The sequence below is a fragment of the Raoultella sp. T31 genome, assembly GCF_002806725.1.
GTDB classification, from domain to species: Bacteria; Pseudomonadota; Gammaproteobacteria; order Enterobacterales; family Enterobacteriaceae; genus Klebsiella; species Klebsiella electrica.
The window spans coordinates 115343-230685 of the sequence record NZ_PIBO01000002.1 but is presented as its reverse complement, the minus strand read 5'-3'; the positions used below and the strand labels follow the sequence as shown (position 1 = coordinate 230685).

Here is a 115343-nt window from a genome sequence, read left to right as displayed (position 1 = left end):
GGCTGGATGTCGCTCCGCTGGGGAAAATTCCGCATCTGCGCACGCCCGGGCTGCTGGTGATGGATATGGACTCGACGGCGATTCAAATCGAGTGCATTGACGAAATCGCCAAACTGGCCGGCACCGGCGAAATGGTGTCGGAAGTGACTGAACGCGCGATGCGTGGCGAGCTGGATTTCACCGCCAGCCTGCGTCAGCGGGTGGCGACGTTGAAAGATGCCGATGCCAGTATTCTGCTGCAGGTGCGTGAATCGCTGCCGCTGATGCCGGGGCTGGCGCAACTGGTGCTGAAGCTGGAGACGCTGGGCTGGAAAGTCGCGATTGCCTCCGGCGGGTTTACCTTCTTCGCCGAATACCTGCGCGACAAGCTGCATCTTGACGCCGTGGTCGCCAATGAGCTGGAGATTATGGACGGCAAGCTGACCGGGAACGTCATCGGCGATATTGTCGATGCCAAATATAAAGCCGCCACGCTGAGAAAACTGGCGGAAAAATATGCAATCCCGCCGGCGCAGACCGTGGCGATCGGCGATGGCGCCAACGATCTACCGATGATCAAAGCGGCGGGACTGGGGATCGCGTATCATGCTAAGCCAAAAGTGAATGAGCAGGCGGAAGTCACCATCCGTCACGCTGACCTGATGGGGGTCTTCTGTATTCTCTCCGGCAGCATGAATCAAAAGTAAGAGGTAACACGTGGCGAAAGCTCCAAAACGCGCATTTGTCTGTAATGAATGTGGTGCAGATTACCCGCGCTGGCAGGGGCAGTGCAGCGCCTGTCATGCCTGGAATACCATCACCGAGGTGCGTATTGCCGCTTCGCCGCAGGTGGCGAGAAACGAGCGTCTGACGGGCTACGCCGGGAATGCCGGCGCGTCGAAGGTGCAAAAACTGTCGGAGATCAGCCTTGAGGCGCTACCGCGTTTCTCCACCGGTTTTAAAGAGTTTGACCGCGTGCTCGGCGGTGGCGTGGTGCCGGGCAGCGCCATTCTGATTGGCGGTAATCCGGGGGCGGGTAAGTCGACGCTGCTGCTGCAGACCCTGTGCCGACTGTCGGAAAACATGAAAACGCTGTACGTTACCGGGGAAGAGTCGTTGCAGCAGGTGGCGATGCGCGCGCACCGCCTGGGGCTGCCGACCGCTAACCTCAATATGCTCTCCGAAACCAGCATTGAGCAAATTTGCCAGATAGCCGATGACGAAAAACCGCAGTTGATGGTTATCGACTCGATCCAGGTGATGCATATGGCCGATGTGCAGTCGTCGCCGGGCAGCGTCGCTCAGGTACGCGAAACGGCGGCTTATCTGACGCGCTTTGCCAAAACGCGCGACGTGGCGATCATTATGGTCGGCCATGTGACCAAAGATGGCTCTCTGGCCGGACCGAAGGTGTTGGAGCACTGTATCGACTGTTCGGTCCTGCTGGATGGCGACGCCGATTCTCGCTTTCGGACCCTGCGCAGCCATAAAAACCGCTTTGGCGCGGTGAATGAGCTGGGGGTATTCGCGATGACCGAGCAGGGGCTGCGTGAAATCAGCAACCCTTCGGCGATTTTTCTTAGCCGCGGCGATGAAGTGACTTCCGGCAGCTCGGTGATGGTGGTCTGGGAAGGCACCCGTCCTCTGCTGGTGGAGATTCAGGCGCTGGTCGATCATTCCATGATGTCTAACCCGCGTCGCGTTGCGGTCGGGCTGGAGCAGAACCGTCTGGCGATTCTGCTGGCGGTGCTGCATCGTCACGGCGGCCTGCAGATGGCCGATCAGGATGTCTTTGTTAACGTCGTGGGCGGGGTGAAGGTGGCGGAAACCAGCGCCGACCTGGCGCTGCTGCTGGCGATGGTTTCCAGCCTGCGCGATCGTCCGCTGCCGCACGATCTGGTGGTATTTGGCGAAGTGGGGCTGTCCGGCGAAATCCGCCCGGTGCCCAGCGGCCAGGAGCGTATCTCCGAGGCGGCGAAACATGGCTTTCGTCGCGCCATCGTCCCGGCGGCCAACGTGCCGAAAAAAGCACCGGAAGGGATGCAAATCTTTGGTGTGAAAAAGCTTTCCGACGCGCTAAGCGTGTTTGACGACTTATAATTAAATACCCGCCGCCTGTCCGGCGGCAGAGGGCTGGCGGCGCGGGTCTATATGAACGGCTGAATTGTCCCTGTTTATCGCCGTCTGCCGCCTGCAACCAACAGGGTATTTCTTCAGTTTTGCTAAAGCAGGAGGCTCTCGTGTCATCTTTCGACTATCTCAAAACCGCGATTAAGCAAAAGGGCTGTACGCTGCAACAGGTCGCGGAAGCCAGCGGAATGACCAAAGGCTATTTGAGCCAGCTGCTGAATGCCAAAATCAAAAGCCCAAGCGCGCAGAAGCTGGAAGCCCTGCACCGTTTTCTTGGCCTGGAATTCCCGCGTCGGCAAAAGAGCGTCGGCGTGGTATTTGGTAAGTTTTATCCGCTGCATACCGGGCATATCTATTTGATTCAGCGCGCCTGTAGCCAGGTGGACGAGCTGCATATCATTATGGGCTATGACGATCCCCGGGATCGCCAGCTGTTTGAAGACAGCGCGATGTCGCAGCAGCCGACGGTGCCAGATCGCCTGCGCTGGCTGCTACAAACCTTCAAATATCAGAAAAACATCCGCATTCATGCGTTTAATGAAGAGGGGATGGAACCTTATCCCCACGGCTGGGACGTGTGGAGCCGCGGGATCCGCGCATTTATGAGCGATAAAGGGATTCAGCCGAACTGGATCTACACCTCGGAAGAGGCCGATGCACAGCAATATCTGCAGCATCTGGGGATCGAAACCGTGCTTATCGATCCGAAACGGACCTTTATGAGCATCAGCGGCGGGCAGATTCGTGAAAACCCGTTCCGCTACTGGGAGTACATCCCGACGGAAGTGAAACCGTTTTTCGTACGTACGGTGGCCATTCTGGGCGGCGAATCGAGCGGGAAATCGACGCTGGTCAATAAGCTCGCGAACATCTTTAACACCACCAGCGCCTGGGAGTATGGTCGTGATTACGTCTTCTCGCACCTCGGCGGCGATGAGATGGCGCTGCAGTATTCCGATTATGACAAAATTGCGCTCGGCCACGCGCAGTATATTGATTTCGCGGTTAAATATGCCAATAAGGTGGCGTTTATCGACACCGATTTCGTCAGCACCCAGGCATTTTGCCTGAAGTATGAAGGGCGCGAACATCCCTTTGTTCAGGCGCTGATCGACGAGTACCGTTTTGATCTGGTGATTCTGCTGGAGAACAATACCCCGTGGGTCGCCGATGGCTTACGGAGTCTCGGGAGCTCGGTGGATCGCAAGGAGTTCCAGACGCTGCTGGTGTCGCTGCTCAAAGCCAATGAGATTGATTTTGTGCATGTGAAAGAGTCGGATTACGACATGCGCTTCCTGCGCTGCGTTGAGCTGGTTAAACAGCTGATGGGTGAACCCGGCTAAGCACATTCAGGGGCGTTCTGGCGCGCTGAGCATAAAAAACGGATGGCCTGGGCCATCCGTTTTTCGTCATCCCGAAACCACCTCCTGGGAGGTGGCGATGGATTACTTCGCAATACGCTTGTACTTGATACGCTTTGGCTCCAGCGCATCGGCGCCGAGGGTGCGTTTCTTGTACTCTTCGTACTCGGTGAAGTTACCTTCGAAGAATTCGACTTTACCTTCATCCTGGTAATCCAGAATATGAGTCGCGATACGGTCGAGGAACCAACGGTCGTGCGAGATAACCATCGCGCAGCCCGGGAACTCCAGCAGGGCGTTTTCTAACGCGCGCAGGGTTTCGATATCCAGGTCGTTGGTTGGTTCATCGAGCAGCAGCACGTTACCGCCAACCTGCAGCAGCTTCGCGAGGTGCAGACGACCGCGTTCACCGCCGGAGAGTTCGCCCACGCGTTTACCCTGGTCGACGCCTTTAAAGTTAAAGCGACCGACGTAGGCGCGGCTAGGCATTTCGGTGTTGCCGATCTTCATGATATCCAGCCCGCCGGAGACTTCTTCCCAGACGGTTTTGCTGTTATCCATCGCGTCGCGGAACTGATCGACGGAAGCCAGCTTCACGGTTTCACCCAGGGTGATGGAACCGGCATCAGCCTGTTCCTGACCGGACATCATGCGGAACAGGGTCGATTTACCGGCACCGTTAGGGCCGATAATCCCGACGATGGCCCCTTTCGGTACCGAGAAGGTCAGATCGTCAATCAGCACGCGGTCGCCGTAAGACTTACGCAGGTTGCTGACTTCAACAACTTTATCTCCCAGACGGGCTCCAGGCGGAATAAACAGTTCGTTGGTTTCGTTACGCTTCTGGTATTCGACGTTGTTAAGCTCTTCAAAGCGCGCCAGACGGGCTTTGCCCTTCGACTGACGGCCTTTCGCGCCCTGACGTACCCACTCCAGCTCTTTCTCAATGGATTTACGGCGCGCCGCTTCCTGAGAGGCTTCCTGCGCCAGACGCTGATCTTTCTGCTCCAGCCAGGAGGAGTAGTTGCCTTCCCACGGAATCCCTTCGCCGCGGTCCAGTTCGAGGATCCAGCCGGCCACGTTATCAAGGAAGTAACGGTCGTGGGTAATCGCCACCACGGTCCCTTCGAAGTCATGCAGGAAGCGCTCCAGCCAGGCCACGGATTCAGCATCCAGGTGGTTGGTCGGTTCGTCGAGCAGCAGCATATCTGGTTTTTCCAGCAGCAGGCGGCACAGCGCCACGCGGCGGCGTTCCCCCCCGGACAGGTTGGCGATTTTCGCCTCCCAATCTGGCAGACGCAGGGCATCGGCCGCACGTTCCAGCTGCACGTTCAGGTTATGGCCGTCGTGAGCCTGAATGATCTCTTCGAACTTGCCCTGCTGCGCCGCGAGTTTATCGAAGTCGGCATCTGGCTCAGCGTATTTGGCATACACCTCATCCAGGCCTTTCAGCGCGTTAACCACTTCGGCTACCGCTTCTTCTACCGACTCACGTACGGTCTGCTCCGGGTTCAGCTGCGGCTCCTGCGGCAGATAGCCAATTTTCAGGCCAGGCTGCGGGCGGGCTTCACCTTCGATGTCGGTATCGATGCCGGCCATAATACGTAACAGGGTAGATTTACCGGCGCCGTTCAGACCGAGAACGCCGATCTTCGCGCCAGGGAAGAAGCTCAGGGAGATATTTTTCAAAATATGACGTTTCGGCGGAACCACTTTGCCGACACGATGCATGGTATAAACGAATTGAGCCACGGTGGACTTCGCCTCTTTTATTTTGATGAATAGTTTTCAAAGGCGAAGTGTAGCCTTTTTCACGCGTTAAGCCCAGCGAGGCGATGGGATTCACAGAAGAGTAAAAAAATGTCCAGGACGTGGCACGTTTGGCGTTGTCTGGTTAGCATATCTATAGCGACACTGGGACATTTAAAAAGTGGCATGATGCTGCTCAGATGTAGTGAGATGTACTTTTAACAGAGGAAGAGCTTGTGGAAAAAGCCAAAACGATGGCATGGCGTCTTCTGGCGGCCAGCGTGAGTTTGCTGACGCTCAGCCAGCTGGCGCATGCGGATTCACTGGATGAACAGCGCAGTCGCTACGCTCAAATTAAGCAGGCATGGGATAGCCGGCAGATGTCCGTTGTCGAACAGCTCATGCCTACGCTGACCACCTATCCGCTGTACCCCTATCTGCAGTACCGGCAGATCACTGACGATCTGATGAACCAGCCGGCGCTGGTGGTGAAAAACTTCATTGAAGCGAATCCGACGCTGCCGCCGGCGCGTACCCTGAAATCGCGCTTTGTTAACGAGCTGGCGCGCCGTACCGACTGGAGCGGACTGCTGGCGTTCAGCCCGGAAAAACCCGCCACCACCGAAGCGCAATGTAATTACTACTATGCGAAGCTGAGCGTGGGCCAGGCGCAGGAGGCCTGGGACGGCGCGAAAACGCTGTGGCTGACCGGCAAGAGCCAGCCAAATGCCTGTGACGCGCTGTTTAGCGCCTGGCGCGATTCCGGCAAGCAGGATCCGCTGGCCTGGCTTGAGCGTATTCGCCTGGCCATGAAGGCGGGCAACACCGCGCTGGTCAGCGTGCTGGCCCAGCAGATGCCGCCTGAATATCAGACGATTTCGTCAGCGGTTGTGGCGCTGGCTAACGATCCGAACACCGTCATGACTTTTGCCCGCACCACCGGTGCGACGGATTTTACCCGCCAGATGGCGGCGGTGGCCTTCGCCAGCGTGGCGCGCCAGGATGTCGAAAACGCCCGGCTGATGATTCCGTCGCTGGTGCAGGCGCAGAAGCTCAATGAAGACCAAACCCAGGAGCTGCGGGATATTGTTGCCTGGCGCCTGATGGGCAACGATGTGACCGAAGAGCAGGCTATCTGGCGCGATGACGCGATTATGCGTTCGCAATCCACCGCGTTAGTGGAGCGCCGGGTGCGGATGGCGCTGGGAGCGGGGGATCGACACGGGCTGAATACCTGGCTGGCCCGTCTGCCGATGGAAGCGAAAGAGAAAGATGAGTGGCGCTACTGGCAGGCGGATCTGCTGCTGGAGCGCGGGCGCGATGACGAAGCGAAAGCGATTCTCCGTTCGTTGATGCAGCAGCGTGGTTTCTACCCGATGATTGCCGCCCAGCGTCTGGGAGAGGATTTCACCTTCCGGATCGATAAGGCGCCAGCGAATCTCGATCCTGCGCTGACCTCCGGGCCGGAAATGGCCCGGGTACGCGAGCTGATGTACTGGAATATGGACAATACCGCTCGCAGCGAATGGGCAAATCTGGTGACCAGCCGGACGAAAGATCAGCAGGCGCAGCTGGCGCGCTATGCATTCAACCAGCACTGGTGGGATCTCAGCGTTCAGGCGACCATCGCCGGGAAGCTGTGGGACCAGCTGGAGGAACGTTTCCCGCTGGCCTACAACGATCTCTTCGCGCGCTATATCAGCGGTAAAGCTATCCCGCAGAGCTATGCGATGGCGATTGCTCGCCAGGAGAGCGCATGGAACCCGAAAGTTCGCTCTCCGGTTGGCGCCAGCGGCCTGATGCAAATCATGCCGGGGACGGCGACCCATACGGTGAGTATGTTCAGTATCCCAGGCTACAGCAGTCCGTCGCAGCTGCTGGATCCCGAGACCAATATCAATATCGGCACCAGCTATCTGCAGTATGTTTATCAGCAGTTTGGCAATAACCGCATCTATGCTTCCGCGGCCTACAATGCCGGCCCTGGGCGGGTTCGAACCTGGCAGGGCAATAGCGCAGGGCGAATTGATGCGGTGGCGTTTATCGAGAGTATTCCGTTCTCGGAAACGCGGGGTTACGTGAAGAACGTGCTCTCCTACGATGCCTATTACCGTTACTTTATGGGGCAGAAAACAGCACTGCTCAGCGATGCGGAGTGGCAGCAGCGGTACTAATCTCCGGCGGATTACGCGTGACAAAACGGGCCAGCCACTGCGCTGTTGCGCGAAATCCATAGAGTATTGCCTGGAGTATGTTATGCTTTGTACTCGTTAATGAGTACATCAGACAGGCGGCCCTGGTCGCCTGTCGCAACATGGCGGCGTAACATGACCCAACAATCCCCTTATTCAGCGGCTGTAGCCGAACAGCGTCATCAGGAATGGCTTCGCTTTGTGGCGTTACTCCAGCAGGCGTACGCCGACGATCTGCATCTGCCATTGCTGCAATTAATGCTGACGCCCGACGAGCGCGAGGCGCTGGGCACGCGCGTGCGGATCATTGAAGAGTTGCTGCGTGGCGAGATGAGCCAGCGCGAGCTGAAAAGCGAACTCGGCGCCGGGATCGCCACCATTACCCGTGGCTCTAACAGTCTGAAATCCGCGCCGCCCGAGCTGCGACAGTGGCTGGAGCAGGCGTTGCTTAACGGTAAATAAGGTTATGGAACGGGCTTAATGCCAGTACCACCGCCTGGTGGTAGACGCTGCTGCGCGTGAGCTTCCCGGCGGTAAAGACGCCGATAGCCCCTTCTTTACGACCAATTTCATCAATGCCGGTATGCTGCGACATCACCGGCCCTAATGCTTCGCCGGCACGTACTTTGTCCAGAATCACCGCCGGTAGCGGCAGCGTCGCCGAGCGCGCTTCGCCGCGCTGATGACGATCCTCAATCACTATCCAGCTAAAGGTGCTGTCGTCGTCGATCCCGGCCTCAATGGCGACCCAGAAGTCGGCATGTGGCTGCACGGCGCGCGCATTGGCGACCCTGTTTCGTGCGCCAGCGCGCGTTTCCTCGTTACCAAACGGCTGTTCCGGCACGCCACTCTCGACGGCGACGGACTCAATGTGGCAGGATCCTTCGCCGAAGATCTCGTTAAAAGCCTGTAGAATTGCCTGAATTTTGGCGGGATTAGTGGTAGCTGAGACAACATGGTGCATAATCAAACAACTCAGAATAAATTTACGTCATCGCAGTATACTCCAAATCGTTTTCGTTGCCGCGCGCGACGCCGGCTGCCGAAATTGTGAAGAGCACAGAACGGAAAAATAGCATGTTACAGGTACACCTTGTTCGCCATGGCGAAACGCAGTGGAACGCCGAGCGGCGCATTCAGGGCCAGTCAGACAGCCCGTTAACGCCTCACGGTGAGCGCCAGGCCTGGCAGGTCGGCGAACGCGCCAGAACGCTGGGCATTACGCATATCATTGCCAGCGATTTGGGGCGTACGCGCCGGACGGCAGAGATTATCGCGGAAGCCTGCGCCTGCGATGTCATCCTTGATTCACGGCTGCGTGAGCTGGATATGGGGATTCTTGAGAAACGCCATATCGACTCGCTGAGCGAGGAAGAAGAAGAGTGGCGTCGTCGGTTGGTTGATGGCACCCCGGATGGCCGTATCCCGCAGGGAGAGTCGATGCTGGAGCTGAGCGAGCGTATGCACGCGGCGCTGGCGTCCTGCCTGGAACTGCCTGCCGGAAGCCGGCCGCTGCTGGTGAGTCACGGTATTGCGCTGGGCTGTCTGGTCAGTACGATTCTGGGGCTGCCGGCACATGCGGAACGCCGCCTGCGTCTGCGTAACTGCTCGATTTCGCGCGTTGATTATCAGCAGAGTCTGTGGCTGGCATCGGGCTGGGTGGTGGAAACCGCGGGAGATGTGTCGCACCTTGACGCCCCCGCGCTGGATGAACTGCAGCGTTAACGACGAATCGGGATCAGGTATTCGCAACGCAGCTGAATCGGCGTGTCTTGATCCCGGCTATTATCCTCAGGGAAGAAGCGTTCGATATCCAGGCCTTTGCGACGGGTCAGGTTCAGCATTGGCATGCAGGTGCCATACACCGTCAGGATAAATTCCTGCAGCCCGCTTGCTAAGCCTTCATAAGCGAACATCACGTACTCGCCGCCTTCCAGAGTGATCGGCTGGGAGTTGTGCAGGTGGCCGTTAGCCATCTCCGGCGTCAGCGCAGTGGTGTAGAAGACCTCTTGCTCGTCATCTTTCTCGAGGCTTGGACGCGGTTCGTGCAGACCGTACAGCGTGGGCGGAATCGACGGCGAATTGCCGAGGAAATCACGCCAGAACTGAACGCGCATCTGGTTACGGAAGTCGGAGATTTCCTCCAGCTTACAGGTGTAGCTTTGGGTGATGCCGATCAGTTGGGTATTGCTCAGGGTGACGAACTCATACTGCGGTATCGTGAATTCGCCGAGGCGCAGCGGGGGACGCATCCCGTAAGAGCTCCAGTCAGGAGAGCGGCGATACAGCGCCGGCGTTAACGAAAACTGCTTTTTAAACGCGCGGGTGAAGGTCTGCTGCGAGTCAAAACGATACTGGAGCGCGATGTCGAGAATCGGGCGGGCGGTCAGGCGCAGGGCGACCGCTGATTTTGATAAACGGCGAGCGCGAATATAGGCACCGATGGCTTGGCCGGTTACGTCTTTAAACATTCTTTGCAAATGCCACTTGGAATAACCCGCCTTGGCTGCCACATTATCTAGTGAGAGCGGTTGATCCAGGTGACCTTCCAGCCAGCTAAGGAGATCGCGAATAATCCCTGCTTGATCCATAAAATGTCCTCATCCTTAAACTCAGGTACCTGCTTACTAAGGTAGCGGATAATAGCATTTTTTGATGTTTTAGCATTCAGTGTTTTTTTTGCCTGTAAATGCGATTTGTCAGCAGGCGTTTTAGCTGTTTTGGTAACGCGGTGATCTATAAACCTTTTTCCGCTGAGTCTGGAATCATCACTTAGCTAAATTTTAATAAAATGGTAATAATATGAAATACAAGAGGTTAGTTGCGGGGCTGCTTTTACTGGCGGGATGTCAGGTTGCGCAGGCGGAACAAATTGGTTCCGTAGATACCGTATTCAAATTCTTTGGCCCGGATCATAAAATCGTCGTTGAGGCCTTCGACGATCCGGATGTTCAGAACGTGACGTGCTATATCAGCCGGGCGAAAACCGGTGGGATTAAGGGCGGTCTGGGCCTGGCGGAAGATACGTCAGATGCGGCGATTTCTTGCCAGCAGGTGGGGCCTATCGAACTGAACGATAAAATCAAAAACGGTAAGTCACAGGGCGACGTGGTTTTCCAGAAACGTACCTCGCTGGTGTTTAAAAAGCTGCAGGTGGTCCGTTTTTACGATAGCAAACGTAATGCGCTGATCTATCTGAGCTATTCGGATAAAGTCGTCGACGGTTCACCGAAGAATGCGCTCAGCGCTGTGCCAATCATGCCGTGGAATAAATAACGCGTCGCCTCGTGGCATCTGATTTGCACATAAAAAAACGGCGCATTAAGCGCCGTTTTTACGTTGCGGGAGCAGGAAAACGACTGTTATTCCTGCAGGTCGCCGCAGAAGCGATAACCTTCGCCGTGAATCGTGGCGATGATTTCCGGAGTATCCGGAGTCGACTCAAAATGCTTACGAATGCGACGGATGGTCACGTCAACGGTACGGTCGTGCGGCTTAAGCTCACGGCCGGTCATTTTCTTCAGCAGTTCAGCACGTGACTGGATCTTGCCCGGGTTCTCGCAGAAGTGCAGCATCGCGCGGAATTCACTGCGCGGCAGCTTGTACTGCTCACCGTTTGGGCTGACCAGCGAACGGCTATTGATATCCAGTTCCCAGCCGTTGAACTTGTAGCTTTCTACGCTGCGACGCTCTTCGCTTATGGTACCCAGATTCATGGTACGGGAGAGGAGGTTGCGTGCGCGAATGGTCAGTTCACGGGGGTTAAACGGTTTAGTGATATAGTCATCAGCGCCGATTTCGAGGCCCAGAATCTTATCAACTTCGTTATCGCGGCCGGTAAGGAACATCAGCGCGACGTCAGCCTGTTCGCGCAGTTCACGCGCTAACAGGAGACCATTTTTACCTGGCAGGTTGATATCCATGATCACCAGGTTGATATCATTTTCAGACAGGATCTGATGCATTTCCGCGCCATCAGTCGCTTCGAACACATCATAACCTTCTGCTTCGAAAATACTTTTTAACGTGTTGCGTGTTACCAACTCGTCTTCAACGATAAGAATGTGCGGGGTCTGCATGTTTGCTACCTAAATTGCCAACTAAATCGAAACAGGAAGTACCAAAGTCCCTGACCTGCCTGGTACATGTCGCAAATTAACATGTCCGGCGTAACATGACTAAAGTACGTAATTGCGTTCTTGATGCACTTTCCATCAACGTCAACAACATCATTAGCTTGGTCGTGGGTACTTTCCCTCTGGACCCGACGGTGTCAAAAACGGCTGTCATCCTAACCATTTTAACAGCAATATAACAGGCTAAGAGAGGCTGAACACCCCATAAAACTACGCTTCGTTGACATATATCAAATTCAATTGTAGCACGTTAACAGTCTTGTGAAATCATTGTATTGAAATGCTATTTATCGTCACAAATCTTACACCGCTCAAATGGTTGCGCTGGTAAATTGATAAACACGTTGAATCCAACGATCGTTCAGCGCGGTTTCGATAAATATCATTGGCAAACATATGGATAAATGCGTTCTGTTAACATACTCCGCCCCATGGTCCGTTGGAAACAGTTTAGGCTTTTTTATGGGGAATAATGCGTAATTTTAGTGATTTTTGTTGCAAGTTTGTAAATTTTCGCCGCGTAAAATGGGGATAGTTTCATTTTCGCCGCGTGAGAGAGTAGAAGAGAGCCACCATGCATGTATCGATTGTATTAGTCGCCCCGGCGAGGGCAGAAAACGTTGGCGCGGCGGCACGCGCGATGAAAACCATGGGTTTTCGCGATCTGCGTATCGTTGACAGCGATGCCCATCTTCAGCCTGCGGCGCGATGGGTTGCGCATGGTTCCGGAGATATTCTTGATAACATAAGCACTTATCCAACGCTGGAACAGGCGCTGCATGACGTCGACTTTACCGTCGCCACAACGGCCCGCAGCCGGGCGCGTTTCCATTACTACGCCACGCCGCAGCAACTGCTGCCGCTGATGGCGGAGAAAGCCGCGTGGATGAACCACACGGCGCTGGTCTTTGGGCGGGAAGATTCCGGGCTGACTAACGAAGAGCTGGCTCTTGCCGATGTGCTGACAGGTGTGCCGATGGTGGCCGACTATCCTTCGCTTAATTTAGGGCAGTCGGTGATGGTCTACTGCTATCAATTGAGCGCTTTGGTTCAGCAGACGCCGGCAGTTTCTGCCAGCGTCGATGAAAATCAGCTGCAGGCATTGCGTCTGCGGACGCTCGATTTATTGACCCGCCTGGGCGTGTCTGAAGACGTCAAACTGACCGACTGGCTCCAGCAGCGAATTGGGCTTTTAGAGCAGCGAGACACGGCAATGTTGCACCGGTTGCTGCACGATATTGAAAAAAACCTGCCAGATTAAAGTTCTGCTATAAGTTTTAAATATGGTTATATCTGCCAGTATCAAGCGCTGCATATCGCAAATTCAGGTGAATTGTCAGATCATTGTGGCGCATTGACCCGATGCGGCGAAGTGGGTGAAATGTAAAAATTCGTTGACTTAAACCGGCAGATACTTTAACCAATATAGGCACAGGACACAGACAGATAAAAATTACAGAGTACACAACATCCATGAAACGCATCAGCATGATGACAACCATTATCACCATCACCATTACCACAGGTAACGGTGCGGGCTGACGCGTACAGGAAACACAGAAAAAAGCCCGCACCTGAACAGTGCGGGCTTTTTTTTCGACAAAAAATCTAGGGGTAACAACCATGCGCGTGTTGAAGTTCGGCGGTACATCAGTGGCAAATGCAGAACGTTTTCTGCGGGTTGCCGATATTCTGGAGAGCAATGCCAGGCAGGGGCAGGTAGCAACCGTCCTGTCTGCCCCGGCGAAAATTACCAACCATCTGGTCGCGATGATTGAAAAAACCATCGGCGGCCAGGACGCGCTCACCAATATCTCCGACGCTGAACGCATTTTTGCTGAACTGCTGCAGGGCCTCGCCGACGCGCAACCGGGGTTCCCGCTGGCGCGGCTGAAAGCCTTCGTCGCGCAAGAGTTTGCCCAGATTAAACATGTGCTGCATGGTATCAGCCTGCTTGGTCAGTGCCCCGATAGCGTCAACGCCGCGTTGATTTGCCGCGGCGAGAAGCTGTCTATCGCCGTGATGGCGGGCCTGCTGGAAGCTCGCGGCCACAAAGTTAGCGTGATTAACCCCGTCGAAAAACTGCTGGCCGTTGGCCATTATCTCGAATCCACCGTCGATATCGCTGAATCGACCCGCCGCATTGCCGCCAGCCAGATTCCGGCCGACCATATGGTGCTGATGGCCGGGTTTACCGCCGGTAACGAAAAAGGGGAGCTGGTGGTGCTGGGGCGCAATGGCTCAGACTACTCTGCCGCCGTGCTGGCCGCCTGCCTGCGCGCCGACTGTTGTGAAATCTGGACCGATGTCGATGGGGTATATACCTGCGACCCGCGCCAGGTTCCTGATGCGCGTCTGCTGAAGTCGATGTCATATCAGGAAGCGATGGAGCTCTCCTACTTCGGGGCTAAAGTTCTGCATCCGCGCACCATTGCCCCTATCGCTCAGTTCCAGATTCCCTGCCTGATCAAAAATACCGGTAATCCGCAGGCGCCAGGTACGCTGATCGGCGCCAGCCTTGATGAAGATGGCCTGCCGGTCAAAGGCATTTCTAACCTCAATAATATGGCGATGTTTAACGTCTCTGGTCCGGGGATGAAAGGCATGGTCGGTATGGCCGCCCGCGTGTTTGCCACCATGTCCCGCGCCGGGATTTCAGTGGTCCTGATCACCCAGTCCTCTTCTGAATACAGCATCAGCTTCTGCGTACCGCAAAGCGACTGCGCGCGCGCAAAACGGGTGATGGAAGAAGAGTTCTACCTGGAGCTGAAAGAGGGCCAGCTGGAGCCGCTGTCGATCATGGATCGTCTGGCGATTATCTCCGTGGTGGGCGACGGTATGCGCACGCTGCGCGGGATCTCGGCGAAGTTCTTCGCCGCGCTGGCTCGCGCGAATATCAATATTGTGGCGATTGCCCAGGGCTCTTCCGAGCGTTCTATTTCCGTGGTGGTCAGCAATGATGATGCGACCACCGGGGTGCGCGTGACCCACCAGATGCTGTTCAACACCGATCAGGTGATTGAAGTCTTTGTTATCGGCGTCGGCGGCGTCGGCGGCGCGCTGATTGAACAGATTAAGCGTCAGCAGGGCTGGCTGAAGAACAAACATATCGACCTGCGCGTCTGCGGCGTGGCGAATTCACAGGCCCTGCTGACTAACGTGCACGGGCTGAATCTCGAAAACTGGCGCGCGGAGCTGGCCGAAGCGAAAGAGTCGCTGAACCTGGGCCGCCTGATTCGCCTGGTCAAAGAGTATCATCTGCTGAACCCGGTTATCGTCGACTGTACTTCCAGTCAGGCGGTCGCCGATCAGTACGCCGATTTCCTGCGCGAAGGTTTCCACGTGGTGACGCCGAACAAAAAGGCCAATACCTCCTCGCTGGATTACTACCATCAGCTGCGTCATGCCGCCAGCAGCTCGCGCCGCAAATTCCTCTACGACACCAACGTTGGCGCCGGCCTGCCGGTGATTGAAAACCTGCAAAACCTGCTGAATGCCGGCGATGAGCTGCTGCACTTCTCCGGTATTCTTTCTGGCTCTCTGTCGTTTATTTTCGGTAAGCTGGATGAGGGCATGAATCTCTCCGAAGCAACAACCCTGGCGCGCGAGATGGGGTATACCGAACCGGATCCGCGCGACGATCTTTCTGGCGTCGATGTTGCGCGTAAGCTGCTGATTCTGGCCCGTGAAACCGGCCGTGAGCTGGAGCTGTCCGATATTGTCGTCGAACCGGTATTGCCTGCACAATTTGATGCCAGCGGCGACGTTGAGAGCTTTATGGCGCGCTTGCCTTCGCTGGATGACGAGTTTGCTTCCCGGGTTGCTCAGGCGCGTGATGAAGGTAAAGTCTTGCGTTACGTCGGTAACATCGAAGAGGATGGGACCTGTCGCGTGAAAATTGCCGCTGTTGACGGTAACGATCCGCTGTTCAAAGTGAAAAATGGCGAAAACGCCCTGGCATTTTACAGCCATTATTATCAGCCGCTGCCGCTGGTGCTGCGCGGCTATGGCGCAGGTAACGACGTCACGGCGGCCGGTGTGTTTGCTGACCTGTTGCGCACCCTGTCATGGAAGTTAGGAGTTTAAGATGGTCAAAGTATATGCCCCGGCTTCCAGTGCCAATATGAGCGTCGGGTTTGATGTGCTGGGCGCGGCGGTGACGCCGGTTGATGGCACGCTGCTGGGGGACAACGTTTCAGTTGAGGCGGCGGACAGCTTCAGCCTGCAAAACGTCGGCCGCTTTGCCAGCAAGCTGCCCTCCGCGCCGCAGGAGAACATTGTTTACCAGTGCTGGGAGCGTTTTTGCCAGGAGATCGGCAAAAAAGTTCCGGTGTCGATGGTGCTGGAAAAAAACATGCCGATTGGTTCTGGCCTCGGCTCCAGCGCCTGCTCTGTCGTCGCCGCGCTGGTGGCGATGAATGAATTCTGCGGTAAGCCGCTGAATGAGACGCGTATGCTGGCGCTGATGGGGGAGATGGAAGGGCGTATTTCCGGCAGTATCCACTATGACAACGTCGCGCCTTGTTACCTGGGCGGCATGCAGCTGATGATTGAAGAGAATGGCATTATCAGCCAGCAGGTACCGGGGTTTGACGAATGGCTGTGGGTGCTGGCTTATCCGGGCATTAAAGTGTCGACGGCGGAAGCGCGTGCCATCCTTCCGGCGCAGTATCGCCGCCAGGACTGTATCGCTCACGGTCGTCACCTGGCGGGCTTTATTCATGCCTGCTACACCCGCCAGCCGCAGCTGGCAGCGAAATTGATGAAAGATGTGATTGCCGAACCGTATCGCACTAAACTGCTGCCGGGCTTCAGTGAAGCGCGTCAGGCGACGATGGAGATCGGTGCGCAGGCGTGCGGTATCTCTGGCTCCGGCCCGACGCTGTTTGCCCTGTGCGATAAGCCGGAAACCGCGCAGCGCGTTGCGGACTGGCTGGGCACGCATTATCTGCAGAATCAGGAAGGCTTCGTTCATATTTGCCGGCTGGATACGGCGGGCGCACGAGTAGTGGGATAACCAATGAAACTCTATAATTTAAAAGATCATAACGAACAGGTCAGCTTTGCGCAGGCCGTTACGCAGGGGCTTGGCAAGCAACAGGGGCTGTTCTTTCCGCACGATCTGCCGGAATTTAGCCTGACTGAAATTGACGACATGCTGGAGATGGATTTGGCCTCCCGCAGCGCCAGAATTCTGTCGGCTTTTATTGGCGACGAGATCCCGCAGGAGATCCTCAAAGAGCGTATCGCCGCCGCTTTCACCTTCCCGGCTCCGGTCAGTAAGGTGCAGGATGATGTCGGCTGTCTGGAGCTGTTCCACGGCCCGACGCTGGCGTTTAAGGATTTCGGCGGTCGCTTTATGGCGCAGATGCTGACCCACATTGCCGGCGATAAACCGGTGACGATTCTGACCGCTACCTCCGGTGATACCGGCGCGGCGGTTGCACATGCGTTTTACGGCCTGCCGAATGTCAAAGTCGTTATTCTGTATCCGCGCGGCAAGATCAGCCCGCTGCAGGAAAAACTGTTCTGCACCCTGGGCGGCAACATTGAAACCGTGGCGATAGATGGCGATTTCGATGCCTGCCAGGCGCTGGTGAAACAGGCCTTTGACGATGAAGAGCTGAAGGTCGCTCTGGGCCTGAACTCCGCGAACTCCATCAATATCAGCCGTCTGCTGGCGCAGATTTGCTACTACTTCGAAGCGGTGGCCCAGCTGCCGCAGGAAGCCCGCAACCAGCTGGTCATTTCCGTGCCGAGCGGTAACTTTGGCGATCTGACCGCTGGTCTGCTGGCGAAGTCTTTAGGTCTGCCGATTAAGCGCTTTATTGCCGCCACCAACGCCAATGACACCGTGCCGCGCTTCCTGCAGGACGGCAACTGGGCGCCGAAAGCGACTCAGGCGACGCTGTCTAACGCCATGGACGTCAGCCAGCCGAACAACTGGCCGCGCGTGGAAGAGCTGTTCCGTCGCAAAGTCTGGCGCCTGAACGAGCTGGGCTATGCGGCCGTCGACGATGAAACCACCAAACAGGCGATGCGTGAGCTGAAAGCCATTGGCTACACCTCAGAGCCGCATGCGGCTATCGCCTGGCGCGCGCTGCGCGACCAGCTGCAGCCGGGCGAATACGGTCTGTTCCTCGGTACCGCGCACCCGGCGAAGTTCAAGGAGAGCGTAGAAGAGATCCTCCAGCAGACGCTGCCGCTGCCGAAAGAGCTGGCCGATCGCGCCGATCTGCCGCTGCTGTCGCATAATCTGCCGGCGGATTTCGCCGCGCTGCGCCAGCTGATGATGGGCAAAGCATAACGGCCTTTTATCGCCGTATGATGTTCTCAGGCCGGGCCTTTGCGCCCGGCTTTTTTATTGGTGAAAATGGAGAAACTATGCAGAAAAAAAGCAGGGAAAATGGGTGAATGACCAATAAATGCCAGGCATCAGAGATTAGGATTGCGGAGAATAACCCGCGCTGTCGCTCAGGGGTAATCTTTGATTATCGCCCCCATGCGGGGACTGTTAATGAAGGGGAAACCGATGTCAACGCTGAAGTCTGTGATCCTTGCGCTTTCGATGTCGCTGGTGGCTCCCGCTGTGGTTCACGCATCGGAGATCACGCTGGTGCCGGCAGTCAAACTGCAAATTGGCGATCGCGACAATTACGGTAACTACTGGGACGGCGGCCGCTGGCGCGACCACGAATGGTGGGGTCGTCATTACGACTGGCGCGATAACCACTGGCGCGCACATGACGAGCATCGCCATGATCACCATGATGATCGCGATCGTGGCCCGGATCGTGACTGGCGCCATCACTAAGTCTTCCGTCCCGGTCGCCGTGAGAGCGGCCGGGAAGGGGGTTAGCGTTCGTGGCGTTTAAAGACCATCTCATCTTTCTTGTCGGAGGCTTCGGCGTCGAAGAAATAGCCTTCGCTGTTGAAGCAGGTTAGCTGTTCAGGCCGGGTTAAACGGTTCTCAATGATATAACGGCTCATTAACCCGCGCGCCTTTTTGGCATAGAAACTGATCACTTTAAACTGGCCGTTTTTCTCATCGAGGAACACGGGTTTAATGATTTTACCCTGCAACTGTTTTGTCTTCACTGAGCGGAAGTATTCATCAGAAGCCAGGTTAATCACGATATCGTCTCCCTGAGCCTTCAGCGCCTGGTTCAGTTTATCGGTAATCACCTCGCCCCAGAACTGGTAGAGATCTTTGCCTTTGCTATTTTCCAGCTTAATGCCCATTTCCAGACGATAGGGTTGCATCAGATCCAGCGGACGCAGCACGCCGTAGAGGCCGGAAAGCATACGCAAATGCTGCTGGGCAAAATCGAAATCGTCTTCGCTGAGGGTTTCCGCCTGCAGTCCGGTATAAACGTCGCCTTTAAACGCCAGAATGGCCTGGCGCGCATTTTGCGGCGTGAAGTCCGGGTGCCAGTCATGAAAGCGGGTGGCGTTCAGGTCTGCCAGCTTATCGCTGATGCTCATCAGTTTGCCGATCTGCGGCGCCGAGAGCCGACGCGCGACGCCGATCAGCTCCTGGGAATATTCCAGCAGTTCAGGCTGGCTGTAGCGTGCTGTGGCCAGCGGACTTTGGTAGTCGAGTGTTTTGGCAGGTGAAATAAGAATCAGCATATCCGGTCCTTGCAGGGGATTTTCCGTGACTTTAACAAAAAAAGAGCGCGCTGGGATCGATAGCTGCGATTGCCGCGTTATTCACGCGGCAGCTCATCCCAGGCTCCAGGCGCCAGCTGCTGGTTAATTTCCGGGTAGCGCGTGGCGTCAAACGTCGGCCGCACGCCCAACCGCCGCTGACTGAGATAATCAGTGGCCAGAATCCGCACCGTAGGCGACAGCAGTAAAATGGCGGTCAGGTTAGTGATGGCCATCAGCGCCATGATGGTATCCGCCAGCTGCCAGACAACCGGCAAACCGATCAGCGCGCCGGTGATGACCATCACCAGGGTGAGGATCCGCAGCGCCCAGATATACCGGGGGCCATTAATACGCAGAAATATCAGGTTATTTTCAGCATAGATGTAGTTTGCGACGATAGAGCTGAAGGCGAAGAGCAGCACGATGATCGCCACGAATCCCGCCCCCCAGCTGCCAACCAGCGAGGTCATGGCATGCTGAATACTCTGGATGCCATTCGCGGCATCTTCCGCATCGTCTTGTGGCGCCAGCATGATAATGACCGCGCTGGCGGTACAGATGACGATGGTATCGATGAGGACGCCAATCATTTGCACGATCCCCTGCGCCGCCGGGTGCGGGGGCCAGGAAGCCGCTGCCGCCGCGGCGTTAGGGGTTGACCCCATTCCCGCTTCATTTGAGAACATGCCGCGCTGAAAACCGCTGGTGATTGCCTGGCTGATGGTATAGCCCACTGCGCCGGCGGCGGCTTCCTGCCAGCCGAACGCACTGCGGAAAATGGCCTCGAAAATGGCCGGCAGTGCCGTAATGTGCCAGAGGCCAATCAGCAGGCTGGTGGCTATCCAAAGCAGAGCCATCAGCGGCACAATCCACTGCATTAACTTCGCCACGCTCCGCAACCCCCGGACGATAACCAGCAGGGTCATCAGCGCCAGCGCGCAGCCGGTCACAATGGCGGGAAGGTTAAAGGCATAGGCCATCGCGTGCGCGATGGAGTTGGCCTGCACGGTGTTGAAAATCACTCCATAGGCCAGCAGGAGCAGGATAGAAAACACGATGCCCATCCAGCGCATGCCCAGACCCCGGGACATGTACCAGGCCGGGCCTCCGCGGAATTGCCCGTGGGCATCGCGCTCTTTGTAGAGCTGGGCAAGAGAACATTCGGCAAAGCTGCTGGCCATGCCGAGCAGCGCGGAAACCCACATCCAGAAGACGGCACCGGGCCCGCCGGCAGAGATAGCCAGCGCGACGCCAACCAGGTTGCCGCTGCCCACGCGCGCCGCGAGGCTGGTGCACAGGGCCTGGAAAGAGGTTAAGCCGCCGGGCTGGGGCTGGAGGCTTTTTTTTAGACTTTTCCCAAACTGGCGAACATAACGAAACTGAATGAATTTTGTTCGCCAGGTAAACCAGATGCCGGAGCCCAGTAACAGATAAATCATGACTGAGCCCCAGAGTATTTCATTGATAAAAGAGAAAAAATCAGGCATTAACCGTCCTCTTGTCCATGCCGGAACGCTAGTGTAAGCGCTACCAATTCAGTGACAATCCCTTAGCATTCAGCGAACTAATTCATCGAGTTTATCACACTCTGCGGTCTTGCATGGTCCACAGTTGCGCTGAACATGCAGCGTGTTATCATCTTGGAAGACCGGTTACATCCCCTTAACTGCTGTTTAAGAGAAACACTATCATGACGGATAAATTGACTTCTCTGCGTCAGTACACCACTGTCGTAGCTGATACCGGAGATATTGCGGCAATGAAGCTGTATCAGCCTCAGGATGCCACGACTAACCCTTCTTTGATTCTCGGCGCGGCTCAGATTCCTGAGTACCGCAAGCTGATTGATGACGCTGTCGAGTGGGCCCGCGGCCAGAGCAGCGATCGCGCTCAGCAGATTATCGATGCTTCCGATAAGCTGGCGGTGAACATTGGTCTCGAAATTCTTAAGCTGATTCCTGGCCGTATTTCGACCGAAGTTGATGCGCGCCTCTCCTACGACACCCAGGCATCTATCGCCAAAGCGAAACGCATCATCAAACTGTATAACGATGCGGGCATCGGCAACGATCGCATTCTGATTAAACTGGCTTCAACCTGGCAGGGTATTTGCGCCGCCGAGCAGCTGGAAAAAGAAGGCATCAACTGTAACCTGACTCTGCTGTTCTCCTTCGCCCAGGCTCGCGCTTGTGCTGAAGCGGGCGTCTTCCTGATCTCTCCGTTCGTTGGCCGCATCCTCGACTGGTACAAAGCGAACACCGACAAGAAAGAGTACGCGCCGGCTGAAGATCCGGGCGTCGTTTCCGTCAGTGAAATCTATGAGTACTACAAGCAGCACGGTTACGAAACTGTCGTGATGGGCGCAAGCTTCCGTAACGTCGGTGAAATCCTTGAACTGGCTGGCTGTGACCGCCTGACTATCGCTCCGACCCTGCTGAAAGAGCTGGCGGAAAGCGAAGGGGCTATCGAACGTAAACTGGTGTTCAGCGGCGAAGTGAAAGCGCGTCCGGAACGCATCACCGAAGCTCAGTTCCTGTGGCAGCACAACCAGGATCCGATGGCGGTAGACAAACTGGCGGAAGGTATCCGTAAGTTTGCGATAGACCAGGAAAAACTGGAAAAAATGATCGGCGACCTGCTGTAATCATTTGGGCGTGGCCGGGTTCCCGGTCACGCTACTTCTCCTGAACCCTGTCTGTATTGCCTTCCAGCGTGTATCATTCCGTCTAATTGTACTGTCTGAACGGAATAACGATGAATACCTTACGAATCGGCTTAGTTTCCATCTCCGATCGCGCCTCCAGCGGCGTTTATCAGGATAAAGGCATCCCGGCACTTGAAGAGTGGCTGGCGCGTGCGCTGACGACTCCCTTTGAGCTCGAGACCCGCCTGATCCCTGACGAACAGGGGATTATCGAACAAACGCTGTGTGAACTGGTTGACGAGATGGCCTGCCATCTGGTGTTAACTACCGGCGGCACCGGTCCTGCCCGACGCGACGTGACGCCGGATGCAACCCTGGCCATCGCCGACCGTGTGATGCCGGGTTTTGGCGAGCAAATGCGTCAGGTCAGCTTACACTTCGTTCCGACGGCTATCCTTTCTCGTCAGGTTGGCGTTATCCGCAAGCAGGCGCTGATTTTGAATCTGCCGGGCCAGCCGAAAGCCATTCAGGAAACCCTTGAAGGCGTTAAAGATGCTGACGGCAAGGTCCTGGTGCACGGGATCTTCGCGAGTGTACCTTATTGTGTACAGTTGCTTGAAGGGCCTTATGTCGAGACTGCGCCGGAAGTGGTAGCGGCTTTTCGTCCAAAAAGCGCGAGACGCGAAACTTTATCCTGAATTTGATACTTTCCTGACATAACCTGCATTGTCGGTGGTGTGCTGTTTTATTTACAATATAGTGTTTTTTACTTTACACTTGCGTGATAGCACTTACACCTCTGGATGAATCGCTCGTTATGTCACAACATACCCGACCTCTGAATCGACAAGATTATAAAACGCTGACGCTGGCCGCCCTTGGCGGCGCGCTGGAGTTTTATGATTTCATTATCTTTGTTTTCTTCGCCGCCGTCGTTGGCGACCTGTTCTTCCCGGCGGACATCCCGGAATGGCTGCGTCAGGTGCAGACCTTCGGCATCTTTGCTGCGGGCTATCTGGCGCGTCCATTGGGCGGCATCATCATGGCCCACTTCGGCGATCTGGTCGGGCGCAAGAAGATGTTCACCCTGAGCATTCTGCTTATGGCCCTGCCGACGCTGGCGATTGGCCTGCTGCCGACCTACGCATCAATAGGTCTTGTCGCGCCGCTGCTGCTGTTGCTGATGCGCATTCTGCAGGGGGCGGCTATCGGAGGAGAAGTTCCCGGCGCCTGGGTTTTTGTCGCCGAACACGTGCCGGAAAAACGCATTGGTATCGCCTGCGGCACTCTCACTGCCGGCCTGACGGTTGGCATTCTGCTGGGCTCGGTTGTCGCGACGCTGATCAATACCAGCCTGACGCCGCAGGGGATCCTCGACGGCGGCTGGCGTATTCCCTTCCTGTTAGGCGGCGTATTTGGCCTGGTAGCCATGTATTTGCGTCGTTGGCTGCAGGAGACGCCGATATTTCTCGAAATGCAGCAGCGTAAAGCGCTAGCGCAGGAGCTGCCGGTCAAATCGGTGGTGCTGAAGCACCAGAAAGCAGTGGTAGTTTCCATGCTGCTGACCTGGCTGTTATCCGCCGGCATAGTGGTGGTTATCCTGATGTCGCCGGTCTGGCTACAAAAACACTACGGTTTTGCCCCGGCAACGACCCTGCAGGCCAACAGCATTGCCACCATTATGCTGTGCATCGGCTGTCTGCTGGCAGGGCTGGCGGCGGATCGTTTTGGCGCCAGCCGCACGTTCATCGTCGGCAGCGTGCTGCTGGCGGTCTCCAGTTGGGCGTTCTATCACCTTTCCGGCAGCAGTCCCGGGCAGCTGTTCCTGCTGTATGGCGCGGTGGGGTTGTGCGTCGGGGTCGTGGGCGCCGTGCCTTACGTCATGGTGCGCGCTTTCCCGGCAGAAGTTCGCTTTACCGGTATTTCCTTCTCGTACAACGTCTCTTACGCCATTTTTGGCGGCCTGACGCCGATTGCCGTGACTATGCTCATGGGGGTTTCGCCGATGGCTCCGGCGTGGTACGTGCTGGCGCTTTCATTGCTGGGGCTGGGATTAGGGATCTGGCTGCGCCAGGGGATGAACCGCGAGGTGGCCGCCGCAGAGGGGGAATTGCAGCGCTTGCCGTAACGTTCCGCAAGCAATCCCCTCGTCCGTCAGAACGAGGGGATTGTTGATCAATGCGGTGCGCCGATCGGCAGTACGGTGCGACCAAACTGTTCGTTCAGTACTTCACCCATCGCCAGATAAATAGCGCTACCGCCGCAGACTAAACCAATCCAGCCCGCGATTTTCACCAGACCTTCGTTATCGGCGAGGTGGCCGATTGCCAGCAGCGCAAACAGGACGGTCAAACTGAGGAACACGAATTGCAACATTCGTGCGGCTTTCAGGGTGCCGAAGAACATAAACAACGTGAAGACTCCCCACAGACCGAGGTACATGCCGAGGAAGTGCGCATCAGGCTTTTCCGCCAGGCCCATTTTCGGCATGAGAAGAATAGCGACCAACGTCAGCCAGAAGGCGCCGTAGGACGTAAAAGCGGTTAAACCAAAGGTATTACCTTTTTTAAATTCCAGCAGGCCTGCGAAAATCTGCGCAATGCCGCCGTAAAAAATGCCCATCGCCAGGATAGCTACATCAAACGCGAACAGGCCGCTATTTGCCAGGTTAAGCAGAATAGTGGTCATGCCGAAGCCCATAAGGCCCAGCGGTGCCGGATTAGCCAACTTAGTGTTGCCCATAATTCCTCAGAATAATGATTAGAAAGGGAAGCATTACCCCACCACTCGTGGACGGGGCGCGGCATCATAATGAGGCGCAGGGTAACTGTCTATGATCTGGCGAGGTATTTTTCGCCAATTTACGCAGGCGAGGAGAGATGGTGTGCGTTCGCTACCGGTAAACGGGGACGCAAGCGCCCGGCGGGACAGGTGTTATCGATAAAAGCCGCTTTGTTACCGGTTTATTCAGTCTGCCTTCCTTATTTCTCCCTTTATCCGGCAAGAAAGTGAAAAATTTTTTTGCTTGCCCCCTTGAGGAAGCGATGGGCGACCCCATCTTGTAGTCAACCGCAGTGAATGAACCTGAAAAAAATGATGTCTGGGCAGTTGAAACCATCGGTTTTGCCCTTATTACAGGTTCACAACCACATGTTGATCGAATTTTTAGTGGAGACGTTTAGATGGGTAAAATTATTGGTATCGACCTGGGTACTACCAACTCTTGTGTAGCGATTATGGATGGCACTACTGCACGTGTGCTGGAGAACGCCGAAGGCGATCGCACCACGCCTTCTATCATTGCTTATACCCAGGATGGTGAAACTCTGGTTGGTCAGCCGGCTAAACGTCAGGCAGTGACAAACCCGCAAAACACCCTGTTTGCGATTAAACGCCTGATTGGTCGCCGCTTCCAGGACGAAGAAGTTCAGCGTGACGTATCCATCATGCCGTACAAAATCATCGGCGCCGACAACGGCGACGCATGGCTTGATGTGAAAGGTCAGAAAATGGCACCGCCGCAGATTTCTGCTGAAGTGCTGAAAAAAATGAAGAAAACGGCGGAAGATTACTTGGGTGAGCCGGTAACTGAAGCGGTTATCACCGTACCTGCATACTTCAACGATGCTCAGCGTCAGGCAACGAAAGATGCCGGCCGTATCGCAGGTCTGGAAGTCAAACGTATCATCAACGAACCGACCGCCGCTGCGCTGGCTTACGGTCTGGATAAAGAAGTCGGCAACCGTACTATCGCGGTTTACGACCTCGGTGGTGGTACCTTCGATATCTCGATTATCGAAATCGACGAAGTTGACGGCGAAAAAACCTTCGAAGTTCTGGCAACCAACGGTGATACCCACCTGGGTGGTGAAGACTTCGACAGCCGTATGATCAACTACCTCGTTGATGAGTTTAAGAAAGATCAGGGCATTGACCTGCGTAACGATCCGCTGGCCATGCAGCGCCTGAAAGAAGCGGCTGAAAAAGCGAAAATCGAGCTTTCTTCCGCTCAGCAGACCGACGTGAACCTGCCGTACATCACCGCAGATGCCACCGGTCCGAAACACATGAACATCAAAGTGACGCGTGCGAAACTGGAAAGCCTGGTTGAAGATCTGGTTAACCGTTCTATCGAGCCGCTGAAAGTTGCGCTGCAGGACGCTGGCCTGTCGGTATCTGACATCCAGGACGTTATCCTGGTCGGCGGTCAGACCCGTATGCCAATGGTGCAGAAGAAAGTGGCTGAGTTCTTTGGTAAAGAGCCGCGTAAAGACGTTAACCCGGATGAAGCTGTGGCGATCGGTGCTGCGGTTCAGGGCGGTGTACTGACTGGTGAAGTTAAAGACGTTCTGCTGCTGGACGTTACCCCGCTGTCGCTGGGTATCGAAACCATGGGCGGCGTGATGACGGCGCTGATCAACAAAAACACCACAATCCCGACCAAACACAGCCAGGTGTTCTCTACTGCAGAAGACAACCAGTCTGCGGTGACCATCCACGTGATTCAGGGCGAGCGTAAACGCGCCTCCGATAACAAATCACTGGGTCAGTTCAACCTGGATGGGATTAACCCGGCGCCGCGCGGTATGCCGCAGATCGAAGTCACCTTCGACATCGATGCTGATGGTATCCTGCACGTGTCCGCGAAAGACAAAAACAGCGGTAAAGAGCAGAAAATCACCATTAAAGCGTCTTCCGGTCTGAACGAAGAAGAAATCGCCAAAATGGTCCGCGATGCGGAAGCGAACGCTGAATCTGACCGTAAGTTCGAAGAACTGGTTCAGACCCGCAACCAGGGCGACCATCTGCTGCACAGCACGCGTAAGCAGGTTGAAGAAGCAGGCGACAAACTGCCGGCTGACGACAAGACTGCCATCGAGTCTGCGCTGACCGCACTGGAAACGTCGCTGAAAGGTGAAGACAAAGCGGATATCGAAGCGAAAATGCAGGCGCTGGCCCAGGCTTCCCAGAAGCTGATGGAAATCGCTCAGCAGCAGCATGCTCAGCAACAGGCTGGCGGCGCTGAAGCTTCCGAAAGCAACGCGAAAGACGACGATGTCGTTGACGCCGAGTTTGAAGAAGTGAAAGACAAAAAATAATCGCCCTTTGAACGGGTAAAACACTGGCACGGGCGAAGAGGTTTCCTCTCCGCCCGTGCACGCATGTTAAGGGGCTGAAAAACACCAATGGCAAAGCAAGATTATTACGAGATTTTGGGCGTTTCCAAAACAGCGGAAGAGCGTGAAATCAAAAAGGCTTACAAGCGCCTGGCGATGAAATACCACCCGGACCGTAACCAGGGTGATAAAGAAGCCGAAGCGAAGTTTAAAGAAATTAAAGAAGCGTATGAAATCCTGACTGATGACCAGAAGCGTGCGGCCTACGATCAGTACGGCCACGCTGCCTTTGAACAAGGTGGCATGGGCGGCGGCGGCGGTTTTGGCGGCGGCGCTGATTTCAGCGATATCTTTGGCGATGTGTTTGGCGATATCTTCGGCGGCGGTCGTGGCCGTCAGCGCGCGGCGCGCGGCGCTGACCTGCGCTACAACATGGACCTGACGCTGGAAGAAGCCGTTCGCGGCGTGACCAAAGAGATTCGCATTCCGACGCTGGAAGAGTGTGACGTCTGCCACGGTAGCGGTGCGAAAGCCGGTAGCAAACCGCAAACCTGTCCAACCTGTCACGGTGCCGGTCAGGTGCAGATGCGCCAGGGCTTCTTCGCCGTTCAGCAAACCTGTCCGCATTGTCAGGGACGCGGTACGCTGATTAAAGATCCGTGCAACAAATGCCACGGTCACGGTCGCGTCGAGAAGACCAAAACTCTGTCGGTCAAAATCCCGGCGGGCGTGGATACCGGCGATCGTATTCGTCTGTCAGGCGAAGGCGAAGCGGGCGAGCACGGCGCTCCGGCGGGCGATCTGTACGTTCAGGTCCAGGTTAAGCAGCACGCTATCTTTGAGCGTGAAGGCAACAACCTGTACTGCGAAGTGCCGATCAACTTCACTATGGCTGCCCTCGGCGGCGAGATTGAAGTCCCGACGCTGGATGGCCGCGTCAATCTGAAAGTGCCTGGCGAAACGCAGACCGGTAAGCTGTTCCGCATGCGTGGCAAAGGCGTGAAATCCGTACGCGGCGGCGCGCAGGGCGATCTGCTGTGCCGGGTGGTGGTTGAAACGCCGGTAGGACTTAATGAAAAACAGAAACAGCTGCTGAAGGAGCTTCAGGAAAGTTTTGGCGGTCCGACGGGTGAGAAAAACAGCCCGCGCTCTAAAAGTTTCTTTGATGGCGTGAAGAAATTCTTCGACGACCTGACGCGCTAATCTCCTGCGATTCTGAAAAGCCACTTTATTGTTAAAGTGGCTTTTTTGTTTCCAGCCGCTATCTGTTAATGATGGCTGAATCCCTCCGGTCAGCGTCGCGCTTTACTGTCAGCCTTATATCGTAAAAACCGAGTCATAATGCAATAATAATCTTATTTTTTCGAAGTGTTATGTCGGCTAGAATAGTTTCATCGATGAATTAGCCTTACAGAGAGAGTAACAGTGAAACATCTGCAGCGTTTTTTTAGTAGCGATGCTTCAGGAGGCATTATCCTCATTTTCGCGGCCGCGTTGGCTATGCTATTGGCTAATACTGGCGTGACCAGCGGTCTTTACCATTCCTTTCTGGACACCCCCGTTCAGCTGCGTGTTGGCGCGTTAGAAATCAATAAGAACATGCTGCTGTGGATTAACGATGCGCTGATGGCGGTCTTCTTCTTGCTGATTGGCCTCGAAGTAAAGCGCGAGATGATTCAGGGGGCGCTGGCCAGCCGTCGTCAGGCCGTTTTCCCGGTGCTGGCCGCCTTAGGTGGGATGATTGTCCCGGCGCTGATCTATCTGGCGTTCAATGCTCAGGATCCGATCACCCGCGAGGGGTGGGCGATTCCGGCGGCGACCGATATCGCCTTTGCCCTGGGAGTGCTGGCGCTGCTGGGCAGCCGCGTGCCGCCAGCTCTGAAAATCTTTCTGATGGCGCTGGCGATTATCGACGACCTGGGCGCCATTATCATCATTGCCCTGTTTTATACCAGCGACCTTTCCATATTGTCGCTGGGCGTGGCGGCAGGGGCGATGGCCGTGCTGGTCGCGCTCAATCTTTGCGGCGTCCGACGCACCGGTATCTATATCCTGGTCGGCGCGGTGCTATGGATTGCGGTGTTGAAATCCGGGGTACATGCGACCTTAGCCGGGGTGATTGTTGGCTTTATTATCCCGCTGAAGGAGCAGGGCGGTAAATCCCCGGCTAAGCAGCTTGAGCATGTCCTGCATCCGTGGGTGGCTTACCTGATTCTGCCGCTTTTCGCCTTCGCTAACGCCGGCGTGTCGCTGCAAGGGGTGACGATTGAAGGGCTGACGTCACTGCTGCCGCTGGGGATTATCGCCGGGCTGTTTGTCGGCAAGCCGCTGGGTATCAGCCTGTTCTGCTGGCTGGCGTTAAAACTGAAATGGGCATCGCTGCCGGAAGGGACGACCAGCAAGCAGATTATGGCGGTCGGCATTCTGTGTGGGATTGGCTTCACGATGTCGATTTTCATCGCCAGTCTGGCCTTCAGCAGCGTTAATCCTGGCTTAATCAACTGGGCTAAGCTTGGCATTCTGACCGGCTCGGTACTGTCAGCCGTCAGCGGATATCTGCTGCTGCGCAAGCGCATAACGGTTCCCGCCCACCTGGCGTAATACTTTCGGAGAGCCGGCAGAGGTTCTCCAGGACATTATCAGGGAGAGAAGCATGTCGCATATTAATTACAACCATCTGTATTACTTCTGGCACGTTTATAAAGAAGGTTCTGTTGTCGGCGCGGCGGAGGCCTTGTTCCTGACGCCGCAGACCATTACCGGGCAGATCAAAGCGCTTGAAGAGCGTTTGCAGGGGAAATTGTTTAAACGCAAGGGGCGGGGGCTGGAGCCGAGCGAACTGGGCGAGCTGGTATTCCGCTACGCGGACCGCATGTTCACGTTGAGCCAGGAGATGCTCGATATTGTGAACTACCGCAAAGAGTCTAACCTGCTGTTCGATGTCGGCGTTGCCGACGCATTGTCGAAAAGACTGGTGAGCGGGGTGCTGGATGCGGCGGTCGTGGATAATGAACAGATTCACCTGCGCTGCTTTGAGTCGACCCACGAAATGCTGCTGGAGCAGCTCAGCCAGCACAAACTTGATATGATCATCTCTGACTGCCCCATCGATTCCACTCAACAGGAAGGGCTGTTCTCCGTGCGTATCGGCGAGTGCAGCGTGAGTTTCTGGTGCATGAACCCGCCGCCGGAAAAGCCGTTTCCCGCCTGTCTGGAGGAACGTCGTCTGCTGATCCCCGGTCGTCGTTCGATGCTGGGACGCAAACTTCTGAACTGGTTCAATTCGCAGGGGCTGAAGGTGGAGATTCTCGGCGAGTTTGACGATGCGGCGCTGATGAAGGCGTTCGGTGCGGCGCACAATGCGATTTTTGTCGCGCCGACGCTTTACGCGCATGATTTCTATCAGGATGAGACGATTATTGAGATCGGTCGGATGGAGAATGTGATGGAGGAGTATCACGCCATTTTTGCTGAAAGAATGATTCAGCATCCGGCGGTGCAACGGATTTGCAATCGCGACTATTCGTCACTCTTCGCGACGCCGCAGGCGTAACTCGCAGACATAAAAAAACCCGCTTTCGCGGGTTTTTTTACAAAGCGATAACAAGCAGGCGATTAAGCCAGTTTGTTGATCTGAGCGGTCAGGTTTGCTTTATGACGCGCAGCTTTGTTTTTGTGGATCAGACCTTTAGCAGCCTGACGGTCCACGATCGGTTGCATTTCGTTAAATGCTTTCAGTGCAGTAGCTTTGTCGCCAGCTTCGATAGCTGCGTATACTTTCTTGATGAAAGTACGCATCATAGAGCGACGGCTAGCGTTGTGCTTGCGGGCCTTTTCAGACTGAACGGCGCGCTTCTTAGCTGATTTGATATTAGCCAAGGTCCAACTCCCAAATGTGTTCTATATGGACAATTCAAAGGCCGAGGAATATGCCCGTTTAGCCTTCTTTTGTCAATGGATTTGTGCAAATAAGCGCCGCTTAAAACAACGACGCTTTATTACGTAGTGATGGCGCAAGATTCTACCAGCTTGTTGCTGGCGAATACAGCCTTTCCACCATAAAAATCGCTGGGCGAGGGGAGTTTTTGCCGCATTCCCGCGCTGAGTTGATGAATTACCGGGATCTTTCGGTTAAGAGGTGCAATCGCTGGTTAACGTCGTCAGTTGTACAAGGTATACTCGGACGATTTTCACTGTTTTGAGCCAGACATGAAGCTGATACGCGGCATACATAATCTCAGTCAGGCGCCGCACGGGTGCGTGCTGACCATTGGTAATTTTGACGGTGTGCATCGCGGGCATCAGGCGCTGTTGCAGCGTTTGCGCGCCGAGGGCCGCCAGCGTGGTTTACCGGTGGTGGTGATGATTTTCGAACCACAGCCGCTGGAGTTGTTTGCCGCCGATAAGGCGCCAGCCCGTTTGACGCGTCTGCGCGAAAAGCTGAGCTATCTGGCTGAAAGCGGCGTCGACTATGTGCTGTGCGTGCGCTTTGACCGCCGCTTCGCCGCCCTGACCGCCCAGGATTTTATCAGCGAACTGCTGGTGCGCCGTTTAGGCGTGCAGTTTCTCGCGGTGGGGGACGATTTCCGCTTTGGCGCTGGCCGCCAGGGGGATTTCTTGTTATTACAGAAAGCCGGTGCGGAATATGGTTTTGACGTGACCAGCACCCAAACTTTCTGCGAAGGCGGCGTGCGCATCAGCAGTACAGCGGTGCGCCAGGCGCTGGCGGACGACGACCTTGTGCAGGCGGAAAACCTGCTGGGCCATCCCTTTACGATCTCCGGACGCGTGGTCCACGGCGATGAGCTGGGGCGCACGATTGGTTTTCCGACGGCGAATTTACCGCTACGTCGTCAGGTTTCCCCGGTAAAAGGGGTCTATGCGGTGGAAGTGACAGGACTGGGCGACAAACCGCTGGTGGGCGTCGCCAACATTGGCACCCGTCCAACGGTTGCTGGCGTTCGCCAACAGCTGGAAGTGCATCTGCTGGACGTTGTAATGGACCTTTATGGTCGCCATATAGATGTAATACTGCGTAAAAAAATACGTAATGAGCAGCGATTTGCGTCGCTCGATGAGCTAAAAGCGCAAATTGCACGTGATGAGTTAACGGCCCGCGAGTTCTTTGGGCAGGCCAGGCAGGCATAAGTCTGTTGGTGTTTATCAAACCGAAATACGGAACCGAGAATCTGATGAGTGACTATAAATCGACCCTGAATTTGCCGGAAACAGGGTTCCCGATGCGTGGCGATCTCGCCAAGCGCGAACCGGGAATGCTGGCGCGTTGGACCGATGATGACCTGTACGGCATCATCCGGGCAGCGAAAAAAGGCAAAAAAACCTTCATTCTGCATGATGGCCCTCCTTATGCGAATGGCAGCATTCATATTGGTCACTCGGTTAACAAGATTCTGAAAGACATTATCGTGAAGTCCAAAGGACTGACGGGCTATGACTCGCCTTACGTTCCGGGTTGGGACTGCCACGGTCTGCCGATCGAACTGAAAGTGGAGCAGGAATATGGCAAGCCGGGTGAGAAATTCACCGCTGCTGAATTCCGCGCCAAGTGCCGCGAATATGCTGCGACCCAGGTTGACGGTCAGCGTAAAGACTTTATCCGCCTGGGCGTGCTGGGCGACTGGTCGCGTCCGTACCTGACCATGGACTTCAAAACAGAAGCCAACATCATCCGTGCGCTGGGTAAAATCATCGGCAACGGCCACCTGCACAAAGGCGCGAAGCCGGTGCACTGGTGCGTCGACTGCCGTTCTGCGCTGGCTGAAGCGGAAGTCGAGTATTACGACAAAACGTCTCCTTCTATCGACGTGGCCTTCCACGCGGTAGACCAAGCCGCCGTGCTGGCGAAATTCGGCGTTGCCGACGTCGCCGGTCCGCTATCCCTGGTCATCTGGACCACTACCCCGTGGACCCTGCCAGCCAACCGCGCCATCTCCCTGTCGCCGGAATTCGACTATGCGCTGGTGCAGGTTGATGGTCAGGCGCTGATTCTGGCGAAAGATCTGGTTGAAAGCGTAATGAAACGCGCGGGTATTGCTGACTACACTATCCTGGCGGTGGTGAACGGCGCGGAACTGGAGCTGATGCGCTTTAAGCATCCGTTCCTCGACTTCGATGTGCCGGCAATCCTCGGCGATCACGTTACCCTCGATGCGGGTACCGGCGCGGTCCATACCGCCGGCGGTCACGGTCCGGACGACTACACTATCAGCCAGAAATACGGCCTGGAAATTGCCAACCCGGTTGGCCCGGACGGTTCCTACCTGCCAGGCACCTACCCGGCGCTGGACGGCATCAACGTCTTTAAAGCCAACGATATTATCGTTGAGATGCTGCGTGACAGCGGCGCGCTGCTGCACGTTGAAAAGATGCAGCACAGCTATCCGTGCTGCTGGCGCCATAAGTCGCCTATTATCTTCCGTGCCACCCCGCAGTGGTTCGTCAGCATGGATCAGAAAGGCCTGCGCGCGCAGTCGCTGAAAGAGATCAAAGGCGTGCAGTGGATCCCGGACTGGGGCCAGGCGCGTATCGAATCGATGGTTGCCAACCGTCCTGACTGGTGTATCTCCCGCCAGCGTACCTGGGGCGTACCGATGTCTCTGTTTGTGCACAAAGAGACGCAGGAACTGCACCCGAACACCCTGGAGCTGATGGAAGAAGTGGCGAAGCGCGTCGAAGTGGACGGCATTCAGGCGTGGTGGGATCTCGACTCCCGCGACATCCTGGGCGCTGACGCTGACAGCTACGAGAAAGTGCCGGATACCCTGGACGTGTGGTTCGACTCCGGGTCTACTCACTCTTCTGTCGTCGACGTACGCCCGGAATTTTCCGGTCACGCCGCCGATATGTATCTGGAAGGTTCTGATCAGCACCGCGGCTGGTTTATGTCCTCGCTGATGATCTCCACGGCGATGAAGGGCAAAGCGCCGTATCGCCAGGTTCTGACCCACGGTTTCACCGTCGACGGTCAGGGCCGCAAAATGTCCAAGTCTATCGGTAATACCGTTAGCCCGCAGGACGTGATGAACAAGCTGGGCGCCGATATTCTGCGTCTGTGGGTGGCATCTACCGATTACACCGGCGAAATGGCGGTCTCCGACGAGATCCTTAAACGTGCTGCCGACAGCTATCGTCGTATCCGTAACACCGCGCGCTTCCTGCTGGCGAACCTGAATGGTTTCGATCCGGCGAAAGACATGGTCAAACCGGAAGAGATGGTGGTGCTCGATCGCTGGGCGGTGGGCTGCGCGCAGGCGGCGCAGGAAGATATCCTGAAAGCCTACGAATCCTACGACTTCCACGAAGTGGTGCAGCGCCTGATGCGCTTCTGCTCCATCGAAATGGGCTCGTTCTATCTCGATATCATCAAAGACCGCCAGTACACCGCGAAAGCGGAAAGCCGGGCGCGTCGCAGTTGCCAGACCGCGCTGTTCCACATCGTGGAAGCGCTGGTTCGCTGGATGGCGCCGATCATGTCCTTCACCGCAGACGAAATCTGGGGCTACCTGCCGGGTTCCCGCGAGAAATACGTCTTCACCGGGGAGTGGTATGAAGGTCTGTTCGGCCTGGCCGACGACGAAGCGATGAACGACGACTTCTGGGACAAGCTGCTGCAGGTGCGCGGCGAAGTCAACAAGGTCATCGAGCAGGCGCGCGCCGACAAACTGGTAGGCGGCTCTCTGGAAGCGGCGGTCACACTGTATGCCGATGACGCTCTGGCCGCGAAGCTCAACGCGCTGGGCAGTGAATTACGCTTTGTCCTGTTGACCTCCGGGGCAACGGTTGCCGATCATGCGCAGGCGCCGGCCGATGCCTGGCAGAGTGAACTGCTGAAGGGGCTTAAAGTCGCGTTGAGTAAAGCCGAGGGCGAGAAATGCCCGCGTTGCTGGCACTACACCAGCGATGTCGGCAAGGTGGCGGAACACGCGGAAATCTGCGGTCGCTGTGTCAGCAACGTCGCCGGTGATGGCGAAAAACGTAAGTTTGCCTGATGAGTAAATCTGTCTGTTCAACGGGGCTACGCTGGCTTTGGGTCGTCGTCGCCGTGCTGATTATTGACCTGGGCAGTAAATTCCTGATCCTCCAGAACTTTGCTCTGGGGGAGACGGTAGCGCTGTTCCCGTCGCTTAATCTGCATTATGCGCGTAACTATGGCGCGGCTTTTAGCTTCCTTGCCGATAGCGGCGGCTGGCAGCGCTGGTTCTTTGCCGGCATTGCCATCGGGATCTGCGTGATTCTGGCGGTCTTGATGTATCGCTCAAAAGCCACGCAAAAGCTGAACAACATTGCCTACGCGCTGATTATCGGCGGCGCGCTGGGGAACTTGTTTGATCGGTTATGGCATGGTTTTGTCGTCGATATGATTGATTTCTACGTCGGGGACTGGCATTTCGCCACCTTCAACCTGGCCGATAGCGCAATTTGCATCGGCGCGGCGCTGATTGTGCTGGAAGGCTTCCTGCCAAAACCTGCGGCAAAAGAGCCGGTGTAAATGTCAATGCCGGGTGGCGCTGCGCTTACCCGGGCTACAGAATTTGTGCCCTTCCGTAGGTCCGGTAAGCGTAGCGTCACCGGGCAAACAGGCGGGCCAAAACAAGCGAGCAATTTGCATGTCTAAATCCGTACAGAGCAACAGCGCGATCCTCGTTGACTTCACGCTGAAACTGGATGATGGCTCAACGGCTGAATCCACCCGCAATAACGGCAAGCCTGCCCTGTTTCGCCTTGGCGATACCTCCCTGTCTGAAGGTCTTGAACAACAGCTTCTGGGTCTGAAAGAGGGGGAGAAAAAGGTCTTTTCGCTGGAGCCCGATGCTGCGTTTGGCATCCCAAGCCCGGATCTTATCCAGTACTTTTCCCGTCGTGAATTTATCGACGCGGGCGAGCCGGAAATCGGCGCGATTATGCTCTTTACCGCAATGGATGGCAGCGAAATGCCCGGCGTGATTCGTGAAGTGAACGGCGATTCGATCACCGTTGATTTCAACCATCCGCTGGCCGGGCGCACCGTCCATTTTGATATTGAAGTGCTGGAAATCGATCCGGCGCTGGAGGAGTGAAATGCAGATCCTGTTGGCTAACCCGCGCGGCTTTTGCGCTGGCGTTGACCGCGCTATCAGCATTGTTGAAAACGCGCTGACGCTCTACGGCGCGCCGATCTATGTGCGTCATGAAGTGGTGCATAACCGCTATGTGGTCGATAGCCTGCGTAAACGCGGCGCCATTTTTATCGAACAGATTAGCGAAGTGCCTGACGGCGCGATCCTGATTTTCTCCGCGCACGGCGTGTCCCAGGCGGTGCGTAATGAAGCGAAAAACCGCGATCTGACGGTCTTCGACGCGACCTGTCCGCTGGTGACCAAAGTGCATATGGAAGTCGCCCGCGCCAGCCGTCGTGGCGAAGAGTCGATCCTGATTGGCCATGCCGGTCACCCGGAAGTGGAAGGGACGATGGGCCAGTACAGCAACCCGGAAGGGGGAATGTATCTGGTGGAGTCGCCCGACGATGTCTGGAAGCTGGAGGTGAAAAACGACGCCCGGCTGTCATTCATGACGCAGACAACCCTCTCGGTAGATGACACTTCGGATGTGATCGACGCACTACGCGAGCGCTTCCCGAAAATCGTCGGGCCGCGTAAAGACGATATCTGTTATGCCACCACTAACCGTCAGGAAGCGGTTCGCGCGCTGGCGGAGCAGGCCGATGTTGTGCTGGTGGTGGGGTCGAAAAACTCCTCTAACTCCAACCGTCTGGCGGAACTCGCTCAGCGGATGGGGAAAGCGGCCTATCTGATTGACGATGCGACGGATATTCAGGAAGCATGGGTCAAAGAGGCCGCGTGCGTTGGCGTGACCGCAGGCGCATCGGCCCCGGATATCCTGGTGCAGAACGTGATCGCGCGTCTGCAGGCGCTGGGCGGCGGAGAAGCCGTTCCGCTGGAAGGGCGTGAAGAGAATATTGTTTTCGAAGTACCGAAAGAGCTGCGGGTTGATGTCCGTGAAGTAGACTAAGTTCTTTCGCCAGCGGATGTGAGAAGATGCCAGACTTAACGTCTGGCATTTTTTTTGGGAGAGACGATGCGCTTACCGATCATTCTTGATACCGATCCCGGCATTGACGACGCAGCGGCGATCGCCGCCGCGCTGTTTGCCCCCGAGCTCGATCTGCAGCTGATGACGACGGTAGCGGGGAACGTGTCGGTGGAAAAAACCACCCGCAACGCCCTGCAACTGCTGCATTTCTGGCAGGCGAAGGTGCCGCTGGCTCAAGGGGCGTCAATGCCACTATTGCGTCCGCTGCGCGATGCGGCCTCTGTGCACGGTGAATCCGGCATGGAAGGGTATGATTTTGTCGAGCATGACTGCCAGCCGTTGCCGAAACCGGCCTTTCAGGCCATTCGCGACGCGCTGATGCATGCTCAGGAGCCGATTACGCTGGTGGCGATTGGTCCGTTGACCAATATTGCGCTGCTCCTGATGCAGTATCCGGAATGCCGCTTTAATATTCGTCGGCTGGTGATCATGGGCGGTTCCGCCGGGCGCGGTAACTTCACGCCCAATGCGGAGTTCAATATTGCTATCGATCCGGAAGCCGCGGCCAGCGTGTTTCGCAGTGGTGTGGAGATCGTGATGTGCGGTCTCGACGTGACCAACCGGGCAATGCTGACGCCGGAGTACCTCGCCACGCTGCCCGCGCTGAACAAAACCGGAAAGATGCTCCACGCGCTGTTCAGCCATTATCGCAGCGGCAGTATGAGCCGCGGACTGCGTATGCATGACCTGTGCGCCATCGCGTGGCTGGTGCGCCCTGAGCTGTTTACCCTGCAACCGTGCTTTGTGGCGGTGGAAACGCAGGGGACCTGGACTGCCGGCACCACCGTCGTCGATATCGAAGGGCGGCTCGGGCAGCCGGCGAACGCGTGCGTTGCGCTGGAGCTGGATGTGGACGGTTTTCAGCGCTGGGTGGCGGAAGTGTTGTCCCTGGCGCCGTAAGCGGCCTGGCGGCCGTCAATTTTCTCGCTCAGATAATCAATCATGGCCCGCATTCTGGCGGGCATATGTTTATTGCCCGACCACAGCAGCCACAGCTGCCCGCTATAGCTACTGATAAACTCCCATTGCGCCAGGACCTGCACGATATCGCCCTGGGCCAGCGCGTCGCGAGCGGTAAACAGCGGCAGGCTACCGATACCTAAATGTTGCTGCACCGCATCAAGGCGCACGGCAGTATGGTTGGCGGCGTAGCGTCCGTGAGTCTGGATAGTTTCCGTTTTACCCGCCCGGCGGAATTTCCAGCGTGAGTCGGCCGGTGTTTCGCCCAGGCTGATACAGCTGTGGCCCCGCAGCTCCGACGGCGTTTGCGGTGTGCCGTGCCGCTGTAAATAGTCCGGTGTGGCGCAGATCACGTGCGTCACCGGCATCAGCGGTTTGCCGTGCAGTCCGGGAGAGGGGCTGTGGGTAATACGCAGCGCCAGATCAATACCATCATCAATCAGATCCAGATAGCGGTCCTCGAGCCGCAGACAGACGTCCACGCCGGGATGACGGGTGAGAAATTCCGCCATTAACGGATGAATCACAAAACGCCCGACGGCTTTTGGCACGCTGAGGGTCAGCTTCCCCTGCGCCACCTCCTGGCTACTGCTGGCGGAATCCATCGCCTGACGAGCCGATTCCAGCATCTCCTGTGCGTGCGTATACACCGTTTTTCCGGCATCGCTGAGGCGTAATTTGCGCGTGCTGCGGTGCAGCAGCTTACAGCCCATTTCGTGTTCCAGCCGCGAGACGCTGCGGCTGACCGCCGAAGGCGTTGCCCCGGAAAGGCGGGCGACGGCAGAAAAACTGCCCTGGTCGACAATTTGCACAAACAGGGCAAGGTCGGGGAGTAAATTGAGATTCATTTGTGACTTTGAGGCAAAAGTGCATTGATGAATGGCGGGATTATCGCCACGGATAATATCAATATACTGTCCTGACTAAGCGGAGGACAACCATGACTGAACGTCTTTATTACACTTGCGATGAGACCGAGGCGCGAGCCCAGGTCGTGCATTGCCTGACTGAGGCCGATGGCCGTTACGCCATTGAGTTGAACCAGACCCTGTTTCATCCGCAGGGCGGCGGACAGCCAGCCGATCGCGGCTGGATTGGCGGTATTGCTGTTGAAGGTGTCGTGACGCGAGGCGACCGCGTTATGCACATTATCGCTCAACCGCTGCCGCCTGGAGAGGTGGCGATTCGGGTGGATGAAGCCGCCCGGCGCCTGCATTCGCGGCTGCACTCCGCGGGGCATCTGATAGGCCTGGCGGGTGAACGCGCTGGCTGGCGGCCTGTCAAGGCGCACCACTGGCCTGGAGAAGGGCGGATAACGTTCACCGCTATCGGTTCCGCCATCGTACCGGAGGCCAGCGCGCTTCTGGCGACGATTGCCGGCTGGCAAGCGGAAGATCTGCCGCGGCATCTGACTTTTGAGGATGGGCTGCGTCAGGTCGGATTTGGCTCATTACCGGCCTATCCCTGCGGCGGAACGCATGTTGCCAGCCTGTCTGAAGTGGGGAGCGTGACAATCGCCGAGGTGAAAATCAAAAAAGGACAGCTGATCGTGAATTATACCCTCGCGTGAACCGGGGCGCGATTTGACGTACCTGGTTTCGATGAGAGGCGCGAAGCGGCGTAGGATCCGAGTATCCTGCGCTTTTCGTCGTGGAATGTGTGGGATGGAACCCATGAGAAAGGCCTGATATTGATGCCAGCGTATAGTTTTTACTGATATCGAACGCCGTTTGTCATAAATTTCTAATTATCGGTGTTTTAGAGTAGCGGCTCAGCGATGGGCTGGTTAATCTGGAAACAATTTACGTTAAGTTAACAAAAGAGAATAGCTATGCATGATGCACAAATCCGCGTGGCCATCGCAGGCGCGGGCGGCCGGATGGGACGCCAGTTAATTCAGGCCGTACAGCAGATGGATGGCGTGGCGCTGGGCGCTGCGCTGGAGCGCGAAGGTTCTTCCCTCCTGGGTAGCGATGCCGGTGAGCTCGCCGGTGCCGGTAAAGCCGGTGTCGCGGTGCAAAGCAGTCTTGCGGCAGTCAAAGATGATTTTGATGTGCTGATCGATTTTACCCGCCCGGAAGGTACGTTAAACCACCTTGCTTTCTGCCGCGAACACGATAAAGGGATGGTGATTGGCACCACCGGTTTTGATGAGGCGGGGAAACAGGCCATTCGCGATGCGGCGCAGGACATTGCCATTGTTTTCGCGGCCAACTTCAGCGTCGGCGTCAACGTGCTGTTAAAGCTGCTGGAAAAAGCGGCGAAGGTGATGGGTGACTACACCGATATTGAGATTATTGAGGCGCACCATCGCCATAAAGTGGACGCGCCGTCGGGCACCGCTCTGGCGATGGGCGAGGCGATTGCCGGTGCGCTGAACAAAGATCTGAAGGATTGTGCGGTCTACAGCCGTGAAGGTCATACCGGCGAACGCGTCCCGGGGACCATTGGCTTTGCTACCGTGCGCGCCGGGGATATCGTTGGCGAACATACCGCAATGTTTGCCGACATCGGCGAGCGTATTGAAATCAGCCACAAGGCTTCCAGCCGGATGACTTTTGCCAATGGCGCCGTTCGTTCTGCATTGTGGTTAAAAGATAAGAAATCAGGCCTTTTCGACATGCGTGACGTGCTTGATCTCAATTCTTTATAAGTTTTATTACCCATCGTGATGTGGTTATTGCATTCAATATGTAATTGATTGCAAAGGGCAATGTTTTATTGCCCTTTTTATTTTTTAGCATTTCGTCAGTTTTAATTGATGAAGTGAGCATAATATTATCTTATCCTTTCTTTTTTTGTTGTGTCTTTGTGAATTTTGACCATATGGTCTACTTTTTTGTTGTTGCACGCGTTGTTTTGCAATCTTCCTGCTCCGCAAGCGTTTTCCCTGCATAGTTTGTTGATCTTTTTGCCTGCTAACGCAGGGCTGAGAGGTCAGTGACGTGAAAAGAGATAAAAAATATCGGCTTTAAGTTGACTTTTACCCGACATCTCTCCAGAATGCCGCCGTTTGCCAGAAATCCATAGGTAAGCAAATTTGCATTGATTCATGTCATGCACATGCATTAATATGCAAATAAAGTGAGTGAATATTCTCTGGAGGGTGTTTTGATTAAGTCAGCGCTATTGGTTCTGGAAGACGGAACCCAGTTTCACGGTCGGGCCATCGGGGCAACGGGCACGGCGGTTGGGGAAGTCGTTTTCAATACTTCAATGACCGGTTATCAAGAAATCCTCACTGATCCTTCCTATTCCCGCCAAATTGTCACTCTTACTTATCCCCATATTGGTAATGTCGGCACCAACGACAGCGATGAAGAATCTTCTCAGGTACATGCGCAGGGCCTGGTCATTCGCGACCTGCCGCTGATTGCCAGCAACTTCCGCAATACCGAAGACCTCTCTTCTTACCTGAAGCGCCATAACATCGTGGCGATTGCCGATATCGATACCCGTAAGCTGACGCGTTTGCTGCGTGAAAAAGGCGCACAGAACGGCTGCATCATCGTAGGTGATAACCTGGATGCGCAGCTGGCGCTGGAAAAAGCCAAAGCATTCCCTGGCCTGAACGGGATGGACCTGGCGAAAGAAGTCACCACTTCAGAAACCTACAGCTGGACGCAAGGGAGCTGGACGCTGGCAGGCGACCTGCCGGAAGCGAAGGCGGAGAGCGAGCTGCCGTTCCACGTTGTGGCCTACGATTTTGGCGCCAAACGCAACATTCTGCGCATGCTGGTTGACCGCGGCTGCCGCCTGACGGTCGTACCGGCGCAAACCTCTGCTGAAGAGGTGCTGAAGATGAATCCGGACGGTATCTTCCTGTCCAACGGCCCTGGCGACCCGGCGCCGTGCGATTACGCCATTACCGCGATTGAGAAATTCCTTGAGACCGATATTCCGGTATTCGGCATCTGCCTCGGCCATCAGCTGCTGGCGCTGGCGAGCGGTGCGAAGACCGTTAAGATGAAGTTCGGCCACCACGGCGGCAACCACCCGGTTAAAGATATCGATAATAATGTGGTGATGATTACCGCCCAGAACCACGGTTTTGCGGTCGACGAAGTCTCCATGCCGGCAAACCTGCGCGTGACCCACAAGTCGCTGTTCGATGGGACGCTGCAGGGTATCCACCGTACTGACAAACCGGCGTTTAGTTTCCAGGGCCACCCGGAAGCGAGCCCAGGCCCGCACGATGCCGCGCCGTTGTTCGACCATTTCATTGAGTTAATTGAGCAGTACCGCCAGTCCGCGAAATAATCAGGAGAAAAAAGCCATGCCAAAACGTACAGATATAAAAAGCATCCTGATTCTTGGCGCTGGCCCGATCGTTATCGGCCAGGCTTGTGAATTTGACTACTCTGGCGCTCAGGCCTGTAAGGCCCTGCGTGAAGAAGGTTACCGCGTCATTCTGGTGAACTCGAACCCGGCCACCATCATGACCGACCCGGAAATGGCCGATGCGACCTATATTGAGCCGATCCACTGGGAAGTGGTACGCAAAATCATCGAAAAAGAGCGTCCGGATGCGGTGCTGCCGACCATGGGCGGCCAGACCGCGCTGAACTGCGCGCTGGAGCTGGAGCGTCAGGGCGTGCTGGCTGAATTCGGCGTCACCATGATCGGCGCTACCGCCGATGCGATTGATAAAGCGGAAGACCGCCGTCGTTTCGATGTGGCGATGAAGAAAATTGGTCTGGATACCGCGCGTTCCGGGATTGCGCACACCATGGAAGAAGCGCTGGCGGTGGCCGCTGATGTGGGCTATCCGTGTATCATTCGTCCCTCCTTCACCATGGGCGGCACCGGCGGCGGTATCGCTTATAACCGCGAAGAGTTCGAAGAAATTTGTACCCGCGGTCTGGATCTCTCGCCGACCAACGAGCTGCTGATTGATGAATCGCTGATCGGCTGGAAAGAGTACGAAATGGAGGTGGTGCGCGATAAGAACGACAACTGCATCATCGTCTGCTCCATCGAAAACTTCGACGCCATGGGCATCCATACCGGTGACTCCATCACGGTCGCTCCGGCGCAAACCCTGACCGATAAAGAATACCAGGTGATGCGTAATGCATCGATGGCGGTGCTGCGCGAAATTGGCGTCGAAACCGGCGGCTCTAACGTGCAGTTCTCGGTTAACCCGAAAGACGGCCGCCTGATTGTTATCGAAATGAACCCGCGCGTATCACGCTCCTCTGCGCTGGCATCGAAAGCGACCGGCTTCCCGATTGCCAAAGTGGCGGCCAAGCTGGCGGTGGGCTATACCCTGGATGAGCTGATGAACGACATCACCGGCGGTCGTACGCCGGCCTCGTTCGAACCGTCTATCGACTACGTCGTCACCAAGATTCCCCGCTTCAACTTTGAAAAATTCGCCGGCAGCAACGACCGCCTGACTACTCAGATGAAATCCGTTGGCGAAGTGATGGCGATTGGCCGCACCCAGCAGGAATCTCTGCAAAAAGCGCTGCGCGGCCTGGAAGTGGGCGCCACCGGCTTCGACCCGAAAGTGAGCCTCGATGACCCGGAAGCGCTGACCAAAATTCGCCGCGAGCTGAAAGATGCTGGTGCCGAGCGTATCTGGTATATCGCCGATGCGTTCCGCGCGGGCCTCTCCGTCGATGGCGTCTTCAACCTGACCAACATCGACCGCTGGTTCCTGGTGCAAATTGAAGAGCTGGTTCGCCTGGAAGAGAAAGTGGCTGACCTCGGCATTACCGGCCTTACTCCGGAGTTCCTGCATCAGCTGAAGCGTAAAGGCTTTGCCGACGCGCGTCTGGCTAAGCTGGCGGGCGTTCGTGAAGGCGAAATCCGCAAGCTGCGCGATCAGTACAACCTGCACCCGGTCTACAAGCGCGTGGATACCTGCGCGGCAGAATTCGCGACCGACACCGCCTATATGTACTCCACCTATGACGACGAGTGCGAAGCGAACCCGTCCGTCGACCGCGATAAGATTATGGTTCTCGGCGGCGGTCCAAACCGTATCGGCCAGGGCATCGAATTTGACTACTGCTGCGTACACGCTTCGCTGGCGCTGCGTGAAGACGGTTACGAGACCATTATGGTCAACTGTAACCCGGAAACCGTCTCTACCGATTATGACACCTCCGATCGTCTGTACTTTGAGCCGGTGACCCTCGAAGACGTGCTGGAAATCGTCCGTATCGAGAAGCCGAAAGGCGTTATCGTCCAGTACGGCGGCCAGACGCCACTGAAACTGGCGCGCGCGCTGGAAGCGGCCGGCGTACCGGTTATCGGCACCAGCCCGGATGCGATTGACCGCGCGGAAGACCGCGAGCGTTTCCAGCAGGCGGTTGACCGTCTGAAGCTGAAACAGCCGGCCAACGCCACCGTTACGGCTATCGAGCAGGCGGTAGAGAAAGCGAAAGAAATTGGCTACCCGCTGGTGGTTCGCCCGTCGTACGTCCTCGGCGGCCGGGCGATGGAAATCGTCTACGACGAAGCCGACCTGCGTCGCTACTTCCAGACCGCGGTCAGCGTCTCTAACGATGCGCCGGTTCTGCTGGACCGCTTCCTTGACGATGCGGTCGAAGTCGACGTTGACGCCATCTGCGACGGCGAAATGGTGCTGATTGGCGGCATCATGGAGCACATCGAGCAGGCGGGCGTGCACTCGGGCGACTCCGCATGTTCTCTGCCGGCGTACACCCTGAGCAAGGAAATTCAGGATGTGATGCGCGAGCAGGTACAGAAGCTGGCCTTCGAACTGCAGGTCCGTGGCCTGATGAACGTCCAGTTCGCGGTGAAGAACAACGAAGTGTATCTGATTGAAGTGAACCCGCGTGCGGCGCGTACCGTTCCGTTCGTCTCGAAAGCCACCGGTATCCCGCTGGCCAAAGTCGCGGCGCGCGTGATGGCTGGCCAGACTCTGGCACAGCAGGGCGTGACCAAAGAGATTATCCCGCCGTACTACTCGGTGAAAGAAGTGGTGCTGCCGTTCAACAAATTCCCGGGCGTTGACCCGCTGTTAGGGCCAGAAATGCGCTCTACTGGGGAGGTGATGGGCGTGGGCCGTACTTTCGCGGAAGCGTTCGCTAAAGCGCAGCTGGGCAGCAGCTCAACGATGAAAAAACAGGGGCGCGCGCTGCTCTCCGTTCGCGAAGGCGACAAAGAGCGTGTCGTCGACCTGGCGGCGAAACTGCTGAAGTTCGGTTTCGAGCTGGATGCGACTCACGGCACCGCGATTGTACTGGGTGAAGCGGGTATCAACCCACGTCTGGTGAACAAGGTGCATGAAGGTCGTCCGCACATTCAGGACCGTATCAAGAATGGCGAATACACCTACATCATCAACACCACCGAAGGTCGTCAGGCGATTGAAGACTCCAAGCTGATTCGCCGCAGCGCCCTGCAGTACAAAGTGCATTACGACACCACCCTGAACGGCGGTTTCGCGACGGCGATGGCGCTCAACGCCAACGCCATCGAGAAAGTGACCTCGGTTCAGGAAATGCACGCGCAAATTAAAAAGTAAGCCGCCTCGTTAACATCGGGTCGCGGAACAACAAGGGCTGACGAGAAATCGTCGGCCCTTTTTTTATCCGCGCCATCTTCGGAGAGTTCTGCTTTTCGCTGCCCGTTCAGTGAGGCTAACTATAGTTAGCATCATAACGATATCAATTGACGGCAAGACAGGAGGATACAATGCGGAACAAAATTCTGATGGCATCCGCGCTGGCGGCGACGGCAATGTTGTTTGTGGCGGGCTGTTCATCGAACCAGGCGCTGAAAACGACCGACGGTAGAACGATCGTGACTGATGGCAAGCCCCATGTGGATGATGACACCGGCATGGTGTCGTACAAAAATGCGCAAACCGGTCGGACTGAACAGATCAATCGCGATCAGGTGAAGTCGATGGACGAACTGGATAACTAAGGTTGTCCGGGGCCCCGCGAAGGATCTCGGGGGCCTCCTTGAACGGCCCATCCGGCGCGAACGGCAGAGCTTTGTTGCCGGTGCCGATAATCTCAACGCTCGCCAGTACAATATGAATATCAATATACTGACGATGATATTCCGGACGCTGCTCTGTCAGCGGGTGCGTCTGGCCTTTGACGACGGTAAAAAACAGGTTATCGCCATCGACCGTATATTTGCCGGGGGCAGGGCGTGAGGATCTTGCAGCGCAATGACCTGTAGCGCTTTCTTTATCACCGCCGGATAGAACGCATTTTTGGCGGCGGCGCTTAAGGTATCGATAATCATGCCGGAACCCCCTGTGCTGGTTGAGGCGTAAGTAATGTGAGCGATTGCGCCACGATGGTGGCAACATCGGGGGGGATATCAACGGCGACGATATCGCCCTCGCTGGCGTCCGGTGTTTCCAGGGCGGCAAACTGGCTACGCAGCAGCGCTTCCGGCATAAAGTGGCCCTTACGTCGCTGCATGCGCTGGAGAATGCACTCATATTCCCCGGTTATCTATTTTGGTTCGATATCCGATGTGCGCGATGAACAGCGCTACGCCGGCTACTGTCAGGCGATGGAGAATGCCGGACTGCCGACGGGACGCATTGCCCCCAATAAGGTGTCGTCGGTGTCGATTGGCACCGGCATGATGAATCTGGCGCGGCAGATGTACGCCGCGATGGACGGGATTATCTGTACCAATGATGATCTGGCTGTGGGCGTGTTACAGGAGTGCCTTGCCTCGGGTATCGCGGTGCCGCAGGAACTGGCGATAGCGGGTTTTCACGGTCTGGAGATTGGTCAGATAGTCACCCCGCGGCTGGCAAGCGTTCTGACCCCGTGCTATGAAATAGGTAAGGTGGAAACCGAGATTTTAATTAATAAAATCAAAGGGCTGCCAACCATAGAGAAAGTCGACCTGCACTATCGCCTGTCGATGGGCGAAACCATTTGATCTTGCCTGAATCTGCACCGGCATGATTAACCCAGGATGTAAGCGAGTATCGCCAGAATCGTATGTCGCGCCGGTCTCTGTTTGGGCGAGATTTCCACGCTAACGTGAGATGAGAGGGGAAGCGGCGTGCTTTTATCTACAGTTTGCTAGCGTATGTGTTTCAGGTGCTAAACCGACCGTAGATCGTCAATCTGTCCTGGATGTATCTGCTGATTTGATTTTTTCGATGGCGATAATATTCCCTGACATGGCTTCATTGAGCACTTCCACTGCCGTGCTGGCATCACGATTCTTAATGGACATATAGACTTTGATATGAGCTTCCACGCTCTCAAGGGTGATGCCCAGTGCACGATTAAGCTCTTCAAGGTAGTAGTAATAGATGTCTTTGATCGAACTCATTACGTTGTAGAACACACTGTTATGCGATGCCCTGACAATCGCCAGATGAAACTCGTAGTCTGCTTCAGAGTATTTTTTGTAATCGCCCTTGTTGATCAGCATATTATTTAGCGCTTCTTCGAGCTGGCGAATGTCGTCATCTGTGGCGTGAGTGACTGCCAGCTCCACGCATTTGAACTCCACCGTCTGGCGGAAAATCATCATATCGTGAAACTCTTCACGGCTGAGGTGCATGATCGGACGGGGATCGTTACTCAACATCTGTGGGGTGAAGTGTTCGCTCACGTAGCTGCCGCTGCCCTGGCGTGTCACCACAATCCCGAGGTCACGAAAGCGCTGAACCGCGCTGCGTACGCTGACCCGGCTGACGTTGAATGAGGTGGTTAGCTCCGCTTCTGAAGGCAAACGGCTGCCCGGTGCCCAACTGCCGTCCAGCAGCTTTTCGCTTATCTGATCATAAATTTCATTTACAACATTCTGTTTTTGAATGGATTTTATGCTCAAAGTGGGTTTCCGGTAAGATGTCGCTGAAGTGATTTATTGTATAGCAATTCACTTTTAAGAACAAAGCGCCCGGCTGGGCGCTTTTCGCCGTTATTCGAAACGAATGAGCACCTTAGCAGACACATTTTTATCTGTAGCCGTAATCAATGCCTCTTCAATTTTCTGAGGAGAGAATTCAGCGCTGATGAGAGGGCGAGGATCGATACGCCCGTCTTCCAGCCAACGAACTGCCGTCACAAATTCGCCGACAAAGCGGAATGAACCAATCCAGTTGAGCTCTTTGACCAGCATCGGCGACACTGGCCAGCTAACCGGGCTTGCTCCCATTCCGACCTGGACAATGGTGCCAGCAGGGCGGGTGAAGTTCACTGTAGATGCGACTGCAGCCGGTGCGCCGGAGGCCTCGAACACCACGTCAAAATAACCCTTATGTTGCTGATAATGGGTAACCTGTCCTTCATCACGCGGATCCATTACCGCCGTCGCACCCATCTGGCGAGCCAGTTCCAGGCATCGTGGGCTGAGATCGGAAGCGACCAGTTCGGATGCGCCTGCACTGCGTGCCGCTGCGAGGATCAGGCAGCCAATTGGGCCTGCACCGATAACCAGCACGCGTTTTCCGGTCAACTGACCCGCCATTTTAACTGCGTGTATTGCGACTGCCAGCGGTTCAGAAAAGGCCATCACGTTCGCGGGAACGTGACTATTGTACGGAATGCACTGCTCAGGTTTCACTACCACGAATTGAGAAAAACCGCCATTCACATGAGGATTGAACTGCGCGCTACCCATAAAGCGCATGGAACTACACAGGTTTTGATGGCCAGAAAGACACATCTCACACTGATTGCAGGGGCAGGACGGGTTTACCGCTACCGTTTGACCCACTTTCAACTCGCTACCTGCGGGGACTTTGCTAATCACGCCGACAAACTCATGGCCAATCACCATTGGATGTTTGAGGATCGACATCCCTGCCCGGCCATGCTGATAGTAATGAATATCAGAGCCGCAGATACCACCGTAGACTACCTTTACGACAACGTCATTTTCACTGTACTCGATTTCACGTGCTTCAAAGCGTACGTCTTTTTCTGCATGGGCCAGACACGCATTACAGGTTATTTTTTCAGTTTTCATGATGATCTCATTATTTGTTGGCAGTCGCCGGATTAATGGCATTCTTATCCGCAGTGTTGGTATTCTTTTTTTCGGGCACGATTACTTCAATTTTCCCCACCAGGAAGATGTAAGCTAATAAGCCGATCCCGGCGACACCTGCGATATACCACATCGCATACTGGAAATTTTCTGTGCGTTCGAGAATAACCCCAATCACAATTGGGCTAACGATCCCCGAGAGGTTTCCACAAATATTTAAAAATCCGCCCATGGTGCCGAGAAAATTTCGGGGAATAACATCACTCCAGACCACCCAACCCAGATTTGAAAAGGCATTGGCAAAAAATGCAATCGACAGAATGACAATGGAAATAACCGGTTTATCTTCAAAGAAGTTCACCAGGCCAATAATCATGGTGACGCATAACCCTGTCATGACTGGTAATTTACGGGCCAGCGTTCTGGATTTTCCTTTTTTTAACAATATGTCGCTTAACGTCCCGCCACAGAGCACGCCAAACATCGCCATAATATAGGGAAGCATGGCACCAATGCCAGCTTTTGAAATAGAGAGATGTAGCCCTTTCTCCAGGTAAACAATAAACCAGGTCAGAAAGAAATAGAGTGTGGATGAACAGGCGAACTGAGTGATGAACAGCCCCCAGATAGTTTTCTTACTGAGGAAAAATTTAATGTCATACCAACTGATTTTCTCGTTCACAGTAGACTGGTTGGCTGAACCATAGCCTCCACCCGCCTTGATATAATCCAGTTCAGCCTGGTTCACGGAGGTACTGTGTTGCGGATCGCGGTAGTACAGTAACCAGTATACGCCGAACAGAATACCTGCGCCGCCGGACAGGTAGAATGACATTTCCCAACCATAATTTGCTACGATAAAGGAGAGGAATGGCGTCAGTAATGCCAGACCGATGTATTGAGCGCTGGAGTAAATTGCGGTTGCACGCGCACGTTCATGATCCGGGAACCAGGTAGCGATTATTTTAGTATTGGAAGGAAAAGATGGTGCTTCAGCAACGCCAATTAATGCACGACAAGCCAATAACATAACAAATGATGCGGTTGCTGTTGCAAATAAATGATGTGAAGCGAACCCCATCATAAAGGTAAAAATACTCCAAAGAATAATTGCACCGCCGTAAAGAATACGTGATCCAATGCGATCAAGGACATAGCCAACAGGGATTTGACTGGCAGCGTAGGCCCAGGTAAACATTGAAAAAAGCAAACCCAGTTGAGTAGATGTCAGACTGAAATCATTCTGGATATTCGTGCCTGCAACTGCAAGATTGGCGCGATCCATATAATTTATTGCCGTCACAATGAACAGCAATGTGAGAATAAAGAGTCGTGATCTTGAAGCCTTCATAATAATACCTGTGTTATATCGGCATGTCTCATGGTGAACCATGCCGTTAATTTTAAAGGCGAGTAGGTAGAGGTCGGGTAGCTTATAACACGGCGAGCCAGCCACCATCGACGTAGATAATTTGTCCGTTGATATAATCTGATGCTTTGGATGATAAGAATACGGCGGTACCGATTAACTCTTCCGGACGACCCCAGCGCTGAGAGGGGTTGCTGCTTTTCACCCAGTTGTCGAACTGTTTATCTTCGATTAGTGCGGTGTTCATATCCGTCAGAATGTAGCCTGGGCCAATAGCGTTGGTCTGGATATTAAACTGTGCCCATTCTGCCGCCATTGAGCAGGTGAGCATTTTGATTCCGCCTTTTGCCGCCGTGTACGGTGCCACGGTCGGACGGGCAGCCTGGCTGGTCAGCGAGCCGATGTTGATGATTTTACCGCCGCTGTTGCGTGCAATCATGCGTTTCGCCGCCGCGCGGGAGACCAGAAAAGCGCTGGTCAGATTGGTATCAATCACTTTCTGCCAGTGTTCCAGCTCCAGCTCTACCATTGGTTTGCGGTACTGAATACCTGCGTTATTAATCAGAATATCGATCTTTATCCCCTGTGAATCGAGTTGGTCAAAGGCAGCCTCAATCGCCTGCTCATCGGTTACGTCGAAAGCCACCCCGTGGGCATCGTAACCTTTGCTCGTCAGCATACCCACTGACTCTGTCAGTAGCGTGTCGCGAATATCATTCAGGATGATCCGTGCCCCCGCCGCGGCAAGGCCTTCTGCATAGGCAAAACCCAGTCCACGTGCAGAACCAGTAACCAGCGCTGTTTTCCCCGTTAAGTCAAATAAAGCGGTCATATTTTATCCTCACTCGTTAATTTGTATGACGACTATCTGTTTTGAGGTTGGATTTTCGTCATGGAAAAATCAATAACGCCGCTATTTATTTGCAACAAAGATCACAAATAGTTATGTCGCACATTCCTTTTTATTAAATAAATTATTGAATTTAATTTATTTTTAAGTTATTTCTTGATCGCGATTTGATCATCGTCACAGAAAGCAACGCTCAAAGAACCATGAAAACATAAGCATGATATAACAACGATAAGTTGTAGGACGACCTACATATTATAATCGTGTCATTCTTAGCGATATGACATGCCGTAAATTCGCGGAGTTAAGGAGTGAAAGTGAGTAACCTGAAAATAACCAACGTGAAAACGATTCTGACGGCGCCAGGCGGTATTGATTTGGCTGTCGTCAAGGTTGAGACCAATGAACCGGGGCTGTATGGACTGGGATGCGCGACTTTTACCCAACGTATCTTCGCAGTAAAAAGCGCGATCGATGAGTACATGGCGCCTTTTCTGATAGGTAAAGATCCGACGCGGATTGAGGATATCTGGCAGTCGGGCGCTGTTAGTGGCTACTGGCGTAATGGCCCCATCATGAACAATGCACTGTCTGGCGTGGATATGGCGCTGTGGGATATCAAAGGTAAGCTGGCAGGCATGCCGGTTTATGACCTGCTGGGGGGAAAATGTCGCGACGGGATCCCTCTGTATTGCCACACTGATGGCGGTGATGAAGTAGAAGTAGAAGATAATATCCGTGCCAGAATGGAAGAGGGCTACCAGTACGTTCGTTGCCAGATGGGGATGTATGGCGGTGCGGGGACTGATGACCTCAAATTGATCGCCACCCAACTGGCGCGAGCGAAGAACATTCAGCCGAAGCGATCACCGCGCAGTAAAACGCCCGGGATCTACTTTGACCCGGATGCCTACGCAAAGAGCGTCCCACGTCTGTTCGATCACCTGCGCAACAAACTCGGCTTTGGTATCGAATTTATCCATGATGTGCATGAGCGCGTCACTCCTGTCACCGCCATTAACCTGGCCAAAACACTTGAGCAATATCAACTGTTTTATCTTGAAGACCCCGTAGCACCGGAAAATATCGACTGGCTGAAAATGCTGCGCCAGCAGTCTTCCACGCCGATTTCCATGGGGGAGCTATTTGTCAATGTGAACGAATGGAAGCCGCTCATCGATAACAAGCTGATCGACTATATTCGCTGTCACGTGAGCACCATTGGAGGCATTACACCGGCGAAGAAACTTGCCGTCTACAGTGAACTCAATGGCGTTCGTACCGCATGGCATGGGCCAGGCGATATTTCCCCTGTGGGAGTCTGCGCTAATATGCATCTTGATTTGAGCTCGCCGAATTTTGGCATTCAGGAATACACGCCAATGAATGATGCGCTGCGCGATGTTTTCCCAGGCTGCCCGGAGATAGATTGTGGTTATGCATACCTGAACGATAAGCCGGGGCTGGGTATCGAAATTGATGAAGCCAAGGCGGCGAAGTATCCGTGCGAGGGTGGGATCCCATCCTGGACAATGGCGCGTACGCCGGACGGTACGGCCTCAAGACCATAAACAGTCAAGGCCCGGTGGGTGTCTACCGGGTCTTCTTTCCTGAATCATATTTCGCTCATATCTCTGAGTGTTATCTTTACGAGTTACGTTGAAATACCCTGGAACACTCGATATTTCCTGCCTTCTGGACTTAGTCTCCACTGATAGCTCACCTGACTTCTCGTTAACGCCATGCTCTGCGTCGCAGACTGATACGCCGGTTTTGTCTTAGCGATCACGGACCCGGTAACAGCAATTTTTAACACGATTCAGCGTGATGCAGATCACAAAATGTTTGGCTAAAAAACCGTTTGATAGCGGCTACCGTCGTAATGAACCATCAAACAGGTGATCTGATAAAGAGTACTATTACCCGCGCTGTTCTCTTAGTGGCCCCCGTTATCGATGCTTTGCAGGAGCAGCTGGCGGCCGACTTCCCGCTGTTGCGTCTGTACGAACAGGAAGATTCCATCGGCTTTCTGCGTGAGCAGGGAGAGACTATTGCAGCCGTGGTCACCCGAGGGGATATCGGAGTGCAGAACAGCGTCCTTTAGTTGCTGCCGCACGTGGGTCTGATTGCCATTTTCGGCGTTGGCACTGATGCGGTGGATTTAGAATATGTTCGCTCCCGACAGATTCAGGTTTCCATCACTTCCGGCGTGCCGACCAACGATGTGGCGGACCTGGCGATGGGGCTCCTGTTGACCGGTTCCCGCAACCTGTGTCGGGGCGATCGTTTTATGCGTGAAGGCCGTTGGGAGAAGGAGGGCATGCCGCTGGCCACCCAGGTGAGCGGTAAACGTATCGGCCTGCTGGGAATGGGAAACATTGGCCAGGCGATTGGCCGCCGCGCCCGCGGTTTTGATATGCAGGTGCTGTATAACGACCGTAAACCGGCTGGATTACCAGTGGTGCGCCGATAATGTGGTGTTGCAGCCCGCTCTACAGCTTCGCCGCGGCGCTGGTCGCCTCGGTGGTACTGCGTGAGCACGTGGTGGCGGCCTATATTGCGCTGGTGATTTGCGGTTTCTTCCTTAAATCGGCTACCAGCCCGTTCTGGTCGATGCCGGGGCGTATCGCTTCCGCGGAAGTTGCCGGTAGCGCACGGGGGGTGATTAACGGCCTGGGCAATCTCGGCGGCTTCTGCGGCCCTTATCTGGTTGGGGTGATGATCTATCTGTATGGCCAGAACGTGGCGGTCTGCGCGTTGGCAGGATCGCTCCTCATTGCCGGGACCATGACCTTCCTGCTGCCGAAACGCTGCGATCTTGAGATCGGCGAGCCCGCTGTCGCCGTCAGCAAGCAGCCGCGAAATGCCTGAAGCGGGTTGAGATAAAAGCAGGTTGTGATTGTAAGCGCTTCGATTAACTGACTACACTCTTGCTGATTACAACGAGAGTGAACGCAGGCTAATCAATGATTCTGATAATTTATGCCCATCCCTATCCGCAGCACTCGCATGCGAATAAGCGGATGCTTGAGCAGGCAAGGACGCTGGATGGCGTAGAAATACGCTCCCTGTATCAACTTTACCCCGATTTTAATATCGACGTCGCCGCCGAACAGGCGGCGCTGGCGCGAGCCGAGCTGATTATCTGGCAGCATCCGATGCAGTGGTACAGCATGCCGCCGCTAATGAAACTGTGGATGGATAAGGTGCTGTCGCACGGCTGGGCCTACGGACATAACGGCATCGCCCTGCGCGGCAAATCGCTGATGTGGGCGGTGACCACCGGCGGCGGCGAGAGTCACTTTGATATCGGCGCGTTTCCCGGATTTGATGTGCTTTCCCAGCCTCTACAGGCGACCGGCCTGTACTGTGGTATGAGGTGGCTGCCGCCTTTCGCCATGCACTGCACCTTTATCTGCGACGATGAAACCCTTCAGGCGCAGGCGCGCCGCTACCGACAACGCCTTATCGAATGGCAGGAGACGCATCATGGATAGCCATACGCTTATACAGGCGCTGATTTATCTGGGGTCCGCCGCGCTGATTGTGCCGATCGCCGTGCGTCTCGGTTTGGGCTCGGTGCTTGGCTATCTGATTGCCGGCTGTATCATCGGGCCGTGGGGGCTGAGGCTGGTGACCGACGCCGAGGCGATTTTGCACTTTGCTGAAATCGGCGTGGTGCTGATGCTGTTTGTTATTGGTCTGGAGCTAGACCCGCAGCGCCTGTGGAAGCTGCGCGCGTCGGTGTTTGGCGGCGGCGCTTTGCAGATGGTGGTGTGCGGTGTGCTGATTGGCCTGTTCTGCATGCTGCTGGGGATGCGCTGGCAGGTAGCGGAACTGATCGGCATGACGCTGGCGCTGTCGTCGACAGCGATCGCCATGCAGGCGATGAACGAACGTAATCTGACGGTCTCGCAGATGGGGCGGAGCGCATTTGCCGTCCTGCTGTTTCAGGATATCGCGGCGATCCCGCTGGTGGCGATGATCCCGCTGCTGGCCGCCAGCGGTGGTTCCACGACGCTGGCGGCGTTTGCCTTGTCGGCTCTCAAGGTGGCAGGCGCGCTGGCCCTGGTGGTGGCGTTGGGGCGCTATGTGACCCGTCCGGTGCTGCGCTTCGTGGCCCGTTCCGGTCTGCGCGAAGTGTTCAGCGCCGTGGCCCTGTTCCTGGTCTTCGGCTTTGGCCTGTTGCTGGAGGAGGTCGGGCTGTCGATGGCGATGGGGGCCTTCCTCGCCGGTGTGCTGCTGGCGAGCTCGGAATATCGCCACGCGCTGGAAAGCGACATTGAACCGTTTAAGGGGTTGCTGCTGGGGCTGTTCTTCATCGGCGTCGGGATGTCGATTGATTTCGGTACCCTGATGAGCCATCCGCTGCGCATTCTGGTTTTACTGGTCGGTTTCCTGATTATCAAAGGCGCCATGCTGTGGTTGATTGCGAAGCCGCTCGGAGTGCCGCGCGCTCAGCGCCGCTGGTTTGCGGTTCTGCTGGGGCAGGGGAGCGAATTTGCCTTCGTGGTATTTGGCGCGGCGCAGATGGCCGACGTACTGGATAGCGACTGGGCGAAAGCGTTGACCCTGGCGGTGGCGCTGTCAATGGCGGCAACGCCGATCCTGCTGGTGCTGTTGACCCGTCTGGAGAAGTCGTCCAGCGGCGAAGAACGCGAAGCGGATGAGATTGATGAAGAACAGCCGCGGGTGATTATTGCCGGCTTTGGCCGCTACGGGCAGATCGCCGGTCGTGTGCTGCTCTCCGGTGGGGTGAAGATGGTGATCCTCGATCACGATCCTGACCATGTCGATACGCTGCGTAAATTTGATATGAAAGTGTTTTATGGCGATGCCACGCGTGCGGATCTGCTGGAATCGGCGGGGGCAGCAAAAGCCGAGGTGCTGATCAATGCGATTGACGATCCGCAGGTCAGCCTGCAGCTGGTCGAGCTGGCGAAAGAGCATTTCCCGCACCTGCAGATTATCTCCCGCGCCCGCGATGTGGATCACTATATCCAGCTGCGGCAGGCTGGCGTGGAGGCCCCGGAGCGTGAAACCTTCGAGGCGGCGCTGAAATCCGGGCGAATGGCGCTGGAGGCGCTGGGGCTGGGCGCATATGAAGCGCGTGAGCACGCCGACCTGTTCCGTCGCTTCAACCACAAGATGGTGGAGGAGATGGTGGCGATGGCGGAAAACGACGCGGCTTCCCGCGTGGCGGTGTTCAAACGAACCAGTGACATGTTGACCGGAATTATCAACGAGGATCGTAACCATTTGTCGTTGGTTCAGCGCCACGGCTGGCAGGGAACCGAAGAGGGCAGACATACCGGGAATATTGCCGATGAACCGGAGAATAAGCCTTCTGTCTGAGGCAAAAACTCACTGTTACGTTTTGTTTACAGTTAACATTTTGTTTTCAATTTAGTTCCGCAGCAGGCGGCTCGCGTAGCTTACGTGGGCTCGCCTGCAAATCCGAAAATTTTCTTATTCTTTACTCTCCGCGCAGTCGACGAACTATTACGCTTTACGTATAGTGGCGGCAATTTTTTGCATTCGGGAAATTTTCAATGATCAGTCTGATTGCGGCGTTAGCGGTAGATCGCGTCATTGGTATGGAAAACGCCATGCCATGGGACCTGCCTGCCGATCTCGCCTGGTTTAAACGTAATACCTTAAACAAGCCGGTGGTCATGGGGCGTCTGACCTGGGAGTCTATTGGCCGCCCGTTGCCGGGGCGTAAGAATATCGTTATCAGCAGCCAGCCCGGCACCGACGATCGCGTGCTGTGGGTGAAATCGGTTGATGAAGCGATTGCCGCCTGCGGCGACGTTGAAGAGATGATGGTGATCGGCGGCGGTCGTGTCTATGAGCAGTTCCTGCCGAAGGCCCAGAAGCTTTATCTGACGCATATTGATGCCGAAGTGGAAGGGGATACCCATTTCCCGGACTACGATCCGGACCAGTGGGAGTCGGTATTCAGCGAATTTCACGATGCCGATGCACAGAACTCGCATAGCTACTGCTTCGAGATTCTCGAACGTCGCTAATGGCATTCCGGGCAGCGCGTAGCGCTGGCCGGGGCAAGATGATGATATCCCGGATACCGCGTACCGCTATCCGGGATTTTTTCAGGAGGCAACCGCCTCGCCTTCGTCCAGTTCTTTCTGGCGGTTCGATGGTTGGGTGAAATACTGCTTATCTTCCCAGCGTAGACAGGTCAGTTCCCCGCCCCAGCAGCATCCTGTATCCAGCGCGTAAATCCCTTCCGGCGTCCCTTTTCCTTCCAGCGAAGCCCAATGACCAAACGCAATGCTGTACTCGTTGCTCACCGGGCCCGGAATGGCGAACCACGGTTTTAACGGCGCAGGGGCATTTTCCGGCGCTTCTTTGGCATACATATCCAGCTGCCCGTTCGGGAAGCAGTAGCGCATACGGGTGAAGGCATTGGAGATAAAGCGCAGGCGGGCGAGACCGCTCAGTTCAGTGCTCCAGTTATTCGGCATATCGCCATACATCGCATCGAGGAAGAACGGATAGGAGTCGCTGGCGAGCACGGCTTCAACATCGTGCGCGCACTGTTTTGCCGTTTCCAGATCCCACTGTGGCGTGATGCCTGCATGGGCCATCACCAGCTTTTTCTCTTCATCAATCTGCATCATCGGCTGACGGCGCAGCCAGTTGAGCAGCTCGTCGGCATCCGGGGCTTCGAGCAGCGATTTCAGGCGATCTTTGGGCTTGTTGCGGCTGATACCGGCGAAGACGGCCAGCAGATGCAGATCGTGATTGCCGAGGACCAGGCGCACACTATCGCCAAGGGATTTAACGTAGCGCAAAACCTCCAGCGAACCCGGGCCGCGCGCGACTAAATCGCCCGTCAGCCACAGCGTATCGATCCCTGGGGTAAACTCCACCTGCTTTAATAGGGCGAGCAGTTCATCGTAGCAACCATGAACGTCGCCAATAAGGTATGTAGACATTGTTTTAATGAATGAGCGTTGGTACTGCGAGACGGAAAACAGGGATATCGATCGAGAACGGCGCGCCGTTCACGTCGATCATGTCATAATGTCCCTGCATGGTGCCCAGCGGCGTTTCAATGACCGCCCCGCTGGTATACTGGAATTCACCGCCAGCGGGAATATGCGGCTGTTCGCCGATAACGCCTTCACCCTGCACTTCAGTCTCACGACCGTGGCCGTTGGTGATAAGCCAGTAGCGGCCAAGAAGCTGAACCTGAGTCCGCCCCAGATTGCGAATCGTGACGGTATAAGCGAAAACGTAGCGCTCTTCTTCCGGAGAAGACTGCGATTCGATATAGACGCTTTGCACCTGCACGCAAACTCGAGGCGAATCAATCATGGTTAGCTCTCCTTGGTGGGCGAGTTGTCAGACAGCCAGTTAGCCAGCTGACAGTATTGTGCCACGGAAATATTCTCTGCACGTTTTGCCGGGTCAATGCCCAGCTCGTTCAGTACCTCAACGCTGAACAGGTTGCCGAGGCTGTTACGAATCGTTTTACGACGCTGGTTAAAGGCCTCGGTAGTGATTCGGCTCAGCACGCGAACCTCTTTCACCGGGTGCGGCAGCGTGCGATAAGGTACCAGGCGCACGACGGCGGAATCCACTTTAGGCGGCGGCGTGAAGGCGCCCGGCGGCACTTCGAGTACCGGGATAATCTGGCAGTAATACTGCGCCATGACGCTCAGTCGACCATAAGCCTTGCTGTTCGGTCCGGCAACCAGGCGATTGACGACCTCTTTTTGCAGCATAAAGTGCATGTCGGCGATGGCATCAGTATAGCTGAACAGATGGAACATCAGCGGCGTTGAGATGTTGTACGGCAGGTTGCCGAACACGCGCAGCGGCTGACCCATGGTCTGCGACAGCTCGCCGAAGTTCATGGTCATGGCATCCTGCTGATAAATGGTCAGCTTCGGCCCGAGGAACGGATGCGTCTGCAGGCGAGCGGCCAGATCGCGATCCAGCTCGATAACGGTAAGTGCGTCCAGGCGTTCACCGACCGGTTCGGTCAGCGCCGCCAGGCCCGGACCGATCTCGACAATTGCCTGCCCTTTCTGGGGGTTAATGGCCGAGACAATGCTGTCGATCACGAACTGATCGTTGAGGAAGTTTTGCCCGAAGCGTTTACGGGCTAAGTGGCCCTGATGGACTCGATTATTCATTGCGTATTAACAATCATTTTGATGGCGAGATTAAGCGCCGTGATAAAACTGCCGACATCCGCTTTTCCCTGGCCCGCCAGTTCAAGCGCGGTACCGTGGTCAACAGAGGTGCGAATAAAGGGTAAACCGAGCGTAATGTTCACGCCACGGCCAAAGCCCTGGTATTTTAGCACGGGAAGGCCCTGATCGTGGTACATCGCGAGTACCGCATCGGCATTGTCGAGATATTTCGGCTGGAAAAGGGTATCTGCCGGTAGCGGACCGCTCAGATTCATCCCCCGGGCGCGCATCTCTTCCAGCACCGGAATAATGGTATCGATCTCTTCCGTCCCCATATGCCCACCTTCGCCGGCGTGTGGGTTCAGGCCGCAGACCAGCACGTGCGGCTGGGCGATACCGAATTTATGGCGCAGATCGTGATCCAGAATCGTTATCACTTCACGGAGCAAATCAGGCGTGATCGCGTCGCTGATCGCTTTTAGCGGCAGGTGCGTGGTTGCCAGAGCGACGCGCAGCTCTTCGGTCGCCAGCATCATGACCACTTTACTGGCATGAGCCCGCTCTTCAAAGAATTCGGTATGCCCGGTAAAGGCGATACCCGCGTCGTTGATATTGCCCTTATGTACCGGCCCGGTAATCAATGCCGCAAATTCGCCGCTCAGGCAGCCGTCACAGGCGCGAGCCAGCGTCTCAACCACATAGCTGCCGTTGCGCACATTCAGCACGCCGGGTGTCACAGGGGCGTTCAGCGCGACGGGGAGGAGTGTCAGGGTGCCGGCGCGTTGTGCCGCTGCGGGAAGAGAGGGGTTGTAGGGCAGGAGAGATAAAGGAAGACCGAGCTGTTGAGCCCGGTCAGATAACAGAGCGCCGTCGGCGCAAACCACCAGCTCTACCGGCCAGTCGCGTTGCGCAAGCTGTACAACAAGGTCGGGGCCGATTCCGGCGGGCTCACCGGGAGTGATAACAACTCGATTCATACACTTCATCCTTCAGGACGTCTTTCTGTTGGCAACGCCATCGGCCCGCTCACATCGTGAGTTGTCCGGGCCGACGGCTTGCCGCCTCAATACACCCCGCGTGCTGTTGTGTATGAGGCCGTGATATTAGTTGCTCAGAATTTTGACGTAAGCGCTGGCGCGTTGTTCCTGCATCCAGGTTGCCGCTTCTTCAGAGAACTTACGGTTCATCAGCATCCGGTACGCGCGGTCTTTCTGCGCGGCGTCGGTTCTGTCGACCTGACGGCTGTCCAGCAGTTCAATCAGGTGCCAGCCGAAGGAGGAATGAACCGGCGCGCTGGTCTGGCCTTTGTTCAGACGCATCAGCGCATCGCGGAACGCCGGATCGAAGATATCTGGCGTTGCCCAGCCTAAATCGCCGCCCTGGTTCGCGGAGCCCGGATCTTCGGAGAACTCTTTCGCCGCTTTAGCGAAGGTGGTTTTCCCGCTCTTAATATCGGCGGCAATCTGCTCCAGTTTAACCCGCGCCTGTTCGTCATTCATGATAGGCGACGGCTTCAGCAAAATGTGACGGGCGTGAACTTCGGTGACGGAGATGTTCTTGCTGCCGCCGCGCATGTCGTTCACTTTCAGAATATGGAAGCCGACGCCAGAGCGAATCGGGCCGATAATATCGCCTTTCTTCGCGGTGCTCAGCGCCTGGGCGAAGATCCCCGGCAGTTCCTGAATACGGCCCCAGCCCATCTGGCCGCCTTTCAGCGCCTGCTGGTCGGCAGAGTAGGTGATAGCCAGCTTACCGAAGTCAGCGCCGTTGCGCGCCTGCTCAGCGATAGAGTTAGCCTGTTCCTGCGCTTTCGCTACGTCGTCGGAGGTCGGGTTTTCTGACAGCGGAATCAGGATGTGGCTGAGGTTCAGCTCGGTGCTGGCATCGTTCTGATCGCCAATCTGTTTTGCCAGAGATTCGACTTCCTGCGGCAGCACGGTGATGCGACGACGGACTTCGTTGTTACGCACTTCCGCAATTAGCATCTCTTTACGAATCTGATTACGGTAGGTGCTGTAGTTAAGACCGTCATAGGCCAGACGGCTGCGCATCTGATCCAGGGTCATGTTGTTCTGTTTCGCGATGTTGGCAATCGCCTGATCGACCTGATCGTCAGTGATTTTCATGCCCATCTTCTGGCCCATCTGCAGAACTATCTGGTCCATGATCAGTCTTTCGAGGATCTGATGACGTAAGGTCGCGTCATCGGGCAGCTGTTGACCGGCCTGGCCAGCATTAAGCTTAACCGATTGCAATAAGCCATCGACGTCGCTTTCAAGAACAACGCCATTATTGACGACAGCCGCTACTTTATCGACAACCTGTGGGGCAGCGAAACTGGTATTCGCGATCATGGCGATACCGAGAAGCAGCGTTTTCCAGTTCTTCATACTTTTTCCATTTCAATTAACCGCAAATGCGGATTACGTTTTAAACCAGCCACATCACAGGGAGTTCTGGTACGGTAAAATGTTCGAACGCAGCATCTGCTGGGTGCCGAGACCGTAGTTGGAGCTCAGGCCACGCAACTCGATGTTAAAGCCAAAGGTGTTGTCATATTTGCTCTCGCCGCTGCCATTGCCGTTGTTGGTCCAGCCGTTGATCTTACGTTCGTAGCCAAGGCGAATAGCGTAACAGCACGAGTTATATTGCACCCCTAACATCTGGTTAGCGCTCTTTTTGGTATTGGTGTCAAAGTAGTACGCGCCCACCACCGACCAGCGATCAACAATCGGCCAGCTGGCGGCCATGCCCACCTGAGAAATACCATTTTTGTACTGCTCAGCGGTGGAGTACGACGGCAGCGTGGCCTGAATGTATTCCGGGCTGGCATAACGATAGTTAAGCTGTATTAAGCGGTTTTCATCGCGACGGTATTCCACGGTGCCGTTACCGGTAGCGACGTTAGCCAGACGAGTATCGTACTGAATTCCCCCGCGTAAACCCCAGTTATCGGCGATGCGCCAGTAAGTATCGCCGGCCCATACCAGTGAACCCGTTGTGTTGTTGTTCTCCCAGTTGATGTTGTCATCACCGGTACGGGACTCGGTGAAATAATAGATTTGACCAACGGAAATATTAAAACGTTCAACGGCGGCGGAATCATATACGCGCGAAGTTACGCCGGTAGTGACCTGGTTCGCGGAAGCAATACGGTCTAGGCCGCTGTAGCTGCGGTCGCGGAACAGGCCGCTGTAGTCTGACTGCAGCAGCGTGGAGTCGTAGGAGCCGATTTGGCTCTGATCGCGATACGGGATATACAGATACTGCATACGCGGTTCCAGCGTCTGAGTGAACCCCTCCTGCATATCGCGCTCGAAGACCATTTTCCCGTCGACTTTAAACTGCGGCATCACGCGGTTAACCGACTCTTTATAGTTGGTGTTATTGGCGGCGTTGTAGTCATCGAGGTTGCTCTGCTGATAGTGCGTTGCCAGCAGCCTGGCTTCGGTATTAATACTGCCCCAGCCGTTAGACAGCGGCAGGTTGATCGTCGGCTCGAAGTGAACACGCGTGGCTTCCGGCATGTTGCCGTTGGTGTTGACGAAATGCACCGCCTGACCATAGAGATGAGTATCGAACGGACCGACATCATTCTGGTAATAGTTGACATCCAACTGCGGCTGAGCGGCGTAGGAATTACTCGACTCACGGTTGAAGACCTGGAACTGTTTGGTCGACACGGTCGCGTCGAAGTTCTGGTTGACGTAGCCCGCGCTGAATTTCTGCGTGGCGTAGCCGTCGGTACTGGAACCGTATTTCGAGCTGAAATCGTTAAAATAGTTCGGATCGCTGACCTTGGTGTAGTCGGCGTTAAGACGCCATACCTGGTCAATCACGCCAGAGTGGTTCCAGTAGAACAACCAGCGGCGGCTGTTGCTGTCGCTGGAGTGGTCGTCCTGGTAGACTTTATCCGACGGCAGGTAGTCAAACTCGAACAGGCCCATACCGGCTTTGGTCAGATAGCGGAATTCGTTTTCCCACATTACGCCGCCGCGCTCGCTCATATAGTGCGGCGTCAGGGTGGCGTCAAAGTTCGGCGCGATATTCCAGTAGTACGGCAGTGAAAACTCGACGCCGTTCTTGGTGCTGTATTTGGCGTTCGGAATCAGGAAGCCAGAACGGCGTTTGTCGCCCACCGGCAGCTGCAGGTAGGGACTATAAAAAACAGGGACCGAACCGAGTTTGAAACGGGCGTTCCAGATTTCCGCCACCTGCTCTTCGCGGTCGTGGATAACTTCGCTACCGACGACGCTCCAGGTGTCAGAACCCGGCAGACAGGAGGTAAAGCTGCCGTTTTCCAGAATGGTGTAGCGGTTTTCGCCGCGCTGTTTCATCAGGTCGGCGGTACCGCGGCCCTGACGACCGACCATCTGGTAATCACCCTGCCAGACGTTGGTGTCTTTAGTGTTGAGGTTTGCCCAGCCTTTCGGACCTTTCAGGATAACCTGATTATCGTCATAGTGAACGTTGCCGAGTGCGTCAACCGTGCGCACGGGCTGAGGCTGGCCAGCAGCCTGCTGCTGATGAAGCTGGACCTCATCCGCCTGGAGACGACTATTACCCTGGTTAATATCAACATTACCGGTAAAGACGGCGTTATCAGGATAATTGCCCTTCGCATGATCGGCATTGATCGTCACCGGCAGCTCGTTAGTCTGGCCTTCAACGAGGGGACGATTATAGCTTGGTACGCCAAGCATACATTGCGTGGCGAGATCGGCGGCGAGGCCTTGTTGGCTATACAAGGCGCTGGCGATCATGGTGGCCAGGAGGCTGGGAATACGTTTTTTCATACGTTGTATTTGTTGTTCCGTCATCTTGTGGCAGCGGCTTGCAAACGGTCAGAGCCTAACGTACTCATCTTCATCGCGCTAGTGTTAATCCTGCCGGTTTGAATCCCGAGCGTTAGGCACCGTGTAGAATGACGAGTATGATAAAGCAAAATATAGGCTATGTCCCACAATTGACCGAAGCGTCAGCGCTTTGTAACGTGCGGTCATATATAGCTTAACTGGCGGCGGAAAGATTGGGGAGTCTATGCAGTATTTGGGAAAAATAATTGGGGTTGCGGTCGCGCTGATGATGGGCGCAGGCTTTTGGGGACTGGTGCTGGGCCTGCTGGTCGGCCATATATTTGACCGGGCGCGAAGCCGCCGTATCAATGTGTTTGCCAACCAGCAGGAGCGGCAGTCGCTGTTTTTCTCCACCACCTTTGAGGTGATGGGTCATTTAACCAAATCCAAAGGTCGCGTCACCGAAGCCGATATTCATGTCGCCAACATCCTGATGGATCGCATGAATTTGCATAGCGAGTCGCGCACGGCGGCACAGCAGGCCTTTCGCGTAGGGAAATCAGATGATTATCCGCTGCGCGAGAAAATGCGCCAGCTGCGCAGCGTCTGTTTCGGACGCTTCGATTTGATTCGGATGTTTCTGGAAATTCAGCTGCAGACGGCCTTCGCCGATGGCGAATTACATCCTAATGAACGTGAAGTTCTGTTTGTGATTGCCGATGAACTGGGGATTTCCCGTGCGCAGTTCGAGCAGTTCCTGCGCATGATGCAGGGCGGCGCTCAGTTCGGCGGCGGTTCTCAGCAGGGCTCGTATGGCCAGAGCGGCGGAAATGCCGGCTGGCAGCAGGCGCAGCGCGGGCCAACGCTGGAGGATGCATGCAACGTGCTGGGCGTGAAGCCTACCGATGATGCCGCGACCGTGAAGCGCGCCTATCGCAAGCTGATGAGCGAACACCATCCGGATAAGCTGGTGGCAAAAGGGTTGCCGCCTGAAATGATGGAGATGGCGAAGCAGAAAGCCCAGGATATTCAGAAAGCCTGGGAGCTTATCAAAGAGCAGCGCGGGTTCTGAGCCGCAGGTCTCTCCCCGGCGGGAGAGACCTCATGATGTGCTTTGAGCGCGTCGGTACATCCGGCGCGGGTGACCAATCTTTCCGTACAACATCTCCACTTCGAGATAACCGATTTCCACACAGTGCTCCAGGTAACGGCGGGCGGTGGTTTTACTTAACCCGGCGTCGTTTACCACCTCATCCACGGAAAAACTGTGCTTTTCCCGGCCGCTGAACAGATTTTGCACCAGCGCCAGCGTTTTCTCCTCGATCCCCTTACTGCCGCCGCTATCGGCGCGATAGTTCTTCGCCTGCAACTGGTACAGCGAATCAACATTTTGCTGATCGACGATTTTCCATTCTCGCTGCTGATCGTAAAACTGCACGAAACGCTCCAGCGACTGGCTCAGACGTTTCCAGGAGACGGGTTTAAGGATGTAGTCGAAGGCGCCGTTGCGAATCGCCTGGCTACAGGTTTCCATATCGCTGGCGGCGGTAATAAAAATCACCGAGCAGTTGGCCTCTGCCAGAATCGGGTCGGTCATCAATGTGACCCCTTTGCCGTCGGGTAAATAGTTATCGAGCAGTATCAGCTGCGGCGGTTGGCTATTGAGCATCTGCCGCGCCTGGGAGAGGGAGGCGGCCATGCCCGTCAGCCGCATACGCGGATGCTTCTGAATCAGCTCGGCATGCAGCCTCGCCAGCTCGCCTTCATCTTCGATGATCAACACATCGACCAGATCATGATGCATAGTTCGCCTCGTGTCGGGGATGAACAGGGCCATCGGCGGGGATAAACAGCGTAAAGATCGCGCCGCGCGGTGAGTTATCGGCGACTTCAATGGTGCCGCCAGCCTGTGTCACATAATGTTCAATAAGATACAGGCCGATACCGTGATCGCCACGGGTTTTGGTGGTAATGCCGCGTTCAAAGATATGATCGCGGATAGCCGGGTCAATACCGATGCCACGGTCGGCAACTTCAATCATCAGTTCGCGGGCATTCAGTTGAATCAGCACTTCTACCGGCTCGTGCGGCAGTTCGGCACGCTGCGTGGCTTCAATGGCGTTATCCAGCAGGTTGCCGATAATCGAAATCAGCTCCGGTTCAATTAAGGCAGGCAGCGGCCGGTCGAGCTGACAGGCGGGGTCAAAGCTGAGCGCCACCCCTTTTTCGCGGGCGCGGGCAGCCTTACCCAGCAGCAGGCCGCAGAGCGTCGGCGAGCTGAATCGGGAAGAGATAAAGTCCAGCAGCTCCTGCGCATGTTCCGACTGCGCCTGAATATAGCGAATCGCTTCGTCATAGTGCCCCATATGCAGCAGACCGGAGAGCGTGGTCATTCGGTTCAGCTGTTCATGGCGCATGATGCGCAGGTTATCAACATAGCGTTTAACCTGGCTTAGCTGGGCGCTGAGGGAGTTGATTTCATCACGATCGCGGAAAGTAATCACCCAGCCCTGCAGCGACTCCTCCAGCATGATGCGCACCCGGCTGGCGAGGACGGTCAGCTGGTTGAAGCGGCACAGCTCATCGTGAGTGTCGTTTTCCAGCATTTCATCGCTGGCGAAAAAGGGTTGCGGGGCGATGACGCTGTCGATCGACTGGCCGCGCAGCAAACGCGCGGGCTTGCTCAGCCCCAGCAGGCTGCGCGCGGCGTGATTGATCACCTCGATACGCCGCTGGCGATCGATAACGATAACGCCCTCATAGATCGATTCCATCATCGCCTTTTGTTGGCGTACCAGCAGGCCGATTTCTCGCGGTTCCAGCGAAAAAATTTGTTTTTTTATGCTGCGGGTAAAATACCAGGAAAAAATAAACAGCGCGATCAGCAGTAGCACGGCGGCGGCGAAGATATTGATGACCTTTGTCAGCGTGATGCTATCGAGATAACTGGTCAGGTAACCCACGGAGACGATGCCCACAACCCGGCCGGTGGCGTCGACGATGGGCGCCTTGCTGCGCAGCGACACCCCAAGCCCGCCTTTACGGATGGTGGTGACGCTTTTCCCTTCCAGCACCGCCTGATTATCGCCGCCTACCAACCGGGTACCGACCCACTCCGGGTGGACGGAATGAAACAGATGCACCCCCTGCGCGTCGCCAATGACAATAAAGCTCGCGTCGCTGCGGGCGGCGATTTTTTGCATCAATGACGTTAGCGGCTGCCGGTCTTTCGCAATAACCTGCTGGCGTAAATCCGGCATCAGCGCGATCTCTTCAGCCTGTATTTTGGCGCGGGTACTCATTTCCTGATAAAGCTGATGACTGGCATCGATGTAGTAATAGACGCCCAGCAGCGCGAATAATACGGAGAAAAAGGCGACCAGCGAAATAAACAGCTTAAATTGAAAGGAAACCTTCATAAGTCGTGTGCAACGTCTCTGCGCTACCGGCACGGTAACATTTTCCCGGCGCCGATATGGGTTAGGCGGCAACGGGGTGAACGTTGCCGCAGGCGATGAGAAACCAGAATCATCTACTGGCGATGATTTATCAAGACGCCACGGCAGGCCGCTTATTGCGCCTGAGCGTATCGCGGACGGTCGGTCAATCCGCCGGAGCCCGCGGTGGTCAGCGGTGACGAGACCTCGCGAAGAGGCACGTCGCAGTATTCCCCTCTGGCGTGCAATAAAAACCATAAAAACCACGCTAATAAATCAGAGAGATATCACGCCGTGGAATAGAAACCATAAAAACCATAGTGACCATTAAAACTTCATTTCTAATTCGTCACGCTTCACATTAAGTCTGCTTCAGGCCCCCTAATCTCAAAAATGAATAATAACGAAAGGGCCAAACCTATGAGCACCACTGACAATGCATTCTCTGCGACCCTCGATCCCATCAACACCCCGAAAGCCACCCTCAAACAACGCTGGTGGCACGTGATGGATAATATGAAAGTCGGGATTATCCCGCTGCCTTTGTTCCTGCTGGCCGGCGGCTTAATCGCCCTCGACTGTCTGGGCGGAAAGTTGCCGAGCGATATCGTGGTCATGGTCGCGACGCTGGCCTTTTTCGGTTTTGCCTGCGGTGAGTTTGGCAAGCGCCTGCCGATCCTCGGTAAGCTGGGCGCGGCGGCTATCTGCGCCACCTTTATCCCTTCCGCGCTGGTGCATTACGGCCTGCTGCCGGAAGTGGTGGTGGAATCCACGACCAAATTCTACAAATCGACCAATATTCTTTATCTCTATATCTGCTGCATTATCGTCGGCAGCATTATGAGCATGAACCGCACGACCCTGATTCAGGGCTTTCTGCGTATCTTCTTCCCGATGCTGTGCGGTGAAATCGTCGGCATGCTGGTGGGCATCGGCGTCGGTACGGCCCTGGGGATGGCGCCGTTTCAGGTGTTCTTCTTTATCGTGCTGCCGATTATGGCCGGTGGCGTAGGGGAGGGGGCGATTCCGCTGTCAATCGGCTATGCCGCCCTGATGCATATGGATCAAGGGGTGGCATTAGGTCGTGTGTTACCGATGGTAATGCTGGGCAGCCTGACGGCGATAGTGATTGCCGGTTGTCTGAATCAGCTGGGCAAGCGCTTTCCGCACCTGACCGGTGAAGGTCAACTGATGCCGAACCGCCGCAATGAAACGCATCGGGCGGACGATGCTGAGACCTCCGCTGGCAAGGCCGACGTGACGACGCTGGCATCCGGCGCTCTGCTGGCCGTGCTGCTGTATATGCTGGGGATGCTGGGGCAGAAAATGACCGGTTTACCGGCGCCGGTGGGCATGCTGTTTCTGGCGGTACTGCTCAAACTGGTTAACGGCGTCTCGCCGCGCCTGCAGGAAGGATCGCAGATGGTCTACAAATTCTTCCGCACCGCGGTGACCTACCCGATTCTGTTTGCCGTGGGTGTGGCCATTACTCCGTGGCAGGAGCTGGTGAACGCCTTTACGATAACGAATCTGCTGGTGATCGTCAGCACCGTCTCGGCGTTGGTGGCGACCGGGTTCCTGGTCGGTAAAAAGACAGGCATGCATCCGATTGATGTGGCGATTGTCTCCTGCTGCCAGAGTGGCCAGGGAGGCACCGGCGATGTGGCGATTCTGACCTCCGGCAACCGTATGAGCCTGATGCCGTTCGCCCAAATCGCCACCCGTATTGGCGGCGCGATTAATGTTTCATTGGGTTTGCTGTTCCTCAGTCATTTCCTGGCATGATTTAGCTCTGCGCTAACAGGAAAACCTGCAATTTTCCTCCACGGGACGAAGAAAATTTCTTTGTCCCGTGTCCTAAATTCTGTTCGTTTAGCGATACAATCAGCAGCGTAATCCGCTATCGCGGCGGCGGCTTTGTCGTCGTCATTTTATCAAGTGAAGGAGAGGAATTAATGTCTGTGGATACTCCCGCCCGTGCGGGCGCCAGCGTAGAAACCGAGCTGGCGACGAAAGCGCAGCGTGCAGCGCGCCAGGCCGAGTGGCTTGGCCATTATCAACAACCGGTCATTGCGCTGACGCTGGTGACGCCGGGCGCGGTAAAAGACAGCATCCGCTATCGCAATATGATGGGCGTGGCGCTGCAGGCCTGCGATCAGCTGTTGTGGAAACGCCGCTGGAAAACGCTGGATCGTCAGGTGCTGTGGTTGCCAACCGGGCCGGAGGCGCTGTGGTGCGTTGAGCATTCTGCCAGCGAGGTCAAGGCGCTATGCACGGAGCTGATACAGACGCATCCGCTTGGCCGCTTATGGAATATCGAGGTGATTTGTCCGCAACAAGGCCGACAGGTGCAGGATGAAAGTACGCGCCGTTGCCTGCTGTGCGATGATGCCGCTCAGACCTGCGAGAGCCTGCATCGCCATGATGCCGAAGAGGTTGTCGCCCGCGTTGAGCAGATGATCGATGCGTGGTTTGCCCGCGATTAACCGCCGGTAGTCAGAACGTGTAGCCCGGGTAAGGCGTATGCGCCGCCACCCGGGGTAAACACCCGATCAGAAATCGACGGGCGCGCGAAAGGTCATCGCGTTGCCGTAGGCCGGATGGGTAATGGTCAGCGTTTCGGCGTGCAGCAGCAGCCGTGGGGCCATCGCCAGCGCCTCTGGCGTCGCATAAAAGCGATCGCCAAGAATCGGATGGCCCAGCGCCAGCATATGTACGCGCAGCTGATGTGAACGCCCGGTAATCGGCTTCAGGCGCACGCGGGCGCTGTTATCGTCGGCATACTCCAGCACTTCATACTCAGTTTGCGCTGCTTTACCGGTTTCGTAACACACCTTCTGCTTAGGCCGGTTCGGCCAGTCGCAGATCAGCGGTAAATCCACCAGCCCTTCCGCTTTTTCCGGATGTCCCCACACGCGGGCGACGTACTGCTTCTTCGGCTCACGCTCGCGAAACTGACGCTTCAGCTCGCGTTCCGCCGCTTTGGTCAGCGCCACCACAATCACGCCGCTGGTAGCCATGTCGAGGCGGTGCACCGACTCGGCCTGCGGGAAGTCGCGCTGTACGCGCGTCATCACGCTGTCTTTATGCTCCTCCAGTCTCCCCGGGACGGACAACAAGCCGCTCGGCTTGTTGACCACCATGATGTGCTCATCCTGATAGAGGATAACCAGCCAGGGATCCTGTGGCGGATTGTAGTTTTCCATCGCCATATTCGCGTTCCGTTACTGGTGGGTGACCACGATTAAGCGCAGCGCATCGAGACGCCAGCCAGCCTGCGCCAGCGCGTCCATCACCTGCTGACGGTTGCTCTCGATGGCCGAAAGCTCATCGTCACGGATGTTCGGGTTAACCGCTTTCAACGCTTCCAGACGAGAGAGTTCCGCCGACAGCTTGTCGTTGGCTTCATCGCGGGCCGCGTCGATCAGCGCCTGAGCGGCTTTGGCGACCTGCGCCTCACCGAGCTGGAGGATCGCATGCACGTCCTGCTGTACCGCGTTGACCAGTTTGCTGCCGGTATGACGGTTGACGGCGCTCAACTGGCGGTTGAAGCTTTCAAACTCCACCTGACCGGCGAGGTTATTGCCGTTTTTATCGAGCAGCATGCGCACCGGCGTCGCCGGCAGGAAGCGGTTAAGCTGCAGTTGTTTCGGCGCTTGCGCTTCGACAACGTAAATCAGCTCCAGCAGCAATGTACCGACCGGCAGCGCCTTGTTCTTCAGCAGAGAGATAGTGCTGCTGCCGGTATCGCCGGAAAGGATCAGATCCAGGCCGTTGATAATCAGCGGGTGCTCCCAGGTGACGAACTGCGCATCTTCGCGAGACAGGGCAATATCACGTTCGAAGGTGATAGTGCAGCCGTCTTCCGGCAGACCCGGGAAGTCCGGAACCAGCATATGATCGGAAGGGGTGAGCACGATCAGGTTCTCGCCGCGATCGTCCTGGTTGATGCCGACAATATCGAACAGGTTCATGGCAAAGGCGATCAGGCTGGTATCGTCATCCTGCTCTTCAATGCTTTCAGCTAATGCCTGGGCCTGCTCTCCGCCGTTGGAGTGGATCTCCAGCAGGCGGTCGCGACCCTGTTCCAGCTGAGCTTTCAGCGCATCGTGCTGCTGGCGGCAGGTTTTGATCAGCTCATCGAAGCCTTCGCTGGTTTCCGGCGCGGCAAGATAATTAATCAGCTCGTTATGCACGCTGTCGTACACGGTGCGGCCGGTCGGGCAGGTATGTTCAAATGCATCCAGACCTTCGTGGTACCAGCGAACCAGCACGGACTGCGCGGTTCTTTCCAGATACGGAACGTGGATCTGAATATCGTGCGCCTGACCGATACGGTCGAGACGGCCAATACGCTGCTCCAGCAGGTCCGGGTTGAACGGCAGATCGAACATCACCAGGTTGCTGGCAAACTGGAAGTTACGGCCTTCGGAGCCAATTTCAGAACACAGCAGCACCTGGGCACCAGTATCTTCTTCGGCGAACCATGCGGCGGCGCGGTCGCGCTCAATGATCGACATGCCTTCGTGGAAGACCGCGGCGCGGATCCCTTCGCGTTCGCGCAGCACCTGCTCCAGCTGGAGCGCGGTAGTCGCTTTCGCGCAGATCACCAGCACTTTCTGCGAGCGGTGGCTGGTCAGGTAGCCCATCAGCCACTCAACACGCGGGTCGAAGTTCCACCAGGTACCGGTATCGCCTTCAAATTCCTGATAAATCTGCTCCGGGTAGAGCATATCGCGCGCGCGTTCTTCTGCGGTTTTACGCGCCCCCATAATGCCGGAGACTTTAATTGCCGTCTGATACTGGGTGGGCAGCGGCAGACGAATGGTGTGCAGCTCGCGTTTCGGGAAGCCTTTGACGCCGTTACGGGTGTTACGGAACAGTACGCGGCTGGTGCCGTGGCGATCCATCAGCATCGAGACCAGCTCCTGGCGTGCGGCCTGGGCGTCATCGCGATCGCTGTTAGCGGCCTGCAGCAGCGGTTCAATATCCTGTTCGCCGATCAGATCGCCGAGGGTGTTCAGTTCGCTATCGCTCAGCTTGTTACCCGCCAGCAGCAGCGCGACGGCATCGGCCACCGGGCGATAATTCTGTTGTTCTTCAACGAACTGCTCGAAGTCGTGGAAGCGGTTGGGGTCCAGCAGGCGCAGACGGGCGAAGTGGCTTTCCATACCCAGCTGTTCCGGGGTGGCGGTCAGCAGCAGCACGCCCGGCACGCGTTCGGCCAACTGCTCGATTGCCTGATATTCGCGGCTCGGCGCTTCTTCGCTCCACACCAGGTGGTGCGCTTCATCGACGATCATCAGATCCCATTCGGCGTCGCACAGGTGCTCAAGGCGCTGTTTGCTGCGGCGCACGAAATCCAGCGAGCAGATAACCAGCTGTTCGGTCTCGAACGGGTTGTAGGCATCGTGCTGGGCTTCGGCATAACGCTCATCGTCAAACAGCGAGAAACGCAGGTTGAAGCGGCGCAGCATCTCAACCAGCCACTGATGCTGCAGGGTTTCCGGGACGATGATCAGCACGCGTTCCGCCGCGCCGGCAAGCAGCTGCTGATGCAGAATCATCCCGGCTTCGATGGTTTTACCCAGGCCGACTTCATCGGCCAGCAGAACGCGCGGCGCGTGGCGGCGGCCGACGTCATGGGCGATATGCAGCTGGTGGGGAATCAGGCTGGTGCGTTGTCCGCGCAGGCCGCTCCACGGCATCCGGTACTGCTCGCTCTGGTATTTGCGGGCACGGTAGCGCAGCGCAAAACGGTCCATCCTGTCTATCTGGCCGGCGAACAGTCGGTCCTGCGGCTTGCTGAACACCAGTTTGCTGTCGAGCAGCACTTCGCGCAGCGTGACGTTGGCCTCTTCGGTATCGAGACGGGTACCGGTGTAGGCCAGCAGGCCATTCTCTTCATTAACTTCGTCAACCTGGAGCTGCCAGCCTTCATGGCTGGTAATGGTATCTCCGGGATTAAACATCACGCGGGTGATCGGGGAATCATTGCGCGCGTACAGACGGTTTTCGCCGATGGCGGGGAAAAGCAGGGTCACCATACGCGCATCCAGCGCAACTACCGTCCCTAATCCCAGTTCGCTCTCTGTGTCGCTAATCCAGCGTTGACCAAGTGTAAAAGGCATATATGTTCAGCTCTTGTGTTCTTAAATTGCAGGCAATAGTTAATCTTCTCCAGGCAAGCCAGAGGGAGATCAAAATTGGGTCCAGGAATGGAAAGGGCGCTATATTACTGGATGGCAGCTCGTTCGTCACGTCCTCGTCGTCCTTCAATTTGCAGATATGTTGGCTGGAAATTGAAAGAGCGAGGAAATTAAAATAGCCCCAGTTGCCCTGTCACTATTGTAGCAAAATCATCGTCGACAAAGGGAAGTATTCCTTCCGCGACCGGCTGGAGTTGCCTGGACAAATAGTGCTCATAATCAAGCGGCGACAGCTGATAATCCACCGGCTCCGGGCCGCTGGTGGTCCAGACATACTGGATGCTGCCGCGCTGCTGGTACTGTTGCGGCCTGCCGAGCCTGACGTTTTGCTCATCGGCCAGCCGGGCGGCGCGGACGTGCGGCGGCACGTTGCGCTGGTATTCGGCCAGCGGGCGGCGCAGGCGCTTACGGTAGATCAGGCGATCGTCGAGCTCGCCGCTCATCAGCTTAGCAATGGTTTGCAGAATATAGTCGCGATAGGGCTGGTGGCGGAAGATGCGCAGATACAGCTCCTGCTGGAACTGCTGGGCCAGCGGCGTCCAGTCGGTACGCACCGTCTCCAGTCCTTTGAAGACCATCCGCTGCGCTTCTCCCTCCTGAATCATCCCGGCGTAGCGTTTTTTGCTGCCGGTATCGGCTCCGCGAATGGTCGGCATTAAAAAGCGGCTGAAGTGGGTCTCAAACTCCAGCTCAAGGGTGCTGGTGAGCTGGTCTTTACTCAGCTCTGCGGCCCACCAGTCGTTGACGAAAGCGACCAGCGAGCGCCCGATTTGCGTCGCCTCTTCTTCGCGATGAGGACGTTTAAGCCAGACGAAGGTGGAGTCGGTATCGCCGTAGATAACGTCATAGCCCTGCGACTCAATCAGCGCTTTGGTCTGGCGCATAATCGCATGCCCGCGCATGGTGATAGAAGAGGCCAGACGGGGATCGAAAAAGCGGCAGGCGCTGGTGCCGAGCACGCCGTAGAAGGCGTTCATAATGATCTTCAGCGCCTGAGACAGAGGGTTGTTCTTGTGCCGTTTGGCATCATCGCGGCCGTGCCAGATTTGCCCGACAATCCCCGGTAGACAATGGTTCTGACGCGAGAAACGGGCGCCGAGAAACCCCTCGGTGCTGTGCGCATTGTCCGGCTGCGCCATCCCTTCGATAAGCCCGACCGGGTCTATCAAAAAGGTGCGGATAATCGAAGGGTAGAGGCTTTTATAATCCAGTACCAGCACCGAATCGTAGAGACCGGGGCGCGAGTCCATGACGTAACCGCCGGGGCTGGCCTGCGGCGGCACTTCGCCCAGGTTAGGCGCGACGTAACCCAACCGGTGCATGCGTGGAAAATAGAGATGGCTGAAGGCGGCGACGGAACCCCCGTGGCGGTCGGCGGGCAGACCGTTGACCGTGGCTCGTTCGAGCAGAAACGGCATGATCTCCGTTTTATGGAAGATACGCGTAACCAGCTCGCAGTCCTGCAGATTATAGGTCGCCAGCGCCGGTTTATCTTCGTGGAAGCGGCGGTCGATTTCGTCCATCCGATCCCAGGGATTATCAATCGCTTTCCCCTCGCCGAGCAGCTCACGCGCCACCGCTTCAAGGGAAAAAGAGGAGAAGTTCCAGAAGGCGGATTTCAGCGCCTCGATACCGTCGATAATCAGGCGGCCGTTGGCCTGGGCAAAGAAGACGCCCTGCTTAAACCCATGTTCGCGCCACTCCAGTTCCGTATTCCCACGGCCGAGCATCAGCGGAATGCGATAGCGTTCGGCATGCTTTTGCAGGATCCTAAGGTCGAACTGGATAACGTTCCAGCCGATCAGCACATCCGGGTCGTGTTCGGCAAACCAGGCATTGAGTTTTTCCAGCAACTGCGGGCGGCTGGCGACGTACTCCAGCTGGAAATCGACGGCAGGGGCGTCGGGCGCGGCGGGGCCGAGCATGTAGACCACCCGTTGCCCGCAGCCTTCCAGCCCGATGCAGTACAGCTCGCCGTGGCGGCTGGTTTCAATATCCAGCGACACCCACTTCAGCGGCGGCCGGTAGTGCGGGTTGGGTTTCATGCGGGCGTTGATCAGCCGCGCGCCGCGCGCGTCGCCTTCGACCCAAACCGGCGCGGTGATGAAGCGCTCCATCAGATAGCGCTCCGGTGGGCGGATATCGGCTTCGTAAACGGTAATGCCGTTTTCACGCAGCTTTTTTTCCAGGCGCATCAGCTGGCGATGAGCGCGACAATAGAGGCCGAAAACCGGCTGGCGATGAAAGTCTTTTAAGGCGAGCGGGGCGAGACGCAGGCCGTTTTCGCCCTGCAACAGACGTTCGACCTGGGCGCGTTGCGCTTCGGGAATGAAGGCGACCGACTCCTGCGGCGGCAGGGTGACCTCAAGCGGGCCGCCGTCGGTGGCAAGCCAGAAGGACAACTCGGTGCCTTGCGGGGTATCCCGCCAGTGACGGGTCAGTAAGAAACCTTCTCGTGGCTGGGTCACGCCGTGCTCTCATCAATTAAAACCAGGCCTGATTATAGCCTGGTTCAATCGATGATGCTGGGGTTTTATACAGGTATGGCGCGCGCTATTTCCCGGAGGCGGCGCTTGCGCGCCTGTCCGGGCTACCCGCCCGCAGCTCGCTGTGCGCCAGTAGCCCGGCTAAGCGGAGCGCGAGCCGGGGACACCGTGGATTTATTGCCCGTAATAGCGTCAGTAGCCCGGCTAAGCGGAGCGCGAGCCGGGGACACCGCGGGTTTATTGCCCGTAATAGCGCCAGTAGACCGGCTAAGCGTAGCGCGAGCCGGGGATACCGCGGGTTTATTGCCCGTAATAGGCTTTCTCGCCGTGCTTGCGCAGATAGTGTTTATCCAGCAGCGTTTGCTGCATCGCGGGGAGCTGCGGCGCCAGCTGGCGGCAGAAGATGCCCATATAGGCGATCTCTTCCAGCACGATAGCGTTGTGTACCGCGTCTTCGGCGTTTTTCCCCCAGGCGAACGGGCCGTGCGAATGCACCAGCACGCCGGGCATCTGCGCTGGATCGATACCCTGGTCGCGGAACGTTTCAACGATAACGCGTCCGGTTTCCCACTCATATTCGCCGTTGATCTCCTCATCTGTCATCAGACGGGTACAAGGGACCGGGCCGTAGAAGTAATCAGCATGAGTGGTGCCGGTCGCCGGAATGGCTTGTCCGGCCTGCGCCCAGATGGTGGCATGGCGCGAATGGGTATGGACAATTCCGCCCAATGACGGGAAAGCCTGGTAGAGCAGGCGGTGGGTCGGCGTATCTGAAGAGGGTTTCTTGTTCCCTTCGACCACTTCGCCGCTTTCAAGACTCACCACCACCATATCGTCGGCACCCATCGCGCTGTAGTCGACGCCCGATGGTTTGATGACCAGCACGCCGCGTTCGCGATCGACGGCGCTGACGTTGCCCCAGGTGAGAGTAACGAGATTGTGTTTCGGCAGGGCCAGGTTGGCTTCAAGCACCTGCTGCTTTAAGGCTTCGAGCATTGCGTTCTCCTTGCCGGGTGGCGTTTCGCTGACCCGGCCTACAAAACCGCAGTTTGTAGGCCCGGCAAACGAGGTGCCGCCGGGCAATTGGCTGCCGTGGTTAACGTTTTGAAGCGTAATAAACTTCGTTCCAGCGCAGCGCGTCTTTAAAGGACGGCAGACGGGTTTCGTTATCGATAACCGCCAGTTCGATATCCTGCAGCTCGGCAAACTGACGCATATCGTCGAGCGTCAGCGCGTGGCTGAAGACGGTGTGGTGTGCGCCGCCGGCGATGATCCAGGCTTCAGACGCGGTGCGCAGATCCGGCTGGGCTTTCCACAGCGCGTTGGCAACCGGCAGCTTCGGCAGATCGTGCGGCGTCGATACCGTTTCAATGGTGTTAACCAGCAGGCGGAAACGATCGCCAAGATCGATCAGGCTGGCGACGAGCGCCGGGCCGGTTTGCGTGTTGAAGATCAGGCGCGCCGGATCGGCTTTACCGCCGATGCCCAGCGGCTGAACGTCGAGGATCGGTTTGTCTGCCGTGGCGATAGTCGGGCAGACTTCCAGCATATGTGAACCCAGAACCAGATCGTTGCCGTTATCGAAGTGGTAGGTGTAGTCCTCCATAAAGGAGGTGCCGCCCTGCAGACCGGTTGACATCACCTTCATGATGCGAAGCAGGGCGGCGGTTTTCCAGTCGCCTTCGCCGGCAAAGCCATAGCCCTGCTGCATCAGACGTTGTACGGCGAGGCCCGGGAGCTGCTTCAGGCCGTGTAAATCTTCAAAGGTGGTGGTGAAGGCATGGAAACCGCCCTGTTCAAGGAAGCGTTTCATCCCCAGCTCAATGCGCGCGGCGTCGAGAAGATTCTGGCGCTTATCGCCATGGATCTGCGCCGCCGGGGTCAGGCGATAGCTGCTTTCATACTCATCCACCAGCGCGTTGATATCCCCCTCGCTGATGCTGTTGACCACCTGAACCAGATCGCCCACCGCCCAGGTATTGACCGAGAAGCCGAATTTGATCTGGGCGGCAACTTTATCGCCATCGGTAACCGCGACTTCCCGCATGTTGTCGCCGAAGCGGCAGACTTTCAGATGACGGGTATCCTGCTTAGAAACCGCCTGGCGCATCCAGGCGCCAATACGCTGATGGGCGACCTGGTCCTGCCAGTGGCCGGTGACCACGCTGTGCTGTTGGCGCATGCGCGCGCCGATGAAGCCGAACTCGCGACCGCCGTGCGCGGTCTGGTTCAGGTTCATAAAGTCCATATCGATGCTGTCCCACGGCAGCGCCGCATTGTATTGCGTGTGGAACTGCAACAGCGGCTTATTGAGGATAGTCAGGCCATTAATCCACATTTTGGCCGGAGAAAAGGTGTGCAGCCATACCACCAGACCCGCGCATTTATCATCATAGTTAGCGTCGCGGCAGATATGGGTGATTTCATCCGGCGTGGTGCCCAGCGGCTTTAACACCAGCTTACATGGCAGCTTTGCTTGCGCATTCAGGCTGTTCACCACATGTTCGGCATGCTTCGTGACCTGACGCAGCGCTTCCGGGCCATACAGATGCTGGCTGCCAATCACGAACCATACTTCGTAGTTATCAAAAATCGTCATTTTCGTGTCCTTAATGGGTGAGAGCTGCCTGAGTATGCGGGGCTTTTTCCGCCTTCGCAGCCGAAGGGAGATACTGTTGTTCTGCGCTGACCGACCACTGCTGGTAGCGCTGGTAAAGTTGTTCAAAGCGTTGAGCCTGAGCAGGACGCGGCTGCAGGGTGCTTTCGACCTCACTTGCCATGCTGTGCTGAGCCGTTGGGATATCCTGATGCACGCCTGCGGCGACGGCGGCGAAGATAGCCGCGCCGAGCGCGCAGCACTGATCGGAGGCGACGATTTGCAGCGGCCGGTTCAGCACGTCACAGCAGGCCTGCATGATGACCGGGTTTTTGCGGGCAATGCCGCCCAGCGCCATCACGTTGTTGACTGGGATACCCTGTTCGGTGAAGCACTCCATAATGGCGCGCGCGCCAAAGGCGGTGGCCGCGACCAGGCCACCAAAGAGCGCTGGCGCATCGGTGGCGAGATTGAGATCGGTAATCACCCCCTTCAGGCGCTGGTTGGCATTGGGGGTACGACGACCGTTAAACCAGTCCAGAACCACCGGCAAATGTTCCAGCGACGGGTTTTTGGCCCAGGCTGCGGTAAGCGATGGCAGCAGCTGTTTTTGCTGGGCAGCGATCTGCGTTTTCAGTTCCGGATGCTGTTGCGCCAGCTGTTCCAGCGGCCAGCCGAGAATACGGCCAAACCAGGCGTAAATATCGCCGAAGGCGGATTGTCCGGCTTCCATACCAATAAAGTCAGGAACCACGCTGCCATCGACCTGGCCGCAGATCCCCTTGACCGTGCGATTGCCCACGCTCTGTTTGTCGGCGATCAAAATGTCGCAGGTGGAGGTGCCGATGACTTTGACCAGGGCGTTGGGCTGCGCGCCGGCACCGACGGCGCCCATATGGCAGTCGAAGGCGCCGCCGGACAGGATGACGGTTTCCGGCAGGCCCAGGCGCTGCGCCCATTCGGCGCAGAGGGTGCCGACCGGGACATCGGCGGTCCAGGTGTCGCTAAACAGCGGCCAGCTCAGGTGCTGGTTGATAAGCGGATCGAGTTCATCGAAGAAGCTGGCCGGCGGCAGCCCGCCCCAGCTTTCATGCCACAGTGATTTATGCCCGGCGCTGCAGCGGCCGCGACGAATATCCTGCGGGCGGGTGGTGCCGGAAAGCAGGGCGGGAACCCAGTCACACAGCTCAATCCACGAAACGGCTGCCTCGGCGACGGCGCTGTCCTGACGGGTGACGTGGAGTATTTTGGCCCAGAACCATTCGCTGGAGTAGATACCGCCGATGTAGCGGGAGTAGTCCTCTTTGCCCGGCTGATGGCACAGGCGAGTAATGGCTTCCGCCTCTTCGACCGCGGTGTGGTCTTTCCACAACACGAACATGGCGTTGGGGTTATCGGCAAACTCTTCGCGCAGCGCCAGTACGTTGCCGTCCGCATCGATAGGCGCCGGCGTTGAGCCGGTACTATCGACGCCGATACCCACCACCTCGTCACGCTGTTCGGCGCTTAATAATGCCAACACACTTTTCAGCGCGGCTTCCATCGATTCAATATAGTCGCGCGGATGGTGGCGAAACCGGTTGTTCGGGCCATCGCAAAACAGCCCCTCCTGCCAGCGCGGATACCACTCTACGCTGGTGGCCAGCTCCTCACCGGTGGCGCATTCCACTGCCAGCGCGCGTACGGAATCACTACCAAAATCGAGGCCAATCGCAATTGCCATGCTGTTACTCCATGCAGAAAACCATTCATGGTGAAACAGTAGATATTCACGACAAAAACCGTCAGGCTGTATTCGCTAATCTTATGGATTATTTTGCTATAGCATCGCAAAGTGTGACGCTGTGCAAATATTCAATGTGGACTTTTCTGCCGTACTTATAGACACTTCTGTTATGCGACAAAAGCGCTTTAATTGCGCGTCACCATCGATTTTTGCTGTGGCGAGGCGGGTTTTAATCGAAATTTTAACCGGCGTCCCAGTACGGCGAGCTGCGTTGGCAGTACAATGTTGAATATGGACAATTGGTTTCCATAATATCTCCAGGAGAGCTGAGCCTATGGCTGAAACACAAAACGATCCGCTGCTGCCGGGCTACTCGTTTAATGCCCATCTGGTGACGGGGCTGACGCCGATTGATGCCGATGGCTATCTGGATTTCTTTATTGACCGTCCGCTTGGAATGAAGGGGTATATTCTGAACCTGACGGTGCGTGGTGAAGGGGTGATTAACAATCACGATGAGCAGTTTATTTGCCGACCGGGTGATATTCTGCTCTTTCCGCCGGGAGAAATTCATCACTATGGCCGCCATCCCGACGCCCGTGAATGGTATCACCAGTGGGTCTACTTCCGGCCGCGCGCGTACTGGCATGAATGGCTGAACTGGCCGACTATCTTCGCTCAGACCGGTTTTTTCCGTCCTGATGAGCCGTGGCAGGCGCGTTTTTGCGAGCTGTTTGGGCAGATCGTTGAAGCCGGCCAGGGAGCCGGACGTTATTCGGAGCTGCTGGCGATCAATTTGCTGGAGCAACTGCTGCTGCGGCGCATGGAGGCGATCAATGAGTCGCTGCATCCGCCGCTGGATAATCGCGTGCGCGATGCCTGCCAGTACATCAGCGATCACCTGGCGGACAGCCATTTCGATATCGCCAGCGTCGCCCAGCATGTCTGCCTGTCGCCTTCGCGCCTGTCCCATCTTTTCCGCCAGCAGCTGGGAATCAGCGTGCTGGGGTGGCGGGAGGACCAGCGCATCAGCCAGGCGAAGCTGCTGCTCAGCACCACGCGTATGCCTATCGCCACGGTAGGGCGCAACGTCGGGTTCGAAGACCAGCTCTACTTTTCGCGGGTATTTAAGAAATGCACCGGGGCCAGCCCCAGTGAATTTCGTGCAGGGTGTGAATAAAACGTAAAGAAAACGAAATGTTGCGCCGGGAAATTGTCACAACCAGTAAACTAAACCCTAACTAATTCGAGTTGCAGGACAAGAGGCGAAGCCGAATTGAACAGCGCTTGCGCTGGCCCCGAAGGGGTGAGGCCATAGGCCGAATCACGCGGCAACCCAGAGAATCCCAGGCGCTTACTCAAGTCAGTGACTGGGGTGAGCGAGTACAGCCAATGTTCATGCAACTTGAAGTATGACGGGTCTATTCGGACAATTGATGGCTTGACGAAAGCGCGACGGCTCCGGAGAATCCGTGCTTCGTTTTGAAACCGGGCACATTATGCAAGCATTGCTGGAACATTTTATCACCCAGTCCACGGCCTATTCCCTGATAGCCGTGATGCTGGTCGCCTTCCTTGAATCACTGGCGCTGGTGGGGCTGATATTGCCGGGAACGGTGATGATGGCCGGGCTGGGGGCGTTGATTGGCAGCGGAGACGTCAATTTCTGGCAGGCGTGGCTGGCGGGGATTATCGGCTGTTTACTCGGCGACTGGATCTCTTTCTGGCTCGGCTGGCGGTTTAAAAAACCGCTGCATCGCTGGTCTTTTTTGAAGAAAAACAAAGCTCTGCTGGATAAAACCGAGCATGCGCTGCATCAGCACAGCATGATCACGATTCTTATTGGCCGCTTTGTCGGTCCGACGCGGCCGCTGGTGCCGATGGTCGCCGGCATGCTCGACCTTCCGCTGGCGAAGTTTATTCTGCCCAATATTATCGGTTGCCTGCTGTGGCCGCCGCTGTACTTCTTACCCGGTATTCTGGCTGGCGCGGCGATTGATATCCCCACGGATGAGAACAGCGCCAGCTTTAAGTGGCTGCTGCTGGCCGCCGCGCTGCTGGTTTGGCTGGCCGGCTGGCTATGCTGGCGCTTGTGGCGCAGCGCGAAAATGCGCGATCGCCTGACGCGACTCTTACCCCGCTCGCGTCTGCTGTGGCTGACGCCGGTGATGGTAGTGCTGGCTGGCGCAGCGCTAACGCTGGTGATTCGCCATCCGCTGATGCCCGTCTATCTCGATATTTTGCACAAGGTTATCGCGCGCTAATGCCTAACAGGTGAGAGGCGCTGCTGTTGCCGCTGAGCAGCGTTTCGGTCGCGCCGTCCCAGGCTATTCGCCCGTCGGCCACCACCAGCGAGCGTGGGGCGATGCGGGCGGCATCTTCCACGCTATGTGACACCATCAGCAGCGTCAGATTTTGACGCTGGCAGACATCGCTCACCAGCGTCAGCATCTCCTGGCGCAGCGCGGGGTCGAGTGCGGAAAAAGGTTCGTCCAGCAACAGGACCGGCTGTTCCCGGACCAGACAGCGCGCCAGCGCCACGCGTTGGCGCTGGCCGCCTGAGAGCTCGCCCGGCAATCTGTCCAGCAGTGAATCGATGCTCATTTGCCCGGCTATCGTCTGCAGGCTGGCGGTCTGCGTCGGGTTAAGCTTCAGCCCCGGATGCATCCCGAGCGCGATATTCTGGCGCACGGTAAGATGATGAAAGAGATTGTTTTCCTGAAACAGCATTGATACCGGGCGCCGGGCCGGCGGCGTCGTGGTATGCGGCTGGCCGTTAATCAAAATCGTGCCGCTCACCGGCGGCAGAAAGCCGGCGATCAGATTGAGCAGCGTGCTTTTGCCCGCGCCGCTCGGGCCGAGCACGGCGAGGCGTTCACCCTGCTCGACGGAGAGCGTGAAGCGCATCGGCAGATGCTGGTAAAGCCAGGTCACATCATTCAGTTTTAACATCACGTCCCGGAAGTTTCTCAATCACGGTAAAGAGTAAAAAGCACAGCAGCAGTAGCAGCAGGGCGGTGACGGCACCGTCCTGGCTACGATAAGAGCCTATTTGCTGGTACAGATAGAACGGCAGCGTACGGAATTGTTCATTACCGAACAGCGCGACGGCGCCGAAATCGCCGATGGACAGGACGCAGGCAAACGCCAGCGCCTGGGCCAGCGGACGCTTTAATGCGCGCAGCTCCACGACCCTCAGGCGGGTAAAACCGCTCATGCCCAAAGAGTGGCAGAGCATACCGTAGCGTACGGCAATATCGCGCATCGGGTTTTCCAGCACCTTCAGCGCATAGGGAATGGCCATCAGCGCATTGGTGAAGATCACGATACCGTCGGCGGAAGCCGGAAGTCCAATGCTGTTATTGAGCAGTAAAAAGAAGCCGGTCGCCAGCACGATTCCCGGCATCGCCAGGATCAGCATGCCGCTGAGCTCCAGAGTCTGACCCGCCAGTAGGCGGTTGCGAAGACGCAGTTCGCGGCTGCTCCACAGCAGCATCATGGTTAACATGACGCTGAGCAGACCAGCGGAAATCGCGATGCGTAACGAGGTGCCGAATGCCTGCCACAGCGCGGGCTGCGCCAGCACGCTGAGCAGGTTGTGATTCAGACCATCGGCGACGACCGCCAGCAGCGGGGGCAGCAGCAACAGCAGCATGAGAGCAATCAGCGCGGTATCGGCCAGACGACTGTGCAGGCGATCGTCCGGATCGCGCCAGCCGTGAACCTGGGTGGTACCGATAGCGACGGCCTTGCTCAGGCGCTGGGCGAGAAGCACCAGCCCGAGACAGCAGACCATCTGGATCAGCGCCAGCATCGCCGCACGCGCCGGGTCATAATCAAAGTTCAGCGCCTGGTAGATAGCCAGCTCAATCGTAGTGGCCCGCGGGCCGCCGCCGAGCGACAGCACGGTCGCGAAGCTGGCGAAGCAGAGCATAAAGATCAGTGCCGCGACGGGGGGAATTTGCCGCCGTAGCCAGGGCCACTCCACCAGACGGAAAAAGGGGTAGCCGCGCATGCCCAACTGGGCGGCTATCTGGCGCTGCTCTCCGGGGATATTCTCCAGCGCCTGCAGCAGCAGCCGGGTGGCCATCGGCATATTGAAAAAAACGTGCGCCAGCAGGATGCCTTGCAGGCCATACGGTGAGAAATCCCACTGCCAGCCGACGGCGTTAAACAGTGTCGCCAGCCAGCCCTGACGGCCATAGACGCTGAGAATGCCAAAGACCGCCACCAGTACCGGCAGAATCAGCGTCATGGCGCACAGGCGCAGCAGAAGCGTGCGCCCCGGGAAGCGCCGGCGATACAGGGTGCGGGCGAGAAAAATCGCCGGTACGACGGAGAAGAGCGCGGAGAGAAACGCCTGCCAGAAAGAGAAACGGATAACGTGCCACAGATAGCTGTCGCTGAAAATCGAGCGCCACGCCGCCTCCGGCGCACTGCCCCAGAGCGCCAGAAACGCGGCCAGTGCGACGGCGACCAGCAGCGCGGCGGCCATCAGACCCGGCACCAGCCAGCCGATATTTAGCGGCTGACGGCGCGTTGCCATGCATTAATCCAGTTCTGACGTTCTGCGGCGACCTGCTGCGGAGTATATTCCAGCGTGGTCTGCGGTTTCGGCAATGCGGCAAAACCCGCGGGTAGCGCAACGTGGGTGACCGGATACATCCAGTTGCCGGTCGGGATGGCATTCTGGAAGGCCGGAGACAGCATAAACTTGAGGAATTTCTCCGCCAGCTCCGGTTGTTTGCTGGCGGCGGTACGCGCGGCGACTTCTACCTGCAGATAGTGGCCTTCGGCGAAATTAGCGGCCGCGTACTGGTCTTTTTTCTCTTCAATGATGTGGTAGGCCGGCGAGGTGGTGTAGCTAAGAACCAGATCGCTTTCCCCTTTGAGGAACAGACCGTAGGCCTCGCTCCAGCCTTTGGTGACGGTGACGGTTTTCGCCGCCAGTTTTTGCCACGCTTCCGGCGACTTCTCGCCATAGACTTTTTGCATCCACAGCAGCAGCCCCAGGCCAGGGGTACTGGTGCGGGGATCTTCGTAGATCACGCGCCATTTTTGAGTGCTTTCCACCAGCTCTTGCAGGCTTTTTGGCGGGTTTTTCAGCTTGTTTTTGTCGTAGACAAAGGCGAAATAGCCGTAATCAAACGGCACAAACGTGTCGTTATCCCAGCCGCCCGGTACCGTGACAGCGCTGGCCGGTACCTGGCTTTTAGCGAACAGTTTGCTCTGCGTAGCCGCTTCCAGCAGGTTGTTGTCCAGCCCGAGCACCACATCGGCTTTGCTATTCTTGCCTTCCATTCGCAGACGATTAAGCAACGAAACGCCATCTTCCAGCGCCACGAATTTCAGTTCACAGTTGCAGTCGGCTTCAAAGGCTTTTTTCACGACCGGCCCAGGGCCCCAGTCTGCCGCAAAGGAGTCATAGGTGTAGACGGTGAGTACAGGTTTAGCAAACGCGGGAACGGCGACCAGCGCCAACAGCGGGAGTAATTTTTTCAACACTTTGCACCTCATAACCAAGGGGGGGCAAAGGATTTTGAGTGGGCCTCAAATCCCTTCGCCGGCGTTATCCGGATCAGGTTCGACGGGTATTTTCTCAGCCTATACACTTCATCCTTCGCGCTGCCTCTGCGTTAGCATCGCGTGTCCACCCGCTTGCTGCTTTGATGCAACCCGAATGAGATGGTGTACGTATATCAGCACCCCGTTGAGAACGGCGTTAGTGTAATGATTTTGTGAACTGACGGAAAGCGCTTCAGCGCCTGCCGGACCGCTATCAGGGATCCGGCGGTGCAAACCACGCCGATTTGAAATCAAACCAGCCCAGGGTATTCATTCTCACGCCACGCATACTGCGCTGCCCCTGGATAATCAGCCAGTGGTGGATCAGCGGCACGATAGTTTGATTGGCCAACAGCTGCTGGCTCCAGGTGGCCGGGTTTAGCTCGCCAGCATGCCAGCGACGGGCATCCTGTTCCCAGTCGACGGGAATACAATGTCGTATCAGCGGGACCTCATACAACCAGGCAAACAGAGAAAAATCAATCGGTAGGGTAAAGTTAGCGCTGTTCAACCAGATATCGCTCACCACCTCGCCACGGTGCCACTCTTCGTACTCCAGCTCCTGAATCTGCAGTTTGACCTGATGCTCCGCCAGCAGCGTCGCCATGATCCCGCCCATCACGCGGTGTTCGACGTGATCCCGATAATAGGTGAGGGTGACGGACTCCAGCCCCGGGGGTTTTTCACAGGCATGACTGCGGGCGTGGTGCCAGCGGGGCAACAGACCATAGGCCGGGAACCAGTTGCCCTGGTACTGTTCACCGGCGTGATAAAGCAGATTGGCGGGCTGTAACAGATAGCTGAGCCACTGGCGAACCGCGAGGTTGCTGCCCAGAGGACTGCGGGCATCAAACAGCAGATAGTAGCACCCTTCCTCCAGCCGACTCTCAATCGCTTTCTCACTTTGCGTGGTTCCCTGTAGCGTCAGGCCGCCGTTGGGCTCTTCGCTAATCTCAGGCAGGACCCAGACGTTAACTTCATCAATTAACGCCCGGTAGCCGAAATAATCGTCAAAAGCGTGGATCTTCAGCTGATTTTGATTGTTACGAACCACCGCGTAAGGCCCGGTACCTACCGGCATCGCGGAGAAATTCTCCATCGACTGCCATTCGCGCGGCAAGATGACAGCCGACACCTGACCGAGCAGCCACGGTAGCCAGCGATCGGGCTGCGTCAGATGAATATCCAGCGTCCAGGCGGTGGGGGAGACAATACGTTCAATGTGTGAGTACAGCGGCAGGGCGTTGCTGCGCTGCAACGAGGCAATCACATCCTCCATCTCCAGCTCTCTGCCGTGGTGAAAATGAATACCGGGGCGGAGGAAAAAGCGCCAGTGGGTGGGGGAGAGCTGCTGCCAGTGGTGCGCAATATCGGCTTCCAGTTCCCCGTTTTCCTCATTTACCCGCGTTAAGGCGCTGAAAATTTGCCTGGCGATATGATTTTCCGAGCGGCGCAGCGCGCTGCCGGGGAGCAGGTTTTTCATCGGCCGGTAGTAGAGTACGCGCAGAATATGCCGCCCCTGGCGAAAGCTACGGCCCAGATGCGAGACCAGCATCTGACGAACGGCGGCTTTGTCGCCCACCAGCTGGACCAGTTGATCGATACGATCCTGTTCCAGCAGATCCTCGGCCCGCTGCTGCTGCAGCGCCAGGCCGGTATACAGGAAAGCCAGCGTTGAGCGCTTGCCGCGCCCGGCTTCCGCTTCCCAGGTTAACCAGCCGCGCTCTTCCATCATATTCAGCAGCGTGCGCATGTGGCGGCGGGAACAGCAGAGCATCTCCGCCAGCTCGTTGAGGGTTGTCTCCTGCGATTTACCTTCGCAGCACTGCCATAAACGGATGAACTGTTGTTGCAGACGAGCAGAAGACATAAAAGGGGAACTCCTGATGAAAACTCAGCAATTTATTAATCCCTATATTAGGCCAATAATGCATGCCGATGAAGCAAGGAGGTGAATATGATGAGGTCTACCGCGAAACAGTTCGACCAACGCGACTTTTCTGCGACGCAGGACGCGTTATGGCTGGCCCGCCTGATGGCAGGGAGACAGCAGAAGATTCCTGGCGAACTGATGCACTGGGGAGTGACATCAGACCTCTGATCATTGACTTGCCCACATCATGTGTGACTGAGTATTGGTGTGTACTTATCGTCTTTCAGACCCCAGGCCAGTTGGCTGAGCTATAACGTTGCGGTCGCCAGCCTGTCGCCTGAAATCGATAGAGTATAAAATCACCCGCCAGCAGATGACTTCTGCTGGCTTTTTTCGTTTTCTTAGCGTGCTTTTAAGGACATGACATGCTCTGGTTGATGACGATGGGACGGCGGCTTAACGGGGTTTACGCGGCGTTTATGCTGGTCGCTTTTATGATGGGGATTGCGGGCGCGCTGCAGGCGCCAACCCTCAGCCTGTTCCTCAGCCGCGAGGTGGGCGCACAGCCCTTCTGGGTTGGCCTGTTTTATACCGTTAACGCGATCGCCGGTATTCTGGTTAGCCTGGCGCTGGCGAAACGATCCGATAGCCAGGGGGATCGCCGCCGGCTGATCATGTTCTGCTGCCTGATGGCGGTGGGCAATGCGCTGCTGTTTGCTTTTAACCGTCACTACTTAACGTTGATCACCTGCGGCGTGATGCTGGCGTCGATTGCCAATGCCGCGATGCCGCAGCTGTTCGCCCTCGCGCGGGAATATGCCGATAGCTCGGCGCGGGAAGTGGTGATGTTCAGCTCGGTGATGCGTGCGCAGCTGTCGCTGGCGTGGGTGATCGGCCCGCCGCTGGCCTTTATGCTGGCGCTGAACTATGGCTTCACCACCATGTTCTCGATTGCGGCCGGTATTTTCGTCATTAGCCTGGCGTTAATTGCCGTTAAGCTGCCGTCGGTTGCCCGGGTAGAGCAGCCTGTGGAAGCGGAGGGCGTGGTGCAGACCGGCGGCTGGCAAGATAAAAACGTGCGTATGCTGTTTATCGCGTCGACGCTGATGTGGACCTGTAACACCATGTATATCATCGATATGCCGCTGTGGATCAGTAGCGATTTGGGCTTGCCGGATAGTCTGGCCGGGATCCTGATGGGGACGGCGGCCGGGCTGGAAATCCCGGCGATGATCCTGGCGGGGTATTACGTCAGGCGCTGGGGCAAACGCAAAATGATGGTCGCCGCGGTGGCTGCCGGCGTGCTGTTCTATCTGGGGCTGATCGTATTTCACGATCGCAGCGCGCTGCTGGCGCTGCAGCTGTTTAACGCCATTTTTATCGGTATTGTCGCCGGGATTGGCATGCTGTGGTTCCAGGATTTGATGCCTGGACGAGCCGGGGCGGCCACCACGCTGTTTACCAACAGTATTTCCACCGGGGTGATTCTCGCCGGCGTGCTGCAGGGGGCGCTGTCGCAAAACTACGGCCACGCCAGCGTGTATTGGGTCATTGCCGCCATCTCGCTGCTGACGCTGTTTTTGACCAGCAAAGTCAAAGATATTTAGCCAGGCGCCGCACCGCAGATTGCTGCGATGCGGCGGGCTTTCAGGACAGAATATTCATCATCTCCCGCAGCTGACGCACGGCAATTTGCCCGGGTGCCGACGCCTGACCCACGCTGCCAAACGTCATCGCTGAGCCGAACAGGCGTCCGGTGACCCGGCTGATGCCGCCCGGTTTGCCCATCGACATCGTGATTAACGGGCGGGTGGCGTACTGTTCTTTCATCACCAGAGTGGCAGACAGTAACGTCAGCACGTCGTGCGGCGACTGAGGCATGACCGCGATTTTCGGCAGATCGGCACCCAGATCCTGCATCCGACGTAGCCGGGCGATGATCTCTTCCTGCGCCGGCGTTTTGTGGAAATCATGATTGCTCATAATCACCTTCACCCCGGCGGCATGAGCTTCATCGATCAACGCCCGGATCGACGCTTCGTCATTGAAGAGCTCAATATCGATGATGTCCACCAGCCCGCTGGTGACGGCCAGGCGGTTGAGGGCGAAGTACGCGTCATCGGCAAGTTCCGTTTCACCCCCCTCTCTGTGGCTGCGGAAGGTGAACAGCAGCGGCATATCGGCGAGCAGCCGGCGAATATCCGTCAGCGCCAGCAGGACCTGTTGTTGTTCATGGACGCGGATAAAGTGGTCGACGCGCCATTCGATAAGATCGGCTCCGGCCTCCGCCAGCGTGCGGGCATGGGTTTGCAGCTCATCGAGCGTCTGGCCGATCAGCGGCACGCAAATTAACGTGGCGCCTTCCTGAAAGGTGATGTTTTTAATGGTGACAGCTGTCATCATGTGAGGGTCCATCGGTCAGGGCCGGGTGGGGGTATTTGTGGTCATCACCCGCGCGAAAAAGCTAAAAAAATGCCCGGTCACAGGACCGGGCTTGGGTATCAACAGCGTGCTTAGTTCATAAAGGCAGGCAGTTGGTTTTCGTAGGCTGAAATCGCCTCTTCGTGCTGCAACGTCAGGCCGATGCTATCAAGTCCGTTGAGCATACAGTGGCGGCGGAAGGCATCGATTTTAAAGCTGTAGGTTTTGTCGCCCGCTTTCACCACTTCGGATTCCAGATCCACTTCGAACGTTATGCCCGGGTTCGCCTGAACCAGACTGAACATCTCGTCGACCTGTTCATCGCTCAGCGTCACCGGCAGCAGCTGGTTGTTAAAGCTGTTGCCGTAAAAGATATCGGCGAAGCTGGGGGCGATAACCACTTTAAAACCGTAATCGGTCAATGCCCACGGCGCATGCTCACGGGAGGAGCCGCAGCCGAAGTTTTCCCGCGCCAGCAGGATCGATGCGCCTTTGTACTCCGGGAAGTTCAGCACGAATTCCGGATTCGGCCGCTGTCCCTGGTCATCAAGGAAACGCCAGTCGTTGAACAGATGCGCGCCAAAACCGGTGCGCGTGACTTTCTGCAGGAACTGCTTAGGAATGATCGCATCGGTATCGACGTTTGCGGCATCCAGCGGAACCACCAGGCCCGTATGTTGGGTAAATTTCTCTGCCATGATGGTCTCCTTATTTGATGTCGCGGATATCGGCGAAATGGCCGGTCACGGCTGCCGCAGCGGCCATAGCCGGGCTGACCAAGTGAGTACGTCCGCCGCGGCCCTGACGGCCTTCAAAGTTACGGTTGCTGGTTGATGCGCAGCGTTCGCCAGAATTCAGGCGATCGTTGTTCATGGCCAGGCACATAGAGCAGCCCGGCAGGCGCCATTCAAAACCGGCTTCGATAAAGATCTTATCCAGCCCTTCAGCTTCCGCCTGAGCTTTCACCGGGCCAGAACCCGGGACCACTAATGCCTGCACGCCCGGTGCGACTTTGCGGCCTTTCGCGACTTTGGCCGCGGCGCGCAAATCTTCAATACGCGAGTTGGTACAGGAGCCGATGAACACCTTATCGATAGCCACGTCGGTTAACGGGATACCTGGCTTCAGGCCCATATAGGCCAGCGCTTTTTCTGCGCTCGCTCGCTCTACCGGATCGGCGAAAGAGGCCGGGTCGGGGATCCTCTCGTTAACGGAGATGACCTGGCCCGGGTTCGTGCCCCAGGTCACCTGCGGGGCAATCTCTTCAGCCTGCAGGGTTACGACGGTATCGAAGGTCGCGTCAGCGTCGGTTTTCAGGGTTTTCCAGTAGGCAACGGCAGCGTCGAAGTCCTGGCCTTTTGGCGCATGCAAACGGCCCTGCACATAGTTGAACGTGGTTTCATCCGGCGCAACCAGGCCTGCTTTCGCGCCCATTTCGATGGCCATATTGCACAGCGTCATACGACCTTCCATGCTCAGATCGCGAATGGCTTCACCGCAGAACTCCACTACGTGGCCGGTGCCGCCGGCGCTACCGGTTTTACCAATGATGGCCAGCACGATATCTTTGGCGGTGATGCCCGGCGCTGCTTTGCCATTAACTTCAATCTTCATGGTTTTGGCACGGCCCTGCTTCAGGGTCTGAGTCGCCAGGACGTGCTCAACTTCGGAGGTGCCGATGCCAAAAGCCAGTGCGCCAAAGGCGCCGTGAGTCGCGGTGTGAGAATCGCCGCAGACGATGGTCATTCCCGGCAGAGTGACGCCCTGTTCCGGCCCCATCACGTGGACGATCCCCTGATACGGGTGGTTCAGATCGTACAGCTCAACGCCGAACTCTTTGCAGTTTTTGATCAGTTCCTGCATCTGAATGCGCGCCATTTCGCCGGACGCGTTGATATCTTTCGTCTGGGTGGAAACGTTATGGTCCATGGTGGCGAAGGTTTTACCCGGCTGACGAACCTGACGGTTGTGCGCGCGCAGGCCGTCAAAGGCCTGCGGGGAGGTCACTTCATGCACCAGGTGACGGTCGATGTACAGCAGCGGGGTTTCATTTTGCGCTTCATAAACAACATGCGCATCAAACAACTTCTCGTATAAGGTCTTCGCCATGATTACACCCCTTCAGCGACATAGCGGGCAATGATATCGCCCATTTCATCGGTACTGACCGCCGCCGTACCACGCGCTAAATCGCCGGTACGCACGCCTTCTTCTAATGCACGGTTGATAGCATTCTCAATCGCTGTTGCCGCGTCATCGGCATTCAGGCTGTAGCGCAGCAGCAGCGCCAGAGAGAGGATCTGCGCGATAGGGTTGGCGATATTCTTGCCCGCGATATCCGGGGCTGAGCCGCCTGCCGGTTCATACAGACCAAAACCTTGTTCATTGAGGCTGGCCGACGGCAGCATGCCCATTGAACCGGTGATCATGGCGCATTCGTCAGACAGGATGTCGCCGAACAGGTTGGAGCACAGCAGAACGTCGAACTGGGACGGATCTTTAATCAACTGCATCGTGGCGTTGTCGATGTACATGTGCGCCAGCTCAACGTCCGGGTATTCTTTGGCAATCTCGTTGACCACTTCGCGCCACAGAATAGATGACTGCAGAACGTTCGCTTTATCAATAGAAGTCACTTTCTTACGTCGTTTGCGTGCGGACTGGAACGCAATATGCGCGATGCGCTCGATTTCAAAGCGATGATAGACCTCGGTATCAAACGCTTTCTCGTGTTGACCGCTGCCTTCGCGGCCTTTCGGCTGGCCGAAGTAGATGCCGCCGGTTAATTCGCGGACGCACAGAATGTCGAAACCGTTGGCGGCGATATCCGCGCGCAGCGGGCAAAACTCTTCCAGCCCCTGGTACAGCTTCGCCGGACGCAGGTTGCTGAACAGTTTGAAATGTTTACGCAGCGGCAGCAGCGCGCCGCGCTCCGGCTGACCAGCCGGCGGCAGATGTTCCCATTTCGGGCCGCCTACGGAGCCGAACAGGATCGCATCGGCCTGCTCGCAACCTTCTACGGTCGCCTGCGGCAGCGGGGTGCCCTGACGGTCGATAGCGATGCCGCCGACGTCATACTGACTGGTGGTAATGCGCATATCAAAACGGTGACGAACGGCTTCCAGTACTTTCATCGCCTGGTTCATGACTTCCGGGCCAATGCCATCACCTGGCAAAACAGCAATATGGTAATTCTTCGACATTACACGGTTTCCTTCTTGTTCTCGTTATTTTGAGCTTTGCGTTGCAATTCTTTTTCGACTTCTGCTGCGCGCCAGATATTGTTCAGCACGTGAACCATGGCTTTCGCGGAGGATTCAACGATATCCGTCGCCAGACCGACGCCGTGGAAGCGACGACCATTGTAGGTCACGACGATATCTACCTGACCCAGCGCGTCTTTGCCCTGACCTTTGGCGTTCAGGTCATATTTGACCAGCTCAACGTCATAGCCGGTGATGCGGTTGATTGCCTGGTAAATAGCGTCGACCGGGCCGTTGCCGTTTGCGGCTTCCGCTTTGGTCTCTTCACCGCAGACCAGTTTTACGGAGGCGGTGGCGATATCGCTGGAGCCTGACTGGACGCTGAAGTAATCCAGACGGAAATGTTCCGGCTCTTCCTGCTGCTTGTTGATGAACGCCAGCGCTTCCAGATCGTAATCAAAGACCTGGCCTTTTTTGTCTGCCAGCTTCAGGAATGCGTCGTAGAGGTGATCCATGTTGTAGTCGGTATCTTTGTAGCCCATCTCTTCCATGCGGTGTTTCACTGCCGCACGGCCGGAGCGGGAGGTCAGGTTCAACTGCACCTGGTTCAGGCCGATAGATTCCGGCGTCATGATTTCGTAGTTTTCGCGATTCTTCAGCACGCCGTCCTGGTGAATACCGGAAGAGTGGGCAAAGGCGCCGGTTCCGACGATAGCTTTGTTGGCAGGGATCGGCATATTGCAAATCTGGCTGACGGTCTGGCTGGTACGCCAGATTTCCTGGTGATTAATGCGGGTGTGCACATTCATAATGTCTTTGCGCACTTTAATCGCCATGATCACTTCTTCCAGCGAGCAGTTGCCGGCGCGTTCGCCGATACCGTTCATCGCGCCTTCAACCTGGCGAGCGCCGGCGTGAACCGCTGCGAGGGCGTTACCGACCGCGATGCCTAAGTCGTCATGGGTATGGACGGAGATAATGGCCTTGTCGATGTTAGGCACGCGTTCGTACAAACCGGTGATGATGTTGGCGAATTCGAACGGCATGGTGTAGCCGACGGTATCCGGAATATTGATGGTTGTTGCGCCTGCATTAATCGCGGCTTCAACGACGCGAGCCAGATCGGCAATCGGCGTACGGCCAGCGTCTTCACAGGAAAACTCGACATCGTCAGTGTAGTTGCGCGCGCGCTTCACCATATAGATGGCACGTTCAATAACCTCATCCAGGTTACTACGCAGCTTGGTGGCGATGTGCATCGGCGAGGTGGCGATAAAGGTGTGAATACGGAATGCTTCGGCGACTTTTAAGGATTCTGCCGCCACATCAATGTCTTTTTCGACGCAACGAGCCAGGGCGCAGACGCGGCTGTTTTTGATGGTACGCGCGATGGTTTGTACGGACTCAAAGTCGCCAGGAGATGAGACCGGGAAGCCGACTTCCATCACATCAACGCCCATCCGTTCGAGGGCCATCGCAATCTGCAGCTTCTCTTTCACGCTCAGGCTGGCCTGTAACGCTTGCTCTCCGTCACGTAAGGTCGTATCGAAAATAATGACTTGCTGGCTCATGGTATAGATCCTTAATCGGTGTCCTGGGCGCCTTGCTGACGAGCATAAAAAAACCCGCGCAATGGCGCGGGTTTACTAGTCTTGCTGGAAGATGGCTTAACGCTGAACGTCGCCCAACAGCCTACCGCGCATAGTGGATGCGTTTAGTAGTAGTAGGCCGGTGAAACGAGTGGTGCGAATCATTAGGTCATGCTCCAGATGAAATCGATATGCTTTTAGAGTTACTGGATACGCGTTTTGATGTCAACCCCTGGCAAGGAAAAACCCTCTGTTTGCTACTGGAAGGCATTAGCTAATTATGCTGGTTAACGCGCATTTTTGCCGATGATAGTATCAGGGGGCAGGCTATCAGGAAAAAATTTTAAACGGGTCGCAGCGAGGCTGTTTCAGGCTGGAGTGAAGAAACGTGGATAGAGGGAAGAACGTATTGTAATGAAACCGGTAAATTTATGGGTTTTGTGAATCTTTTGGTGTGGAAGCCAGGGAGTCATCAATGATAGCCCGATGTCAGTTTAAGACAGAGGGCAAATTCATATTTTAATCCAGCTTAAATTAACATTCATCATGAGGATGTTGTTTGTTTTTGCTAATTATGAGTGCACTTAACATTATCAAGTAATCGATATGATTTAAGTGAATTAGGAATTTTCCCGATAATTTGACCGGTTTGGCGTTACTTATAATTTTGATAAATTCCTAAAATGCGTTCCTGCCCTTTTGTAAATGACATATGTATGGTAAATGATATTTCTTGTATTGATTACCGCATTTTTAAAAGGGAATTAAACGCGATGGTGGAACCGGGTATGATAATTGAAAATGCTGAGATGACACTCCCCTCCGGCGAGGATGTCAGCAAACCTCAGCTCAGAACGGTCGATCTTAATCTGCTTACCGTTTTTGATGCGGTAATGCAGGAGCAAAATATAACGCGGGCGGCGCATTCTCTGGGGATGTCTCAGCCTGCGGTGAGCAATGCCGTAGCGCGGCTGAAAGTGATGTTTAATGATGAGCTGTTTGTCCGTTATGGCCGGGGTATTCAGCCGACGGCTCGCGCATTTCAGCTATTTGGCTCAGTACGCCAGGCATTGCAACTGGTGCAAAATGAGCTACCGGGAGCCGGTTTTGAACCGATACACAGCGAGCGCATATTTAATCTCTGCATCTGTAGCCCGTTAGATAACTATCTTACTTCGATTATATTTAACAAAGTTAACGAAGTGGCGCCGAATATTCATTTAATTTTTAAAGCATCGCTTAATCAAAACACCGAACATCAATTACGTTATCAGGAAATAGAGTTTGTGGTTGGTTATGAGGAGTTTCGCCGCCCCGAGTTTGCCTGTGTGCCCTTGTTTAAAGATGAAATGATATTAGTGGCCAGCAGTAGACACCCGCGTATTTCCGGGCCAGTGATGGAAGCGGATATTTATCGTGAAGAACATGCGGTTGTGGCTTTGGATCGCTATGCTTCGTTCAGTCTGCCCTGGTATAGCTCTGTCAATAAGCAGACGCAAATTGCGTATCAAGGGAATGCCATGGTCAGCGTACTCAATGTGGTATCGCAAACTCACATGGTCGCCATTGCCCCGCGCTGGCTGGCGAGCGAGTATGCAGAAAGGCTGAACCTGCAATTATTGCCGTTACCGCTAAAAGTAAATAGCCGTACCTGCTATCTTTCCTGGCATGAGGCTGCCGGAAAAGACCGCGGTCATCAGTGGATGGAAGAGCTGCTGGTACGTATTTGCCAGCGCTAAATATAGCGCTATCCGGGCGGGAGCGGTCGCTCTCGCTTTATGTGATCAAAACCACAAAATATAGAATTTTATCCTGTTTGCCGACCCCGGCCAGCGCGTGCGGCAAGTGAAAAATGGATGAATTCCTGTCATCAGACAGTTTATCCGAGTAATTTCAGCGCTCGCTTCTTATTTATGAAGCTTTCAACCATGTTTCATAGAAAATTCTTATCTTTTATTCTTTTAGCGGCTCGCATACGCCTGAGGTCGCTAATTGCCTGCCCGTTGGCGAGCAGTTATGGTAAGAGCACGCAGTCCATTCACCTCAATGCCAGGCGTCGATTCCTGGCATTGTGCGAACGCGCGGAAATTGAATTCTGCTGCCGTTAGAAACAGTAAGCCTGGAGGCAAACCATGGAGATGTTGTCAGGAGCCGAGATGGTCGTCCAATCGCTTGTCGATCAGGGCGTCAAGCAAGTATTCGGCTATCCCGGAGGCGCGGTCCTCGATATCTATGATGCGTTGCATACCCTGGGGGGTATCGACCATATTCTGGTGCGCCATGAGCAGGCGGCGGTGCATATGGCGGACGGCCTTGCCCGCGCGACCGGCGAAGTGGGGGTTGTGCTGGTGACTTCGGGTCCGGGCGCGACGAATGCCATTACCGGTATCGCAACGGCATACATGGATTCTGTTCCGCTGGTGATTCTCTCCGGGCAGGTCGCGACTTCCCTGATCGGTTATGACGCCTTCCAGGAGTGCGATATGGTCGGTATCTCCCGGCCGGTGGTGAAACACAGTTTCCTGGTCAAGCAGACGGAAGATATTCCCGGCGTGCTGAAAAAAGCGTTCTGGCTGGCCGCCAGCGGGCGTCCAGGTCCGGTGGTTGTTGATTTACCAAAGGATATCCTCAATCCGGCGAACAAACTGCCGTACGCGTGGCCGGATACCGTCAGTATGCGTTCTTACAACCCGACAACCAGTGGTCATAAAGGACAAATTAAACGCGCTCTGCAGACGCTGGTGGCGGCAAAACATCCGGTTGTCTACGTCGGCGGCGGGGCGATTAACGCCGGATGTGAACAACAGCTGCGTACCCTGGTGGAAAAACTGAATCTGCCGGTGGCTTCGTCGCTGATGGGGCTCGGCGCGTTTCCGGCCACCCATTCTCAGGCTTTAGGGATGCTGGGGATGCATGGAACGTATGAAGCCAACATGACGATGCATCACTCCGATGTCATCTTTGCCGTCGGCGTGCGTTTTGACGATCGCACAACCAACAATCTGGCGAAGTACTGCCCGAATGCGACGGTGCTGCATATCGATATCGATCCGACCTCCATTTCGAAGACGGTCCCGGCTGATGTGCCGATCGTCGGCGACGCCCGTCTGGTGCTGGATCAGATGCTCGATCTCCTGGAGCAGGAAGAGGTGCAGCAGCCGCACGATGAGATCCGCGACTGGTGGCAGCAGATCGAGCAATGGCGCGCGCGCCACTGCCTGCAATACGATACGCAAAGCGGCAAGATCAAACCCCAGGCCGTCATCGAGACCATCTGGCGGCTGACCAACGGCGACGCCTACGTGACCTCCGATGTCGGTCAGCACCAGATGTTTGCCGCCCTTTACTATCCTTTCGACAAGCCAAGGCGGTGGATTAACTCAGGCGGCCTCGGCACGATGGGCTTCGGTTTGCCCGCCGCTCTCGGCGTGAAGATGGCGCTGCCGGAAGAGATGGTCGTTTGTGTGACCGGCGATGGCAGTATCCAGATGAATATTCAGGAGCTTTCCACCGCTTTACAGTATGAGCTGCCGGTGCTGGTGTTGAACCTGAACAACCGCTACCTCGGGATGGTGAAGCAGTGGCAGGATATGATCTATTCTGGTCGCCATTCACAATCTTATATGGAGTCCTTACCGGATTTCGTCCGGCTTGCGGAAGCCTACGGGCACGTAGGGATCCGCATCAGCGAACCGCAGGAGCTGGAGTCTAAGCTGGCCGAAGCGCTGGAGCAGGTGCGTAATCATCGTCTGGTCTTCGTTGATGTGACGGTGGACGGCAGCGAGCATGTGTATCCCATGCAGATCCGCGGCGGCGGCATGGATGAGATGTGGTTGAGCAAAACGGAGAGAACCTGATTATGCGCCGGATATTATCTGTCTTACTGGAAAACGAATCAGGCGCCTTATCACGCGTCATCGGTCTTTTCGCGCAGCGCGGCTATAACATTGAAAGCCTGACGGTCGCCCCCACCGACGATCCGACGCTTTCAAGAATGACTATCCAGACCGTGGGCGATGAGAAAGCCATCGAGCAAATTGAAAAACAGCTGCATAAGCTGGTGGATGTTCTGCGCGTCAGCGAACTGGGGCAGAATTCGCACGTTGAGCGTGAAATTATGCTGGTGAAAGTCCAGGCGAGCGGTTTTGGCCGTGAAGAGGTGAAGCGCAACACGGAGATTTTCCGCGGGCAAATCATCGATGTCACGCCGTCGCTGTATACCGTCCAGCTGGTAGGGACCAGCGATAAACTGGACGCTTTTCTGGCGTCCTTGCGCGATGTTGCGCGTATTGTCGAAGTGGCGCGCTCCGGTGTGGTCGGACTGTCGCGCGGCGACAAAATCATGCGCTGAGTTGCTGAAACTGACGTAAAAATAGCCCGACACAATCTGTCGGGTTATTTTTTTGCGAAATCGGTGGGAACTGGAGACAAAACCGGTTGCTGCGCTAACTATTCTGCGTTTAGATGTTATGAAAATGAATCCATAGCTGAAGAAAGGTTATGTTCTGTACTCATTACCCAAGGGGCAATTGTGAAACTGGATGAAATCGCCCGGCTGGCCGGTGTCTCGCGTACCACCGCTAGCTATGTGATTAACGGTAAAGCGAAACAGTACCGCGTCAGCGACAAAACGGTCGAAAAGGTGATGGCCGTCGTTCGTGAGCACAACTACCATCCGAATGCGGTCGCTGCCGGCTTGCGTGCAGGACGCACGCGTTCTATTGGCCTGGTGATTCCCGATCTGGAAAATACCAGCTATACCCGTATTGCTAACTATCTTGAGCGTCAGGCGCGCCAGCGCGGCTATCAGCTGCTGATTGCCTGTTCGGAAGATCAGCCTGATAACGAAATGCGCTGTATTGAGCATCTGTTACAGCGCCAGGTGGATGCGATTATCGTCTCGACGTCACTTCCGCCAGAGCATCCGTTCTATCAGCGCTGGGCCAACGATCCTTTCCCGATTGTCGCCCTTGACCGTGCGCTCGATCGCGAGCACTTCACCAGCGTTGTTGGCGCCGATCAGGATGATGCCGAAATGCTGGCCGCTGAACTGCGCAAATTCCCGGGGGAAAACGTTCTGTATCTTGGCGCGTTACCGGAGCTGTCGGTCAGTTTCCTGCGTGAACAGGGCTTCCGTACCGCGTGGAATGACGATCCGCGGGAAGTGCAGTATCTGTACGCCAACAGCTTTGAACGCGAAGCGGCAGGGCAGTTGTTTGAGAAATGGCTGGAAACACATCCCATGCCGCAGGCGCTGTTCACAACGTCATTTCCGCTGTTGCAGGGGGTGATGGACGTGACGCTGCGCCGGGAAGGGAAGCTGCCGTCCGAGCTGGCTATTGCGACCTTCGGCGACAATGAACTGCTCGATTTCCTGCAGTGCCCGGTACTGGCCGTGGCTCAGCGTCACCGCGATGTGGCTGAACGCGTGCTGGAAATTGTGCTCGCCAGCCTCGACGAACCGCGTAAGCCAAAACCGGGCTTAAGCCGTATCCGTCGTAATTTGTATCGCCGGGGAAGTTTGAATCGTCGCTGAGACGCCAGGCTATCGATCGCCTGCATTGGTGTGTGCTAAAAACCGGGAAATGGATGGCGTTACTCGCCAGACGAAAGTTGTCTGGCGATAATCCGTACTAATTACCATAAAAAAGTAAATTTGGATCGCTTTCAGACAAATCCCTAAACTTCTTTACGCATTATTTTGTTTTGTTCTGGCGTTGCCGCTTTTCGGCACCCGTTAGCGATAAAAAAAGTGAAATCAGTCTTTATTTGTATTATTTTGTTACATTCGTTAAGTTAATCGCTGAATTAACACTCATTTTACAGCCCATCACACGGTCATCTCCCCGCACCCCGCGGCAAGAGTGCTTCTCTGACGATAACAGGCACTGTTAACGGGCACCATAATCGCCTAAAATGCCGCTCGCGTCGCAAACTGACACTTTATATTTTCCCGCCGAAGATATTTTGTTGCTTTTAACTGTTACGAATTTGTTGGTTGTTTTCTTACACGTATTCATAGCGTTAATTTGCCTCGTTTGTTGATGATTATTTCATCAGGCCGGATATCGGCTGCAAATAATGGGTTTTTGAGCTTCGTTGGTATTCGTGCTGGCTTGACAAGCTTTTCCTCCGCTCCGTAAACTCCTTCTGGTGGGAATTTGTGGGTTAAAGTGGCGAAAAGGGGTGAGGCTGGCATGTTCCGTGGGGCAACGTTAGTCAATCTCGACAGCAAAGGCCGTCTGGCCGTACCGACGCGTTACCGCGACGGGCTGATCGAGGACGCTTCCGGTCAACTGGTTTGTACCATTGACATTCATCACCCGTGCCTGCTGCTTTACCCCTTGCCTGAATGGGAAATCATCGAGCAAAAATTGTCGCGTTTATCGAGCATGAATCCCGTTGAGCGGCGCGTGCAGCGTCTGCTTTTGGGTCATGCCAGCGAATGTCAGATGGATAATGCCGGGCGTCTGCTGATCGCGCCGGTGTTACGGCAGCATGCCGGGCTGACAAAAGAAGTGATGCTGGTCGGACAGTTCAATAAGTTTGAACTGTGGGATGAAACGACCTGGTATCAACGGGTCAAGGAAGATATCGACGCTGAACAGTCGTCTACCGACGCGTTGTCGGAGCGTCTGCAGGATTTGTCTCTATAACAACATGATGGAAAATTTTAAACATACTACGGTACTTCTGGATGAAGCGGTTAACGGCCTGAATATTCGTCCGGATGGTATCTACATTGATGGGACCTTTGGTCGCGGCGGTCACTCGCGCCTGATCCTTTCCCAACTGGGAGCGGAAGGACGCCTGCTGGCTATCGATCGCGATCCGCAGGCTATCGCCGTGGCGAAAACCATTGATGACCCTCGCTTTTCCATCGTACATGGACCTTTCTCAGCGCTGGCTGATTATGTCAGTGAGCGCGGACTAACTGGCCAGATCGACGGTATTCTTCTCGATCTTGGCGTCTCTTCACCTCAGCTTGACGACGCAGAGCGTGGCTTCTCGTTTATGCGCGATGGCCCGCTGGATATGCGTATGGACCCCACACGCGGCCAGTCTGCCGCCGAGTGGCTGCAGACGGCGGACGAAGCGGATATCGCCTGGGTGATTAAAACCTTCGGCGAAGAGCGCTTTGGCAAGCGCATCGCGCGCGCCATCGTCGAGCGTAACCGTATCGAGCCGATGACCCGCACGAAAGAGCTGGCGGAGGTGGTGACGGCGGCGACGCCGGTGAAGGACAAATTCAAACATCCCGCGACCCGTACCTTCCAGGCGGTGCGCATCTGGGTGAACAGTGAACTGGAGGAGATAGAGCAGGCGCTAAAAAGCTCGCTCAGCGTGCTGGCCCCGGGCGGGCGGCTTTCTGTTATCAGTTTCCACTCGCTGGAAGACCGTATTGTGAAGCGCTTTATGCGTGAGCAAAGCCGCGGTCCGCAGGTTCCGGCCGGGTTACCGATGACCGAGGCGCAGCTCAAAAAACTGGGCGGCCGCGAGTTGCGGGCACTAGGCAAGTTGATGCCGGGCGAAGAAGAGGTGGCAGAGAATCCACGGGCCCGTAGTTCAGTTCTGCGCATTGCAGAGAGGACGAACGCATGATCGGCAGAGTGACAGAAGCCTTAAGCAAAGTTAAAGGATCGTTAGGAAGCAACGAGCGCCATGCCTTGCCTGGCGTCATCGGGGACGATCTTCTGCGGTTTGGGAAACTGCCACTCTGTCTGTTCATTTGCATCATCATTACGGCGATTACCGTGGTGACGACGGCACACCATACCCGTCTGTTAACCGCGCAGCGTGAGCAACTGGTTCTGGAACGTGACGCGCTGGATATTGAATGGCGAAACCTGATCCTCGAAGAGAACGCGCTCGGCGATCATAGTCGGGTTGAGCGGATCGCGACCGAGAAGTTGCAGATGCAACACGTCGATCCATCACAAGAAAATATCGTTGTACAAAAATAAGGATTATTGCGACGCATGAAAGCAGCGCCGAAAACGCTAAAACCAAAACGTCAGGAAGAACAGGCCAGCTTTATTAGCTGGCGTTTTGCGTTGCTGTGCGGGTGCATTTTAATCGCGCTGGGTTTCCTGCTGGGCCGCGTGGCCTGGCTACAGGTGATCAGCCCGGACATGCTGGTCCGTCAGGGTGATATGCGTTCTTTACGCGTGCAGGAGGTCTCCACCGCCCGCGGAATGATTACTGACCGCTCCGGCCGCCCGCTGGCGGTGAGTGTGCCGGTGAAGGCTATCTGGGCAGACCCGAAAGAGCTGCACGATGCCGGCGGCGTCACCCTCGATAAGCGCTGGAAGGCGTTGGCCGATGCGTTAAACATGCCGCTGGATCAGCTGGCATCGCGCATCAACACCAACCCGAGAATGCGTTTTATCTATCTGGCGCGTCAGGTTAATCCTGATATGGCGGATTACATCAAGAAGCTGAAGCTGCCAGGGATTCACATGCGCGAAGAGTCGCGCCGTTACTACCCGTCAGGTGAAGTTACCGCTCACCTTATTGGTTTCACCAACGTCGATAGCCAGGGTATTGAAGGCGTCGAGAAGAGCTTTGATAAATGGCTGACCGGTCAACCCGGCGAACGTATTGTGCGTAAAGACCGCTACGGCCGCGTTATTGAAGATATCTCCTCCACCGACAGCCAGGCCGCGCACAATCTGGCGTTGAGTATCGATGAACGTCTGCAGGCGTTGGTTTATCGCGAACTGAATAATGCCGTGGCGTTTAACAAAGCGGAGTCGGGAAGTGCGGTTCTGGTCGATGTCAGCACTGGCGAAGTGCTGGCGATGGCGAACAGTCCCTCTTATAACCCGAATAATTTCTCCGGTACGGCGAAAGATATCATGCGTAACCGTGCCATCACCGACGTGTTTGAACCGGGTTCGACGGTCAAGCCGATGGTGGTGATGACGGCGCTGCAGCGCGGCATTGTGAACGAAAATACCGTACTGAATACCATTCCTTACCGAATTAACGGCCACGAGATCAAAGACGTGGCGCGCTATAGCGAATTGACCCTGACCGGGGTGCTACAGAAGTCGAGTAACGTCGGTGTTTCCAAACTGGCGTTAGCGATGCCGTCCTCAGCGTTAGTAGATACTTACTCACGTTTTGGACTCGGAAAAGCGACCAATTTGGGGTTGGTCGGAGAACGCAGTGGCTTATATCCTCAAAAACAACGGTGGTCTGACATAGAGAGGGCCACCTTTTCTTTCGGCTACGGGCTAATGGTAACGCCGTTACAGTTAGCGCGAGTCTATGCAACGATCGGCAGCTATGGCATCTATCGCCCGCTGTCGATTACCAAAGTTGATCCACCGGTTCCCGGTGAGCGCGTGTTCCCGGAACCTCTCGTTCGTACCGTCGTGCATATGATGGAAAGCGTGGCGCTGCCCGGCGGCGGCGGCGTGAAGGCGGCCATTAAGGGCTACCGCATCGCGATTAAAACCGGTACGGCGAAGAAAGTGGGGCCAGATGGCCGCTACATCAACAAATATATTGCTTACACCGCAGGCGTTGCGCCCGCCAGCCACCCGCGTTTTGCGCTGGTGGTGGTGATCAACGACCCGCAGGCGGGTAAATACTACGGCGGCGCCGTTTCCGCGCCGGTCTTCGGTGCCATCATGGGCGGCGTACTGCGCACCATGAACATCGAGCCGGATGCGTTGGCAACGGGCGAAAAAAGTGAATTTGTGATTAATCAAGGCGAGGGAACAGGTGGCAGATCGTAATTTGCGCGACCTTCTCGCTCCGTGGGTGCCAAATGCGCCGGAGCGAATTCTGCGAGAGATGACGCTGGACAGCCGGGTGGCTGCTTCCGGCGATCTCTTTGTCGCGGTATTAGGTCATCAGGCGGACGGGCGTCGTTATATCCCGCAGGCGATAGCGCAAGGTGTTGCTGCCATTATTGCAGAGGCCAAAGATGAGGCTGCTGACGGCGAAATCTGTGAAATGCACGGCGTGCCGGTCATCTATCTCAGCCAGCTCAACGAGCGCTTATCCGCGTTGGCCGGGCGTTTTTACCATCAGCCTTCAGAGCAACTGCGCCTGATTGGCGTCACCGGCACCAACGGTAAAACCACCACCACCCAGCTGCTGGCGCAGTGGGCCAACCTGCTCGGCGAAACCAGTGCGGTGATGGGCACGGTCGGCAACGGTCTGCTGGACAAAGTTATTCCGACGGAAAACACCACCGGTTCTGCGGTCGATGTTCAGCACGTGCTTTCAGGCCTCGCAGGGCAGGGCGCTACCTTTGCGGCCATGGAAGTCTCTTCCCACGGTCTGGTTCAGCACCGCGTGGCGGCGCTGCAGTTTGCCGCCTCGGTCTTTACTAACCTGAGCCGCGATCACCTGGATTATCACGGTGATATGGAACATTACGAAGCGGCAAAATGGCTGCTTTATTCCACTCATCATTGCGGACAGGCTATCGTCAACGCCGATGATGAAGTGGGTCGCCGCTGGCTGGAGAAGCTGCCGGACGCGGTTGCCGTATCGATGGAAGATCGCATCAACCCGAACTGTCACGGCCGCTGGTTGAAGGCAACGGCGGTGAACTACCACGATAGCGGCGCCACCATCCAGTTTGATTCCAGCTGGGGCAAGGGCGAAGTTGAAAGCCGTCTGATGGGCGCTTTTAACGTCAGCAACCTGCTGCTGGCGCTGGCCACGCTGCTGGCGCTGGGCTATCCGCTGGCTGAGTTGCTGAAAACCGCGGCTCGTCTGCAGCCGGTCTGCGGCCGAATGGAAGTGTTCAGCGCGCCGGGCAAACCGACCGTGGTGGTGGATTATGCCCATACCCCGGATGCGCTGGAAAAAGCGCTGCAGGCGGCGCGCCTGCACTGTAACGGCAAGCTGTGGTGCGTCTTCGGCTGCGGCGGCGATCGCGATAAAGGCAAACGTCCGCTGATGGGCGCTATCGCTGAAGAGTTCGCCGATATTGTGGTGGTGACCGATGACAACCCGCGTACCGAAGAGCCGCGCGCCATTATCAACGACATCCTCGCGGGCATGCTTGACGCCGGACACGCGAAGGTGAAAGAAGGTCGGGCTGAAGCGGTGACCAACGCCGTGATGCAGGCCGCGGAAGGCGATGTCGTGCTGGTCGCTGGCAAAGGTCATGAGGATTACCAGATTGTTGGCAATCGTCGTCTTGACTACTCCGATCGCGTGACCGTAGCCCGTCTGCTGGGAGCGGTAGCATGATTCGCTTGATGCTAAGCCAGCTCGCCGACGTGACGCGCGGCGAACTGCACGGTCGCGATCTGGCCATTGATGAGGTCACGTCGGACACCCGTAAGATCACGGCAGGCTGCCTGTTCGTTGCTTTAAAGGGCGAACGTTTTGATGCGCACGATTTTGCGCAGCAGGCGAAACAAGCCGGCGCTGGCGCGCTGCTGGTCAGCCGTCAGCTGGCGTGTGATTTACCGCAGGTGGTGGTGAAAGATACCCGCCTGGCCTTTGGCGAACTGGCGGCGTGGGTTCGCCAGCAGGTGCCGGCTCGCGTGGTGGCGCTGACCGGATCTTCCGGAAAAACGTCGGTGAAAGAGATGACGGCGGCGATCCTGAGCCAGTGCGGAAATACGCTGTATACCGCCGGTAACCTGAATAACGATATTGGCGTACCGATGACGCTGTTGCGTCTGACCAAAGAGCATCGCTATGCCGTCATTGAGTTAGGGGCCAATCATCAGGGCGAAATCGCCTGGACCGTCAGCCTGACGCGCCCGGAAGCCGCCCTGGTCAACAATCTGGCCGCCGCTCACCTTGAAGGTTTTGGTTCGCTGGCGGGCGTGGCGAAAGCGAAAGGCGAAATCTTTACCGGTCTGCCGGAAAACGGCATTGCCATCCTGAATGCTGACAATAACGACTGGCTGAACTGGCAAAGCGTCATCGGCGCGCGCAAGGTATGGCGTTTCTCGCCGAATGCGGCCAACAGCGATTTTACGGCTACCCAGATTCATATCACCAGCCACGGGACAGAATTTACGCTGCAAACCCCGCAGGGGAGCGTGGATGTGCTGCTGCCGCTGCCGGGGCGCCACAATATCGCCAATGCGCTGGCTGCTGCCTCGCTGGCGATGGCGGTGGGTGCCGACTTAAATGCGGTGAAGGCCGGTCTGGCACAGTTGCAAGCGGTACCGGGACGTCTGTTCCCTATCACGCTCGCGGAAAATCAGCTGCTGCTTGATGATTCCTACAATGCCAACGTCGGTTCAATGACCGCCGCGGTGCAGGTGCTGTCCGAGATGCCGGGCTACCGGGTGCTGGTCGTCGGCGATATGGCCGAGCTGGGTACCGAAAGCGAAGCGTGCCATCGCCAGGTGGGCGAGGCGGCAAAAGCGGCAGGGCTTGACCGCGTACTTAGCACCGGCGTGCTGAGCGCAGAGATTAGCCGCGCCAGCGGCGTGGGCGAGCATCTCAGCGATAAAGCGTCGCTGGTGGCTCGGCTGCGTGAGCTGACGGCGGAACATAAGATCATCACCATTTTAGTGAAGGGTTCACGTAGTGCCGCCATGGAAGAGGTAGTACGCGCATTACAGGAGAATGGAACATGTTAGTATGGCTGGCCGAACATCTGGTCAAATATTATTCCGGCTTTAACGTCTTTTCTTATCTGACGTTTCGCGCCATCGTCAGCCTGCTGACCGCGCTGTTCATCTCTTTGTGGATGGGCCCGCGCATGATAGCCCGTCTGCAAAAACTCTCTTTCGGCCAGGTCGTACGTAACGATGGTCCGGAATCACACTTCAGCAAACGCGGTACGCCGACCATGGGCGGGATCATGATCCTGACCGCTATTGTGGTCTCAGTCCTGCTGTGGGCTTACCCGTCCAACCCGTACGTATGGTGTGTTCTGACCGTACTGATCGGCTACGGCATCATCGGTTTCGTCGATGACTACCGCAAGGTGGTGCGTAAAGACACCAAAGGGTTGATCGCCCGCTGGAAGTACTTCTGGATGTCGGTGATTGCGCTGGGCGTGGCGTTCGCGCTGTATATGGCCGGTAAAGATACGCCAGCGACCGAGCTGGTTGTGCCGTTCTTTAAAGACATCATGCCGCAACTGGGGCTGTTGTACATTCTGCTGGCTTACTTCGTGATTGTCGGGACCGGCAATGCGGTCAACCTGACCGATGGTCTTGATGGCCTGGCGATTATGCCGACCGTGTTTGTGGCGGCGGGCTTCGCGCTGGTGGCATGGGCAACGGGCAACATGAACTTTGCCAACTATCTGCATATCCCTTATCTGCGCCACGCCGGGGAACTGGTTATCGTCTGTACGGCGATCGTCGGCGCGGGTCTTGGCTTTTTGTGGTTCAACACCTATCCGGCGCAGGTCTTTATGGGCGATGTCGGTTCCCTGGCCCTCGGCGGCGCGCTGGGCATCATTGCCGTGCTGCTGCGGCAGGAGTTCCTGCTGGTGATTATGGGTGGCGTATTCGTGGTGGAGACTCTGTCGGTTATTTTGCAGGTCGGTTCCTTCAAGCTGCGCGGTCAGCGCATCTTCCGTATGGCGCCGATTCACCACCACTATGAACTGAAGGGCTGGCCGGAGCCGCGCGTTATCGTGCGCTTCTGGATTATTTCGCTGATGCTGGTGCTGATTGGCCTGGCGACGCTGAAGGTACGTTAATCATGGCAGATTATCAGGGTAAAAAAGTCGTCATTATTGGCCTGGGGATGACCGGGCTGTCTTGCGTGGACTTTTTCATGGCGCGCGGCGTGACGCCGCGGGTGATGGATACCCGCGTCGCGCCTTCCGGGCTGGATAAGCTGCCGGAAGAGGTAGAACGCTACGTGGGGGGCCTGAATGAAGACTGGCTGCTGGCAGCGGATCTGATAGTGGCAAGCCCTGGTATCGCGCTGGCGCATCCTGCGCTGAGCGCGGCGGCGGATGCGGGCGTCGAAATCGTCGGTGACATTGAGCTGTTCTGTCGCGAAGCGCAGGCGCCGATTATCGCGATTACCGGCTCAAACGGGAAAAGCACCGTGACAACGCTGGTGGGCGAGATGGCGAAAGCGGCCGGCATGAATGTTGGCGTCGGCGGCAATATCGGCCTGCCGGCCCTGATGCTGCTCGATGCCGACCGCGAACTGTACGTTCTGGAACTCTCCAGCTTCCAGCTGGAAACCACCTCCAGTCTGCGGGCGGTTGCCGCGACGATCCTCAACGTGACCGAAGATCATATGGACCGCTACCCGCTGGGTCTGCAACAGTATCGTGCGGCCAAGCTGCGGGTGTATGAAAACGCGAAGAACTGCATCGTGAATGCCGACGACGGCTTGACGATGCCGGTGCGCGGCGCCGATGAGCGCTGCATCAGCTTCGGCGTTGATGTCGGCGACTATCATCTTAACCGCCAGCAGGGAGAAACCTGGCTGCGGGTGAAAGGTGAGAAGATCCTGAACGTCAAAGAGATGCACATCACCGGGCAACACAACTACAGCAATGCGCTGGCGGCATTGGCGCTGGCTGATGCTGCCGGACTGCCGCGGGCCAGCAGTCTCAAGGCGCTGACCACCTTTACCGGTCTGACGCATCGCTTCCAGCTGGTGCTGGAGCATAACGGCGTGCGCTGGATCAACGATTCCAAAGCCACCAACGTCGGCAGTACCGAGGCGGCGCTGAACGGACTGCATCTGGACGGCACTCTGTACCTGCTGCTGGGCGGCGATGGCAAATCCGCTGATTTCACGCCGCTGAAGCGTTATCTGGCGGGCGACAATATTCGCCTGTACTGCTTTGGTCGCGATGGCGATCAGCTGGCGGCACTGCGCCCGGAAGTGGCGACGCAAACCGGGACGATGGAAGAGGCGATGCGTCAGATTGCCCCGCTGCTGAAGTCGGGCGATATGGTGCTGTTATCGCCAGCTTGCGCCAGCCTCGATCAGTTTAAGAGTTTCGAACAACGGGGCGATGTCTTTGCCCGCCTGGCGAAGGAGTTAGGTTGATGCGTTTATCCCTCCCGCGCCTGAAAATGCCTCAGTGGAGACTGCCGCGCCTGCCGGGGATGTTTATCTTCGCCTGGCTGTTTGCGGCGCTGAAAGGCTGGGTGATGGGCTCGCGGCAGAAAGATAACGATAGCCTGGTCATGTATGACCGGATGCTGCTGTGGCTGACGTTTGGTCTGGCCGCCGTGGGTTTCATTATGGTGACCTCGGCTTCCATGCCGGTAGGGCAGCGGCTGGCCAACGATCCTTTTCTGTTCGCTAAGCGCGACGGGTTATACATTCTTCTGGCGCTGGGTCTGGCTCTGGTGACGCTGCGCCTGCCGATGGAGTTCTGGCAGCGGCACAGTACGGCGATGTTGATTGCTTCGATAGTCATGTTGCTGATCGTTCTGGTCGTCGGTAGCTCGGTAAACGGGGCATCGCGCTGGATTGCATTAGGTCCGCTGCGTATTCAGCCTGCGGAATTTACCAAGCTGTCGCTGTTCTGCTACATCGCCAACTATCTGGTGCGTAAAGGCGATGAGGTGCGCAATAACCTGCGCGGCTTCTTAAAGCCGATGGGCGTGATTTTCGTGCTGGCGATTCTGCTGCTGGCGCAGCCGGACCTCGGTACGGTCGTGGTGCTGTTCGTTACCACTCTGGCGATGCTGTTTCTCGGCGGCGCTAAGCTGTGGCAGTTCATCGCCATTATCGGCATGGGGATCTCGGCGGTGGTGCTGCTGATCCTTGCCGAACCGTATCGTATTCGCCGCGTCACTTCTTTCTGGAACCCGTGGGAAGACCCGTTTGGCAGCGGTTACCAGCTGACTCAGTCGCTGATGGCTTTCGGCCGCGGCGAAATGTGGGGGCAGGGCTTAGGCAACTCGGTACAGAAGCTGGAGTATTTACCGGAAGCGCATACCGATTTCATCTTCGCCATTATCGGCGAAGAACTCGGTTATATCGGTGTGGTACTGGCCCTATTAATGGTATTCTTCGTCGCTTTTCGCGCCATGTCGATTGGGCGTAAGGCGCTGGAGATTGATCATCGCTTTTCCGGCTTCCTGGCCTGCGCCATTGGAATCTGGTTTAGCTTCCAGGCGCTGGTTAACGTCGGGGCCGCGGCAGGCATGCTGCCGACGAAAGGCCTGACGCTGCCGCTTATCAGTTACGGCGGTTCCAGTTTGCTGATTATGTCGACAGCCATCATGTTGCTGTTGCGAATTGATTATGAAACGCGTCTGGAAAAAGCCCAGGCGTTTACACGGGGTGTTCGATGAGCGGTCAGGAAAAGCGGTTAATGGTGATGGCGGGCGGTACCGGTGGACATGTGTTCCCTGGGCTGGCGGTCGCGCACCATTTAATGGACCAGGGCTGGCAGGTTCGCTGGCTCGGCACCGCCGATCGTATGGAAGCGGATTTAGTGCCGAAACACGGCATTGAGATTGATTTTATCCGTATATCCGGCCTGCGCGGCAAAGGGCTGAAAGCGCTGCTGTTCGCGCCGGTACGTATCTTCAACGCCTGGCGTCAGGCGCGGGAGGTCATGAAGCGTTTCCAGCCGGACGTGGTGCTGGGGATGGGCGGTTACGTTTCCGGCCCTGGCGGCCTGGCGGCCTGGTCGCTGGGTATCCCGGTGGTGCTGCATGAGCAAAACGGCATTGCTGGCCTGACAAACAAATGGCTGGCAAAGATCGCGAAGAGGGTGTTGCAGGCGTTCCCAGGTGCGTTTCCGCATGCTGATGTGGTGGGCAACCCGGTGCGTACCGATGTGCTGGCGCTGCCGTTACCGGAACAGCGCCTGGTCGGGCGCCAGGGGGCGATCCGTGTGCTGGTAGTGGGCGGCTCGCAGGGGGCCCGCGTCCTGAACCAGACGATGCCACAGGTGGCGGGGAAACTGGGTTCGGCGGTCACTATCTGGCATCAAAGCGGGAAAGGCGGCCAGCAGACGGTGCAGCAGGCCTATGCGGATGCCGGGCAGCCACAGCATAAAGTGACTGAGTTTATTGATGACATGGCGGCGGCGTATGCCTGGGCCGATGTTGTTGTGTGTCGTTCCGGTGCGCTGACGGTGAGTGAAATTGCCGCAGCAGGTTTACCGGCGTTATTTGTGCCGTTTCAGCACAAGGATCGTCAGCAGTACTGGAATGCCCTGCCGCTGGAGAAAGCGGGCGCGGCGAAAATTCTCGAACAGCCTCAGTTCACCGTCGATGCCGTTGTGCAGACGCTGGCTGGCTGGGATCGGGAAACGCTGCTGGATATGGCGGAACGAGCGCGTAGAGCCTCGATTCCGGATGCTACCGAACGGGTAGCGGAAGAAGTGAGCGCTGTAGCACTGGCGCGCTAATCGCGGTGAATCCCACCGCCCGTATAAAGAAGTTGATGGCGTAAAGAATGAATACACAAGATCTGGCGAAACTGCGTTCCATAGTGCCCGAGATGCGTCGCGTCCGGCATATTCACTTTGTTGGCATCGGTGGTGCCGGTATGGGCGGTATTGCCGAAGTTCTGGCTAATGAAGGCTACCAGATTAGCGGTTCCGACCTGGCGCCGAATCCGGTTACGCAACAACTGTCGCAACTTGGCGCCACGATCTATTTCAATCATCGCCCGGAAAACGTTCGCGATGCGAGCGTGGTTGTCGTTTCCAGCGCAATCTCTGCGGAAAACCCGGAGATTGTTGCCGCGCATGAAGCGCGTATTCCGGTCATTCGCCGCGCGGAAATGCTGGCGGAGCTGATGCGTTTTCGTCATGGCATTGCGATTGCCGGCACCCACGGCAAAACCACGACCACGGCGATGGTCTCCAGTATTTATGCGGAAGCCGGTCTTGATCCCACTTTCGTCAACGGTGGGCTGGTTAAAGCGGCAGGCGTTCACGCCCGCCTCGGCCATAGCCGCTATCTGATTGCGGAAGCCGATGAGAGCGATGCGTCGTTCCTGCATCTGCAGCCGATGGTCGCGATTGTGACCAATATTGAAGCCGATCACATGGATACCTATCATGGCGACTTCGAAAACCTGAAGCAGACGTTTATTAACTTCCTGCACAACCTGCCGTTCTACGGACGTGCGGTGATGTGCGTGGATGACCCGGTGATTCGTGAACTGCTGCCGCGCGTGGGCCGTCAGATAACTACCTACGGTTTTAGCGAAGATGCTGACGTGCGCGTTGAGGATTATCGTCAGGTCGGCGCCCAGGGCCACTTCCGTCTGATTCGTCAGGATAAAGAGGTGCTGCAGGTGACCCTGAATGCGCCCGGTCGTCATAATGCGCTGAACGCGGCGGCGGCGGTTGCGGTCGCGACGGAAGAGGGAATTGAGGACAGCGCGATCCTGCGGGCGCTGGAAAGTTTTCAGGGAACCGGCCGTCGCTTTGATTTTCTCGGTGAATATCCGCTGGCTGAGGTCAATGGCAAAAGCGGCAGCGCGATGCTGATCGATGACTATGGCCATCATCCGACAGAAGTCGATGCCACTATTAAAGCAGCACGCGCCGGCTGGCCGGATAAAAATCTGGTGATGTTGTTCCAGCCGCACCGTTTTACGCGTACGCGCGATCTGTATGACGATTTCGCTAACGTACTGACTCAGGTTGATGCGCTGCTGATGCTGGACGTCTATTCCGCCGGTGAAGCGCCGATTCCTGGCGCCGACAGCCGTTCGCTGTGCCGTACGATTCGTGGTCGTGGCAAGGTGGATCCGATTCTGCTTTCCGATCCGGCGCAGGCCGCTCAGATGCTGGCATCGGTGCTGACCGGCAATGACCTGATTCTGGTGCAGGGCGCGGGCAACATCGGAAAAATCGCCCGTCACCTGGCTGAAATCAAGCTCGTGCCGCAAAAAGCGGAGGGGGAGCGCCATGGCTGATAAAATCGCGGTTCTTTTCGGTGGTACCTCTGCTGAGCGCGAAGTGTCGCTCAATTCAGGGGCTGCGGTACTGGCAGGCCTGCGTGAAGCTGGTGTGGATGCGCACCCTGTCGATCCGCGCGACGTAGATGTTACCCGGCTGAAAGCGCAGGGCTTTAAGAAAGCGTTTATTGCGTTGCATGGTCGCGGTGGGGAAGATGGAACGTTGCAGGGGCTGCTGGAGCTGATTCAGTTGCCCTACACCGGCAGCGGCGTGATGGCGTCGGCGATTTCCATGGACAAAGTTCGCAGCAAATTGTTGTGGCAGGGCGCGGGTTTACCGGTCGCGCCATGGGTGGCGCTGACGCGGGCACAGTTCAATGCTGGCCTGTCTGCTGAGGTTGAACAGCAGATTGCCGCACTGGGTCTGCCATTGATTGTTAAACCGGCTTGCGAAGGTTCGAGCGTCGGGATGTCGAAAGTCAGCGAAAGTTGTGCATTACATGATGCATTGACGCTGGCTTTTCAGCATGATGAAGATGTTCTGATTGAGAAATGGCTTAGTGGGCCTGAATTCACCGTCGCTATCGTCGGTGAAGAAATTTTACCGTCAATTCGTATCCAGGTGGCTGGAACCTTCTATGATTATGAGGCGAAGTATCTCTCTGATGAGACGCAATATTTCTGCCCTGGTTGTGAAGATCCCGCCCGTGAGTCAGAAATTCAGGCCCTGGTAGTTAAAGCCTGGAATGTTCTCGGCTGTAAAGGCTGGGGACGTATTGACGTGATGCTGGACAGCGATGGCCAGTTTTATTTGCTGGAAGCCAATACTTCCCCTGGCATGACCAGCCACAGCCTGGTGCCGATGGCGGCGCGTCAGGCGGGGATGAGCTTCTCGCAGCTTGTTGTTCGAATTCTGGACCTGGCGGGGTGATATGTCGCAGGCTGCGCTGAATACGCGGAACCACGAAGAAGAGGAAGCCTCTTCTTCGCGTCGCAGTAATGGAACTCGTCTGGCCGGGATTGTCTTCCTGCTGACGGTGCTATGTACCGTGTTGGTCAGCGGGTGGATGGTTCTGGGCTGGATGGAGGATGCACAGCGCTTACCTCTGTCCAGGATGGTGGTAACCGGCGAGCGTCACTACACGCGCAACGATGATATCCGCCAGGCGATTCTGGCGCTGGGTTCGCCGGGGACCTTTATGACTCAGGATGTCAACATCATCCAGAGTCAGATTGAGCGTCTGCCGTGGATTAAGCAGGCGAG

The 115343-nt window shown here is 56.2% G+C and carries 98 protein-coding genes, 5 pseudogenes, 1 riboswitch and 1 other annotated feature (2 of these 105 running past the window's edge); of the genes and pseudogenes, 63 read left to right on the top strand and 40 right to left on the bottom strand.

Annotated elements, in window-relative coordinates:
- The 3 genes from serB to nadR form a co-directional block, all read left to right on the top strand.
- Positions 1–686, top strand: partial view of a phosphoserine phosphatase gene (gene serB / locus CWM52_RS02560; RefSeq protein ID WP_100682640.1) — the 3' portion only. Its footprint begins 286 nt before the window's first position; 686 of the gene's 972 nt are visible here — the last part of the coding sequence; the start codon falls outside the window, past its left edge; the stop codon is at positions 684–686.
- A 10-nt stretch (positions 687–696) separates the two neighbouring features.
- Positions 697–2079, top strand: coding sequence for a DNA repair protein RadA (gene radA, locus CWM52_RS02555; protein ID WP_100682639.1), 1383 nt, complete (start codon positions 697–699; stop codon positions 2077–2079).
- 140 nt (positions 2080–2219) lie between these two features.
- A complete protein-coding gene (nadR, locus tag CWM52_RS02550; protein WP_100682638.1) occupies positions 2220–3452 on the top strand; it encodes a multifunctional transcriptional regulator/nicotinamide-nucleotide adenylyltransferase/ribosylnicotinamide kinase NadR in 1233 nt (410 codons plus the stop codon).
- A gap of 102 nt (positions 3453–3554) precedes the next feature.
- Here nadR and ettA read toward each other — a convergent pair whose 3' ends face one another.
- Positions 3555–5222, bottom strand: coding sequence for an energy-dependent translational throttle protein EttA (gene ettA / locus CWM52_RS02545; RefSeq protein ID WP_100682637.1), 1668 nt, complete (start codon positions 5220–5222; stop codon positions 3555–3557).
- Positions 5223–5455: 233 nt separating this feature from the next.
- Between ettA and sltY the strand changes: the two genes are divergently transcribed.
- Both sltY and trpR read left to right on the top strand, forming a co-directional pair.
- Entirely contained in the window at positions 5456–7393 is a 1938-nt protein-coding gene (gene sltY, locus CWM52_RS02540) for a murein transglycosylase (protein ID WP_100682636.1), read from the top strand.
- Positions 7394–7546: 153 nt separating this feature from the next.
- Positions 7547–7873 (top strand): trp operon repressor, encoded by a 327-nt coding sequence (gene trpR, locus CWM52_RS02535; protein WP_015585187.1) that lies wholly within the window; start codon positions 7547–7549, stop codon positions 7871–7873.
- Here trpR and yjjX read toward each other — a convergent pair.
- Positions 7860–8375, bottom strand: a complete 516-nt coding sequence (gene yjjX, locus CWM52_RS02530; protein WP_100682635.1) for an inosine/xanthosine triphosphatase — start codon at positions 8373–8375, stop codon at positions 7860–7862. The two genes, trpR and yjjX, sit on opposite strands and share 14 nt — an antisense overlap.
- 113 nt (positions 8376–8488) lie before the next feature.
- On the opposite strand from yjjX, the gene gpmB reads away from it, so the two are divergent.
- Positions 8489–9136 (top strand): 2,3-diphosphoglycerate-dependent phosphoglycerate mutase GpmB, encoded by a 648-nt coding sequence (gpmB, locus tag CWM52_RS02525; protein WP_100682634.1) that lies wholly within the window; start codon positions 8489–8491, stop codon positions 9134–9136.
- On the opposite strand, the gene robA is transcribed toward gpmB, so the two are convergent.
- On the bottom strand, positions 9133–10002 hold the full coding sequence (gene robA, locus CWM52_RS02520; RefSeq protein WP_100682633.1) for an MDR efflux pump AcrAB transcriptional activator RobA: 870 nt from the start codon (positions 10000–10002) through the stop codon (positions 9133–9135). The two genes, gpmB and robA, sit on opposite strands and share 4 nt — an antisense overlap.
- Before the next feature lie 211 nt (positions 10003–10213).
- Here robA and creA point away from each other — a divergent pair, with 211 nt between their 5' ends.
- A complete protein-coding gene (creA, locus tag CWM52_RS02515; protein ID WP_004857687.1) occupies positions 10214–10687 on the top strand; it encodes a protein CreA in 474 nt (157 codons plus the stop codon).
- An 86-nt stretch (positions 10688–10773) separates the two neighbouring features.
- Here the strand turns inward: creA and arcA are convergent, their stop codons facing one another.
- Positions 10774–11490, bottom strand: coding sequence for a two-component system response regulator ArcA (arcA, locus tag CWM52_RS02510; RefSeq protein WP_100682632.1), 717 nt, complete (start codon positions 11488–11490; stop codon positions 10774–10776).
- Positions 11491–11585: 95 nt separating this feature from the next.
- Here arcA and yjjY point away from each other — a divergent pair, with 95 nt between their 5' ends.
- From yjjY to CWM52_RS02470, 7 genes are all read left to right on the top strand, one after another.
- Positions 11586–11726, top strand: a complete 141-nt coding sequence (gene yjjY, locus CWM52_RS02505; RefSeq protein WP_049268126.1) for a protein YjjY — start codon at positions 11586–11588, stop codon at positions 11724–11726.
- Between the two features lie 395 nt (positions 11727–12121).
- A complete protein-coding gene (locus CWM52_RS02495; protein WP_100682631.1) occupies positions 12122–12808 on the top strand; it encodes a tRNA/rRNA methyltransferase in 687 nt (228 codons plus the stop codon).
- A gap of 212 nt (positions 12809–13020) precedes the next feature.
- On the top strand, positions 13021–13089 hold the full coding sequence (gene thrL / locus CWM52_RS02490) for a thr operon leader peptide (protein WP_071824685.1): 69 nt from the start codon (positions 13021–13023) through the stop codon (positions 13087–13089).
- Positions 13028–13145 (top strand) — a sequence feature (Thr leader region). Its footprint overlaps the gene before it by 62 nt.
- A 25-nt stretch (positions 13146–13170) precedes the next feature.
- A complete protein-coding gene (gene thrA, locus CWM52_RS02485) occupies positions 13171–15633 on the top strand; it encodes a bifunctional aspartate kinase/homoserine dehydrogenase I (RefSeq protein WP_100682630.1) in 2463 nt (820 codons plus the stop codon).
- 1 nt (position 15634) lies between these two features.
- Complete coding sequence (gene thrB, locus CWM52_RS02480) at positions 15635–16564, top strand: homoserine kinase (protein WP_100682629.1); 930 nt, start codon at positions 15635–15637, stop codon at positions 16562–16564.
- Between the two features lie 3 nt (positions 16565–16567).
- Complete coding sequence (thrC, locus tag CWM52_RS02475) at positions 16568–17854, top strand: threonine synthase (protein ID WP_100682628.1); 1287 nt, start codon at positions 16568–16570, stop codon at positions 17852–17854.
- A gap of 225 nt (positions 17855–18079) precedes the next feature.
- Positions 18080–18361 carry a DUF2502 domain-containing protein gene (locus tag CWM52_RS02470; RefSeq protein ID WP_100682627.1) on the top strand — a complete coding sequence of 94 codons (282 nt, stop codon included), beginning with the start codon at positions 18080–18082 and terminating at the stop codon, positions 18359–18361.
- 41 nt (positions 18362–18402) lie between these two features.
- Here CWM52_RS02470 and yaaA read toward each other — a convergent pair whose 3' ends face one another.
- Both yaaA and CWM52_RS02460 read right to left on the bottom strand, forming a co-directional pair.
- Positions 18403–19179, bottom strand: a complete 777-nt coding sequence (yaaA, locus tag CWM52_RS02465; protein ID WP_100682626.1) for a peroxide stress protein YaaA — start codon at positions 19177–19179, stop codon at positions 18403–18405.
- 77 nt (positions 19180–19256) lie between these two features.
- A complete protein-coding gene (locus CWM52_RS02460; RefSeq protein WP_100682625.1) occupies positions 19257–20687 on the bottom strand; it encodes an alanine/glycine:cation symporter family protein in 1431 nt (476 codons plus the stop codon).
- 203 nt (positions 20688–20890) lie between these two features.
- Between CWM52_RS02460 and tal the strand changes: the two genes are divergently transcribed.
- The 3 genes from tal to CWM52_RS02445 all read left to right on the top strand — a co-directional run bounded on the left by tal (position 20891) and on the right by CWM52_RS02445 (position 23972).
- Complete coding sequence (tal, locus tag CWM52_RS02455) at positions 20891–21844, top strand: transaldolase (RefSeq protein WP_100682624.1); 954 nt, start codon at positions 20891–20893, stop codon at positions 21842–21844.
- A gap of 110 nt (positions 21845–21954) precedes the next feature.
- Positions 21955–22542, top strand: coding sequence for a molybdopterin adenylyltransferase (gene mog / locus CWM52_RS02450; RefSeq protein WP_100682623.1), 588 nt, complete (start codon positions 21955–21957; stop codon positions 22540–22542).
- Positions 22543–22661: 119 nt separating this feature from the next.
- Complete coding sequence (locus CWM52_RS02445) at positions 22662–23972, top strand: MFS transporter (protein ID WP_100682622.1); 1311 nt, start codon at positions 22662–22664, stop codon at positions 23970–23972.
- Between the two features lie 47 nt (positions 23973–24019).
- Here the strand turns inward: CWM52_RS02445 and satP are convergent, their stop codons facing one another.
- Entirely contained in the window at positions 24020–24586 is a 567-nt protein-coding gene (gene satP, locus CWM52_RS02440; RefSeq protein WP_100682621.1) for an acetate uptake transporter, read from the bottom strand.
- Positions 24587–25026: 440 nt separating this feature from the next.
- Here satP and dnaK point away from each other — a divergent pair, with 440 nt between their 5' ends.
- The 4 genes from dnaK to nhaR all read left to right on the top strand — a co-directional run bounded on the left by dnaK (position 25027) and on the right by nhaR (position 30514).
- On the top strand, positions 25027–26943 hold the full coding sequence (gene dnaK / locus CWM52_RS02435; protein WP_004857708.1) for a molecular chaperone DnaK: 1917 nt from the start codon (positions 25027–25029) through the stop codon (positions 26941–26943).
- Positions 26944–27030: 87 nt separating this feature from the next.
- Positions 27031–28164 (top strand): molecular chaperone DnaJ, encoded by a 1134-nt coding sequence (gene dnaJ, locus CWM52_RS02430; RefSeq protein ID WP_100682620.1) that lies wholly within the window; start codon positions 27031–27033, stop codon positions 28162–28164.
- A gap of 222 nt (positions 28165–28386) precedes the next feature.
- A complete protein-coding gene (gene nhaA, locus CWM52_RS02425) occupies positions 28387–29562 on the top strand; it encodes a Na+/H+ antiporter NhaA (RefSeq protein WP_100682619.1) in 1176 nt (391 codons plus the stop codon).
- A 52-nt stretch (positions 29563–29614) separates the two neighbouring features.
- Complete coding sequence (nhaR, locus tag CWM52_RS02420) at positions 29615–30514, top strand: transcriptional activator NhaR (protein ID WP_100682618.1); 900 nt, start codon at positions 29615–29617, stop codon at positions 30512–30514.
- A 62-nt stretch (positions 30515–30576) separates the two neighbouring features.
- Here the strand turns inward: nhaR and rpsT are convergent, their stop codons facing one another.
- Positions 30577–30840, bottom strand: coding sequence for a 30S ribosomal protein S20 (gene rpsT, locus CWM52_RS02415; protein ID WP_003018940.1), 264 nt, complete (start codon positions 30838–30840; stop codon positions 30577–30579).
- 330 nt (positions 30841–31170) lie between these two features.
- Here rpsT and ribF point away from each other — a divergent pair, with 330 nt between their 5' ends.
- From ribF to rihC, 6 genes are all read left to right on the top strand, one after another.
- Positions 31171–32109 carry a bifunctional riboflavin kinase/FAD synthetase gene (gene ribF / locus CWM52_RS02405; RefSeq protein ID WP_100682617.1) on the top strand — a complete coding sequence of 313 codons (939 nt, stop codon included), beginning with the start codon at positions 31171–31173 and terminating at the stop codon, positions 32107–32109.
- Positions 32110–32153: 44 nt separating this feature from the next.
- Positions 32154–34970, top strand: coding sequence for an isoleucine--tRNA ligase (gene ileS, locus CWM52_RS02400; RefSeq protein ID WP_100682664.1), 2817 nt, complete (start codon positions 32154–32156; stop codon positions 34968–34970).
- Positions 34970–35470: a signal peptidase II gene (lspA, locus tag CWM52_RS02395; protein WP_100682616.1), complete on the top strand. Its 501-nt coding sequence runs from the start codon at positions 34970–34972 to the stop codon at positions 35468–35470. Before ileS ends, lspA begins: the two co-directional genes overlap by 1 nt.
- Positions 35471–35588: 118 nt before the next feature.
- Positions 35589–36038, top strand: a complete 450-nt coding sequence (gene fkpB / locus CWM52_RS02390; protein WP_100682663.1) for an FKBP-type peptidyl-prolyl cis-trans isomerase — start codon at positions 35589–35591, stop codon at positions 36036–36038.
- A gap of 1 nt (position 36039) precedes the next feature.
- A complete protein-coding gene (gene ispH / locus CWM52_RS02385; protein ID WP_032689538.1) occupies positions 36040–36990 on the top strand; it encodes a 4-hydroxy-3-methylbut-2-enyl diphosphate reductase in 951 nt (316 codons plus the stop codon).
- A gap of 66 nt (positions 36991–37056) precedes the next feature.
- Positions 37057–37971, top strand: a complete 915-nt coding sequence (gene rihC, locus CWM52_RS02380; protein WP_100682615.1) for a ribonucleoside hydrolase RihC — start codon at positions 37057–37059, stop codon at positions 37969–37971.
- On the opposite strand, the gene CWM52_RS02375 is transcribed toward rihC, so the two are convergent.
- Positions 37932–38879: a LysR family transcriptional regulator gene (locus CWM52_RS02375; protein ID WP_100682614.1), complete on the bottom strand. Its 948-nt coding sequence runs from the start codon at positions 38877–38879 to the stop codon at positions 37932–37934. The two genes, rihC and CWM52_RS02375, sit on opposite strands and share 40 nt — an antisense overlap.
- A gap of 92 nt (positions 38880–38971) precedes the next feature.
- Between CWM52_RS02375 and CWM52_RS02370 the strand changes: the two genes are divergently transcribed.
- The 5 genes from CWM52_RS02370 to CWM52_RS02350 all read left to right on the top strand — a co-directional run bounded on the left by CWM52_RS02370 (position 38972) and on the right by CWM52_RS02350 (position 45936).
- Positions 38972–39601, top strand: a complete 630-nt coding sequence (locus CWM52_RS02370) for a hypothetical protein (protein WP_100682613.1) — start codon at positions 38972–38974, stop codon at positions 39599–39601.
- Positions 39602–39862: 261 nt separating this feature from the next.
- Positions 39863–40684, top strand: a complete 822-nt coding sequence (dapB, locus tag CWM52_RS02365; protein ID WP_100682612.1) for a 4-hydroxy-tetrahydrodipicolinate reductase — start codon at positions 39863–39865, stop codon at positions 40682–40684.
- 458 nt (positions 40685–41142) lie between these two features.
- Entirely contained in the window at positions 41143–42291 is a 1149-nt protein-coding gene (carA, locus tag CWM52_RS02360; protein ID WP_100682611.1) for a glutamine-hydrolyzing carbamoyl-phosphate synthase small subunit, read from the top strand.
- A gap of 16 nt (positions 42292–42307) precedes the next feature.
- Positions 42308–45532: a carbamoyl-phosphate synthase large subunit gene (gene carB, locus CWM52_RS02355; protein WP_100682610.1), complete on the top strand. Its 3225-nt coding sequence runs from the start codon at positions 42308–42310 to the stop codon at positions 45530–45532.
- Between the two features lie 170 nt (positions 45533–45702).
- Entirely contained in the window at positions 45703–45936 is a 234-nt protein-coding gene (locus CWM52_RS02350) for a YgdI/YgdR family lipoprotein (RefSeq protein ID WP_100682609.1), read from the top strand.
- On the opposite strand, the gene CWM52_RS26620 is transcribed toward CWM52_RS02350, so the two are convergent.
- The 3 genes and pseudogenes from CWM52_RS26620 to idnK form a co-directional block, all read right to left on the bottom strand.
- Positions 45893–46132, bottom strand: a complete 240-nt coding sequence (locus tag CWM52_RS26620) for a YhcH/YjgK/YiaL family protein (protein WP_227521251.1) — start codon at positions 46130–46132, stop codon at positions 45893–45895. The genes CWM52_RS02350 and CWM52_RS26620 overlap by 44 nt on opposite strands.
- Positions 46093–46266 (bottom strand): hypothetical protein, encoded by a 174-nt coding sequence (locus CWM52_RS26615; RefSeq protein WP_227521252.1) that lies wholly within the window; start codon positions 46264–46266, stop codon positions 46093–46095. Before CWM52_RS26615 ends, CWM52_RS26620 begins: the two co-directional genes overlap by 40 nt.
- Positions 46263–46481: pseudogene (gene idnK / locus CWM52_RS02340) on the bottom strand (gluconate kinase); the annotation flags it as partial. The gene CWM52_RS26615 and the pseudogene idnK, both read right to left, overlap by 4 nt.
- Here idnK and CWM52_RS02335 point away from each other — a divergent pair.
- A pseudogene (locus CWM52_RS02335) lies at positions 46477–46923 on the top strand (substrate-binding domain-containing protein); the annotation flags it as partial. The pseudogenes idnK and CWM52_RS02335 sit on opposite strands and share 5 nt — an antisense overlap.
- Positions 46924–47109: 186 nt before the next feature.
- On the opposite strand, the gene CWM52_RS02330 reads toward CWM52_RS02335, so the two are convergent.
- The 4 genes from CWM52_RS02330 to CWM52_RS02315 form a co-directional block, all read right to left on the bottom strand.
- Entirely contained in the window at positions 47110–47829 is a 720-nt protein-coding gene (locus CWM52_RS02330) for a FadR/GntR family transcriptional regulator (protein ID WP_100682608.1), read from the bottom strand.
- 90 nt (positions 47830–47919) lie between these two features.
- Positions 47920–49011 carry an L-idonate 5-dehydrogenase gene (gene idnD / locus CWM52_RS02325; protein ID WP_206057665.1) on the bottom strand — a complete coding sequence of 364 codons (1092 nt, stop codon included), beginning with the start codon at positions 49009–49011 and terminating at the stop codon, positions 47920–47922.
- Positions 48980–50341, bottom strand: a complete 1362-nt coding sequence (locus CWM52_RS02320) for an MFS transporter (protein WP_100682606.1) — start codon at positions 50339–50341, stop codon at positions 48980–48982. Before CWM52_RS02320 ends, idnD begins: the two co-directional genes overlap by 32 nt.
- 82 nt (positions 50342–50423) lie before the next feature.
- Positions 50424–51191, bottom strand: a complete 768-nt coding sequence (locus CWM52_RS02315) for an SDR family oxidoreductase (RefSeq protein WP_100682605.1) — start codon at positions 51189–51191, stop codon at positions 50424–50426.
- Between the two features lie 335 nt (positions 51192–51526).
- On the opposite strand from CWM52_RS02315, the gene CWM52_RS02310 reads away from it, so the two are divergent.
- The 6 genes and pseudogenes from CWM52_RS02310 (at position 51527) to folA (ending at position 57241) form a co-directional block, all read left to right on the top strand.
- Positions 51527–52780, top strand: coding sequence for an enolase C-terminal domain-like protein (locus CWM52_RS02310; protein WP_100682604.1), 1254 nt, complete (start codon positions 51527–51529; stop codon positions 52778–52780).
- 335 nt (positions 52781–53115) lie between these two features.
- Positions 53116–53680 (top strand): annotated as a pseudogene (locus CWM52_RS02305) (NAD(P)-dependent oxidoreductase); the annotation flags it as partial.
- Positions 53681–53699: 19 nt separating this feature from the next.
- Positions 53700–54080: pseudogene (locus tag CWM52_RS02300) on the top strand (2-ketogluconate transporter); the annotation flags it as partial.
- A 95-nt stretch (positions 54081–54175) separates the two neighbouring features.
- Complete coding sequence (gene kefF / locus CWM52_RS02295; RefSeq protein ID WP_100682603.1) at positions 54176–54706, top strand: glutathione-regulated potassium-efflux system oxidoreductase KefF; 531 nt, start codon at positions 54176–54178, stop codon at positions 54704–54706.
- The gene (kefC, locus tag CWM52_RS02290; RefSeq protein ID WP_100682602.1) at positions 54699–56564 is read left to right on the top strand and encodes a glutathione-regulated potassium-efflux system protein KefC; all 1866 of its coding nucleotides are present in this window, start codon (positions 54699–54701) and stop codon (positions 56562–56564) included. Before kefF ends, kefC begins: the two co-directional genes overlap by 8 nt.
- A 197-nt stretch (positions 56565–56761) precedes the next feature.
- A complete protein-coding gene (folA, locus tag CWM52_RS02280) occupies positions 56762–57241 on the top strand; it encodes a type 3 dihydrofolate reductase (protein WP_100682600.1) in 480 nt (159 codons plus the stop codon).
- A gap of 81 nt (positions 57242–57322) precedes the next feature.
- Here the strand turns inward: folA and apaH are convergent, their stop codons facing one another.
- The 6 genes from apaH to lptD all read right to left on the bottom strand — a co-directional run bounded on the left by apaH (position 57323) and on the right by lptD (position 64173).
- Entirely contained in the window at positions 57323–58171 is an 849-nt protein-coding gene (gene apaH / locus CWM52_RS02275) for a bis(5'-nucleosyl)-tetraphosphatase (symmetrical) ApaH (protein ID WP_100682599.1), read from the bottom strand.
- Between the two features lie 4 nt (positions 58172–58175).
- Entirely contained in the window at positions 58176–58553 is a 378-nt protein-coding gene (apaG, locus tag CWM52_RS02270; RefSeq protein WP_100682598.1) for a Co2+/Mg2+ efflux protein ApaG, read from the bottom strand.
- A gap of 2 nt (positions 58554–58555) precedes the next feature.
- The gene (gene rsmA / locus CWM52_RS02265; protein ID WP_100682597.1) at positions 58556–59377 is read right to left on the bottom strand and encodes a 16S rRNA (adenine(1518)-N(6)/adenine(1519)-N(6))-dimethyltransferase RsmA; all 822 of its coding nucleotides are present in this window, start codon (positions 59375–59377) and stop codon (positions 58556–58558) included.
- Positions 59374–60363 carry a 4-hydroxythreonine-4-phosphate dehydrogenase PdxA gene (gene pdxA / locus CWM52_RS02260; RefSeq protein WP_165457173.1) on the bottom strand — a complete coding sequence of 330 codons (990 nt, stop codon included), beginning with the start codon at positions 60361–60363 and terminating at the stop codon, positions 59374–59376. Before pdxA ends, rsmA begins: the two co-directional genes overlap by 4 nt.
- 117 nt (positions 60364–60480) lie before the next feature.
- Positions 60481–61767, bottom strand: coding sequence for a peptidylprolyl isomerase SurA (gene surA, locus CWM52_RS02255; protein ID WP_100682595.1), 1287 nt, complete (start codon positions 61765–61767; stop codon positions 60481–60483).
- A gap of 54 nt (positions 61768–61821) precedes the next feature.
- On the bottom strand, positions 61822–64173 hold the full coding sequence (gene lptD / locus CWM52_RS02250; RefSeq protein WP_100682594.1) for an LPS assembly protein LptD: 2352 nt from the start codon (positions 64171–64173) through the stop codon (positions 61822–61824).
- Positions 64174–64417: 244 nt separating this feature from the next.
- Between lptD and djlA the strand changes: the two genes are divergently transcribed.
- The gene (djlA, locus tag CWM52_RS02245) at positions 64418–65245 is read left to right on the top strand and encodes a co-chaperone DjlA (protein ID WP_100682593.1); all 828 of its coding nucleotides are present in this window, start codon (positions 64418–64420) and stop codon (positions 65243–65245) included.
- A gap of 30 nt (positions 65246–65275) precedes the next feature.
- Here djlA and CWM52_RS02240 read toward each other — a convergent pair whose 3' ends face one another.
- On the bottom strand, positions 65276–65977 hold the full coding sequence (locus CWM52_RS02240) for a response regulator (RefSeq protein ID WP_100682592.1): 702 nt from the start codon (positions 65975–65977) through the stop codon (positions 65276–65278).
- The gene (locus tag CWM52_RS02235; protein ID WP_100682591.1) at positions 65967–67592 is read right to left on the bottom strand and encodes an ATP-binding protein; all 1626 of its coding nucleotides are present in this window, start codon (positions 67590–67592) and stop codon (positions 65967–65969) included. The genes CWM52_RS02240 and CWM52_RS02235 overlap by 11 nt, the downstream gene beginning before the upstream one ends.
- 438 nt (positions 67593–68030) lie before the next feature.
- Here CWM52_RS02235 and CWM52_RS02230 point away from each other — a divergent pair, with 438 nt between their 5' ends.
- Both CWM52_RS02230 and citX read left to right on the top strand, forming a co-directional pair.
- Positions 68031–69395, top strand: a complete 1365-nt coding sequence (locus CWM52_RS02230; protein ID WP_100682590.1) for a 2-hydroxycarboxylate transporter family protein — start codon at positions 68031–68033, stop codon at positions 69393–69395.
- A 170-nt stretch (positions 69396–69565) separates the two neighbouring features.
- Positions 69566–70096, top strand: coding sequence for a citrate lyase holo-[acyl-carrier protein] synthase (gene citX / locus CWM52_RS02225; protein WP_100682589.1), 531 nt, complete (start codon positions 69566–69568; stop codon positions 70094–70096).
- 66 nt (positions 70097–70162) lie between these two features.
- On the opposite strand, the gene rluA is transcribed toward citX, so the two are convergent.
- From rluA to araB, 6 genes are all read right to left on the bottom strand, one after another.
- The gene (rluA, locus tag CWM52_RS02220; protein WP_100682588.1) at positions 70163–70822 is read right to left on the bottom strand and encodes a bifunctional tRNA pseudouridine(32) synthase/23S rRNA pseudouridine(746) synthase RluA; all 660 of its coding nucleotides are present in this window, start codon (positions 70820–70822) and stop codon (positions 70163–70165) included.
- A gap of 12 nt (positions 70823–70834) precedes the next feature.
- Positions 70835–73741 carry an RNA polymerase-associated protein RapA gene (rapA, locus tag CWM52_RS02215; RefSeq protein ID WP_100682587.1) on the bottom strand — a complete coding sequence of 969 codons (2907 nt, stop codon included), beginning with the start codon at positions 73739–73741 and terminating at the stop codon, positions 70835–70837.
- A 188-nt stretch (positions 73742–73929) separates the two neighbouring features.
- Positions 73930–76287 (bottom strand): DNA polymerase II, encoded by a 2358-nt coding sequence (polB, locus tag CWM52_RS02210; RefSeq protein ID WP_100682586.1) that lies wholly within the window; start codon positions 76285–76287, stop codon positions 73930–73932.
- 318 nt (positions 76288–76605) lie between these two features.
- Positions 76606–77301 carry an L-ribulose-5-phosphate 4-epimerase gene (gene araD / locus CWM52_RS02205; RefSeq protein ID WP_100682585.1) on the bottom strand — a complete coding sequence of 232 codons (696 nt, stop codon included), beginning with the start codon at positions 77299–77301 and terminating at the stop codon, positions 76606–76608.
- 100 nt (positions 77302–77401) lie between these two features.
- Positions 77402–78904 (bottom strand): L-arabinose isomerase, encoded by a 1503-nt coding sequence (gene araA, locus CWM52_RS02200; protein WP_100682584.1) that lies wholly within the window; start codon positions 78902–78904, stop codon positions 77402–77404.
- A gap of 10 nt (positions 78905–78914) precedes the next feature.
- Positions 78915–80624 (bottom strand): ribulokinase, encoded by a 1710-nt coding sequence (araB, locus tag CWM52_RS02195; RefSeq protein WP_100682583.1) that lies wholly within the window; start codon positions 80622–80624, stop codon positions 78915–78917.
- A gap of 337 nt (positions 80625–80961) precedes the next feature.
- Between araB and araC the strand changes: the two genes are divergently transcribed.
- On the top strand, positions 80962–81807 hold the full coding sequence (gene araC, locus CWM52_RS02190; protein WP_100682582.1) for an arabinose operon transcriptional regulator AraC: 846 nt from the start codon (positions 80962–80964) through the stop codon (positions 81805–81807).
- A 319-nt stretch (positions 81808–82126) separates the two neighbouring features.
- Positions 82127–82891, top strand: coding sequence for a DedA family protein (locus tag CWM52_RS02185; RefSeq protein ID WP_100682662.1), 765 nt, complete (start codon positions 82127–82129; stop codon positions 82889–82891).
- Here CWM52_RS02185 and thiQ read toward each other — a convergent pair.
- The 4 genes from thiQ to sgrR all read right to left on the bottom strand — a co-directional run bounded on the left by thiQ (position 82878) and on the right by sgrR (position 88062).
- Positions 82878–83579, bottom strand: a complete 702-nt coding sequence (gene thiQ, locus CWM52_RS02180) for a thiamine ABC transporter ATP-binding protein ThiQ (protein WP_100682581.1) — start codon at positions 83577–83579, stop codon at positions 82878–82880. The genes CWM52_RS02185 and thiQ overlap by 14 nt on opposite strands.
- Positions 83563–85173 (bottom strand): thiamine/thiamine pyrophosphate ABC transporter permease ThiP, encoded by a 1611-nt coding sequence (gene thiP / locus CWM52_RS02175; RefSeq protein ID WP_100682580.1) that lies wholly within the window; start codon positions 85171–85173, stop codon positions 83563–83565. The genes thiQ and thiP overlap by 17 nt, the downstream gene beginning before the upstream one ends.
- Positions 85149–86132 (bottom strand): thiamine ABC transporter substrate binding subunit, encoded by a 984-nt coding sequence (thiB, locus tag CWM52_RS02170; RefSeq protein WP_100682661.1) that lies wholly within the window; start codon positions 86130–86132, stop codon positions 85149–85151. Before thiB ends, thiP begins: the two co-directional genes overlap by 25 nt.
- 32 nt (positions 86133–86164) lie before the next feature.
- Positions 86165–86347: riboswitch (TPP riboswitch) on the bottom strand.
- 59 nt (positions 86348–86406) lie between these two features.
- On the bottom strand, positions 86407–88062 hold the full coding sequence (sgrR, locus tag CWM52_RS02165) for an HTH-type transcriptional regulator SgrR (RefSeq protein WP_100682579.1): 1656 nt from the start codon (positions 88060–88062) through the stop codon (positions 86407–86409).
- Between the two features lie 87 nt (positions 88063–88149).
- On the opposite strand from sgrR, the pseudogene CWM52_RS02160 reads away from it, so the two are divergent.
- A pseudogene (locus CWM52_RS02160) lies at positions 88150–88300 on the top strand (glucose uptake inhibitor SgrT).
- A 190-nt stretch (positions 88301–88490) separates the two neighbouring features.
- The gene (locus CWM52_RS02155) at positions 88491–89672 is read left to right on the top strand and encodes a sugar efflux transporter (RefSeq protein WP_100682577.1); all 1182 of its coding nucleotides are present in this window, start codon (positions 88491–88493) and stop codon (positions 89670–89672) included.
- A 40-nt stretch (positions 89673–89712) separates the two neighbouring features.
- On the opposite strand, the gene aroD is transcribed toward CWM52_RS02155, so the two are convergent.
- The 6 genes from aroD to leuL form a co-directional block, all read right to left on the bottom strand.
- Positions 89713–90468 (bottom strand): type I 3-dehydroquinate dehydratase, encoded by a 756-nt coding sequence (gene aroD / locus CWM52_RS02150; protein WP_100682576.1) that lies wholly within the window; start codon positions 90466–90468, stop codon positions 89713–89715.
- Positions 90469–90578: 110 nt separating this feature from the next.
- Positions 90579–91184 (bottom strand): 3-isopropylmalate dehydratase small subunit, encoded by a 606-nt coding sequence (gene leuD / locus CWM52_RS02145; RefSeq protein ID WP_100682575.1) that lies wholly within the window; start codon positions 91182–91184, stop codon positions 90579–90581.
- Between the two features lie 10 nt (positions 91185–91194).
- Complete coding sequence (gene leuC / locus CWM52_RS02140; protein WP_100682574.1) at positions 91195–92595, bottom strand: 3-isopropylmalate dehydratase large subunit; 1401 nt, start codon at positions 92593–92595, stop codon at positions 91195–91197.
- Between the two features lie 2 nt (positions 92596–92597).
- Entirely contained in the window at positions 92598–93689 is a 1092-nt protein-coding gene (gene leuB / locus CWM52_RS02135; protein ID WP_100682573.1) for a 3-isopropylmalate dehydrogenase, read from the bottom strand.
- Positions 93689–95260 carry a 2-isopropylmalate synthase gene (gene leuA / locus CWM52_RS02130; RefSeq protein WP_100682572.1) on the bottom strand — a complete coding sequence of 524 codons (1572 nt, stop codon included), beginning with the start codon at positions 95258–95260 and terminating at the stop codon, positions 93689–93691. Before leuA ends, leuB begins: the two co-directional genes overlap by 1 nt.
- Positions 95261–95356: 96 nt before the next feature.
- Positions 95357–95443: a leu operon leader peptide gene (gene leuL, locus CWM52_RS02125; RefSeq protein WP_049267590.1), complete on the bottom strand. Its 87-nt coding sequence runs from the start codon at positions 95441–95443 to the stop codon at positions 95357–95359.
- Positions 95444–96051: 608 nt separating this feature from the next.
- Here leuL and leuO point away from each other — a divergent pair.
- From leuO to ftsQ, 17 genes are all read left to right on the top strand, one after another.
- Positions 96052–97017 (top strand): transcriptional regulator LeuO, encoded by a 966-nt coding sequence (gene leuO / locus CWM52_RS02120; protein WP_407081266.1) that lies wholly within the window; start codon positions 96052–96054, stop codon positions 97015–97017.
- 393 nt (positions 97018–97410) lie between these two features.
- Positions 97411–99135, top strand: a complete 1725-nt coding sequence (ilvI, locus tag CWM52_RS02115) for an acetolactate synthase 3 large subunit (RefSeq protein WP_100682571.1) — start codon at positions 97411–97413, stop codon at positions 99133–99135.
- A gap of 2 nt (positions 99136–99137) precedes the next feature.
- Complete coding sequence (gene ilvN, locus CWM52_RS02110) at positions 99138–99629, top strand: acetolactate synthase small subunit (RefSeq protein ID WP_100682570.1); 492 nt, start codon at positions 99138–99140, stop codon at positions 99627–99629.
- 180 nt (positions 99630–99809) lie between these two features.
- The gene (gene cra / locus CWM52_RS02105) at positions 99810–100814 is read left to right on the top strand and encodes a catabolite repressor/activator (RefSeq protein WP_004857845.1); all 1005 of its coding nucleotides are present in this window, start codon (positions 99810–99812) and stop codon (positions 100812–100814) included.
- Positions 100815–101475: 661 nt separating this feature from the next.
- Positions 101476–101934: a division/cell wall cluster transcriptional repressor MraZ gene (mraZ, locus tag CWM52_RS02095; protein ID WP_004857850.1), complete on the top strand. Its 459-nt coding sequence runs from the start codon at positions 101476–101478 to the stop codon at positions 101932–101934.
- Positions 101935–101938: 4 nt separating this feature from the next.
- A complete protein-coding gene (rsmH, locus tag CWM52_RS02090) occupies positions 101939–102880 on the top strand; it encodes a 16S rRNA (cytosine(1402)-N(4))-methyltransferase RsmH (RefSeq protein ID WP_100682569.1) in 942 nt (313 codons plus the stop codon).
- Positions 102877–103242: a cell division protein FtsL gene (gene ftsL / locus CWM52_RS02085; RefSeq protein WP_004857854.1), complete on the top strand. Its 366-nt coding sequence runs from the start codon at positions 102877–102879 to the stop codon at positions 103240–103242. The genes rsmH and ftsL overlap by 4 nt, the downstream gene beginning before the upstream one ends.
- Positions 103243–103257: 15 nt before the next feature.
- A complete protein-coding gene (locus CWM52_RS02080; RefSeq protein WP_100682568.1) occupies positions 103258–105024 on the top strand; it encodes a peptidoglycan glycosyltransferase FtsI in 1767 nt (588 codons plus the stop codon).
- Entirely contained in the window at positions 105011–106498 is a 1488-nt protein-coding gene (gene murE, locus CWM52_RS02075; RefSeq protein WP_100682567.1) for a UDP-N-acetylmuramoyl-L-alanyl-D-glutamate--2,6-diaminopimelate ligase, read from the top strand. The genes CWM52_RS02080 and murE overlap by 14 nt, the downstream gene beginning before the upstream one ends.
- Positions 106495–107853: a UDP-N-acetylmuramoyl-tripeptide--D-alanyl-D-alanine ligase gene (gene murF, locus CWM52_RS02070; RefSeq protein ID WP_100682566.1), complete on the top strand. Its 1359-nt coding sequence runs from the start codon at positions 106495–106497 to the stop codon at positions 107851–107853. The genes murE and murF overlap by 4 nt, the downstream gene beginning before the upstream one ends.
- On the top strand, positions 107847–108929 hold the full coding sequence (gene mraY, locus CWM52_RS02065) for a phospho-N-acetylmuramoyl-pentapeptide-transferase (RefSeq protein WP_100682565.1): 1083 nt from the start codon (positions 107847–107849) through the stop codon (positions 108927–108929). The genes murF and mraY overlap by 7 nt, the downstream gene beginning before the upstream one ends.
- Positions 108930–108931: 2 nt before the next feature.
- Entirely contained in the window at positions 108932–110248 is a 1317-nt protein-coding gene (gene murD / locus CWM52_RS02060) for a UDP-N-acetylmuramoyl-L-alanine--D-glutamate ligase (RefSeq protein WP_100682564.1), read from the top strand.
- Entirely contained in the window at positions 110248–111507 is a 1260-nt protein-coding gene (ftsW, locus tag CWM52_RS02055) for a cell division protein FtsW (protein ID WP_100682563.1), read from the top strand. Before murD ends, ftsW begins: the two co-directional genes overlap by 1 nt.
- Entirely contained in the window at positions 111504–112574 is a 1071-nt protein-coding gene (gene murG, locus CWM52_RS02050) for an undecaprenyldiphospho-muramoylpentapeptide beta-N-acetylglucosaminyltransferase (protein ID WP_100682562.1), read from the top strand. The genes ftsW and murG overlap by 4 nt, the downstream gene beginning before the upstream one ends.
- Before the next feature lie 47 nt (positions 112575–112621).
- Entirely contained in the window at positions 112622–114097 is a 1476-nt protein-coding gene (gene murC, locus CWM52_RS02045; protein WP_100682561.1) for a UDP-N-acetylmuramate--L-alanine ligase, read from the top strand.
- Positions 114090–115010, top strand: a complete 921-nt coding sequence (locus CWM52_RS02040; RefSeq protein WP_100682560.1) for a D-alanine--D-alanine ligase — start codon at positions 114090–114092, stop codon at positions 115008–115010. Before murC ends, CWM52_RS02040 begins: the two co-directional genes overlap by 8 nt.
- A gap of 1 nt (position 115011) precedes the next feature.
- Positions 115012–115343 carry the 5' portion of a cell division protein FtsQ gene (ftsQ, locus tag CWM52_RS02035; RefSeq protein ID WP_004857878.1) on the top strand. 502 nt of this gene lie beyond the right edge of the window, so the window shows 332 of its 834 coding nt (coding positions 1–332); it begins with the start codon at positions 115012–115014; its stop codon lies beyond the right edge, outside the window.

Bases quoted from the DNA above. Each gene is read 5' to 3' on its own strand.
- trpR (WP_015585187.1), top strand. From the start codon at position 7,547: ATGACCCAACAATCCCCTTATTCAGCGGCTGTAGCCGAACAGCGTCAT.
- yjjX (WP_100682635.1), bottom strand. From the start codon at position 8,375: ATGCACCATGTTGTCTCAGCTACCACTAATCCCGCCAAAATTCAGGCA.
- gpmB (WP_100682634.1), top strand. From the start codon at position 8,489: ATGTTACAGGTACACCTTGTTCGCCATGGCGAAACGCAGTGGAACGCC.
- robA (WP_100682633.1), bottom strand. From the start codon at position 10,002: ATGGATCAAGCAGGGATTATTCGCGATCTCCTTAGCTGGCTGGAAGGT.
- creA (WP_004857687.1), top strand. From the start codon at position 10,214: ATGAAATACAAGAGGTTAGTTGCGGGGCTGCTTTTACTGGCGGGATGT.
- arcA (WP_100682632.1), bottom strand. From the start codon at position 11,490: ATGCAGACCCCGCACATTCTTATCGTTGAAGACGAGTTGGTAACACGC.
- yjjY (WP_049268126.1), top strand. From the start codon at position 11,586: ATGACTAAAGTACGTAATTGCGTTCTTGATGCACTTTCCATCAACGTC.
- CWM52_RS02495 (WP_100682631.1), top strand. From the start codon at position 12,122: ATGCATGTATCGATTGTATTAGTCGCCCCGGCGAGGGCAGAAAACGTT.
- thrA (WP_100682630.1), top strand. From the start codon at position 13,171: ATGCGCGTGTTGAAGTTCGGCGGTACATCAGTGGCAAATGCAGAACGT.
- thrB (WP_100682629.1), top strand. From the start codon at position 15,635: ATGGTCAAAGTATATGCCCCGGCTTCCAGTGCCAATATGAGCGTCGGG.
- thrC (WP_100682628.1), top strand. From the start codon at position 16,568: ATGAAACTCTATAATTTAAAAGATCATAACGAACAGGTCAGCTTTGCG.
- CWM52_RS02470 (WP_100682627.1), top strand. From the start codon at position 18,080: ATGTCAACGCTGAAGTCTGTGATCCTTGCGCTTTCGATGTCGCTGGTG.
- yaaA (WP_100682626.1), bottom strand. From the start codon at position 19,179: ATGCTGATTCTTATTTCACCTGCCAAAACACTCGACTACCAAAGTCCG.
- CWM52_RS02460 (WP_100682625.1), bottom strand. From the start codon at position 20,687: ATGCCTGATTTTTTCTCTTTTATCAATGAAATACTCTGGGGCTCAGTC.
- tal (WP_100682624.1), top strand. From the start codon at position 20,891: ATGACGGATAAATTGACTTCTCTGCGTCAGTACACCACTGTCGTAGCT.
- mog (WP_100682623.1), top strand. From the start codon at position 21,955: ATGAATACCTTACGAATCGGCTTAGTTTCCATCTCCGATCGCGCCTCC.
- CWM52_RS02445 (WP_100682622.1), top strand. From the start codon at position 22,662: ATGTCACAACATACCCGACCTCTGAATCGACAAGATTATAAAACGCTG.
- satP (WP_100682621.1), bottom strand. From the start codon at position 24,586: ATGGGCAACACTAAGTTGGCTAATCCGGCACCGCTGGGCCTTATGGGC.
- dnaK (WP_004857708.1), top strand. From the start codon at position 25,027: ATGGGTAAAATTATTGGTATCGACCTGGGTACTACCAACTCTTGTGTA.
- dnaJ (WP_100682620.1), top strand. From the start codon at position 27,031: ATGGCAAAGCAAGATTATTACGAGATTTTGGGCGTTTCCAAAACAGCG.
- nhaR (WP_100682618.1), top strand. From the start codon at position 29,615: ATGTCGCATATTAATTACAACCATCTGTATTACTTCTGGCACGTTTAT.
- ribF (WP_100682617.1), top strand. From the start codon at position 31,171: ATGAAGCTGATACGCGGCATACATAATCTCAGTCAGGCGCCGCACGGG.
- ileS (WP_100682664.1), top strand. From the start codon at position 32,154: ATGAGTGACTATAAATCGACCCTGAATTTGCCGGAAACAGGGTTCCCG.
- lspA (WP_100682616.1), top strand. From the start codon at position 34,970: ATGAGTAAATCTGTCTGTTCAACGGGGCTACGCTGGCTTTGGGTCGTC.
- fkpB (WP_100682663.1), top strand. From the start codon at position 35,589: ATGTCTAAATCCGTACAGAGCAACAGCGCGATCCTCGTTGACTTCACG.
- ispH (WP_032689538.1), top strand. From the start codon at position 36,040: ATGCAGATCCTGTTGGCTAACCCGCGCGGCTTTTGCGCTGGCGTTGAC.
- rihC (WP_100682615.1), top strand. From the start codon at position 37,057: ATGCGCTTACCGATCATTCTTGATACCGATCCCGGCATTGACGACGCA.
- CWM52_RS02375 (WP_100682614.1), bottom strand. From the start codon at position 38,879: ATGAATCTCAATTTACTCCCCGACCTTGCCCTGTTTGTGCAAATTGTC.
- CWM52_RS02370 (WP_100682613.1), top strand. From the start codon at position 38,972: ATGACTGAACGTCTTTATTACACTTGCGATGAGACCGAGGCGCGAGCC.
- dapB (WP_100682612.1), top strand. From the start codon at position 39,863: ATGCATGATGCACAAATCCGCGTGGCCATCGCAGGCGCGGGCGGCCGG.
- carB (WP_100682610.1), top strand. From the start codon at position 42,308: ATGCCAAAACGTACAGATATAAAAAGCATCCTGATTCTTGGCGCTGGC.
- CWM52_RS02350 (WP_100682609.1), top strand. From the start codon at position 45,703: ATGCGGAACAAAATTCTGATGGCATCCGCGCTGGCGGCGACGGCAATG.
- CWM52_RS26615 (WP_227521252.1), bottom strand. From the start codon at position 46,266: ATGATTATCGATACCTTAAGCGCCGCCGCCAAAAATGCGTTCTATCCG.
- idnD (WP_206057665.1), bottom strand. From the start codon at position 49,011: ATGCCATTAATCCGGCGACTGCCAACAAATAATGAGATCATCATGAAA.
- CWM52_RS02320 (WP_100682606.1), bottom strand. From the start codon at position 50,341: ATGAAGGCTTCAAGATCACGACTCTTTATTCTCACATTGCTGTTCATT.
- CWM52_RS02315 (WP_100682605.1), bottom strand. From the start codon at position 51,191: ATGACCGCTTTATTTGACTTAACGGGGAAAACAGCGCTGGTTACTGGT.
- kefF (WP_100682603.1), top strand. From the start codon at position 54,176: ATGATTCTGATAATTTATGCCCATCCCTATCCGCAGCACTCGCATGCG.
- kefC (WP_100682602.1), top strand. From the start codon at position 54,699: ATGGATAGCCATACGCTTATACAGGCGCTGATTTATCTGGGGTCCGCC.
- folA (WP_100682600.1), top strand. From the start codon at position 56,762: ATGATCAGTCTGATTGCGGCGTTAGCGGTAGATCGCGTCATTGGTATG.
- apaH (WP_100682599.1), bottom strand. From the start codon at position 58,171: ATGTCTACATACCTTATTGGCGACGTTCATGGTTGCTACGATGAACTG.
- apaG (WP_100682598.1), bottom strand. From the start codon at position 58,553: ATGATTGATTCGCCTCGAGTTTGCGTGCAGGTGCAAAGCGTCTATATC.
- rsmA (WP_100682597.1), bottom strand. From the start codon at position 59,377: ATGAATAATCGAGTCCATCAGGGCCACTTAGCCCGTAAACGCTTCGGG.
- pdxA (WP_165457173.1), bottom strand. From the start codon at position 60,363: ATGAAGTGTATGAATCGAGTTGTTATCACTCCCGGTGAGCCCGCCGGA.
- surA (WP_100682595.1), bottom strand. From the start codon at position 61,767: ATGAAGAACTGGAAAACGCTGCTTCTCGGTATCGCCATGATCGCGAAT.
- lptD (WP_100682594.1), bottom strand. From the start codon at position 64,173: ATGAAAAAACGTATTCCCAGCCTCCTGGCCACCATGATCGCCAGCGCC.
- djlA (WP_100682593.1), top strand. From the start codon at position 64,418: ATGCAGTATTTGGGAAAAATAATTGGGGTTGCGGTCGCGCTGATGATG.
- CWM52_RS02240 (WP_100682592.1), bottom strand. From the start codon at position 65,977: ATGCATCATGATCTGGTCGATGTGTTGATCATCGAAGATGAAGGCGAG.
- CWM52_RS02235 (WP_100682591.1), bottom strand. From the start codon at position 67,592: ATGAAGGTTTCCTTTCAATTTAAGCTGTTTATTTCGCTGGTCGCCTTT.
- CWM52_RS02230 (WP_100682590.1), top strand. From the start codon at position 68,031: ATGAGCACCACTGACAATGCATTCTCTGCGACCCTCGATCCCATCAAC.
- citX (WP_100682589.1), top strand. From the start codon at position 69,566: ATGTCTGTGGATACTCCCGCCCGTGCGGGCGCCAGCGTAGAAACCGAG.
- rluA (WP_100682588.1), bottom strand. From the start codon at position 70,822: ATGGCGATGGAAAACTACAATCCGCCACAGGATCCCTGGCTGGTTATC.
- rapA (WP_100682587.1), bottom strand. From the start codon at position 73,741: ATGCCTTTTACACTTGGTCAACGCTGGATTAGCGACACAGAGAGCGAA.
- araD (WP_100682585.1), bottom strand. From the start codon at position 77,301: ATGCTCGAAGCCTTAAAGCAGCAGGTGCTTGAAGCCAACCTGGCCCTG.
- araA (WP_100682584.1), bottom strand. From the start codon at position 78,904: ATGACGATTTTTGATAACTACGAAGTATGGTTCGTGATTGGCAGCCAG.
- araB (WP_100682583.1), bottom strand. From the start codon at position 80,624: ATGGCAATTGCGATTGGCCTCGATTTTGGTAGTGATTCCGTACGCGCG.
- araC (WP_100682582.1), top strand. From the start codon at position 80,962: ATGGCTGAAACACAAAACGATCCGCTGCTGCCGGGCTACTCGTTTAAT.
- CWM52_RS02185 (WP_100682662.1), top strand. From the start codon at position 82,127: ATGCAAGCATTGCTGGAACATTTTATCACCCAGTCCACGGCCTATTCC.
- thiQ (WP_100682581.1), bottom strand. From the start codon at position 83,579: ATGTTAAAACTGAATGATGTGACCTGGCTTTACCAGCATCTGCCGATG.
- thiP (WP_100682580.1), bottom strand. From the start codon at position 85,173: ATGGCAACGCGCCGTCAGCCGCTAAATATCGGCTGGCTGGTGCCGGGT.
- sgrR (WP_100682579.1), bottom strand. From the start codon at position 88,062: ATGTCTTCTGCTCGTCTGCAACAACAGTTCATCCGTTTATGGCAGTGC.
- CWM52_RS02155 (WP_100682577.1), top strand. From the start codon at position 88,491: ATGCTCTGGTTGATGACGATGGGACGGCGGCTTAACGGGGTTTACGCG.
- aroD (WP_100682576.1), bottom strand. From the start codon at position 90,468: ATGATGACAGCTGTCACCATTAAAAACATCACCTTTCAGGAAGGCGCC.
- leuD (WP_100682575.1), bottom strand. From the start codon at position 91,184: ATGGCAGAGAAATTTACCCAACATACGGGCCTGGTGGTTCCGCTGGAT.
- leuC (WP_100682574.1), bottom strand. From the start codon at position 92,595: ATGGCGAAGACCTTATACGAGAAGTTGTTTGATGCGCATGTTGTTTAT.
- leuB (WP_100682573.1), bottom strand. From the start codon at position 93,689: ATGTCGAAGAATTACCATATTGCTGTTTTGCCAGGTGATGGCATTGGC.
- leuA (WP_100682572.1), bottom strand. From the start codon at position 95,260: ATGAGCCAGCAAGTCATTATTTTCGATACGACCTTACGTGACGGAGAG.
- leuL (WP_049267590.1), bottom strand. From the start codon at position 95,443: ATGATTCGCACCACTCGTTTCACCGGCCTACTACTACTAAACGCATCC.
- leuO (WP_407081266.1), top strand. From the start codon at position 96,052: ATGGTGGAACCGGGTATGATAATTGAAAATGCTGAGATGACACTCCCC.
- ilvI (WP_100682571.1), top strand. From the start codon at position 97,411: ATGGAGATGTTGTCAGGAGCCGAGATGGTCGTCCAATCGCTTGTCGAT.
- ilvN (WP_100682570.1), top strand. From the start codon at position 99,138: ATGCGCCGGATATTATCTGTCTTACTGGAAAACGAATCAGGCGCCTTA.
- mraZ (WP_004857850.1), top strand. From the start codon at position 101,476: ATGTTCCGTGGGGCAACGTTAGTCAATCTCGACAGCAAAGGCCGTCTG.
- rsmH (WP_100682569.1), top strand. From the start codon at position 101,939: ATGATGGAAAATTTTAAACATACTACGGTACTTCTGGATGAAGCGGTT.
- ftsL (WP_004857854.1), top strand. From the start codon at position 102,877: ATGATCGGCAGAGTGACAGAAGCCTTAAGCAAAGTTAAAGGATCGTTA.
- CWM52_RS02080 (WP_100682568.1), top strand. From the start codon at position 103,258: ATGAAAGCAGCGCCGAAAACGCTAAAACCAAAACGTCAGGAAGAACAG.
- murF (WP_100682566.1), top strand. From the start codon at position 106,495: ATGATTCGCTTGATGCTAAGCCAGCTCGCCGACGTGACGCGCGGCGAA.
- mraY (WP_100682565.1), top strand. From the start codon at position 107,847: ATGTTAGTATGGCTGGCCGAACATCTGGTCAAATATTATTCCGGCTTT.
- murD (WP_100682564.1), top strand. From the start codon at position 108,932: ATGGCAGATTATCAGGGTAAAAAAGTCGTCATTATTGGCCTGGGGATG.
- ftsW (WP_100682563.1), top strand. From the start codon at position 110,248: ATGCGTTTATCCCTCCCGCGCCTGAAAATGCCTCAGTGGAGACTGCCG.
- murG (WP_100682562.1), top strand. From the start codon at position 111,504: ATGAGCGGTCAGGAAAAGCGGTTAATGGTGATGGCGGGCGGTACCGGT.
- murC (WP_100682561.1), top strand. From the start codon at position 112,622: ATGAATACACAAGATCTGGCGAAACTGCGTTCCATAGTGCCCGAGATG.
- CWM52_RS02040 (WP_100682560.1), top strand. From the start codon at position 114,090: ATGGCTGATAAAATCGCGGTTCTTTTCGGTGGTACCTCTGCTGAGCGC.